Genomic DNA, 114,519 nt, shown 5'->3' with positions numbered 1-114,519 from the left:
GGGCAATACGGCGGGGATGCAGGGCTATGTGATGAACCTGCGCCGCAAGCCGTTTGACAATATTTTGGTGCGGCAGGCGCTGGTGGAAAGTTTCGATTTCGAAAGCACCAACAGCCGCCTGTTTTACGGCGCCTACCGTCGCAGCAACAGTTTTTTCTCCAACAGCACAATGGCGGCGACGGGCAAACCGCAGGGCGCAGAGCTGGTGCTTTTGAATACGGTAAAAGACAAACTGCCGTCTGAAATTTTTACGCAAAACGTTCCCGAACCGCCGCAAACCGACCTGAAGACGGGTGTGCGCCCCAATCTTTTGAAAGCGCGCGCGCTGCTTGTCAAGGCAGGCTACCGCTACCAAAACGGCCGCTTGGTCGATAAGGAGGGCAAACCGCTGGTGTTTGAGTTTCTCACACCGAGCAAAACCTACGAGCGCGTCAACGCCAAATGGCAGCGCGATTTGGCGAAAATCGGCGTGGCCATGACCGTGCGCGTGGCCGATCCGGCGCTGTATCAGCGGCGGCTGAACCGCTTCGACTACGACATGACCATTGTCGTCTACGGCAACAGCGAAAGTCCCGGCAACGAGCAGGCGGCGTATTTCGGCTGCGAAGCCGCGAAAACCGAGGGCAGCCGCAATTGGGCGGGCGTGTGCAACCCCGCTGTGGAAACGCTGCTCAAACGTTTTGAAAGTTTCCGCAACCGCGACGAGCTGGTCACGTCCGCCCGCGCCCTCGACCGCGTGATGCGCCATCAGTATATCGTCGTACCCAACTGGTTCAGCGACCGCTACCGCGTCGTGTACCGCGATACGCTGGGCATTCCGCAGACACTGCCGAAGTTTTACAGCCCGACCGAATGGGCATTAAGCTCGGCCTGGGAAAAATGACAGTTGTTTTTTTTAAACAGAAATTTACGATAAATGGTATAAAATTTAAATAAGCGGTATTTTGCATTGCTAAAAATAATGATGCCGTTATAATTACATAAAGATATCTGCATTAACGGATGTTTACAAAACCAAAAAGCCAAATACATTACAAAACGTGGAAAACCAAAATGATCAACTTCAACCCGCTTTCAGACGGCATCTTCATACACCTTTGGTGGATGATTCCGATTGCCGCCGTCTTCTTCCTGGCTAACAGTTTGCGCAATAAAAAACTGGTCGGCCGTTTTACCGCCAATTTCCGCGCCCAATGCAAATTAAATGCGGAAATTTATCACGAAATCAATAAATTGGATGTCCGTAGCGGAAGCGAACATCTGCAAGTCGACCATGTTTACATTTCGCGCCACGGCATTTTCGTGGTCAATACCCCCAACCAACAGGGCTTGATTTGGGGCGACAAAAAAGACGGACTTTGGACGCAGCGTTACCACAAAAGCGAATCGCAGTTTCCCAATCCGCTGCGCCAAAACCAGCGCTACATCGAAGCGCTTTCCAAACAGCTTTCGCTGCCGCAGCAGGTTTTCTTTTCTGTCGCCGTGTTCGGCAAAAACTGCCGCTTCCAAACCATGATGCCCGATAACGTGGTCGAATCGTTTGATTTTGTGGAATACGTTTCCCAATACGAAGAGATTCTGCTGAGTGACGAAGAAGTCGTCCAAATCAGAAAGACCTTGGAAACCAATGAGTTTGATGTGGTGTTTGCCAAGCAAAGTGTGGGTGTTTATACGCTGTAAACGGAGATATAGTGAATTAAAATAAAAAATCCACTTCGTTGGCTGCGGCTGAGCCCAAAGAGGACGATTCACTGAGGCGCTGAAGCGCCAAGTTCATCTGTCCCGTACTACCCCGTACTGTCTGCGCTTTGCCGCCTTGTATCTTTCTTATTTTATTTCACTATACAAAATAGGGGAAAGGCCGTCTGAAAATACATTGTTTTCAGACGGCCTTGTTTTTCATTCCCTCAATAAATCAGCGTTTTACCCCGCTCAAACGCGCCCAGCTCTCATCGGTTACGGCGGGGTCGAGGTCGAACCATTGGGCGTAAATTTCACTCAATTCTTCAACCTGTTCATCAAGCAGGCCGGACAACACAATCCGTCCGCCCTGTTTGGTGCGGGCGGCAAGCATATCGCCGAGCATGCGCAGCGGGTTGGCGAGGATGTTGGCGACAACGACGTCGAATTGCCCTTCCGGCAGGCCGTCGGGCAGGTAGAACTGCGCATCGGTATTGTTTTGCGCGGCATTGTCGCGGCTGGCGCGGATGGCCTGCGGGTCGATGTCTACGCCGACGGCGGAACCTGCGCCGAGTTTCATCGCGGCGATGGCGAGGATGCCCGAGCCGCAGCCGTAGTCGAGTACGCTTTCGCCTCCTTTGAGTTCGCCGTCCAGCCATTGCAGACACAGGCGCGTGGTCGGGTGGCTGCCCGTACCGAACGCCAAACCGGGGTCGAGCTGGAGGTTGACCGCGTTGTCGTCGGGCGCGTCGTGCCACGAGGGGGTAATCCAGAGGCGCTCGGAAATCTGAATCGGGTCAAACTGCGCCTGCGTCAGGCGCACCCAGTCTTGGTCTTCGAGGGTTTCGGCGGTGTAGGGCAGTTCGCCCAAGCCGCATTCGGCAGCGGCTTTTTGAATGATTCCGGCGACGGGATCATCTTCGCCGAACAGGGCGATGACCTTGCTCTGCTGCCAGATTTGTTCGGTCGGCATTCCCGGTTCGCCGAAAATGGCCTGCTCGTTTTCCGTGCCGGCGTAGGCGTCTTCGATGGCGGCGGACAGAGCGCCGTGTTCCATCAGGGCGTCGGCGAGGCGTTCGGCGGCGGTGTCGTTTACGGTAATGGTGGTTTGTCGGTAGGGCATGGGTGGCTTTCGGATAAGGCCGTCTGAACCGGTTGCTGAGCGCAGCCGAAGCATCAGACGGCATGAAAATAATTGATAAACGGCGGCCGAAACCGCCTGATGTGCGGCTATTTTAACGGATTGGCGGCGCTTGAAAAAGGCCGTCTGAATTTTTCAGACGGCCTTGATTTTGTTGCGGATTATTTTTCCAACTTCGCTTTGCGCTCTTCCAGCCAGTGTTCCAGATAGTGGATACTGACGCCGCCTTCGGCGAAACCGGGGTCGGTGAAGAGGTCGCGGTGGAGCGGGGTATTGGTTTTGATGCCGGTCACGGCCAGTTCGGCCAGCGCGACACGCATTTTCGCCATGGCCTGTTCGCGGGTTTTGCCGACGACGCAGATTTTGCCGATTAAGCTGTCGTAATACGGCGGAATGCGGTAACCCTGATAGATGTGGCTGTCCACGCGGATGCCGAAGCCGCCGGGGAGGTGGCAGCTTTCGATCAGGCCGGGGCTGGGGATGAAGTTGTACGGGTCTTCGGCGTTGATGCGGCATTCGAACGCGTGGCCGGAGATTTTGATGTCTTTCTGCTTGTATTGCAGCGGCAGACCGCTTGCGATGCGGATTTGTTCCTGCACAATATCGACGTTGGTAATCAGCTCGGTAACGGGATGTTCGACCTGTACGCGGGTGTTCATCTCGATGAAGAAAAACTCGCCGTCTTCGTAGAGAAATTCAAACGTACCCGCGCCGCGGTAGCCGATGCGTTTGCAGGCGGCGACGCAGGCTTCGCCGATTTTTTTGCGCTCGGCTTCGCTGATGCCGGGGGCGGGCGCTTCTTCGATGACTTTCTGGTGGCGGCGCTGGAGCGAGCAGTCGCGTTCGGCGAGGTAAACGGCGTTGCCGTGTTCGTCGGACAAGACTTGGATTTCGACGTGGCGCGGGCGTTGCAGGTAGCGTTCCATGTAAACCATCGGGTTGCCGAACGCGGCACCTGCTTCGGTTTTGGTCATTTCGACGGAGCGCAGCAGGTCTTCTTTTTTCTCGACCACGCGCATACCGCGGCCGCCGCCGCCGCCGGAGGCTTTGATGATGACGGGGAAACCGACTTTGTCGGCGGTTTTGAGGATTTCGTCGGGGTCGTCAGACAGGGCGCCGTCCGAACCGGGTACGCAGGGCACGCCCGCTTCGATCATGGCGTGTTTGGCGGAAACTTTGTCGCCCATCAGGCGGATGGTGTCGGCGCGAGGGCCGATGAAGACAAAACCGGATTGTTCGACCTGTTCGGCAAAATTGGCGTTTTCCGCCAAAAAGCCGTAGCCCGGGTGGATGCCGTCGGCACCGGTGACTTCGGCGGCGGCGATGATGGCGGGGATATTGAGGTAGCTTTGTGCGGAAGCGGCCGGGCCGATGCACACGGATTCGTCGGACAGCTTGACGTGCAGGCTGTCTTTGTCGGCTTCGGAATGCACGGCGACGGTGGCGATGCCCATTTCGCGGCAGGCGCGCAATACGCGCAGCGCGATTTCGCCGCGGTTGGCGATTAAGACTTTTTTCAACATGATGATTTTCCTTTGCTTTCAGACGTCCTCTGCTTCAGCATGATGCCGTCTGAAAATGTTTATCCGAATGTTTCGCGGGCGGTTTGAAGGGGAAGCACGCCTCGAAAAACGTTCAGACGGCCTGCCGCATTTTTGGATGCAGAGGCCGTCTGAAAAATATTATTCGATGATAAACAGCGGCTCGCCGTATTCCACAGGCGTGCCGTTTTCGACCAGAATTTCTTTGACCACGCCGGATTTTTCGGCTTCAATTTCGTTCATCAGTTTCATCGCTTCGATGATGCACAGCGTATCGCCCGCTTTCACGCTTTGGCCGACTTCGACAAACACAGGCGAAGTCGGGCTCGGTGCGCGGTAGAAAGTACCGACCATCGGCGATTTCTGCGCGTTGCTCAAATCGCGTGCGGCGGGCGCTGCTGCGGCAGTGGGAGCAGGGGAGGCGGCAGGCGCAGCGGCAACAGCCTGAACCGGTGCGGGCGCGGCGTAAACGGGCTGTGCGGCGGCGGCGGTGCGGGTAATGCGGACTTTTTCTTCGCCTTCGGTCACTTCGATTTCGGCGATACCGGATTCTTCAACCAAATCAATCAGTTTTTTCAGTTTGCGCAAATCCATGTTGTGTTCCTTTTTAAAACGGCCGGATGCCGTGGATAGAATACATTGGGAGAAAACGGAAGTTTTCGGGAAAGTTTTTCAGACGGCATTTGGATGCCGTCTGAAAAACCGGAAATTGAATGTAAAGAACGTTTTGTCTGTAAGATTTAATCGGGTTATTTTCCCGAAGTTGTTTGTAAATGTCCAGCAAAATATCCGAAGTTGTCGGCATTTTTCAATAAAACGCGCAAACGGCGTTCCGCTTTGCCGGACAAGAGCATCTATTCTAATCCTTTGCTTTTGCGGGGGAATGCGACCGTCTGAACGCAAATTTCGAGGCATCGGAAAGATGCGTATAATAACGGCGTTTTTCAAAAAAATTACTAAAGTTATGGATATTTCCGATTTCGATTTCGCCCTGCCCGAAGCGCTGATTGCGCAACACCCGCCCGAAACACGCGGCAGCAGCCGCCTGTTGGTCGCGCTGCCCGATTCGCCGCTGCAAGACGCGCAGTTTGCCGATTTGCCCGATTACGTCGAAGCGGGCGATGTTTTGGTATTTAACAATACCAAAGTGATGAAAGCGCGGCTGTTCGGCCAAAAAGAAAGCGGCGGCAGAATCGAAGCCCTGATCGAGCGGGTATTGGACGAACACACCGCGCTCGCCCACATCCGCGCCTCGAAATCGCCGAAAGCCGGCACCGTATTGCTGTTTGAAGGCGGCATCCGCGCCGTCATGACCGAGCGCGCGGGCGAACTCTTTACCCTGAGTTTCGACGACAGCCGCAGCGTTTACGAAATCCTCGAGCAAAACGGCAAACTGCCGCTGCCGCCCTATATCGAACGCGCCGCCGACGACAAAGACGACAGCCGCTACCAAACCGTTTACGCCAAACATCAGGGCGCCGTTGCCGCCCCGACCGCCGGCCTGCATTTTACCGGCACGCTGCTGGACAAACTGCGTGCCAAAGGCGCTCTCACCGCCGAAGTGACCCTGCACGTCGGTGCAGGCACGTTCCAACCCGTGCGCGTCGAAAACATCGCCGAACACAAAATGCACAGCGAATGGTTTGACGTCCCCGCCGAAACCGTTGCCCTGATTGAAGCCGCCAAAGCGCGCGGCAGCAAAATTTGGGCAGTCGGCACCACCTCCGTGCGCGCCCTCGAATCCGCCGCCCGCGAAGCAGGCCGTCTGAAAGCAGGGCGCGGCGACACCGATATCTTCATCACCCCCGGCTACCGCTTCAACGTCGCCGACCGCCTGATTACCAACTTCCACCTGCCCAAATCCACGCTCCTGATGCTCGTCAGCGCCTTTTCCGGCATGGAGCACATCCGCAGCGTTTACCGCCACGCAGTCGCGCAGGAATACCGCTTTTTCAGTTACGGCGATGCAATGCTGCTAGGGCGGAAGGAGTAGGTTTTCAGGCGGCATAAGCGGGCATCAAGCCCCTGAAAACCCTTTAAGCGCAACCCGCAAGGGCGGGGTTCGCAGCATAGGTATCCGCACAATTCAAAGCAGATTAGGGTGTAGGTCGGGCACTTTTGCCCGACAATCTGTCGAAATCTCCACACCACCTTAAATTTCCAGCGTCGGGTAAAAACGCCCGGCCTACCTTTTGCCACACCTGCCGTCAAAACATTCAGACGCCCTTTCAAAACTCATTTGTATGATGCTTTTTAAAAACCGCTAATCCATACAGGTGCTTAAATCCGTTTTCAGACAGCATTTTTACAATACTTTGGAATATATAGAATATCCCCTCTACTAAAGTTTCAATCCGCATCTTGATTTGTTTGTTCTTTATGTTAAATTACCTACTATTGCTTTTATTATTGAAACTTTAAAAAAATGAAAAATCAAAACGTCCAACCAACCAACCAACCAACCAACCAACCAACCAACCAACCAACCAACCAACCAACTGACGGCTGATGCAGCCGCGCAGCCCGAAATCCTTGCCGCAGCGCCTGCGGCCGAATCCCTCCCCGCAGAAACGCCCGTCGAACCCCTCTCCTCACGCGTACCCGCGCCGCAGACATCCCCGTCCGGATACGTTCCCGCCGTTCAAACCGAAGCTGCGCTGGAAGAAACCGTCCGCCAAGTTCAAGCCGAAGAAATTACCGAAACCGCTCCCAGCTACCGCCCGCTGAAAATCGCCGGCGGCCTCTTGGCGCTCGGCATCCCGCTGGCGTTTGCCGGTGGAGGCGGAAATTCAGACGGCAATCCGCCTGATTCAGACAGCAATGCCGGCAACAACGCCGCCGGCAATTCCCAAAGCGGCGCCGCACAAAACACCCCGTCAGCCGAAACGCCGCAAACCAGCGATGCAACGGCGGCGGACGGAGCCCAAATACCCGCACCCGAACAGCCCGAAATCCACACCACCCGTATTCTCTACAAAGACGGCATCATCGTCACCCGCAGCGCCGAAGCAGGCCGAGAATTGGATTTGTCGGTGCTGGAATACCGTGAGGCGGGTGTCAGGCCGTCTGAAAAGAATGAGATTATCCGCAATAAGCCGTCAGATGAATCAATTGCTTACTTAAACGGTTTTGTCAGCACGCATGTCGATTCATCAAAAGATAATCTTCAAGCCTCGTATAAGGCAGATACCGACGGCGACGGCCTGATTGACAGCAAAGACCGCTATCCGGATATGTGGAACGTTTCCGACCGCGATTTGCGGATGTTTTCCACGCTGGCTTATGCCACAGAAGGCAAAACTGCCATGCAGCAGGCTTTTGATGGCGTGGGCAGCATCGAAATTGATTCTGTCAAAGCAGATCTAAACGGTCAGGTGGACATCAGCGAATACCAAGGCCATTGGGATGTTTTATCAGTTGTCAGCAAAGGTGAGTTTTTCGGCAGCGGTTTGGATTACACCATATTCGGCAACGGCAAAAAAGCCGACGGCTCTTACCAAAATATCGTGGTGGCCTTCCGTGGCACAAAAGGCTTGCAGGATGCGACTGCCGGATTGAAGCTGGCTCAAGGCAATACGCCGACCCAAGCCAAGCAGATGGATGAAATTATTAGCACGCTGGAACAATACAATCCCGACCATGTTTATTCGACAGGGCATTCTTTGGGCGGCTATCTGGCTCAGTATTTTGCCACCTATACGGTGCAAAATTCCCAGTTTAAAGACGAATTTGTCCGCAGCGTGTTATTCAACACGGCCAAAATCATTACCGACGGCAGTCCGACTCCGGATTTAGTGGCGGCTGCGGCGCGTTCCGAACAGTTTGCACAAGAACGGATTTACGATGCACGTTTTACCAACCAATCGGGTGTTACCTATAAAACCAATTCTTATGTGATTGAAGGCGAATGGTTAAGCAGCGGCGATGTTCCGACTACATATCAGACGGGTGCTGCGGTGGCAGCTACTGCCGCAACCGCAGCTAAAGGAGCTGCAACAGGCGGATTCTTGGCTCTCGTAGGAGGTCTGGTTGCAACTATCGCAACAGGTGGTGCGGCTGCGCCTTTGATATTGGCGGGAGCAAAAGCAGGCGCGGCGGTAGGCGGAACAATCGGCGGAGCTCAGGGCGCCGGAACAGTTTTAGGCTTTGATGGCTTGGGAACCTATAAAAACACTATCTTCCTGAAAAATACCGCCGCAAATAAAGACGGTTGGGACAAACACGCATTGGCCAATTTCTACGAAACCAGTACCGAAGTCCAAAAATATTTCAGTCAAGGCTACCGTGTGGATAAAAATCAAAAAGCTGCATACGAAGCACAGGACTTTGACCGTGATGGGTTGAACGACTATGACGAATTACGCATAGATACTTCCGCCTACACCAACGACACCGACGGCGACGGTTTTTCAGACGGCCTTGAAGCCAAACTCGGCTCAGACGGCACAAAAGCGGATGTTACACCTTACGCCACCGCCTCCCCGGCCGAGACCGCCGACTTGCGCCCGATAACCGCCGTCGTGCAGACCGAAGATTCAGACGGCAATGTCGTTTCCACTAAAGCCGTCGAGCTGACCGCCACGCAGGAAGCGGACGGTACGGTTGTGTACAGGCCGTCTGAAAATGCGGCGGAAACCTCCATCGATTTGGGTAAAGACAAATTCGACTGGAGCGCGTTTGGCAACCAAACCCACAACGGCGAAGCGGTATTGCTCGGTACGTCGGGCGACGAAACGCTCACAGGTTCAAGCGGCAGCGACCGCCTGCTCGGAAGTTTGGGCAGCGACACCGTAACCACGGGCGCAGGCCGCGATACCGTTGTGTTTAGTGCGGAGGACATCCGTGAAGGCAAAACCGACCGTATTACCGATTTCGACATCACGGAAGACCGCCTAGACCTCTCGGGCTTGCGCAGTCTGTTTGGCGATGCGGCGGACGGCTTCGATTGGGGCAGCGTATTCGGAGACCGAATCGTGTTCGACAATCAGGCGCATACCTTGGCCTACCGTGATGAGGCCGGCGTATCGACGGTGTTTGCGCAGTTCGACAACGGCGCGGAAATGACCGCCGTGCAGATTATCGGTTAGGCCGTCTGAAAAGTCCGACTGCCTGTCGAAACCGGATAACGGCGTAGGTCAGATTCCCGAATCCGACGTTTTCAGGATTGGCATTAAACGTCGGATATGGGTATCCGATCTACGGGGTTGTAAAGCTGTAAACCGGATTTGCATCCGATTTACATTTTATTGTGGGATTTCCCATATAAAATTTTAAACTGAAGGAAACAAAATGAATAAAACCCTAACCGCCGCCGCACTTTCCGCCGTACTCGCCCTTTCCGGTTGCGCCTCCGTCGCTCTTGCGCCGCAGGAAGCCTCAGCCGCAGCGAAAACCTTCAACCTGCCCGCCGAAGGCATGGCCGGGCTGTATGTGTATCGAGATAGTTTTGTCGGACAGGCACTCAAAAAAGATATTTGGGTGGACGGAAAATGTTTGGGTGAGTCTTCCAATAAAGTATTTTTCCGCACTGAAGTAGCGGGAGGTCAGTCTCATGAGATTGCCACTGAATCTGAGTTTTCGCCCAATAAGCTGACTATCGCTGCCGAAGCAGGCAAAAACTATTTTGTCCGTCAGTATATTAAGATGGGCGCATTCGTCGGTGGTGCACATGTGGAACTTGTTGATGAAGCGCAGGGCAAAGCAGCAGTTTCCAAACTGAATCTTGCTACGCAGGGAAATTGCAGCAAACCTGCTCAGTAAATAAACAGCGTAAGGCCGTCTGAAAATCCGGTTACAAACGTAGCCGGAATATTCAGACGGCCTTTGCGCATTTTCAATATTATTTGCCGCGTACGCCGGCCAGTTTCCTCACGATTACCGTCACCACAAACACCGCCGCCATCACCGGAAAGGTCATCCCCAGCGGTGTTTCGCCCGTCATCAAGTTCCGATAGAGCACAAAGCCTGCGAGCCACAGTACCAGCCCGACAAAATCAAACAGCTGCCGCGATACATCGTGTTTCAGCACAAAATAATCCGCAATCAAAACCGCCGCCATCGGCGCAAAAATCGAGCCGCTAACCGGCAGGAAATTCTCATACTGCGTTACCGGCAGCGCCGCCTGTTTCGCCGCCCCGTACCGAACGAACGGCACACCGTCTCCATCGCGCCCAGTCCCGTTTTCGCGCCAATCAAAACCGCCTGAACGCCATGCGCCCAGCCCGGCGGCGCGAAGAAGGTGCCGGTCAGAATTTCGGTTACGGAAACCGCCGCCAAACCGGATGAGGCCGTTGGCGGAAGTGGATAGGGGTTTTTGTGCGGACATGGGGTTCTCCTTTAGGAAGTTGGTTTTTTTTTTGTAGGTTTTCAGACGGCATTTAGGTGTTGTGTTTTGAAAAACAGTTGAGGCCGTCTGAAACAGGCCGTCTGAAAAATTTTCTAACGCGCGGTGGTTTGATCTGTAAATGTTCGGCCTGCTGCAATCTGCTCCCTCTCCCGCCGTAGCGGGGGAGGGCCGGGGTGGGGCAGCTCTCTTCCTGGAATGGTAAATTTTTCTGAAAACCTCGCAGGACGTACTTCTACGAAGCACCACCCTCTCCCATTGGGAGAGGGAATGGGTTTGTGAAACTTCGGGTGTTTCAGACGGCCTTCGGGCATTTGGCGTTTCCAATATTCCAAAACTTATTTCAAAACTTCAAAACACCCGCCAACCCCACCCGTTCAATCCCCTTCACAAGGCTGTACCAAAACCCACGGGGCGACGACGACGGCCCACATTTCGCGGTTGTCCGCCAGAAATTCGCGTGCCTGTGTTTCGGTGACGAGGCCGAATTTTCCGGCTTCCATCAGCGCGGAAAGGGCGGCAGTGTTGTCGTCGGCCATGTGTTTGGCGGTTTCGACCAAGTCCAAGTCGGGGGAAACGTACACGGCGGCGCCGCGGGCGAAGTGGATTTGCAGCTCCTGCCAGCGGATGCGGGCGGTTTCGGCGTTGAGTTTTTCGCTTAGAAGTGGGGCGGTCATGGTTATGCTCCTGCGGGTTGTTAGGCCGTCTGAAAAAGGGCAACCGCCTGTTTTCAGACGGCAGAAAACAGGCGGTTTCGATGATGCTGAAACTCCCCACGACAGGATTAACTGTATCGGGTGCAAAGGGTTTTTCTCAGCCGCGCCGCGCGCAGCACCCCTGTTTCTGTTGTAGCGGATTGTAGCAAAAGGGCAGGCCGTCTGAAAATAGGGCGGAATGCGTTTGCACGGAAAATGTTATACAATATCATCTTTTCTGCCAACCTTAAAACGGTTTTCAGACGGCCTTATCCGCCTGCGCGATGCCGTCTGAAACCTGAAAAAACGTCATGAATTCAATACTTCTCACCGGCCTTTTGCAACGCCTGCTGATTGCCTCCGCCGCCATTGCCGCGATTTGCGGCGTTTATTTTTGGGCGGTCGGCGCATGAGTATCCTTGTTGAAAACCTGACCGTCAGTTATCAGCGCCGACCCGCCGTCCATCACGTTTCCGCCGAGTTTTCAGACGGCAGTATGTGGGCGGTGTTCGGGCCGAACGGTGCGGGCAAGTCCACGCTGCTCAAGGCGGTGATGGGTTTGCAGAACGCCGATACCGGCCGCGTGTCGTGGCAGGGGCTGGCGCGCCGCGACATCGCCTATCTGCCGCAGCAGTCGGAAATCGACCGCAGCCAGCCGATGACCGTTTTCGAGCTGGCGGCGATGGGGCTGTGGTACGAAATCGGCTTTTTCGGGCGCGTCAATGCCGCCCGGCGCGCGCGCGTGTATGCCGCGCTGGAACGCGTGGAAATGCGCGATTTTGCCGAACGGCGGATTGCGCATCTGTCCAACGGCCAGTTTCAGCGCGTTTTGTTTGCGCGGATGCTGGCGCAAAACGCGAAATTTCTGCTGCTGGACGAGCCGTTCAACGCCGTCGATGCGCGCACGACTTACGCGCTGCTCGATGTTTTGCGCTGCTGCAACCAAGACGGGCAGGCCGTGATTGCGGTGTTGCACGATTACGAACAAGTGCGCGCCTATTTTCCGCAAACGCTGCTGCTGGCGCGCGAGAAAATCGCGGCGGGGGCGACGGAAAAGGTGTTGACGGACGGGTTTCTGCTTCAGGCCAATGCGGCGGTGCAGAAGCAGGAGTCGGCGGATTGGTGCGGGGTTTGAGGTTGTCGGGATGCTGTGGATTTCAGACGGCGTAGGTACGGTTAGCCGCCCGAAGGCGGCGTAACCGTACAAATCCGCTTTTTTCAGACGACATCAGCAGACATTTTCAAATCGCGTAGTGCGTACGGTTACGCCTTCGGGCGGCTAACCGTACCTACGATGCACATCTTTTTGATGATCTGGCCCGTCGCCATCGTGCAAATTATAAAACGACGTGCATTAACGCATCCGCCGTTTTCAGACGGCTTTCTCCATTTTTGAAAAACACTATGAATATCAATGAATTAATCCTTTTTCCGTTTGCCGAATTCGACTTTATGCGCTATGCGCTGGCGTCGGTTTTCTGCCTCGCGCTGAGTGCGGCGCCGGTGGGGGTATTTTTGGTGATGCGCCGCATGAGTTTGGTCGGCGATGCCTTGAGCCACGCGGTTTTGCCGGGGGCGGCGGTCGGTTATATATTTGCCGGTTTGAGCCTGCCGGCGATGAGCGCGGGCGGGTTTGCGGCGGGGCTGCTGATGGCGCTGCTGGCGGGCTTGGTGAGCCGTTTTACCTCGTTGAAGGAAGATGCGAATTTCGCCGCGTTTTATCTGACGAGTTTGGCGGTGGGCGTGGTTTTGGTGAGTAAAAACGGTGACAGCGTCGATTTGCTGCATCTGCTGTTCGGCTCGGTTTTGGCGGTGGACGTGCCCGCGTTGCAGTTGATTGCGGCAGCGGCGGCGGTAACGCTGCTGGTGTTGGCGGTGATTTACCGTCCGCTGGTTTTGGAAAGCATCGACCCGCTGTTTTTGCAGGCCGTCGGCGGACGAGGCGGGTTTTGGCACGTTGTGTTTCTGATTTTGGTGGTGATGAATCTGGTGGCGGGTTTTCAGGCGCTGGGGACGCTGATGTCGGTAGGGTTGATGATGCTGCCGGCGATTACGGCGCGGCTGTGGGCGAAAAGTCTGGGCGGATTGATGCTGCTGTCGGTCGCGCTGGCGCTGGTGTGCGGCTTTGCGGGATTGCTGTTTTCCTATCACGTCGAGATTCCGTCGGGGCCGGCGATTATTTTGTGCTGCGGGGTGTTGTATGCGCTGTCAGTGGTGTTCGGCCGAGAGGGCGGGCTGCTGGCGAAGTGGCTGCGGGGTCGGAAGCACAGGGTTGCTTGAGCGGGATAGAAAGGATAAAGGCCGTCTGAATATTTCAGACGGCCTTTCATCATACCTGATACCTGGCGGCTATTCCTTCAGACGGCTTTCCAAACGCTCGATACACGCGCCCAAATGTTTGCGCAAAATTTTCACCGCGCGGTTGCGGCGGCCGCTGACCAGCAGGTCGAGGATTTCGCGGTGTTCGGAATGGGTGGTGGTGTTGATCGGGCGTTTTTCGCGGCGTTTGGTGTCGAAAACCGCCACAATCAGCGACGAGCGGGCGCACAAAGTATTGATGATTTCAAACAAAACATTGTTATCGACCAAACGCGCCAATTCGACGTGAAACGCATTGGCCAGGCGGTTCCAGCCCACGCGGTCGCCCTTGCCCGAAGCCGCTGCTTCCTGTTCGGTCATGGCGTAAAGCGGCTTGAGGCGCTCGGCCAAATCGGGCATTTCGACGAGCAGGTCGATAATCATGGTTTCCATTTCGATGCGGGCGTTAAACACGTCCTGCATCTCTTTCATGTCGGGAACGTGGACAAACGCGCCGCGGTTGGGCTGCAAATCGACGATTTTATCGTGCGCCAGCAGCGACAGCGCGCCACGTACGGTATTGCGCGAGCAGACCATCCGGCGGCAGAGTTCGGATTCGGTGAGCTTGTTGCCGGGCAGTAAAACATGGTCGGTGATGCCGTCCAAAATAGACGCATAAACGCGGAACAGTTCGGCATCGTGGCGCTCTTCCAGAATGAGCGACGAGGTGGTCGGGGCGGCGGACAATCGGGTTTCGTTATTCATATGATGCTCGAATCAGCGGTTTCAGACGGCATGATTGTTTACAACAGGCCGTTAAATTGTTGACAATCCAAAACAAAGTCTGCACAATGCTTTTCCATAAACGCCAAGATATAAAGGCAAGATTAGAGAGAAAACAGCAGCTTGAAGCGGCAGACATATTCGCAATCGCAGCGCGAATATGTCTGCCTTTTCCGTTTGCGCACATTATAACCCGAGCGGCGTGTTTCCACCTGTTTTTCAGACGGCACAAGCCTGGGGCCGTCTGAAAAAATCACACTTCGGCAATTTCAAAACTGTGGCTGACTTTCGCCGCCTTGCCCAACATAATCGACGCCGAGCAGTATTTTTCCGCCGACATCTGCACCGCGCGCGCGATTGCGTTTTCCTGCAAATTACGGCCTATCACTTTGAAATGGATATGGATTTCGGTAAACACGCGCGGCGCTTTGTCGGCGCGCTTGGCCGTTACCGTGGCTTGGCAGTCGGCAATATCCTGACGCTGTTTTTCCGCAATCATTACCACATCGATGCTCGAGCAGCCCGCTACACCCAGCAGCAGCATTTCCATCGGGCTGGGGCCGCGCTTGGCCGCACCTTCCGCCGCCGCGCCTTCCATTACCACGCTGTGCCCGCCCTCGGTGGTGCCGACGAAACACATTCCGTCCAGCCATTTTGAAGTTACCTGCATGATTTTTCCTTCTTGAACATGAATGAAATCTGCCGGACATTGTAAACAATTTCAGACGGCAGATACAGGAAAAAGGCTGTCTGAAAATTTTTCAGACAGCCTCATCCCGAAAACAAGGCCGTCTGAAAACGGGTTAGTGCCCGCTCATGGGCACAAACGGCCGGTCGTCGGGGCCGGTGTAGTTTGCGCTCGGGCGGATGATTTTGCCGTCGTTGCGCTGTTCGATGACGTGGGCGCTCCAGCCGGTGGTGCGGGAAATCACAAAGGGCGGTGTGAACATGGCGGTGGGGAGGCGTTCGGCAATGTTGAAGATCAGCATTTCGTCGCCGGATTCCTGCGGAAGTTCGTGCGCGACTTCTTTAATCACGACGTTGCACGGGTCGGAAATGGTGTACACGGGGAGGCCGAAACCAGTGATATCAATACAGCATGATGCTGCCTAGGATGGAGATGAGTTTGTCGGCGATTTCGCGCGCTTCGCTCTCGGGCATGGTGTAGAAGCTGAGTGCGGATACGCCGGTGCGTATCACGTCCATCGGGTGGGTGGCAGCGGGCAGATGCTCATCCTGAAAAAAGTGTGCAGTTATCCCTTCTGCAACCAGCGGAACGCTGCGCAATCACTTTATTGCAATCACTCACACAGCCCCCGCGGCGCTGGAAAACAGATAAAAAACAGAAAATACAGAAAACGGTTCAAGCCGTTGGGAAGACTCGGGAAATCCGGAGGCCGTCTGAAAAGACGGCGGCAGATTGATGGAGAAATGCAAAAAGATAATGCTTTCTGGTCATGATGATGTTCCTTTGTAGAATGTAGTTTGATGTGGTTTTTGTTGGTTTTGAAAAAATCTCAGCGATAAATTTTGCCGTGTCAAACACTTTTTTCTGCTTGCCCGAAAACAAAATTCAGATAATTTCTTAATGAAATCAAATTGTTTTATTCAATAAGAAAGAATGAAACAGCCAAACGCCCGTCTGCCGCTGCTTTATGCAGGGCAACCGGCAGGCAAAGCAGAAAACATTGAATTTCAAACTTCTTTGAAAACAGGCGTTTGGTAATATAAAAGGCCGTCTGAAAGCGGCAAACTTTCAGACGGCCTGACTCATTTCAAGCAGCGTTTAGCCGCCCAAATACCAAAATTTGCCTGCCCACAACACGGCGACCACCCATACGATCGGCGGCACGTCTTTGCTGCGGTTACACAGAAGTTTGATCACGGCGTAGCTGATGAAGCCGATGGCGATGCCGTCTGCAATCGAGTAGGTAAACGGCATGAACACGATGGTCAGAAACGCGGGCGCGGCTTCGGTCATGTCGTCCCAGTCGATTTCTTTCGCGCTGCGCAGCATTTGCGTGCCGACGTAGAGTAGCGCGGGCGCGGTGGCGAAGGCGGGTACGCTCTGCGCCAGCGGAGAGAAGACCAGGCAGGCCAGCATCAAGACGCCGACGGTGACGGCGGTCAGCCCCGTGCGCCCGCCTGCGGATACGCCTGCGGCGCTTTCGACGTAAGGCGTGGTGGAAGAAGTGCCGAGCGCGGCGCCGGCGACGATGGCGGTGGAATCTGCCAAGAGCGCGCGTTTCAGGCGCGGCAGTTTGCCGTCGACCAGCAGGCCGGCGCGGTGGGAAACGCCGACCAGCGTGCCGGTCGAGTCGAAGAGGTCAACGAGGAAAAAGACGAAAATCACGCTGACCATGCTCACGGTAAACAGGCCGTCGAAATCCATCTGCATAAACGTCGGCGTAATGCTCGGCACGCTGCCGACGACGCCTTTAAACTCGCTCAAGCCCATCAGGCTGGAAACCGCGGTAATTACCAAAATCGTGATGATAATCGCCGCGCGGATGCGGAGATGGCCGAGTACCACCACCAATACAAATCCGCCCATCGCCAGTAAAACCTGCGGATTTTTCACGTCGCCCAAGCCGACCAGCGTCGCCGGATTATCGACAATCACGCCCGAGCCTTTGAGCGCAATCAGCGCGAGAAACAGCCCGATGCCCGCGGCAATCGACATTTTCAAGCCCATCGGCAGCGCGTTTACCAACATTTCGCGCACTTTAAACAGGCTGAACACGATAAAAATCAGGCCGGACACAAACACCGCGCCCAGCGCAACCTGCCAGGGCACGCCCATGCCTTTGACGACGGCAAACGTGAAATAGGCGTTCAAGCCCATGCCCGGCGCCAGCGCAATCGGGTAGTTGCCGACGAAACCCATCACAAAACAGCCGATGGCGGCGGCGATACAGGTGGCGACGAACACTGCCCCCGTATCCATGCCCGTCTGCCCCAAAACCAGCGGGTTGACGATGATGATGTAACACATGGTCAGGAAGGTGGTCAGCCCCGCCGTTATTTCCGTGCGCACGGTGGTGCCGCTTTCGCGCAAACCGAAGAGGCGCTCCAACAGGCCGTTGTTTGAATCAGAAGTAGTCATAGTGTTTTGAAGTTTGTTGAGAAAAATCAGGCGGGTATTATACTGAAATCGGTTTGGGCGGTGTTAATATTTGTGAACAGGCCGTCTGAAAGACAATTACGCCCGGCAAGCGGTTTTCAGACGGCCTTTTATCTTACCCCCTGCGGCGCCAAAAGCGTAAAATCCAGCCTGTTCCCCTAGCCAATAAAACCAAATATGGAAACCGCCTTACTTCTTGCCGGAAAAATTACCGAGCTGACGCTGATTGTTTTGATGGGTTTTGCGTTGGTGAAATTCAAGCTGCTCAAGTCCGAGCAGAGCTATCCGCTTTCCGTTATCGCGCTCTACCTCATCAGCCCGTCGGTGATGATTCATGCCTTCCAAACTGATTATTCGCCCGAAATCGCCGACGGGCTGTGGCTTTCGGTCAAGTTGGCGGTCGTGTTTCATATTTTGTTGATTTTACTCGGCAAACTCTCGAAAAAACTGTTCAAACTCGACCCGCTCGAGCAGGCGGCGACGGTTTATACCAATTCGGGCAATCTGATTATTCCGCTGGTGATGTCGGTGTTCGGCAAAGAATGGGTGATTTACACCAGCGGTTTTATCATCGTGCAGATGTTTCTGTTTTGGACGCACTTGCGCATCCTCATCAGCGGCAGCGGTAATCTTTCGTGGAAAACCATCGTTACCAACGTCAACATTCTCGCCATGCTCGTGGGTGTTGCGTTGTTTGTGTTCCAAATCAAACTGCCCGTCGCGCTGGACGGCGCACTCTCGACGGTCGGCGGCATGATCGGCCCCGTAGCCATGCTGGTGGCGGGGATGCTGATTGCGGCGCTGCCGCTGGAAGCGGTGGTAATGTCCAAACGCCTGTATCTGGTCGCGCTGCTGCGGCTGATTGTTATCCCGCTGTTTTTGCTGGTGTTTGTCAAACTCTCGGGCATCGCTTCGCAAGGCGGGCACAGCAATACGGTAACGCTGATCAGCTTCCTCGCCACCGTCAGCCCCGCCGCGGCAACGGTTACGCAGATGGCGGTGGTGTACGGGCAAAACGCACAGAAAGCCAGCGCGATTTACGGAATTACCACGCTGTTGTGCGTATTGACCATGCCGCTGATGATTTTGCTTTATCAGTGGGTGGTTTGAAGAACCGGTCGTCTGAAAATTCTTCGATCGTACGTCGGATACAGGTATCCGACCCACGCTCCATAAAAACCGAAAGGCCGTCTGAAACATTCAGACGGCCTTTAACCTTACCCCAAGCCTACTTCAGCATATTTTTAATCACACCCATAATGCTGCGGGAAATGGCGTTGGTAACCTGGCGGTTGATTTGGCTGCCGATGGAATCGGCGACGTTGTAGCCCAAGCCTTGGCCCGATTTTTTGCGGCCGCCGGTAAGGCCGCCGATAAAACCGTCGAGCAAGCCCGGTTTGCCGGCTTCTTTTTCGGCCTGTTTGGCACCGGCTGCGTCGGCTTTGGCCTGTTCTTTGGCGGCGGCTTCGGTTTCTTTGGCCGCGGCCTGTCGGCTTTCTGCTTCGGCCAGCGCTTCAAAGGCCGAGTAGTTGTCGATGATGTCTTTGTAGGTCGGATACAGGTCGTCGCTTTGGAACTTGGCGTTGCGGGCTTCTTCGGCCAGCGGGGTCAGGTCGGATTGCGGCGGCAACACCAGCGCGCGTTCGACCGGTGTCGGCATCCCTTTTTCGTCGAGGAACGACACCAGCGCCTCGCCCACGCCCAATTCGGCGATGGCTTCGGCCACGTTGATATCCGGATTGCTGCGGAACGTTTCGGCGGCGGCACGCACGGCTTTCTGGTCGCGGGGCGTGAACGCGCGCAGGGCGTGCTGCACGCGGTTGCCCAATTGGCCGAGAATGGTATCGGGCAAGTCGAGCGGGTTTTGGGTTACGAAATACACGCCCACGCCTTTGGAACGGATCAGGCGCACGACTTGCTCGACCTGCTCGACCAGTGCGGTGGCGGCGTTGTCGAACATCAGATGCGCTTCGTCGAAGAACATCACGAATTTCGGTTTTTCCAAATCGCCGACTTCGGGCAGCATTTCAAAAAGTTCGGCCAGCATCCACAGCAAAAATGCGCTGTACATCCGCGGGCTGCGCATCAGTTTTTCCGAATTTAATACATTAATCACGCCTTTGCCGCCCTCGGTCTGCATCCAGTCTTGCAGATTGAGCGCCGGTTCGCCGAAGAAGCGGTTTGCGCCTTCGTTTTCCAGCGTTAAAAGCTGGCGTTGGATGGCGCCCACGCTGGCGGCGGAAACATTGCCGTATTGCGTGCGGTATTCCGCCGCATTGTCGGAAACGTGTTTGAGCATACCGCGCAGGTCTTTCAAATCCAGAATGTGCCAGCCGCGGTCGTCGGCGACTTTGAACACCAGATTCAGCAGACCTTCCTGCGTATCGTTCAGATTCATCAGGCGCGCTAACAGCATCGGCCCCATTTCCGAAACGGTCACGCGCACGGGGATACCCGTTTCGCCGAACACATCCCAAAAGCGCACGGGAAAACCCTGCAACCAGCCCCCGCCCAATTCAAACTCGGCGATGCGCTCGCCCACTTTGCCGCTGTCGGCACCCGCATTGCAGATACCCGACAAATCACCCTTTACGTCCACCAGAAACACGGGCACGCCCTCGTTGCTGAACGCCTCGGCCATGCGGCGCAGGGTGACGGTTTTGCCCGTACCCGTCGCACCTGCGATCAGGCCGTGGCGGTTGGCCATTTTGCCCTGAACTTCCAAAGTTGCACCGCCCGCGCGGGCGATGGGGAATGCGGTCATGGGGTTTCCTTTCTGAAGTCTGAGTTGTGTGAAAGCGTTTATTTTCTGATGAAACAGGCGTTTGCGCAATGGGCGCGCGGGCGGCGGGCGGATTTTTTATTGATTTGTGCCGACGGGATTTTCAGACGGCCCAGACGGCTTTGAGGCCGTCTGAAAAAAGAGGCGTATAATCTGCGGCTGTTTTGGTTTTTTGGGGCGGGTAACGGCGGAAGCAGGCCGTCTGAAATATTCGTTCAAACTTAACCAAGCCCTCTCCCTAACCCTCTCCCGCAGGAGGGAACGCATGGCCGGAACACCGAAATTTTCAGACGGCATCCAACCGAAGTTTGGAACAGCAAGCCGTTGTTTCAGACGGCCTCACAACCATCTAATGCCGTCTGAAAACCAAACCTCCCCCGGAAACCCGTCCTCCAAATCACTTCATCAATCCCCAAAATACAAACTATGAAACACCCCAACACCCTATCCGACAAACAAACCGCTGCGCTGATGGCGATGCTGGTGGCGCTGATGCCGTTTTCCATCGACGCCTATCTGCCCGCGATTCCCGAGATGGCGCAGAGCCTCGGTTCCAATATCCACCGCATCGAGCGGAGCCTGAGCCTGTTTATGTTCGGCGTCGCGTTCGGGCAGGTAACGGGCGGGGCGGTTTCGGATATTAAGGGGCGCAAACCCGTGGCGCTGGCGGGTTTAGGCGTGTACGCGCTCAGTTCGCTGGGGTTGGTGCTGACGGCAAACGCCGACCAGTTGCTGCTTTTGCGTGCGGTGCAGGCGTTTGGGGCGGGCATGTCGGTGGTGGTGGTCGGTGCACTGGTGCGCGATTATTACGACGGGCGGCAGGCGGCGCAGATGTTTGCGCTGATCGGGATTATCCTGATGGTTGCGCCGCTGCTGGCGCCGATGGCGGGCGCAGCGTTGCAGAGTTTGGGCGGCTGGCGGGCGGTGTTTGCGTTTCTGCTGGTTTACGCGCTGCTGCTGCTGTTTCTGGTCGGCCGCTTTCTGCCCAAACCCGCGCAGAGCGGCAAAATCGGCGTGGATGTGTTCGGCGTGGTCGCCGCCCGTTTCAAGCGGGTTTTGCAAACGCGCGGGGCGCTGGGTTATCTGTTTTTCCAAGCCTTCAGCTTCGGCTCGATGTTTGCTTTTCTGACCGAATCGTCATTTGTCTATATGAACCGCTACGGCGTCTCGCCGCACGGCTATGCGTGGATTTTTGCCTTAAACATCATCACGATGGCGACGTTCAACCGCGTTACCGCGTGGCGGCTGAAAACGGGCGCACACCCGCAGCACATTCTGCGCTGGGGGATTATCGTGCAGTTTGCCGCCAATCTTCTGCTGACCGCGCTGGTGTTGGCGTTCGTCCTGCCTCCTTTGTGGGCGCTGGTGCTTTGCGTGATGTTTTCCGTCGGCACGCAGGGCTTGGTCGGCGCCAACACGCAGGCGTGTTTTATGAATTATTTCAAACAGGACGGCGGCAGCGCCAACGCGGTGTTGGGCGTGTGCCAGTCGCTTATCGGCGCGGGCATGGGAATGCTGGTAACGTGGCTACACAACGGCTCGGTCCTGGTGATGGCGGGCATGATGCTGGCCTCGACCGTGTGCGGCATCGTTTTGCTGTGGACGTTTTCCCATCAGGCATGGCTGGAAAACGAGCGCGGTATGGAAGGCTTTTAGGCCGTCTGAAAAACCGCGCCGCCAAGCTTTCAGACGGCCCGTTTGATGTTAAAATCCCCCGCAACCAACCATCTCAAAAAGGGCTGTCCCATGGCGACGGACGAACAGTTGAAACCCCACCGCGACGCGATTGACGAAATCGACGCCGCCGTATTGCGCCTGCTCAACGAGCGCGCCAACCACGCACACGCCATCGGCGAACTCAAAGGCACGGGCACCGTGTACCGCCCCGAGCGCGAAGCCGCCGTGTTGCGTCGCATCCAAAGCCTCAACCAAGGCCCATTGCCCGACGAATCCGTCGCCCGCCTGTTCCGCGAAATCATGAGCGAATGTCTTGCCGTCGAACGCCCGCTTACCATCGCCTATCTCGGCCCGCAGGGCACATTCACCCAACAGGCCGCCGTCAAACACTTTGGCCACGCCGCCCACACCCGCCCCTGCACCACCGTTGACGACTGCTTCAAACTCGTCGAAACCCGTCAGGCCGACTACCTCGTCGCCCCCGTCGAAAATTCCACCGAAGGCTCCATCGGCCGCACCCTTGACCTGCTCGCCGTATCCGCACTCAAAGCCTGCGGCGAAGTCGTCGTCCGCGTTCATCACAACCTATTGCGCAAAAACAGCCACGAAATCAAAAGTATCACCAAAGTCTTCGCCCACGCCCAAGCGCTCGCCCAATGCAATGACTGGCTCGGCCGCAACCTGCCGCAGGCCGAGCGCATTCCCGTTTCCAGCAACGCCGAAGCCGCCCGCCTCGCCGCCGAATCCGAAGACCGCACCGTCGCCGCCATCGCCGGCATCACCGCCGCCGAAATCTACGGCCTCGACACCGCCGCCCAGTGCATCGAAGACGAGCCCAACAATACCACCCGTTTCCTCGTTTTGGGCCACCAAGACACCGACAGCACCGGCAACGACAAAACCTCGCTGGCCGTCTCCACCCCCAACCGCGCCGGCGCCGTGATGGGGCTGCTCCAGCCGTTTACCGACTTGGGCATCTCCATGACCAAATTCGAAAGCCGCCCGAGCAAATCCGCGCTGTGGGAATACCTGTTTTTCATCGACATCGAAGGCCACCAAAACGACGCCGTCGTCCAAGACGCCTTGAAACTGTTGGGCGAACGCGCCTCCTTCGTTAAAGTTATCGGCTCGTATCCGGCAGCGGTGTTGTGAGGATTGGGATAAAAGCAGAGGCCGTCTGAAAGTATTCAGACGGCCTCTGCTTGGTTATACTGAACGCCGTCGATTCAATCTTCCGAAGGAGCGAAACATGAAACCGAGCAATACCTTATGCCTCGTCGTCGATATTCAGGAACGCCTGCTGCCCGCGCTTGCCGACGCCGCTGAAATGGTCGGACGCAGCCGCACCGTAATTCAGGGCTTACAGGCGCTGGACGTGCCGCTGGCGGTTACGGAGCAATACCCGAAAGGCTTGGGCAAAACCGTTCCCGCCATTGCCCGTCTGTTGGAAGACGCGCCCGTGTTTGAAAAAACGCAGTTTTCCGCGCTGACGCCAGAAGTCGAAGCGCTTTTGGCCGAAAAAAACATCCGCTACGTCGTTTTAATCGGCGCCGAAGCCCACGTCTGCATGCTTCAGACGGCCTTGGACCTGCGCGAAAAAGGGTTCAACGTCTATATCCCGTCCGACTGCACCGCCTCGCGCGATCCTGCCAACAAGGAAAACGGCCTTCAGCAAATGCGCTACGCCGGCGCGGTGGTGGGCAACAGCGAGAGCGTGTTGTTCCAATTGTTGCGCGACGCCAAACATCCGGCGTTTAAAACGGTATCTAAGTTGATTCGGTAGGGCAGGGGTGTCGTAGGCAGGGCTTTTTTCGTAGGCAGGGCTTCAGCCCGGCAAAACCGGATTTTTTCAGAAAATGCCGGGCTGACGCCCGGCTTACAAAAAAGCCCACAATTATTTATTCCCTCATTCCCAAAAAACAAAAAAGGCCGTCTGAAAACCATGCAATACACCATTACCGAAGCCGTGCAGCAAGACCTGCCCGCTATCGTTGAAATCTACAACAGCACCGTCGAAACCCGCCAATCCACCGCCGACCTCGTGCCCGTCAGCGTCGAGAGCCGCCAAGCCTGGTTTGACGCACACGGTGGAACGCGCCCGCTTTATGTGTTGAAAAATACCGAAGGCGAAATCCTCGGCTGGGGCAGTTTCAGCGACTACTACCCGCGCCGCGCCTACCACATCAGCGCGGAAATCAGCATTTACGTCCGCCGCGACATGCGCGGCGTCGGCGTCGGCAAAATCCTGCTGCGCCATATGCTCGAACGCGCACCGTCGCTGGGCATCAAAAACGTGCTTGCCGTCATCTTCGGCCACAACCACGCCAGCCTGCGGCTGTTTTACGCCTTCGGTTTTCAGGAATGGGGGCGGCTGCCGGAAGTGTGCGATTTGGAAACGTTTGCCGCGGATATTTTGGTGCTGGGAAAGAAGATTTTGGATTGAGGCGTTTGGTGCAGGAAGGCCGTCTGAAAATTTTCAGACGGCCTTTTTTGTCTTTCCCGTCAATAAGTTTTAAAATAACGGGCTTCGTTTACAACAATAACAAAGGAACACAAAAATGGCACAATTCTTCGCCATCCACCCCGAAAACCCGCAGGAGCGGCTGATCAAGCAGGCGGCGGAAATCGTCCGCAGCGGCGGCGTGGTGGTTTACCCGACCGATTCCTGCTACGCGCTGGGCTGTCAGCTCGGCAACAAAGAGGCGATGGAGCGGATTCTGACCATCCGCAAAATCGATTTGAAACACCATCTGACGCTGATGTGCGCCGATTTGAGCGAGCTGGGCACTTACGCGAAGGTGGACAACAGCCAGTTCCGCCGGCTCAAAGCCGCGACGCCGGGCAGCTACACGTTTATCATGCAGGCGACCAAAGAAGTGCCCAACCGAACGCTGCATCCGAAGCGCAAAACCATCGGCGTGCGCGTTCCCGACAATGTGATCGCGCTGGCGCTGTTGGCCGAACTGGGCGAACCGATGCTGAGCTGCACGCTGATGCTGCCCGAAGACGACGAGCCGCTGACCGATCCTTACGAAATCCGCAACCGCTTGGAACACAGCGTGGATTTGGTCATAGACGGCGGCTGGTGCGGCACGGAGCCGACGACGGTAATCGACATGACCGACGGCACGGAGCTGGTGCGCGAAGGGAAGGGCGATAAGGGGCTGTTCGGCTTTTGAGGCCGTCTGAAAAAGCGGATGACGGTCTGTTGTTTGCGGGTTTGCCGTCTTGAAAACAAGCCGTCCGCCATAATTTAAAAAACTGTTTGATGCCGTCTGAAAACCCGACCGTTTTTTCAGACGGCCCTGTTTGATAAGGAAAACCATGTTTCAAAACTTCGACTTGGGCGTGTTTCTGCTGGCGGTGCTGCCCGTGTTGCTGGCGATTACGGTGCACGAAGCGGCGCACGGCTATGCGGCGCGCTATTGGGGCGACCGTACCGCCGAGCAGATGGGGCGGCTGACGCTCAATCCGTTGGCGCACATCGATTTGGTCGGCACGGTCATTGTGCCGCTGATTATGTTTATGATGACGCCGTTTCTGTTCGGCTGGGCCAAACCCGTGCCCATCGTGCCGCGCCATTTCCGCGACGCCCGCAAGGGAATGCGGATGGTGGCGGTGGCGGGGCCGCTGTCGAATCTGGCGATGGCGTTCGGCTGGGGGCTGATGTTTGCGCTGGCGGCGCATGTGCCCGAATCTTATCAGTATCCGCTTTCGGAAATGGCGAAATACGGCGTGTTGGTCAACGCGGTTTTGTTTGTGTTGAACATGGTGCCCATTCTGCCGCTCGACGGCGGACGTTTCATTGACAGCTTTCTGCCCGCGCGCCAATCCATGCAGTTTCGCAAAGTCGAGCCTTACGGCATCTGGATTGTGCTGCTGATGATGATGACGGGCGTTTTGGGCATGATCATCGGGCCGGTGGTCAACCTGATTTTGGGCTTGGTTTCGACTTTTGCCGGCATTTTGGCCTAAGCCCGATTCGGCATTTGCAGGCCGTCTGAAAGCATTTTCAGACGGCCTTTCCCATGTAAAACCGATTGGAAATCCTGCTCGAAAATTGTACAATTCCAGCCCCGAAAACCGCCGCGCAAACCCCATGGAAATAGGACAATACCGGCTCGAAACGCCCGTCGCCCTCGCGCCGATGGCGGGAATTACCGACAAGCCGTTCCGCCGCTTGGCGCGAGATTTCGGCGCGGGTTGGGCGGTGGGCGAAATGCTGACCAGCGATCCCTCGCTGCGCCACACCAAAAAAACGCTGCGCCGCAGCGATTTGGGCGGCGAAAACGGCGTCGCGGCGGTGCAGATACTCGGCAATGTCCCCGCGCAGATGGCCGAAGCCGCGCGCCACAACGTCTCGCTCGGCGCGGAAGTCATCGATATCAACATGGGTTGTCCCGCCAAAAAAGTCTGCAACGTCGCCGCCGGCAGCGCGCTGATGCAGAACGAAACGCTGGTGGCTCAAATCCTCGAAGCCGTCGTCGGCGCGGTTGACGTTCCCGTTACCCTGAAAACCCGTTTGGGCTGGGCGGACGACCACAAAAACCTGCCTGCCGTCGCCAAAATCGCCCAAGAATCAGGCATCGCCGCGCTGGCGGTACACGGCCGCACGCGCACGCAGATGTACAAAGGCGAGGCCGAATACGGTTTGATTGCCGAAGTCAAAGGGAGTCTGAACATTCCTGTTTGGGTCAACGGCGACATCACTTCGCCGCAAAAAGCCGCCGCCGTTTTGGCGCAAACCGGCGCCGACGGCGTGATGATCGGGCGCGGCGCGCAAGGCCGGCCGTGGCTGTTCCGCGACGTCAGATATTTTTTAGAACACGGCCGCCTGCCCGCGCCGCTGCCTTTCGCCGAATGCGCCGCCGCCGTGCTCGCCCACCTGCGCGCCATGCACGGTTTCTACGGCGAACCCGACGGCGTGCGCATCGCCCGCAAACACATCGGCTGGTATCTCGCCCCGCTGCCCGAGGGCGAAACCGCCCGCCGCGAAATCAACCGCCTCGACAGCGCCGCCGCGCAATACGACGCCGTTGCCGGTTTTTTGGCGCAACAGGCGGACAGGGCGGATGTTTGGGCTTGCGATTATCGGTGAGGGTAGGGCGGTTTGGCCGTCTGAAAATGCAAACCTGCGGTTTGCCGCCCTCTCCCCGACCCTCTCCCATGGGAGGGGGCGTTTCAGACGGCATTCAGCGGCGGGGTTTTGTTTGGACGGCGGGTTTGGGAAACCGTATTTGGAAAATGGTTTGAGGCCGTCTGAAAAGTTTGGCGCCCCAACGCCTGTTCCCTCTCCCGTTGGAGAGGGTTAGGGAGAGGGCTTGGTCGGTATTCTGAAAATGTTCCCAAACCGCCGCCGTAGGGAGGCCTTGGTTCGACAAGCTCACCAACAAACAGCCGGCTGTCTGCCCAAAGGGTAGGAATGCCGTCTGAAAATACGTTTGAAACAATCCGTCTGTTTGGATTTGACCTGCGGTCAAACGGTGGGCCGGCAAGCCCGGCCTATGGCAGCTGCGGCGGCTGTTTATCCTCCTCTTAAAACTTTTCGGACGGCCTTCCCCCGCCAAATCCCCGTTCACAAAAAAGGAAGCAAAATCATGGATTTCTGGCACGGTTTTTGGATCATTACCGGCGTACACATCCTGGCCTGCATGTCGCCCGGCCCCGATTTTATTTTGGTATCGCAACAGGCGCTGGGCCGCGGGCGGGAGGCGGGTTTGCTGACGGCGCTGGGGATTGCGTTGGGTTTCGGCGTGCATATTGTTTATTCCGTGTTCGGGCTGGTGACGCTGGTGGCGAAGTCGGAGCCGCTGTTGATCGGGATTAAAATCGTCGGCGGGCTGTATCTGATTTACATCGGCTACAAGGGTTTGCGGGCGAAGGCGGCGGGCGGGGTGGTGGAAATCAGCGTGCAGGAAAAAACGGCCGAACCCGCGGGCAGGGCGGTTTGGCGCGGGTTTTTGTGCAATGTTTTAAACCCGAAAGCGGTGGTTTATATGCTGTCGCTGTTTACCGTGGTGCTCTCGCCCTCGACGCCGGTTTGGCAGATGGCGGCTTACGGCGCTTGGATGACGCTGATGCTGTCGATTCCCGAGGTCAACCGCCGTTTTCAGAAAGCGGGACATTGGATCGATCGCGTGTGCGGCGGGGCGCTGGCGCTGTTAGGCGTGAAAGTGATGAGCGGCGGTTAGGCCGTCTGAACATTGAAACTGCGAACTGATGAAGCACATTTTGCCGGGCTGAAGCCCGGCCTACATTTACTGTCGGGAGGTAAACATGAAACCGCAAGCGGACATCGCGCAATCTGTGGCGCGGAATTTAAAGCAGTATTTCAAAGACTTAAACGGCGAAACACCGTGCAACGTCTATGAAATGGTGTTGCAGCAGGTTGAAAAACCGCTGCTCGAATGTGTGATGGAAGAATGCGGCGGCAACCAGTCGAAAGCTGCGCTGGTGTTGGGTTTGAACCGCAACACCTTACGCAAAAAGCTGGCGCAGTACGGAATGCTGGGCGCGTGAGTTAAGGCCGTCTGAGAAAGGGTTTTCAGACGGCATTGTTTGGATTTAGGTTGGATATTTATATCCTCCATTGTTTTTAACATTACAATTTTAGTTCAAAAATAATAGTGAACTAAAATAAGAAAGATACAAGGCGGCAAGGCGCAGACAGTACGGGTAGTACGACAAGCCGCAGCCAACGAAGTAGATTTTTTATTTTAATTCACTATACTTTCAGACGGCCTTCCCATGCCCTACCAAATCCTCGCCCTCATCATCTGGAGCAGCTCGTTTATCGCTGCCAAATACGCCTACGAAATGCTGCCGCCCGCGCTCTTGGTGCAGGGGCGGCTTTTGATTGCGGCTTTGCTGGTGCTGCCGGCGGCGCGGCGGTATTTGGGTAAGATTCCGCGCGGTAAGTGGAAGCCGTTGTTGTGGGTGACGTTTTGGAACTATGTAGCCGTGCTGATGTTGCAGTTTGTCGGCCTGAACCACACGTCCGCCGCTTCGGCGGTCACGATTATCGGGCTGGAACCGCTGATTATGGTGTTTGTCGGCCATTTCTTTTTCGGCGACCGCGCGGCGTGGTATCACTGGTTGTGCGGTGCAGCGGCGTTTGTGGGCGTGGGGCTGCTGATTTCGGGTGGTGCGGAGGCGGGCGGCGAGGTCGGGCTGTGGGGCTGTTTTCTCGTGTTCCTTGCGGGCGTGGCGTTTTGCGGGGCGATGCGGCCGACGCAGCGGCTGATTGCCGACATCGGTGCGGCGGCCTATACCTCGGTTTCGCTGGTGCTGGCGGCGGTATTGTGCCTGCCGTTTTCGCTGCTGTTGGCCGACAGTTACGCTATTCATTGGATCTGGCAGGGCGGCGCGGCAATGCTGTATTTGGGCGCGGGGTGCAGCTGGTTTGCCTATTGGCTGTGGAACCGCGGCATGGGCAGCGTTCCGGCCAACCTCTCGGGGCTGCTGATTTCGCTGGAGCCGGTGTTCGGCGTTTTGCTGGCGGTGCTGGTGTTGGGCGAACACATTTCCGCGCTCTCGGGTGTGGGGATTTTAACGGTTATTGCGGCGACGTTTACCGCGGGCGTTTTGCCTAAATGGTTGAAGAACAACAAACAGGCTGTCTGAAAAACTTTCGCGGCGCTTGCGGATTGTCAACAAAATCTGCTGCGGAAAATGGTGAAATGGCGGATAATGGCGGCTGCGGGGAGATTTCTGAAATCCATTGAAATATGTGTAAGTGAAATATGTGTGAGTCTCGGAATATATCTATGGGGTTTTGGAAACAAATTTTTTTGTTGTTTAAAAATGAGGCTTGGAAATTTATTCAACAGCAAAAAAAGATTTTTCTTGATAACCTATTTATTGCTAGCGTTTTAGGGATTCTCGGGGTAGTTTTTATTTTTTCAGGGAATGGGACAAAATTTCTAAATGCTGTGGCAGACTCCATTCTTTTTTATTCGTTACTGTTTGTGGCTCAATTTATTCATGTTTCTTTTTTGTTATTTGATTGTTGGAGACAAAAATATCCTACAAATAACATTTGTAAAATTCATGAGTTTTTACATAAACAGCATGAGCAAGCTATTTTTACTATTGGGAGTTTTCTTTCAACTCTTATAGGAGTTGGCTTGGTAATGGCTGTTTTTGAGATTTTTCTTGAATTTAAATCTAATCTACTTTGCTTGGTTCTAATTACAGCGCTTATTTTGTATTTTTTAATGTTCTTTAGTACGCGACAAGAATTTTTTAATCAAACCTATTATTTATCGATAGATGAGGGGATTCGAAGAAATTCAGGTATGAAGGCAGGCAGAATGCTCGCATATTTCTTATTGAGGCCACGGCTATTTGTTTTTTTAATTAATTTAGCTCTTCTCGCGCTTTTGTTCTGTTATGTTTGGAATGAGGTGCATAAACTTTGATGAGATCCGTAGGCTGGGCTTTAGCCCAGCAGGTTTTCAGACAGGCATTTTTCAGATGGCATTGCTGGGCTAAAGCCCAGCCTACGCAACCGTACACACCAAAAACATTCCCCGCCTGATTTTTCAGACGGCCTTATCCATTCACTTCACTCAACTTTAATCCAAAAAAGGAACGCTCATGGCAGCCGTAAAACGTGCCCTTATCAGTCTCTCCGACAAAACCGGCGTGGTCGAATTCGCGCAGGCGCTCGACAAGCTCGGTTTTGAAATCCTCTCCACCGGCGGTACGGCGAAAATGCTGGCCGGGGCGGGCGTGCCCGTGATTGAGGTGGCCGACTACACTGGTTTTCCCGAAATGCTCGACGGGCGCGTGAAAACGCTGCACCCGAAAATCCACGGCGGGATTCTCGGCCGCCGCGATTTGGATGCACACGTCGCCAAAATGGCCGAACACGGCATCGGCAACATCGACCTGGTCGCCGTCAACCTCTACCCCTTCGCCGCAACCATCGCCAAACCGGGCTGCACGCTGGAAGATGCGGTTGAAAACATCGACATCGGCGGGCCGACGATGGTGCGTTCCGCCGCGAAAAACTGGAAACACGTCGCCATCGTCACCGATACTGCCGATTTCGGTGCGGTTGCCGGAGAGCTGGCGGCCAACGGCGGCGTTTTGAGCGACAAAACCCGTTTCAACCTCTCGCGCAAGGCGTTCAGCCACACCGCACAATACGACGGCATGATTTCCAACTACCTGACTTCGCTTTCCGACGAAAAACTCGCGGGCGAGCCGGAAGTGGGCGCGTTTCCGCAGCAGTTCAACCAAAGCTGGGTCAAGGTTCAGGACATGCGCTACGGCGAAAATCCGCACCAGCAGGCCGCGTTTTACCGCGACATCTACCCCGCCGCGGGAAGCCTGTCGGCGTATAAGCAGTTGCAAGGCAAAGAATTGTCGTACAACAACATCGCCGATTCCGACGCCGCTTGGGAAGCCGTGAAAGCCTTCGACACGCCCGCGTGCGTGATTGTGAAGCACGCCAACCCGTGCGGCGTGGCCGTGGCCGCCGATACGCTTTCCGCCTACAAACTGGCCTACGCCACCGACACCACCAGCGCGTTCGGCGGCATCATCGCGTTCAACCGCGAAGTGGACGGCGCAACCGTAAAACAGATTACCGACAACCAGTTTATGGAGGTTCTGATGGCGCCGTCGTTTACCGCCGAAGCGTTGGAAATCGCCGCCGCCAAGAAAAACGTGCGCGTGTTGGAAGTGCCGCTGGCGGCGGGCGCGAACCGCTTCGAGCTCAAACGCGTCGGCGGCGGCCTGTTGGTGCAGACGCCCGACATCCACCGCATCAGCCGCGAGGATCTGAAAGTGGTCTCCAAACGCCGGCCGACCGAGCAGGAATGGAACGATCTGCTGTTTGTCTGGAACGTGGCCAAATTCGTGAAATCCAACGCCATCGTGTTCGGCAAAGGCGGCCAAACCTACGGCATCGGCGCCGGCCAGATGAGCCGCGTGGATTCCACCCGCATCGCCGCACGCAAAGCGCAGGACGGCGGCTTCGACCTCAACGGTGCCTGCGCCGCATCGGACGCGTTCTTCCCGTTCCGCGACGGCATCGACGTGATTGCCGAACAGGGCATCAAAGCCATCATCCACCCCGCCGGTTCGATGCGCGACGAGGAAGTGTTTGCCGCTGCGGACGAACACGGTATCGCGATGGTGATTACCGGCGTACGCCATTTCCGCCATTGATTCGGGTCTGATATGAAAAAGGCCGTCTGAAATTTTCAGACGGCCTTTTGTTTGATTTCTATAGTGAAATAAAATAAGAAAGATACAAGGCGGCAAGGCGAAGACGGTACGGATAGTACGGGACAGATGAACTTGGCGCTTCGGCGCCTTAGTGAACCGTCCTCTTTGAGCCCGGCCGCAGCCAACGAAGTAGATTTTTTTATTTTAATTCACTATAAATCTGTTTTACACCGCCACCGCGGCTTTAATGTGCGGGTGCGGATCGTAGTCGGTCAGATCGAAGTCTTCGAATTTGAAGTCAAACAAATCGGTTACGGCGGGGTTGAGCTTCATTGTCGGCAGGGTGCGCGGTTCGCGGGTCAGTTGCAGTTCGGCCTGTTCGAAATGGTTGCTGTAGAGATGGGCGTCGCCGAAGGTGTGGATAAATTCGCCGGCTTGCAGGCCGCAGACTTGGGCGAGCATCATGGTTAAGAGGGCGTAGCTGGCGATGTTGAACGGCACGCCTAGGAAGATGTCGGCGCTGCGTTGGTAGAGCTGGCAGGAGAGTTTGCCGTCGGCAACGTAAAACTGAAACAGCGCGTGGCAGGGCGGCAGCGCCATCTGGTCCACGAGGGCGGGGTTCCAGGCGGAAACAATGAGGCGGCGGCTGTCGGGGGTTTGCTTGATTTGGTGGATAAGGTTGGCGATTTGGTCGATATGGCGGCCGTCGGGCGCGGGCCAACTGCGCCATTGGTAGCCGTAAACGGGGCCTAAGTTGCCGTTTTCGTCGGCCCATTCGTCCCAAATGGAGACGTTATTGTCTTTCAGGTATTTGATGTTGGTATCGCCTTTGAGAAACCACAGCAGCTCGTGGATGATGGAGCGCAGGTGCAGCTTTTTGGTGGTCAGAAGCGGGAAGCCTTCGCTTAAATCGAAGCGCATCTGGTAGCCGAAAACGGAGCGGGTGCCGGTGCCGGTGCGGTCGGATTTGTCGGTGCCGGTTTCGAGAACGTGGCGCATCAGGTCGAGATAGGCTTTCATGGCTTTCCTTTGTAATAAAGAGGGGTGTGTGGTCGGGCGGTATTTTAGCATTTCAGACGGCATGGGAAAACGGCGGAAATTTTGGGGCGGCGGATTTGGTTTAAATCAAAATTTTGGGAAATGATTGGGAAAAATATCGAAAGTTTATTTTTGATTAATGGTATTTAATTTCTTATTTGGCATTTATAAAGAAATTAATTTAAATAATGTTTATATTTTTTGATATTTAAATCTTAAATATAAAAATCCTAAAATTCAGATTGTCAACAAATTTACACAAAAGACGCTTGTAGCCGAAAAAAAATGAGGTTATATTCTTTCTCACAATTTCCTTATCCCTTTTTATCTTTGGAGACTCAAAATGACAGATTTAAATGTCTTGTTTGCCGGTTTGAAACAGCGCAACCCCAATCAGGAGCCGTTTCATCAGGCGGTTGAAGAAGTATTTATGAGCTTGGGTCCGTTTTTGGCGAAAAATCCGAAATACACCCAGCAATCCCTGCTCGAGCGCATCGTTGAGCCAGAGCGCGTGGTGATGTTCCGCGTGACTTGGGTGGACGATAAAGGCCAAGTCCAAGTCAACCGCGGCTACCGCATTCAGATGAACTCCGCCATCGGCCCTTACAAAGGCGGCCTGCGTTTCCACCCGACCGTTGACCTGGGCGTGTTGAAATTCCTGGCGTTCGAACAAGTCTTCAAAAACGCGCTGACCACGCTGCCGATGGGCGGCGGTAAAGGCGGTTCCGACTTCGATCCGAAAGGCAAATCCGACGGTGAAGTGATGCGTTTCTGCCAAGCCTTCATGACCGAACTCTACCGCCACATCGGCCCGGATACCGACGTACCTGCCGGCGACATCGGCGTGGGCGGCCGAGAAATCGGCTTCCTGTACGGCCAATACAAAAAAATCCGCAACGAATTTACCTCCGTGCTGACCGGTAAGGGCTTGGCATGGGGCGGCAGCCTGATCCGTCCGGAAGCGACCGGCTATGGTACCGTTTACTTTGCCCAATCTATGCTGCAAACCCGCGGCGACAGCTTCGAGGGCAAACGCGTTACTATTTCCGGTTCGGGCAACGTGGCGCAATATGCGTGTGAAAAAGCCATCCAGTTGGGCGCGAAAGTGCTGACCGTTTCCGATTCCAACGGCTTCGTATTGTTCCCCGACAGCGGTATGACCGAAGAGCAGCTGGCTGCGCTGATCGAGCTGAAAGAAGTCCGCCGCGAACGCGTTTCCACTTACGCCAAAGAGTTGGGTCTGCAATACTTTGAAGGCCAACGTCCGTGGGGCGTGAAATGCGATATCGCCCTGCCTTGCGCGACTCAAAACGAGTTGGACGAAAACGATGCGAAAACCCTGTTGGGCAACGGCTGTTTCGTTGTGGCAGAAGGTGCGAACATGCCTTCTACGCTGGGCGCGGTTGAGCAGTTCCTGCGCGCAGGCATCCTGTATGCGCCGGGCAAAGCCTCGAATGCGGGCGGCGTAGCGACTTCCGGTCTGGAAATGAGCCAAAACGCCATCCGCCTCTCTTGGACGCGCGAAGAAGTCGACCAACGCCTGTTCGGCATCATGCAGAGCATCCACGAATCCTGCCTGCAATATGGCAAAGAAGGCGACAAAGTTAACTACGTCAACGGCGCGAACATCGCCGGTTTCGTCAAAGTTGCCGATGCCATGCTGGCGCAAGGTATTTAAGGTTGAATGCCTGAATTGACGCTGTAAAGCATCAAGGCCGTCTGAAAATTTTCAGACGGCCTTTTGTTTATTCAATTTTTCCGCTTAAGATTCGGAAAGCTGTGGTTGCAGCCGGTGGAAGCGCTGCAAAAGCAGGAAGCAATAGTCTTTCCCATCTCCGGGAAGCAGAATGTCGAATCTTCGGGTATCCGTGAAAAGGCCGTCTGAATTCCGGTTGTGCTCAGCAATCGGGTTTTCAGACGGCCTTTGATTTTCAAGCATTAAGCCTGTTTGTCGGTACTGCTTTTCTTGGTGTAATCTTTATTTGAACGCGATTCGTAGGCGTAGTAGTCGTAACCGCTGCCGGCTTCGCGTTCCATACCGTTGAGAATCACGCCTTTGACGTTGATATTGCTCTGTTTCAGGCGGTCGGCGCTGATGGTCAGCTCGCGCGAGGTGGTCAGGCCGTAGCGGGCGACCATCAGGGTGGTAGCGGCGTGTTGGCCGATGATGGCGGCGTCGGTAACGGCGAGTACGGGCGGGGTGTCGATGATGACGTAGTCGAAGCGTTCGCGCGCATAGGCCAAGAGGTCGCTGAAACGGTTGTCCATCAAGAGTTCGGACGGATTTTCAGGGTAGCCGCCGTTGGTAATCAGGCTGAGGTTTTCGATTTGGGTGGCCTGAACGGCGTAGCCGGGCGCGGCATTGCCGGTGAGGACATCAGCGAGGCCGTATTCGGCTTTAACGCCGAAGACCTTGTCCAGATAGCCTTTGCGCATATCAGTATCGATTAACAGCACTTTCTTGCCGGCCTGAGCCATGACGGCGGCGAGGTTGGCGGAAACAAAGGATTTGCCGGCTTCAGGGGCGGCACCTGTTACCATCAGGATGTTGTTGCGTGCGTCCATCATGGAGAAGTAGATGTTGGTACGCAGGGCGCGCAGAGCTTCGACGGCGAGGTCGGTGGATTCGTCGCTGGCCAACAGGTAGGAATTGCGGCCGGTGATGGATTTGAAGCGGTTTTTCAAAACGTCGCGTTTCTGCTGGGTTTTGGAATAGGGTACGAGGGCGGCTACTTCGAAGCCGATGTTTTCAATGTCTTCAGATGAGGTGATGCCGCTGCGGATACGGGTGCGCAACAGATACCACAGCGAGGTCAGCGCGCCTGCGCCCAATGCGGCCAAGAGGGTGATGACGGCTTTGCGCGGGGCGACGGGGATTTCCGGCTCAATGGCGTGATCGACGACGCGGACGTTGCCTTGTGCGCTGGCTTTCATGATGTTGAGCTCTTGCTGCTTGTTTAAGAGCTGGACATAGGTGGCTTGGTTGGTTTCAACGTCGCGGGTCAGGCGGATGACTTCCTGCTGGGTGTTGGGCAGCTCGGCGATTTGGCGGTTGATTTTGTTTTTGGCGTTTTCCAAAACGGCCAGTTTGTCCAAAACGGCTTTATACGAGGGATGCTCGGGGGTGTAGCGTTCGGCCAGTCCGGCTTCTTCGGTGCGCAGGGTGGTGATTTGGGTTTCGATGCCGGTCAGGCTTTCGATTGCGCCTTTGGACTCGAGCGGAATGTCGAGCGAGCCGGAGCGTTCGCGGTAAGCGTTGAGCTTGTTTTCCGCCTCTTGCAGAGTTTCTTTCAGACGCGGCAGCTCTTCGCTGATGAAGGCGAGACCGCTGGAGGCGACTTGGATGTCTCGGGCGCGGTTTTGCTCGACGTAGTTGTCGGCAATGCTGTTGAGGATGAGGCTGGCTTTTTTGGGGTCGGTATCGGTGTAGTTCAGCTCAATAATCGGGTTGGTTTTACCGTTGCTGATGACGGAAAGTTTGTTGTGGACGTTGTCGATTGCGCTCAGTTGCGAGAATTTGACCAACGAAAATTCCTGCTGCGAATCGGCAAGGATTTTGTCAATTAGCAGAACGGTTTCGTTGTTGACTTTCAAGGGCTTGCCGACGCGGCCTTCGAGCGAGCGGCCGTCGGGCAGCTCGAGGATGTAGGATTTACTGTCGCGCACGGTCAGCGTAAAGGCTTGGTTGATCCAGTCGCGCTGAACGGTAAAAGCAGTGATGTCGAGTTTGGGCTCGATGTTGCTGGTCAGGTTGTGCATCAGGGTGCCGAATACGGGAAAGTATTTCGGTTTGACTTCTTGGTCAAGCTGCAAATCGGCCACGGTTTTGCCCAACACCATGCGCGACTGAACCAGTTCCAACTCGGCTTCTGAGGGCAGCGGCTCGGTTGAGAAGATGTTGCTGATTTCCGTAAGAATCTGGTTTTGCTTGGTTTCGATTTCCAGCATGGCGTCGGCACGGTAAACCGGCGTGGCGGCAAGGCTGTAAACCGCGCCCAATGCGCCGCCGATTAAGACAGCCAGAGCGATTTTGTATTTGTGCGCCCAAAGGCCGGAGAGCTGGCGGCCCAAGTCGATTTCGTCTTTTGCGTATGCTGCTGATGCGGAGTATTTGTTGTTCATCAGTAAACTTTCTTTTCAAACTTCGGATATTCGGTTGCGGCGGCGTTTATGCGCTGTGGTTGGAGAGTTTGCGCACCCAAGTATCGGCAGCCTCTTCAAGCTGGCGGTACACCGCTTCAAACACTTCGTTGCTTTGTTTGTAGGGGTCGGGTACGGTTTTTCTCGGCAGCCATTGCGCAAACAGAATGGTTTTGCTGCGCGCAGACGGCTTGATGTCGGCCACCATGTCGATCTGTTCGGGCTCCATTACCAGAATCAAATCCGCTGCGTCGCACATATCGGGCGTGAGCTGGCGGGCGGTATGTCCGGCAACGACCACACCGTGTTTGAGGGCGGTTTTGATGGCTTGGAAATCGGCATCTTTGCCCACGAGGGCTTTCAACCCCGCCGAGCTGATGCGGTGGCGGGGCAGTTTTTTTTGCAGAATCCGCTCGGCGGTGGGCGAGCGGCAGATGTTGCCGAGGCAGACGACTAAAATATTTTGAAACATAAAACTTCTTGGTAAAACGGTTTTTCAGACGGCCTTATTTAAAGGTGCTGTCCAAAGAGTTGGTGTTGGTAATCGAGTTGGTCAGCTGCGACATTACGCGGTTCCAACGGGCAACCGGTGCGGCGGTTACATAAACCACGTCTTGCGGCTGGAGTTTGAACTCGTTGCCCAGCGTGTAGGCGGTGGCGTCGCGCAGGTTGAGCTGGTAGATGTGTATCGGTTTGGCAGTATCCTGCGGCGCACGGCGGATAACGAACACGCCGGTTGCGTCGGCGATGGTTTGGTTCATGCCGCCGACGTTGCCCAATGCCTGCGTCAGGTTGAGGCCGTGGTTGCCGATGGTAAGCGTACCCTGGCGGCCGGTTTCGCCCATGACGTAAACTTTGCTGTTGCTGTTGTCGGGAACATAAACAATGTCGCCGTTGGAGAGCAGATGGTTTTGGGTCAGGTCGCCGTATTGCATGATGTTTTGCAGCGAAATGATGCGGTCGACGCCGTTGTGCGTCCATTTGACGTTGTTGGTGTCGGCATTTTCCTTCACGCCGCCGGCCTGGTTGACGGCGTCGAGAATGGTCAGCGGAATGTTGGTAATCGGCAGCTGGCCGGCTTTATCCACCGCGCCGGCGACGGAAACGCGCTGCGAGCGGAATTCGGTAACGTTGATTTCGACCTGAGGGTTTTTCAGGAAGCGTTTCAGACGGCCTGTGAGCAAGCGTTGCAATTCATCGATGGTTTTGCCTTTGGCTTGGATTTTGCCCAAAAGCGGATAGGAAATGTAACCGCTCTCGTCCACCCATGCGCCGCGGCTGACTTGGTGGTCTTGCGGATTGTTGGACTGGGTGGGTGAGTTCAAATCGGTATGCGCCCACACCATGATGTTCAGCACGTCGCCGTTGCCGATGCGGTATTTGTAGGCCGATTTGCTCTGCTCGAGCGCGGGGTTTGGGCGGGCGGACAATGCCGGCGCGCGCATACGTTCGATGAGGTTGAAGGTAATCGGATAAACGGCCACGCGGCTGTCGAGGTTTTGGTCGGCTTTGGATTCGCTTTCGCCGTACACGACGGTTTTTTTGCCGAGTTTCAGCGATGAGCCGGGGATGACGGTTGTGCTGCTGCAACCGCTCGCAAATGCAATCAAAGACAAGCTGATTAGGGTAAGTTTTTTCATAAGATATAATATCCTAGCTGAATTTTAGTCCGGTTGGTTGTTTGGGCTTTCGAGGCCGTCTGAAAGTTCACTCCGTTTTTCAGACGGCCTTACTGCTTGTTTTTCATTTTCAGACGGCCCGATGCGTCTGCTGCCAGACCAAATCACAGACTCCGTCTTTCGGATTGAACCCCGTCGGGGCTTCCAGCAAGAGGGCGCGCAGGTCGTTTTGGTTCATGTCGCGGCAGGCCGATTCCATACGCGTAAGTATCGCAGATAATTGTTGCCACGGCAGCATTACTTCACTGGCGGTCATAATACGGGGATGAGTGGTCTTTTGCACGTCGTCGCCGATGAGCAGCTCTTCGTAAAGTTTTTCGCCCGGGCGCAATCCCGTGGTTTTGATTTCGATGTCGCCGTCGGGGTGGGCGGCGTCTTTCAGCTTCAGGCCGCTGAGGGTGATCATCTGCTTGGCTAGGTCGATGATTTTTACCGATTCGCCCATATCGAGAACGAACACATCGCCGCCTTTGCCCATCGCGCCCGCCTGAATCACCAGTTGCGCCGCTTCGGGAATGGTCATGAAGTAGCGGGTGATGTCGGGGTGGGTCAGGGTAATCGGGCCGCCTGCGGCAATCTGTTTTTCAAACACGGGCACAACCGAGCCGGACGAGCCCAATACGTTGCCGAAGCGCACCATGCAGAAACGCGTTTTCTGGCCGGGTTCGGCCGCCAGCGCCTGAAGGCAGAGTTCGGCCATGCGCTTGCTTGCGCCCATCGTGTTGGTGGGGCGCACGGCTTTGTCGGTCGAAATCAATACGAATGTCTCTACGCTGGATTCCACTGCCGCCTGTGCGCAGGAGAGCGTGCCGAAAATATTGTTGCGGATGCCCTCGATGGTGTTGAATTCCACCATCGGAACGTGTTTGTAGGCGGCGGCATGATACACGGTTTCCACCGCAAACGCCTTCATAATGCCGATCAGGCGCTCTTTGTCCTGAACCGAGCCCAAAAGCGGCACGACTTCGATATCGGTGCCTTTTTCCGTCTGCTTTTCACGCAATTCCTTGTCGATGCTGTACAGCGAAAATTCCGACAGTTCGAACAACAGCAATTTTGCCGGACGGCAGCGCAGAATCTGGCGGCAGAGTTCCGAACCTATCGAACCGCCCGCACCCGTGACCATCACGGTTTTGCCGGTAATGTCCGCGCTCATCAGCTCGGGGCGCGGTGCGACCGGGTCGCGGCCGAGCAGGTCGACCACCGAAATCTTTTTCAGCGAACTGACGCTGATTTTACCGTCCACCAAGTCTTTCATACCCGGAATGGTCAGCACTTCGCATTTGTATTTTTCCAGTTTCTCGACAATCGCCTTGCGTTCTTCCTGCGTCGCGCTCGGAATCGCCAAGAGGATTTTCTCCACGCCGTAGCGGTCGATTAAATCTTGGATTTCAGACGGCCTGAACACGGTCAGATCGTAAATCATGCTGCGTTGCAGCTTGGGATTGTCGTCGACAAACGCCACCGCGTAATACTCGCTGACCTGTTTGACCGCTTCCAAAAGCTGGCGGCCGGACTGACCCGCACCATAGATAATCACGGGTTCCATCTGCTTTTTGCGCCGGTTGGACAACACCGAGCGCAAAATCATGCGCGAGCTGGTGACCAATACGACCAACAGCAGGAAATACACAATCGGCAGCGCCAGACGCAGCCGCTGTTCAAACAGCAGCGTCGCCAGAAAAAACACCGCCATCGACACGACGCTGCCGAATACGGCGGAAGTCAAAACACGTGTGCTGACGTAGCGGGTAACGGCGCGGTAGAGGCCGAGGCGCACAAACGTCAAAATCGTCAGCGCGGCGGTAACGGCAAAAACCAGCCAGTTTGCCACGTTCGACCATTCGTCGGAATAGTCGGCTTTGAGGCTTTGGGTAAACCAGAATGCAACGAAAATCATCAAAACGTCGTGAATGACGAAAAACGTCTTTTTGATGTTACGCGGTAAAGCTAATAAGGTTTCCAAGTTCATGTTTTGGTCCGGCAATGTTGAAAAGCGTGTTTTGTTGTTCGGGAGGGGATGTTTTGCTTTTTAAGGCCGTCTGACACTTCGACTACGCTCAGTGCCAGAATTTTCACGGACGTCATTCCCGCGCAGGCGGGAATCCGCACTTAGTTTTCTGAAATTTATTTTAAAACAAGATATGGCCTGTATTTAACCGTGGATGAATGACGTCGGTTGTGGGATTAACGGTTTCAGCTGCCGTAGGCCGGGCTTCAGCCCGGCAGCTGCTCAAGCCGTCTGAAAATTTTTCAGACGGCCTCAAGCATTCATTTTCCAGCCCTAAAAACTTTTTCAGACGGCATTATTCGACCACTATGCCGTCTGAAAAGTTCATCTGACTGCCTGCTTTAACACGGCTTCGATGTTTTCTTTACAAAATGCGATTTCTTGTTCGGTCAGGGTGGGGTGGACAAGGAACATCAGGCTGGTGTCGCCCAGTTCGACCGCGTTTTTCAGACGCTCTTTCGGGCGCCACGGGGTGTTGTCGAAGGCTTTTTCGCGGTACACCTCGGAGCAGCTTCCCTGATAACACGGCACTTTACGCGCATTCAGTTCGTCCACGATGCGGTCGCGCGTCCAGCCGTCGTTTAATTTTTCGGGTTTGACGAAGGCGTAAAATTTGTATTGCGCGTGTTCGATGTAGTCGGGCACTTCAACCAGACGGACGGCATCAAATTTACCCAGCGATTCGGCCAGCGCGGCGGCATTGGCTTGGCGTTTGGCGGTCCACTCGGGCATACGGCGCAGTTGGATGCGGCCGATGACGGCCTGCATTTCCATCATGCGCCAGTTGGTGCCGAAACTTTCGTGCAGCCAGCGGAAGCCGGGCGGGTGTTGGCGGCTGTACACGGCGTCGAAACTTTTGCCGTGGTCTTTGTACGACCACATTTTGTTCCACAATTCTTTATCGTTGGTGGTGACCATGCCGCCTTCGCCGCCGGTGGTCATGATTTTGTCTTGGCAGAACGACCAGGCGCCGACGTGGCCGATGGCGCCGACGGATTTGCCTTTGTATTTTGCGCCGTGCGCCTGCGCGCAGTCTTCGATGACCCACAGGTTGTGTTTTTCGGCCAACTCCATGATGGCATCCATTTCGGCGGGCATGCCGGCGAGGTGGACGACGATGATGGCTTTGGTGTTGGGGGTTAAGGCCGTCTGAATGGTTTCGGCGCTGATGTTTTGGCTGTTTAAATCAACGTCGGCAAACACAGGATTGGCGCCGGCGGTGACGATGGCGGAGGCGGAGGCGAGGAAGGTGCGCGAGGTGACGATGACGTCGTCGCCCTTGCCGATACCCATCGCTTTGAGGGCGACGTCCAGAGCCAGCGTGCCGTTGCCTAAGGCGACGGCGTATTCGGTGCCGACATATCGGGCGAATTCTTTTTCAAATTCGCGGCACTCGGTGCCGGTCCAGTAGTTGACTTTGTTGGAAAGCAAAACGCGCGATACGGCGTCGGCTTCTTCTTGGGTAAAACTCGGCCACGGGGAGAGGGATGTATTAAGCATTGGCTTTTCCTGCAAAAAGGCTGGTGGCGTTGCTCGGGGCGACTTCTTCCAGCAGTTGGCGGTTGACTAGGGTGTATTTCTGGCCGTTGATGACGACGTAGGCGCCGTCGTAAGGCGGAAACCAGAACGCGCGGATTTTGCGGTCTACATCGTCGCCGGCTTGGATTTCTTTCATGGCTTCCATTTCGTCGCGGCTGACGTAGCGGCCGCCGACGTTGGCGGTGGTCGGCAGTTTGGCTTCGCTTTGCGCGGCCTGCATGATCAGGCGGCGGGCAAACGGGGCGAGTTCGTCCATGGATTTCTGCTCGAGCGACTGCGCGGTTTCGGTGTCGGGATCCATCGGGAAACGGACGATTTCGATGAGTTCGCCCGTGTCGATGGAGGCATCGACGTAGTGGGCGGAAATGCCCCATTCGGAGAGGCCGTCCATAATCGCGAGGTTGTAGCCGCCGGTGCCTTTGTATTCGGGCAGGATGGCGGGGTGGAAATTGATGGTGCCGCGCGGGGGAACGGTCAGGAACTCGTCGCGCAGTTTGCGCCAGTAGAGCACGGAAATGCCTAAGTCGTATTTCAGACGGCCTGCTTTCATGGCTTCAAGCGCGGTGTCGAAGGTAAACAGCGGCAGTCCGAGCTTCTGCGCCGCTGTGGTGGTCGGCGAGCCTTGCAGGTGGCTGTCGGTCAGAACGCCGGCGATTTCGATGCCGGGTTGGCCGTGCAGGTAGGTGAGCAGTTCGGCGGAAACTTGTTTCCTACCCATGAAAAGGATTTTCGTCATTTGGGATTCCTTCTTTCTGTTGTCTTTTCGGTGTTTGTTAATATTTAAAGACGTTGTTCCGAAAATGTTGGGTTTGCGTTTTGCCCGTTTTGGTTGATTCTGCGGTTTCTTTTTTCAGACGGCCTATTGATGCCGTCTGAAAAATATGGATTTGAACCGGATGAAGTCTGTGCCGTTGCCAATCTGTTTTCTTAAACCAAACCTACGCAGTTTGGTGTTTCAGAGGTTTGAGGAGCTTCGGGCGTTTCAGACGGCATTGGGCATTGTCGGTTGCGGCAGGTTTAGGCCGTCTGAAAAATGTCCGGCCGGCATCAGAAGTTTTTCCAAATCCGCCACCGAGTCCAGCCACCGATCGGGTTGGTATTCAGACGGCAGGTCGGGGGCGGCCTGATGGATGTTGTCCGCCCGTGCAGTAATGCCGACGGTCAGCCAGCCCATGCGTTTTGGGGTGACGAAATCTTTTTTCACGTTGTCGCCGACGTAAATATAACGCTTGGCGGGGAAGCGGCTTTCGACTTCGGCAAACCGCTTGGGCGCGGGTTTGTCTTCGCCCCATTCTTCGGAAATCAGAATCAAATCAAACGCTTCCAGAAGACCGAGCGCTTTGAGCTTTTGGCGCTGGGAAATGCTGCGGCCGTCTGAAATCAGGGCGGCAGCGGCGAAACGCTGTATCAGGGCGTTGAGTTTTTCAGACGGCATGAAGGTCTGAATCTCGGGTGCATGCAGGCGGTAGTGCCACAGCAGGCTTTGTTTTTCGGCGTCGTTCAAACCGCAGCGGCGGCAAAGTGCTTCGAGCCAGCCGCTGCTTTTGGTGTCGAGCGCGGCGTAGAGATCTTGCGCGTCAAACTGCGGGTAGAGCGTCGAAACCAGCGCGCAGACGGCGCGGATGCCGGAGCATTTGTAGGCATATTCGGCATAAAGCGTGTCGTCGAGGTCGAACACCAATACCCATTCGTCAGGCTTGATGTTCATGCACCAAAACCTTTGCGTCGTAGCGCAGCATAATCAGATTGTTTTCCCAGGCATCGAAAAACGGCACGTCTTCGCCGAGCAGGTATTCGCGGATCAGCCAGCCGACGTAGTTGCCGCCGGCGGCGTAGGTCAGCGGGTAGCCGCCGCCGAAGCGGGGGTTGATTTCGACGCCGTAGAGGGTGTTGTCGGCTTTGCGGTAGAAAAATTGGGCGGTAATGCAGCCGCGCGCGCCTTCGAGTTTGGGCATGGCCTGCATCATGGTTCCGTAAAGCGCATGGCGGCGGGTCGCGCCTTTGCTCACTTCACCGGAGCGTACTTCCAAGCGCTGGCGCGGTACGGCGCATTTCAGACGGCCTTGGCGGTCGTAGTAGAGATCGACGGTGTATTCGTCGAATTCGTTGTCGATGTATTGGCAGAACATCATTTTCGGGTCGGCCAGCAATTCTTCGGTCAGGTCGTCGGGCGACATGATGCGCTTGGCGCCGATGCTGCGGCTGCCGTCGTAAGGTTTGGCGAAGCAGGGGAAGGTCAGCGCGCCGGCGGCGTAGATTTCCGGCGTGGCGATGCCGAGTTTTTCAAACAGGCCGACGGTACGGCGTTTGTCACGGCATTGGGCAACGAGATTGCTGTCGGAGACAATCAGGTGGATACCGGCTCGGGCGAAGCGTTCGCGCTCGTCGGCGAGGATTTTCAATTCGGTGTCGAAAGTCGGGATAATCAGGCCGGTGTTCTGCGCCTGAGCCAGCTCGAAGATGCGGTCGGTGTAGGCCGGATCGTCGATGCGGGGCAAAACGAAGCTGCCGTCCGAAACATGGCAGGCGGACGACATGGCGGGATTGAGTTCGGCGGTAAAGACTTTTAGGCCGTCTGAAATTTTGGCGGCTTCGGTTTTGAAGTCCTGAACCAATTCGACGCGGCGGCCGGCGGATAAAATCAGGATATTTTTGTTTTTAGGTTTGATCATCGTTGTTGTTCCCTTGAAAAAACGGCATGGTGGCTTCGCCTTCAGCAGAGATCCCTTCTTTTATGAAGACTTTTTTTATGGTAAGAAACAGTATTTTAACATCCAGCCACAGGCTGTAATTGTCGATATACCAGACATCGTAGGCAAATTTTTCATCCCATGAAATCGCGTTGCGGCCGTTTACCTGTGCCCAGCCGGTGACGCCCGGTTTCATTTCGTGGCGGCGGTTTTGGAAATCGTTGTAGAGCGGCAGGTAGTGCATCAACAGCGGGCGCGGGCCGACCAGACTCATTTCGCCGCGCAACACGTTCCATAATTCGGGCAGTTCGTCGAGGCTGGTGGCGCGCAGCTTTTTGCCGAACGGAGTCAGCCTCTCGGAATCGGGCAGGGGGTTGCCGTCTGAATCGGCCGCGTCGCGCATGGAGCGGAATTTGATCATTTTAAACGGCTTGCCGTCTTTGCCCGGCCGCTCTTGGGTAAAGAAAACGGGCGACCCCAAGTTTTTCCGGATCAGGTAGACCAGAATCAGGAAAACGGGTGACAGCAAGACTAAGCCGAACGAGGCGGCCAAAATGTCAAACAGACGCTTGATAAACATATTCATGGTGTGCTTTCGTTGTTATCGGTTTGTTATCTTTGTTTAGATATCATGCCGTCTGAAAAGTTTTAACCGTTCAGGATTTGATTTTTTCAGATGGCACAGCCATCGCGTAGGCTTCCATCGTGGTGCGGTAAATTTCGTCGTCGGAACACAGCATGGTAACGTGTTCGTAGAGCGCGTCGCCCATTTGGCGGCGCAATGCTTTGTCGGCCACCAAAATTTCCACCGCTTCGATGAAGGCTTTTTTGTCGTGCATATTAATGCAGTAGCCGGTTTTGCCGCTGATGACCATTTCGTCCGTGCCGCTCATGTTGTAGGAAACGGCGGGGGTGTGGTAGAGGCCGGCTTCCAAAACATTGTTGCCCACGCCTGCGCAGCGGTCGCCGATGCAGTCGGGCGTGTTCACCAAAATATCGACTTCTTTGAAATATGCCGCCAAGTCGCGGATGGCGCCGAGAAAGGTCACTTTGTCGGCAATGCCCAAATCCTGCGCCTGTTGCCTGAGGTTGGCCATTTCTTCGCCGTCGCCCGCGACGGTCAGGCGCACGTTTAAGCCGCGGTCGATTAAGTTGCGGAAAATATTCAGCATGATGTGCACCGCGCGGATGCGGTCGAGGCGCGAGAGCGTGCCCAGCATCACATAATCTTTGTCGGTTTTTTCGGGCACGAAATCCGCTTTGGGCAGGGCGTTGTAGGTGTAGGTAATGCGCTCGGCAGGGAATCCGTGGCGGATGAGCTTGTCGCGCTCATGTTTGCAGTTGGCGATGGTGTAAACGCCGAGCCGGCCGAACAGTTTGGCGATTTTCGGATAGGTCTCCGCCTCCAGCCCGCGCGCGTGGTAAAACACTTTGGTTTGCGGTGAGGCGAGCCTGACCGCCGCCACGCAACCCGGCACAATCCGCGCCATCTGGCAGTGAATCAGGTCGGGCTTTTCCTGCCGCAGCATTTTTGCGCAGGCAAAAATGGTTTTTAAATAACCCGCCTTGCCGCCGCCGTAAAAGTCTATCGGATACCAGCGGATGCCCGCTGCTTTGGCTTCGGCCATCAACGGGCCGTCTGAAGAAGCCAGAATGACATCGTGGCCTCTGCTTTTCAATAAGTTTCCCAGCCGCAAAGAGGCGTTTTCCGTGCCGCCGAAGCCGGCCATCGAAGTTGATAAAACAATTTTCATTTTTGTGATTATTTTTGATGTGATTGAAAGGGCGCTTATTTTGCTCCCAGTTTCTCAATTAAGGCAACGATTTTCTGATACGCCACGTCGCGCTTGAAGCGGCGGATAATCTCTTCCGATTGGACGGGGTCGTCTTTGCGGCGCAGGATTTCTTTGGCGGCGCGCAGGAAGCTGCCGACATTGCCGGAGGTGTAGTCGGCGTGCGGCAGCAGGGTCAGCACTTCGGCCACTTCGTCGTTGACCTGGCTGTTGAGTATCGGTTTTTGCAGCGCCATGTAGTCGGAGAGTTTGTTGGTAATTGACTGCATGGCGTAGGAATGAATCGGGTTGACGGCAATATCGCAGCCTTTGGCCACCGACATCATTTCCGAATAGGGGATATAGCCGTAAAACTTAATGGCGTCATTGGCGTATTGTTTGAGTTTTTCCAGCTCAGGGCCGCCGCCCATGATGTGCAGCTCGACGTTTTCGCCGGCGTCGAGAAGCTGCCGGACGCCTTTGCAGACGGTTTCGACGTCGTAGCTGTAACTGAGCGTGCCCAGATAAAAGAAACGGGTTTTGTCGTTGCCGAAATCTTTGGCGGGCGCGGCGTCGAGTTTAGGGAAATCAGCGCCGATATACACGACTTCGCTAGGTACGTTGGGATTGGCTTCTTTGGCGCGGTCAAGATAGGTTTGCGACACGGCGACCAAACCGTCGGCGTAGCGGTAGGCTTGGTTGGCCCTTGAGGCAAACGGCAGCAGATTGTGCGGAATTTTTTTCAAAAACGGCATGACCGACGAAAACGATTCCGGCCAAACGTCCTGCACGTCGATAATCAGTTTGTAGCCCAAACGGGCTTTGTGTTTGCCCAAAAGAATGTTGGTGGCAATCAGCGGGTAGGCGGAAAACACCACGTCTTGGCTGCCCGGCTGCCGGCGTTCCAGCCATTGCCCGAACTCTTTCACGAAAACATGATGGCTTTTCACGCGGTCTAGCGAGACGTTTTTCCGATAACCGCTTTCGTTCAACAGCATGACTTTCAGACGGCCTTGCGAGGCGGCTTCGGCGTCTTCAGGCCGTCTGAAAGATTTGTCGTAGTGTTTGAAATTGCTGGTAATCAGCAGAACGTCGTGCGATTGCGACAACAGCTCGGCCAGATGCCAAAAGCGGTTGAAATGCGGCTCGGAGGGCAGCGAGCAATAGGGGGCGACAATGGTAATCTTCATTTTCAGACGGCCTCAGAGTTCGTATGCGGCAAGCGTGGTGCGGTAGATTTCTTCGTCGGAACAGAGGCGGGTAACGCGCCCGTGCAGCGCATCGCCGAAACGGCGGCGCAAAGCGGCGTCTCGTACCAGCGTTTCGACCGCGCCGGTAAAGGTGTCCAAATCGTTGACGGGCGTGCAGAACCCCGTTTCGCCGTGTTCCACCATTTCGGAAATGCCGGCGGCGTCGTAGCTGACGACGGCGGTGCGGTAGAGGCCGGCTTCGAGGATGTTGTTACCTACGCCTGCGCCGTGGTCGCCGACCAGATTCAGGTTGTTGAGCAGAATGTCGGTGTCGGCGAAAAAGGCGTTCAAATCGCGCACCGCGCCGAGGAATTTCACTTTGCCCGCCAGCTCCGAATCCAAAACCAATGCTTTGAGTGCGTCGGTTTCTTCGCCGATGCCGCCGATCTGCATTTTGACGTCCAAACCCTTATCCAGCAGGCGTTTGCACACGCGGATGCTGTCGGCGACGTTGCGGGTGGCGTTCAGGCGCGAGAGCGTGCCGAGCATGACGGTGTCGCGCGCGGGTTTTTCAGCCGTTTCGGGCGCGTCGGGCAGGGCGTTGTAGGTGTAGGCGATGCGCGCGGCAGGAAAGCCGTGGCGGATGATTTTTTCGCGTTCGTGTTTGCAGTTGGCGATGATATAGACGCCGAGCTTGTCGAAAATTTTAGCGATGCGCGGATAGGTTTCGGGGTCGAGGCCGCGGGCGTGGTAAAACACTTTGGTTTTCGGCGAGGCGATTTTCGCCATTGTCGCGCAGGCGGGCACAATCCGCGCCATCTGGCAGTGGACGATGTCGGGCCGCTCCGCTTTGAGCAGTTTGAAAAACGCCGCCGTGCCTTTGAGATAGCCTGCCGCGCCCTGATAAAAATCGATGTTGTGCCATTTGATGCCCGCCGCTTCGGCTTCGGGAATCAAAGGGCCGTCTGAAGAGGCGAGGTGGACTTCGTGGCCGTGCGCGGCCAAAAGTTTGCCCAAGCGCAGGGAGGCGTTTTCGGTGCCGCCCAAGCCGCTCATGGAAGTTGCCAACATGATTTTCATAGGGAAACTGCCTTTCTTCGGTTGCCGCCGCTAATCAGATAGAGGCAGATAAGGAAACAGGGCAGCCACACAAACGGCAGCCGCAGGATGGACGACGGAATGAACCCGCCGATTAAAAACACCAGCATGGCGCACAAAGCCGCCATTTTCGCGCGTGAGGAAACGGTGCGCCCGCTGCCCAGTGCGATGGTGCCGTAAAACAAAACGTAAGCCGCAAAAGCCAGCATCGACACGATGCCGAAGCCCAGATAAAGTTCGATAGGGAAGCTGTGCGGGTTTTCAAAACCCAAGCTGCTGCCGATATGGCCGCCGAAATACTGGCGGAAATTTTTCGGGCCGAAACCCTCGAGCAGCAGGGGCGGGTTGTGCCAGAAATAGTTGTAGATTTCCTGACGGGTCGAAACGGAATTGTCGCTGCCCAAATCAAACAGAAACAGGTAAACGCGCGAGGAGAAGCGTTCCAAAAATTCGTTGCTGTTGAGCGAGAGCAGAAAGTCGCGCACCATGTATTCGGGAACGGCGGTTACGGCAAAAAACGCGCCCAGCATCAGTGCCAGCGTAATCGGATTGTTGCCGCGGTAAATCAGGTAAAGTGCGGTCAGCAGGAAATAGCAGCCGATGGCCGTGCGCGAGACGCTGATGAGGATGACGACGCCCAACGCCAGATAAATCAGCCAGCCCAACAGCGTGTCGCGGGGGCGTTCCGATTCCTGATTGAAGAAAAACAATACCGCGGGTGCGAGGCAGACGGCGGTGGTGGCAAGATTGTTCGGGTTGAAAAACAAGCCTTTGATCGTGCCCGATTCAATCGAAAGCACTTCATCGGCGGTTACAAACTGAATTCCCGTCAGCAGCTCGGCCAGCGCGGGAAAGACGATAAACGCGGCAAACAGCGCGATCAGGCGGCGGATAAAGCCCAAGCTGTCTTCATGCCGCGAAACGGCCAGATACAGAATGTAGAAAAAACACGGAATGATGACGAACGACACCAAGTCCATAAACGTCGTGCCCGTCAGCTTCGAAATCGCAAAATGCAGCGATGCCCAGCCGCCCATCAGCGTCAGCGCGGTAAACGGCATGGCGAATTTTCTTGGAAACCGTTTGTTTTCCAAGAAAAAAATGCCGACGCTCATGATGATGAACAGCAAAGCCAGCGGGTTGTCGATACGCGGCAGCCCCGTTTTGTAGGAAACCGCCGGCCCCAACATATAGGCAACCAGCATGCCGTAGAGCATGAGTGTGTAAACAGATAAGGTTTTGATTTTCACGGTAATTCGTTTCCGATAAGGTTTTGTTGTTTTTGTGAAACAAGGGATTCGAAGGCTTCGGTCAGCCGCGCCACCACGCTGCTTTCGCCGTATTCCGCCAACGCACCCGCGCGCAAATCTTCTGCGCGGTAGCGGCTGCGGTTTTCATAAATTTCAATCAGCGCATCGGCCAGCGCTTCGACGTTTTCAGACGGCACCAGCAAGCCGTTTTCGGGCGTTACTGTGGTTTCCGGTCCGCCGCAGCGGGTGGCGACCACCGGCAAGCCTTGCGACACGGCCTCGATATAGACCACGCCGAAGGTCTCATAACGGCTCGCCAACACAAACGCATGGCTCTTGCGCATCAAATCCAAAACTTCGGTATTGGTCAGCGCGCCCAAGAATGTGACCGAAGCGTTCAAACCCAGTTCGGCCGCCAGTTTGCGCAATTCGCCGTCCGCCTCGCCGCCGCCGCCGATTTTCAGCTTGAGCTGCGGGTATTTTTTCAGCGCCAGCGCAAAAGCGGGCAACAGAATGTCGTAGCCCTTGTTGCGGCGCAAATGCGCGACCGAGCAGAACGTAAAATCTTCGTCTTTTTCAAACGACGCCAAATCCACGGGCGCGGCAAACGGCGCGGAGAGGATGTTGGGCAGGTATTCCCAGTCCGACCCCGCGAAAATTTCTTCCAAGAGCGTGCAAAACGTGCGGCTGACGGCAAAACGCCTGCCGCTTTTTTCCACAGCCGTGCGCATTTTGCCCCATTGCCAGTCGTGCACCAATTTGCGCGCGTAAGTCGAGCTGTGTTCGGTAATCACATACGGAATACCCGTCTCCTCAAAAATCTGCTGCGCCAAAATGCCCGCGTGGCTCACGCAATGGACATGAATCACATCCGGCCGCCCCTGTTCGGCGACATAGCGGTCAAACAGCTTTTTCCCCGCTTTGACCCAGCGCCCGCGGTCGCGCGGCATACGCGGAAAAAAATACATACTTTTATACACATAAGTCGGAATGTCCGCTTCCACATAGCTGCGCACGCCGTAGCCGCCGGTGAGAATCGACGCGGGTTTGCCGCGCATCGAACGGAAAATCGGCGCGACCACGCCAACCTTCAGCCCCGAGCGCTGCAAAGCCTGCGCCTGCTGGCGGAAGAAAATGCCGTCCACATCGTCGGGCGTAGCGGGATACCAAGAGGGGATAACTAAAACGTGCATGGTTGGGAAATTCCAAATTTGTTTTCAGACGGCCTTATTTTTTCAGACGGCCTTTTACCGCCGCAACGGCTTTTTGCAAACTGTTTCGGTGCTGCCTAAACAGCCAAACCAATACTGCCAGCCACAGCGCGCAGAAGAGCGGATGGTTTTGCGTCGAGCCCCAATGTGTGTACGCCAGGCTTACGGCGAGGCAGGCGGCGGTTGCGCCGTAGAGTTTGCCGCGCGGCAGCGGCTGCCAGATGCGGATGGAAACTTCGGTTTTCAAAAGGAAAAAAATCCAGAACGAAGCCGCCGTCGCCATCGCCGCCCCGCGCGCGCCGAAAAGCGGCACGAGCCAATTGAGCAGAAACCAGTTGCAGCCGAACGCCGCCAGCGAAATCAGCGTAATCAGCCAGGTTTTTCGGCGCACGTTGATGCCGATGCCGCTTACTTCCGTCAGCGTATAAAGCAGCGGAAACAGAATGCTGGAGAGCAGGATAAACTGCACGGGATCGTATTTTTCCGGCAACAGCAGCGGCACCAGCGGAGAGAAAATCCCCGCCGCGCACAAAATCGCCGCCACCATATCCGTCATTACAGCGGCAATGCCGCCGATTTTGTCGAGGTTGGTGTTGTCCTCAATCCATTTGAACACCATCGGCGCCCAAATGGTTGAAAAAATACTTTGAAAAATCAAAGCAATCGCGCCAAAGCTGACCGCCATCGAATATACGCCCAGCTCGCCGAGGCTGCTTTGCTGTTTCAAAACAAAACGGTCGATCGAGGCAAAACCCCAATAGGCCAAACCGCCCAGCGCCAGCGGAAAGCCGTAATCCAGCGCGGTTTTCAGCGTTCGGCCGCTGAAACGCGCTGCTGCCGCTTCCTTCAGCGCGCCTTTGGTTTGGAACGCCAAAACCGCCAAAGTCACAAGCTGCGCCGCCGTGTAGGCCAACACCAAACGGAACGTATCGTTGGGCGAACCGGTCAGAAAATATACCGCCACTACCAACAAAATCAAAACCTTAGGCGTAAACTGGCTGAACGAAAACGCAAACGGGCGTTCTTCCATCCTCAAAATCACCGACAGATAACGGCAAATCAGCGACGAGGCAAAAAACAGCAGGCACAACACGCCCAAGCCCGCATCGGGCAGCTCGAACAGTTTTTCAGACGGCCAAGACAGGTTTAACGCCAGCAAGATACACAAACCCGCCACCAAAACCAGCGGCACGGCAAAAATACTTTTAAACAGCCCCGCGCGGTCGGCCGAGCCGTGATACTCGCGGATATACGCCTGATCCAGTCCCAACCCCGCAAAAATCAAAACCAGCCCCGCCACCGTTTGCAGCAGAACAATACGCCCGATGTCGTCGGCCGGGAAATACCAAGAGATTAACGGTAGCGAAACCGCGCTGACCGCAGCGCTGCCCAAAGGGCCTAAGGCGTAACCGAGAAGTTTTTTCGTGTTCATTGCGTGTTTCGGGCGGGGTAGGCGGGGAGGTTTTTCAGACGGCCTCAAACGGTTTTCATCCTGCCGTAGGGTGGGTGTAAACCCACCGTTTGACCGCAGGTCAAAATCCAAACGCCAGAGATTTCGTCAACGGTTTTTCCGCCGTGCAGGCAGGTGGTGGGTTTACACCCACCCTACGGCAGGGCTACGGCAGGGCTTTCAAAATTTTCAGACGGCCTCGGGTGTTTTTTCGGCTTTCAGGCCGTCTGAAAAATTCGGAAACGGCCGGGCTTTTGCAAGCCGGCTCCCTCTCCCGCGGGAGAGGGTCGGGGAGAGGGCTGTTGGTATTTCGGAGGCGTTTCCGTCTCCCAGCCGCTTTGCCCCTCCCTAGTCCTCCCCACGGGACGGATTGGTGGAATATCGAAATATTTCAGAGGCCTCAAACCGCCGCTTTCAACGCGTCCACAACCTGCTTGACCTGTTCCTGCGTCATATACGGGAAAAACGGCAGGCTCATCACTTCTTCGGCTACTTTGTCGCCGACAGGCAAAACGGCGTCGCTGGCGACGGCGGGCTGTTTGTTGAGCGGAATCGGGTAGTGGACGGCGGTCGGGATGCCGGCGGCTTTCAAGGCCGTCTGAACGGCGTCGCGGTTTTTGATGCGCACGGTGTATTGGGCGAACGCGCTGCGGTTGTGCGCCTCGATATGCGGCGCGGCGATGCCGGCGGCGGCGAGGGCTTCGGCGTACCATGCGGCGACTTGTTGGCGCAGTTGCATTTCTTCTTCGAGAATGGCCAGTTTGGGCAGCAGAATCGCGGCTTGCAGCGTGTCGAGACGGCTGTTTACGCCGACGCGGATGTGGTGGTAGCGACGGTCTTGTCCATGGCGGGCGATTTGGCGGATGACCGTGGCCAGCGTTTCGTCGTTGGTGAAAATCGCGCCGCCGTCGCCGTAGCAACCCAGCGGTTTGCTGGGGAAGAAACTGGTGCAGGAAATAGTGGAAAGGTTGCCGGATTTGCGGCCTTTGTAGGTGGCGCCGAAACTTTGTGCAGCGTCTTCGATGACGGGCAGGCCGTGTCTGGCGGAAATTTCGTTGATGGCGTCGAAGTCGGCACATTGGCCGTAGAGCGAAACGGGAATGATGGCTTTGGTGTTCGGGGTAATTGCGGCTTCGAGTTTGGCGGGGTCGAGGTTGTAGGTTTGTTCGTCAACGTCGATGTAAACGGGTTTGGCGCCGAGCAGGGCGGCGGTTTCGGCGGTGGCGATGTAGGTGAAACCGGGGATGATGACTTCGTCGCCCGCGCCGATGCCCAGCGCCATCAGGGCGATTTGCAGGGCGTCGGTACCGTTGGCGACGCTGATGCAGTATTTGGCGCCGCAGTATTCGGCAAGTTTGCCTTCGAGTTCGGCAACTTCGGGGCCCAAGATGTATTGGCCGTGGGCGAGAACTTTTTGGATGTTGGCGTCGATTTCCGATTTGATGCGCGCCTGTTGGGCGGCGAGGTCGATAAACTGCATGGTTTTTCTCCGGTCTGCTTTTTAGGAACGGGCGCGTGTTTTCAGACGGCCTTTGATATTCGGGTTTTGCGGTAGGTACGGTCAGCTGCCCTGAGGCAGTGTAACCGTACGATGCACTGTTTGGAAATGTCTGCCGACTGTGCCGTCTGAAAAAAGGATTTTTGATTTGCAGGGTCGGTTGGTGCGGGTGTACGGTTACGCCGCTTTAAGGCGGCTAACCGTACCTACGGCAGGGTTTCTAAGTTTTTCAGACGGCCTCTTTGTCCAAGATGCCGTCTGAAAGGGTATAAACCGTGCCGGTGTGGGCGCAGACGGCTTTGCCGCTGCCGTTGACGGGCAGGTCGAGCTGTTCGCCGTATTCGCTCATCCAGCCGATTTGGCGGGCGGGAACGCCGACCATCAGGGCGTAGTCGGGGACGTCTTTGTTGACCACGGCGCCGGCGCCGATAAAGGCGTAGCGGCCGATGGTAGTGCCGCAGACAATGGTGCAGTTGGCACCGAGCGTGGCGCCTTTTTTGACGAGGGTGTCGCGGTATTCGCTTTTGCGTTCGATCAGCGAACGGGGGGTGTACACGTTGGTGAATACCATGCTGGGTCCGCAGAACACGCCTTCTTCGAGGTAAACATTGTCGTAAACGGAGACGTTGTTTTGGATTTTGCAGTTGTCGCCGATTTTGACTTTGTTGCCGACGAAGACGTTTTGGCCGAACGAGCAGTTTTGCCCGATTTCGGCGCCGCCGCAGATGTGGGCGAAATGCCAGATGCGGCTGCCTGCGCCGATTTTGGCGCCTTCGTCAATGATGGCGGAGGGGTGGGCTGTGTAGTCGGTCATAGCGTGGCTCCGGGTTTGGGTTGGGGATGCCGTCTGAAAACCGTTTTCAGACGGCCTTGTGTGGTGTTTGCGGTTTGGTTTGCCGTTTGTCCGATGGTGCGGCAACGGCGATGCGCCTACTTCAGCAGCTCGGCCAACGCCGCTTCGCCCTGAATTTGCGCGGTCGTCCATTTGCCGCCGTAGATGTGCAGTACGTTGCCGACGCGTTCGAACGCCCATTCGCGGGTGGCGTCGCTGGGATTGGCCGCGCTTTTGAGCAGCGGGCGCACGCCGGAGAAGGCACCGCTGATGTCGGCGGCGGTGAGTTTGTCGCCGTGGTAGGCGTTGTACGATTCAATTAAGTAGCCGATTTCGCTTTCAGACGGCCTGTCGGCGTCGGGGTGGTCTTGGCGGATTTCGGTGGTGCCGATCATGGTTTTGCCTTGATAGGGCAGCACGAAAAAAACCCGTTTTTCACCCGGTATGGGCAGCATCAGCGCCTGATTCAGCGGCCGGTCGGTAAAGATGTGGCTGCCGCGCACCCAGTCGATGGTAAAGGCGGGGCGTCCGCCCTGCGTGTGGCGCAGTTCCATTGCCCAAGGGCCAGCGGCGTTGGCGATGCGGTCGAAACCGGCGAGGCTGTCGAAGGTTTCGATTTTGTGGTTTTCCACAACTTCCACGCCCAGATTGCGGCATTGGGCGACGACCCACCGCCCGAGGGCGGAGTCGTCCATTTGGGCGTCGTAAAATGAAAATGCGCCTTTGAGGCCGTCTGAAAGCAGTGTAGGGCTGCGTTTCAATACTTCGGCTTTGTCGAGCCAGCGGCTTTTGGGAAAACCGCTGCCCGAGGCGAGCAGGTCGTAGAGCTTGGTGCCGGCGCTGATCTGCCATTTCGGCCGGCCGCGCCCCTGATAGATGGGGAACAGCAATTCGAGCGGCCGGCAGAGGTGCGGCGCCTGCCCGAGCCAGAAGCGGCGGGCGTGCAAGGCTTTCTTGACGAGGGCAAACTGCCCTGTTTCAAGATAGCGCAGGCCGCCGTGCAGCAGCTTGGACGACGATTGGCTGGTGTGTGCCATCGCGGTGTCTTTGTCGAACAGGGTGACTTCGTGCCTCTGTTTGGCCGCCGACCAAGCGGTACACGCGCCGATGATGCCTGCGCCTGCGACTGCGATTTTCATTTTTCAGACGGCCTTTGTTTAGTAAACCAGCGGCAGCGACACAGTTTTGTGGTCGCGCGCGGAGAGGTAGGCGGCGATGAGGAGTTCCAGCGATTTGAGACCCTCGCGGCCGTCGGTAACGGGTTGGGCTTTGCCGCGCATTACGTCGATGACGTTTTTGTAGTAGAGCGGGTGGCCGAAACCGTAAACCGAAGTGGTTTCGTAGTTGGCGGTTTTGACCTGCTCGTCGTAGTCGCGCGAGTCGGCGAAGTTCCATTCCTGGATTTCGTTGACGGCGACGCCGCCGATGCGCACGGTGCCGGTTTCGCCCAAGATGGTAATCGAGCCTTCGAGGTTTTTCGGGTAGGTGCACATGGTCACGGCCATCGAACCCAGCGCGCCATTGCGCCAGCGGATGTTCATTACGCCGGTGTCTTCGGTTTCGATTTTGCGGTGGGTGGAAATCATGGCCTGAACGTCTTCGACCGGTCCGATCAGCCATTCCATCAGATCGACGTAGTGGCTGGCCTGGTTCATAAACGCGCCGCCGTCGAATTCCCAAGTGCCGCGCCAGCCGCCGCCCTGGTCGTAATATTCCTGCGGGCGTGTCCAGAAGACGTTGAGGTGCACCATGCAGATTTTGCCGAAACGCTGCTCTTCGACGGCGCGTTTGAGCATCTGCAAAGTGGCGTTGAGGCGGTTTTGTTTGACGACAAACAGGCGTTTGCCCGCTTTGTCGGCGGCGGCAACCATACGTTCGCCGTCGTGCAGGCGGGTCGCCATCGGTTTTTCGGTGACAACGTGGAAACCCGCTTCAAATGCCTGAACCGCCTGCTCGGGGTGTTGGCCGGAAGGGGTGGTGATGACGATGATGTCGGCGTCGGTATCCGCCAGCATTTCTTTGTAGGATGCGTAGCCTTTGGCGCCGGTGCGCTCGACGGCTTTTTGCAGGTTGGCTGGGTCGGTGTCGCATACGCCGACGATTTCGCACTCGTCTTTCAGGGCTTCAAACGAACCGAAATGGTTGTTGGAAATGCGGCCGCAGCCGACCAGCGCGAATTTGATTTTGCGGTTTTCGATGGTTTCAAACATTTTCAGACGGCCTCCGAGCCGTTTGGGGAATTGGGGGAAAAGGCCGCAGACAGGGCAGCCTGCCCGCGGTTTTACAGAGATACGGATTACGCTTTAACGATGTTCTCGTCTTTGCCTTGGAACTTGCCGCGGGTATCGACGATCAGTTTGGCGTGTTGCTTGAGCAGGTCGTAATCGAATTTGTCGTGGTCGGTGGTCAGCACCACGCAGTCGAACGACGCGATGTTTTCGGCGGTAAACGGCTCGCTCTTCAGGTCAAACGAGTGTTCGCGCATTTTCGGGAACACGGGAACGTGCGGGTCGCTGTAGGCTACTTCCGCGCCGAATTCGCGTAAAAGTTCCATCACTTCGACGGACGGGCTTTCGCGCATATCGTCCACGTTTTTCTTATAGGCAATGCCCAATACCAATACGCGGCTGCCGTTGATGGCTTTGCGGCGCAGGTTGAGCGCGTGGGCGGTTTTGCCGACCACATAATCGGGCATATGGGAGTTCACTTCTCCGGCCAGCTCGATGAAGCGGGTGTTCACGCCGTATTCGCGCGCTTTCCAAGTCAGGTAGAACGGGTCGATCGGGATGCAGTGGCCGCCCAAGCCGGGGCCGGGATAGTAGGCGACGAAGCCGAACGGTTTGGTGGCGGCGGCGGCAATGACTTCGTGGATGTCGATGTCCATTTTGTCGGCCACGATTTTCATTTCGTTGACCAAACCGATGTTGACCGCGCGGTGGATGTTTTCCAGAAGTTTGGTCAACTCGGCCGCTTTTGTGGAGCTGACGGGTACGACTTTATCGATGGCCGGCTGATACAGCGCTTTGCCCACTTCCAAACACGCGGGTGTGTGGCCGCCGATGACTTTCGGGATGGTACGGGTTTCGAAATCGGGATTGCCCGGGTCTTCGCGTTCGGGCGAGTAAACGAGAAACACGTTCTCGCCGACTTTCAGGCCGCCTTCTTCCACGCGCGGCAGCAGCTCTTCTTCGGTGGTGCCGGGGTAAGTGGTGGATTCCAGAGACAAAACCTGGCCCGCGCGCAGGTAGGGTTTGACCGCGTCGGTGGTGTCGATAACAAAGCTCATGTCCGGCTCGCGGTATTTGTTGAGCGGCGTCGGCACGCACAAAATCACCGCTTCCACTTCGCCGATACGGGAAAAGTCGGTGGTCGCTTCAAACAGCTTGGTCGATGCGGCGGCAATTTTGTCGGCGGGAATATGCTCGATGTAGCTCTCGCCCTTGTTGAGCTTGTCGACTTTGCTTTGGTCGATGTCGAAGCCCAAAACCTGATAGCCGACTTCGACGTAGCGCAACATCAGCGGCAGGCCGACGTAGCCCAAACCGACGATGCCGATTTTTGCGGATTTATCGGCGAATTTCCGGATAGTAATATCTTTCATGGTATTTCTCGGGTGAACGTTGAAGAAACGGGTGCTTGGCGTGGGTGTTTTGGAAAATGAAATATCGGGTGGTTAGCGTTTTGTCATTTTGTGCAAATCATAGAGGTTACTTTAGAGTCGCTTCACATGAAAAAGTTTAACGGTAAAAAAATGTAACCAAGCGGTAGGTGCGTTTCTTTACATTCGAAAAACCTGTGCCAACGCCCCGCCTTTTCTGTAACTGTATGAAATATTTATTGATAAATTCGAAAGGAGATATGGTTTTACAGGAAATATAAAATCATCGCTACGGATATGATTTTGGCTTTATTTTCTATAATTAACGAATATTAATCACAGGTACGGCAAGCAAAAGGACATACCCTTATCGGATATGCCCTTTTGTTTTACGCTGCCGTCTGAAAAACTTACCCGCACCGTAGTGTCCATTTAACATCCTGCCCCAGCATTTCCACCGCGTGCGTCCGCCAGCGGCTTTCTCCCGCGAGCGCGGCGGGTTTTTCGGGCAGGGTAAACAGCCCGCGTCCCGGGTTGCCCAAAATTTTCGGCGCTTGATAGAGCACGATTTCGTCTACCAAATCCGCTTCGATAAACGCCGAAGCCAGCGTCGCTCCCGCTTCGGCCATCAGTTCGCCTATGCCTTCGGCGGCGAGCCGGTTGAGCAGATCCGCCAAATCAATCCGCCCGCGTCCGTTTTCAGACGGCCTGATGATGCGGACGTGGTCGCGGTCGCGATAATTTTTCAGACGGCCTTCATCGCTTTCCAGCGTGGCAATCACGGTGGGTGCAATGCCGTCTGAAACCAAACGGCTGCTTAACGGCGTTTGCAGGCGGCTGTCCAAAATAATGCGGGCCGGCTGGCGCAGGGTGGGAAAACTGCGCACATCCAAGCGCGGATTGTCGGCCAAAACGGTACCGACGCCGGTCAGCACCGCGCAGCTTTCGGCGCGCAGAACCTGCACGTCTTCGCGCGCCGCTTCGCCCGTAATCCATTGGCTGCGGCCGTCTGAAAGCGCCGTTTTGCCGTCGAGACTTGCGGCGCATTTGAGTTTGACAAACGGCCGCCCGCGTTCGATGCGCGAAAGAAAACCGCGGTTGAGTTCGCGCGCCTCGGCTTCGAGCAAACCCGAGGCCGTCTGAATCCCCGCCGCTTCCAGCATCGCCAAACCCTTGCCCGCAACCTGCGGATTCGGATCGACCATCGCCGCGATCACCCGCGCCACGCCCGCCTGGATCAGCGCTTGTGCGCAAGGCGGCGTGCGCCCGTAGTGGCTGCACGGCTCAAGCGTCACATACGCCGTTGCCCCTTTTGCTGCATTACCCGCCTGCCGCAGCGCATGAACTTCCGCGTGCGGCTCGCCTGCCCGAACGTGAAAACCCTGCCCGACAACCTGACCGCCGCGCGCAATCACGCAACCGACGCGCGGATTCGGCGAAGTGGAAAAACGCCCGAGCCGCGCAAGGGCAAGGGCGTTCTGCATCATTTGAGTGTCGAGGGGGGTAAACATTTTTTCAGACGGCCTTTTTTGTTGGGGGATTTTTCAGACGGCATTGAAAGGTTTTAAATACAACAGGTTAAAGGCCGTCTGAAAAGTTTCGTGTTCCGCAAATCTGTCCCCTCTCCCGTGGGAGAGGGCTTGTGTGGATTTAGGCAAACGTTTCAGACGGCCTCATTATCCTGCGGCAAAGTTGCGATCGCCTGCGTAAATTCGGAAACGTCGTTGAAACTCTTATAAACCGAAGCAAAACGCACATACGCCACTTGGTCGATTTTCGCCAGCTCTTCCATCGCCATTTCGCCGACGAGCTGCGAGGGCACTTCTTTTTTGCCGAGTTTGTAGAGCCGCTGTTCGATTAATGCCACCGTTTCGTCTATGGTTTCGGGCGAAACGGGGCGTTTGTGCAGCGCGCGCGAAAGGCTGGTGTGGAGTTTGTGCGGGTTGAACGCCACGCGGCAGCCGTTGGATTTGACCACTTGCGGCATGCGCATTTCTACCGTTTCAAACGTGCTGAACCGCTGCCCGCATTCCGAGCAACGGCGGCGGCGGCGGATGCTGTTGGTTTCTTCCAGCAGGCGCGAGTCGGTTACTTGGGTGTTGGAGTGTTGGCAGAAGGGGCATCTCATGGGCAGCGTCGGAAATTGTCTGTTGAAATATAGGGTCATTGTAGCGCAAGCGGGAAACGGCGTATAGCTTATAGCTGATGCCGTCTGAAAGCGCGTTTTCAGACGGCCTTTTTATACAGAAATACCAACCGCGCGGGCAATCGCCAAGCCTTCTTCCGCGCTCATGTAAACGGGGTTTTCGGGCTTGTCGCTGCGGACGATGTCGCCGTTTTGGAACATCGCCAGCTCATTGACGGCAAGCTGCTGCCACGTTTCGTCGCGGGTCAGCGGCAGGGTGGTGATAACGGCGACTTTGTCGCTGGGCGTGGTCACTTCGGCAAAATCGACCATTACGTCGTCGTCGAGCAGCCGCGCCTTGCCGAACGGGGCTTTTCGCACGATGTAGTGCAGCAGCGTGCTGGCGTGGGCAAACAGGAATCCCCCGTTGGACATTACGAAATTAAACAGGCCGAACGCGCGGATTTCGCGGGTCAGTCCGGACACGGTGTCAAACAGCGCGGCATCGTCGGGCTTTTCGGGAAAACGGCTGCGCAGGCGGTTGAGAATGTAGCAGAACGCACGTTCCGAATCTGTGCAGCCGACGGCGCGGTAATACGCGCCTTGCTCGGGGGAGAAGTCAATGAGGTGTCCGTTGTGGGCAAACAGCCAGTATTCGCCCCACATTTCGCGCATGAAAGGGTGGGTGTTCGCCAGCGAAGTCTGGCCTTGCGAGGCTTTGCGGATGTGGGCGATGACGTTTTCGGATTTGATGGGATAGGCGCGGATGAGGTCGGCTACGGGCGAATTGGCGCTGGGCTTGTCGTCGTGAAACAGCCGCACGCCGCGCCCTTCGAAAAAGCCGATGCCGAAACCGTCGGCGTGGTGGTCGGTAATCCCGCCGCGGCGGCGGAAACCTTCAAAGGAAAACATAATGTCGGTGGGCGTATTGCAGTTCATGCCTAAAAGCTGGCACATGGCGGAACCTTGAAATCGGAGTGGGTAAAGACGTTGGGAAGTTTAACAGTTTGGCGGGGGAAGGGGGAGGTTGTCTGAAAGGTTTTGGGGGATTTTCGGGATTTTCAGACGGCCTTGCGGGCAGTTTTTATCTTTAACAACAGCCGTAGGCCGTCTGAAAAGCAGTTTGAGATCTTTGCAAAAATCAAAAAAAACGTCTGACACTTCGACTGCGCTCAGCGCAAAAACTTTCACAGACGTCCTGCCTGCGCAGGCGGGAATCCATGTTTGATTTCCTGAAACTGTGTTAAAACAAGATATTGCCTGTTTTAAACCGTGGATTCCCGCTTGTGCGGGAAGGACGTCCGTTTAGTGATTAACCGTTTCAGACGGCATTTAGGCGGACACTTCTGAATTTTGCAAAGGTCTCAGTCTGCCGTTTTGCATCATGCAGGCTTAAGGCAGATACGGTTGCAGCGTGCGCCGCAGGATTTCGGGATCGGTGATTTCGGTGATGTTCGCTTCACCGATGCGGTTCAGACCGATAAAGCGCATGACGCTGCTTTCGACTTTTTTGTCATGGCTCATGTGTTCCAGCCATTTTTCAAAGGTAAACTGCGGCGGTGCGGCGGGGAGGCGGGCGGCTTGGAGCAGGGCGGCGATGCGTTGGGTGTCGGCGGCCGTGGTTTTTCCAAACTGTTCGGAGAGGCGGGCGGCCAAGACGGTGCCGGCGGCGACGGCTTCGCCGTGCAGCCAGTTGCCGTAGCCCATTTCGGCTTCAATGGCGTGGCCGAAGGTGTGGCCGAGATTGAGCCATGCGCGGATGCCTTGTTCGGTTTCGTCTTGGGAAACGATGTCGGCTTTCATTTTGCAGCAGTGGTAAACCGCTTGGGCGAGTTTTTCGGGTTGCTGCGCCATGAGGCCGGTCATGTTTTGTTCGAGCCACGCGAAAAACGCGGCGTCGCCGAGTGCGCCGTATTTGACGACTTCGGCCATGCCGGCTGAAAGTTCGCGCGCGGGCAGGGTCTGCAAAACGGTCAGGTCGGCCAAGACGGCCTGCGGCTGGTAAAACGCGCCGATCATGTTTTTGCCGAGCGGGTGGTTGATTGCGGTTTTCCCGCCGACAGAGGAATCGACCTGACTGAGCAGAGTGGTGGGCACTTGGATAAACGGCGTGCCGCGCTGGTAGGTGGCGGCGGCAAATCCGACCATGTCGCCGATAACGCCGCCGCCGAGCGCAATCAGCGTAGTTTTGCGCTCGGCGCGGTTTTGCATCAGGCTGTCGAAAATCAGGTTGAGCGTTTGCCAATTTTTGTATTCTTCGCCGTCGGGCAGGACAATGCTGAAATGCGGGATGCCGGCTTGGTCTAAGGCCGTCTGAAATTTTTCGAGATAGAGCGGTGCGACGGTTTCGTTGGTGATGACGGCGGCTTTTTTGCTCAGATGGGGTTTGAGCAATTCATGTGCCGAATCGAGCAGGTTTTGGCCGATAAAAATCGGATAGGCATGGGACGGGGGTTGGACGGTCAGGGTATGGAGGGGACGGGCAGGCATGGGTAATCCGTGGGTAATGGGGATGATCGGGCTTTCAGACGGCCTTGTTCGGGTGTGTGAAAGCGTGGGAGGGTAACAATAGGTATCTGCGCAACTATTTCCGTTTATTCCCGTTTCGGTTAGCTGATAGGTCGTGTTACGTCCGCGCTTTTGCGGACGTAACACGACAAAATAAACATGGAAATGTCAGAGAAATCTAAAAAACATTCCGTGCCGTTTTAAGAAAACGGATGCTGGCAGGGACTGAAACAATGCTGTGTCGTGTTACACCCGCTTGAGGCGGGCTGACACGACCTACGCCTGTTTTGCAGGAAACCTGCTTTGAGTTGTGTAGATAGCTATGATGCAAAACCCGCATACAGGCGGGGCGGTTCTTAATTTGTAGAAATTCCGCTGATTTTGCTGATTTTAAGTCCGTCTGAAAAGTAAACGGCGTTTTCAGACGGCCTAAGGTTATGCGCTTTGTGCGGCGGTTTCTTCCGATTTTAAAATGTCCAGCAGGCGGTTGACGGTGTTTTGGTAGCTGCCGGATTCGATGACGTGGTGGGCGGTTTTACGGTAGAGTGCGTCGCGCGCGGTGTAGAGCTCTTGCAGTTTGGCCAGCGGGTCGGCCACTTTCAAAAGCGGACGGTTGGTGTCGTAGCGGGTGCGTTCGAGCAGGATTTCGGGCAGGGTGTGCAGGTAAACGACGGTGCCGTTGTTGCGCAGGCAGTCGCGGTTTTCTTCGCGCAAGACGGCGCCCCCGCCTGTGGAGAGGACGATATTGTGTTCGGCGGCCAGTTTTTTCAACATGGCGGTTTCGCGGTTACGGAAGCCTTGTTCGCCTTCTACTTCGAAAATGGTCGGAATCGAAACGCCTGACGCGGTGCAGATTTCGTGGTCGCTGTCGTAAAACGGGCGGCCGAGCATTTGGGCAAGATGCTTGCCCAGTGTGGTTTTGCCCGCGCCCATCAGGCCGATAAGGATGAGATTGCCGTTTGGTTTTTCCATAGGCCGCATTTTATACGATATTGGCAGGAAAATGTTTTGCCGCAGCATGTTGCCGATAAGTGCGCAAGGATATATTAAAACAGGCATACATCTGAAAAGATGTATGCCTGTTTGGCTGCGGTTAGTAGCGCAAGTTGCTGCCGGCGCTGTCCATGATGCGCGGGGTAATGAATACCAGCAGTTCACGCTTTTTATCGCTGCGGCCGCGGGATTTAAACAGGTTGCCGACGACGGGGATGTCACCCAAGAGCGGTACTTTGTTGGTGATGGTACCGTTTTCCTCTTCGTAAATGCCGCCGATAATCAACGTGCCACCGTCTTCCACCATAGCTTGGGTATTCAGGTTTTTGGTGCTGATACATTTGGTAACCAGTCCGTCAACCGTACAATCCTGCGGCGAGTCTTTGGTGATTTTTACCGACATGATAATCTGACCGTCGGGGGTGATATTCGGGGTGACGGTCAGACCCAACACGGCTTTTTTGAAGCTGACCGAGGTTGCGCCGCTGGAAGATGCTTCTTGGTAAGGAATTTCCGAGCCGGATTCGATGACGGCTTCTTTGCGGTCTTGGGTCAGAACGCGCGGGTTGGAAAGGGTTTTGCTCTTTTCTTGCGATTCGGAAGCGGACAGTTCCAAGCCCAACGCACCGGAGGCAACCGAACGGACCAAGGCGATGGATGAGGTTGCACTGGCAACGGGCAGGCTGATGTTGGGGCTCAAGTTAAATGATCCGCCTGCCGCACTGTGGGCATTTGACAGGCTCGAGCCCCAACCATTGCCAGTGTTTTCACCGCCGGCTTTATTGCTTCGACCAGTATAACCAAATTTTACACCCAAATTGCGTGAGAACCCGTCTTCTGCTTCAACGATACGCGCTTCTACCATCACTTGACGGGTGGCGACGTCCAATTCGTCGATCAGTTTGCGGAATTTTTCAATCACTTTGCGGTTGTCGGTGATGATCAAAGTGTTGGTAGCCGGATCGATCAGGGCGCTGCCGCGTTCGCTCAATAAAGTGTTACGACCGTTGGAGCTAGAACTGCCGCTGTCGTCCAAACGCAGGATTTTGCGGAATTCTTCGACGTTTTTGTATTTCAGTTGGAAGGTTTGCGAGTAGAGCGGGCCCAGCTCGGAAATTTCTTTTTCGGCTTGGAGGAATGCTTTGTCTTTGGCTAAAAGTTCATCGCGCGGGGCGATGTTGATGATGTTGCCTTGGCGGCGCATATCGAGATTGCGTGCCTGCATCACTAAATCCAAAGCCTGATCCCAGGGTACATCTTTCAGCGACAGAGTCATTTTGCCGTTGACGGTATCGCTGGCGACGATGTTGACGCCTGATTCTTTGGCCAGAATCTGCAAAATGGTGCGGACTTCGACATCTTGGAAGTCTAAGGAGATTTTGCGTCCTTTGAAGGATTTGTTGGCGTTGCTGTTCAGACCGCTGGTTTCGGTTGCGGCGGCTTTTGGCGAAATTTCAAAGGTGTAGCGGCCGGATACGGCTTTGGTGTTGATGTCCCAGTTGCCGTTGTTGCGGATAATCAGCTGGGTGGCGTTGCCGATGCGTTTGAGGGTTACGTTTTGCACGGGCGTGTTGAAATCACCGACGTCCAAGCTGCGCTGCGCTTGGGTGGGCAGGGGGTGGTTTTTCAGCGTAATCACGACGCGGTCGCGCTGTTGTTTGATGTCGGGCTGGCCGGAGAAGCCTGCGGCGGAAAGCTCGATGATGCCCGAATTGCGCGAACCTTTGCGGAAGTCGATATTCGCAGAGGAAACGGCTTGGCTGGTTTTGCTGGCGCGTACTTGCGAATTGTCGGCAACGTAGCTGCCTGCGGCGGCAGTTTGGTCGGCGGATTCGTTGACGAATACCCATACTTCGTTACCGCGGATTTCGGTATTGTATTGGCCGGCTTTGTTCAGACCCAGCAGGATGCGTGCGCGCTTGTTGTTTTGTGCGGCGGTAATCCGGCTCAAAAGCGGGTCGGCGTATTCTAAAACGGGTTGCGCCAATTTGATGTTGGTGTTGGCAAAATCCAGTGCGATGCGCGAGGGCGTGGTGGTGACGAAGCCGCTCGGGCTGGTCACATCGCGATCAAAGCGGATTTTGACGATTTTTTGGTTGTCGGGCAGGGTGGAGACGTTGATGTCGGTAATGTTGCCTGCAAAGGCCGTCTGAACGGCTGCTGCAATGCCCAAGCCTGCCAAGAGTTTAGTTGCGTATTTGGTTTTCATGAGTGAGACCCCTTAAATTAATTCGGTTTGGCAGATTCGCTGGCGGAAGCTGCTGATGTTGCATTTTGTGTGTTGCTGTCGTCGGCTTTTTTGTTCAGCGGCAGCTCTGCTTTGCGGTAAACCCAGTTGCCGTAGCTGTCTTCAATCAGCTCGGTCAGGATGATTTTGTCGTCTGTGATGCTTTGGATTCTGCCGTGGTTTTGACCGAGGTAGTTGCCCGGTTTGACGGTATAGACATGATCTCCGGCTTTGACGTATCCGGAAATTTTTCCGCCACTGCGCAGGGTGCCGACATAGGTCAGGTTTTCCAGACTGAAGGCTTCCAATGCTTCTTTTCTGCGGTTGGGGTTTGGTGCGTTGCCGCCTTTGGGGGCGGTTTCCAAACGGCGTGAGTCAAACGAATTCAATCCTGAAAAGGCGGGCGGAATATAGGCTTTGGGCGGTGTAATCGTCGGCGCTTCAAACGGAATGATGTTGGTTTTGGCTTTTTCGCGTGTATCTGCCGTCCATTTGCTTAAGTCGTCGTAAGTGGGCGTGCAGGCGGTTACGGACAAAATGCCTAATAGTAAGATGGTATGCTTCATGATTTCCCTAAATTACTTTTTTATTTGTCGGACGAACCGCTTGCGGCATCGCCTTTGGCTTGTTCGGCTTCTTTGGCTTTAGCTTCTGCGGCAACTTCTTCAGCCGGACGGGCTTTGTAGGTGGTGGCGGTTGCACTCAGGGTCAGCTGGTCGTTTTTGCCGTTTTTGTCGGCGTTGGCATGGCTGATTTTGAGCGATTCCATCGTGATGATGCGGGAGAGCTCGCCTACGTCTCGCGTAAATTTGCTGATTTGGTCATATTTCCCGGTAATCGCAATCGCGTACGGCAGTTTTTGAATCGGACCGTCGTTTTCAGGCGCTTGCGGGGTGACGCTGTCGAGGCGGAGGCCGTTGGTCGCGCCGGCTTGGTGCAATTCCTGAATCAGGGTCGGGATTTCGGCATCGGTCGGAAGCTGTTTCAGCAATACGTCAAAGGCGGAACGAATGGATGCCAACTCGGCTTTGAGGTTGTCCAGACTGGCCGCTTCGATGCTTTTTTTGGTGTAGGTTTCTTTTAATTCAACCTCTTTTGCTTCGGCTTGCGACAGCGTTTCGAGCTGCCCGCGGAAAACGCCGAAATATCCGACGGCCAATACCCCTGCTACAGCCAAACCTGCCAGTACGCACTTGGTCGGCATATTGAGAAGATGGAGGCTTTGCACATCCATATCTTTTAATTTTTTATTTGCCATGATTTATTTTTCCTGTTCCTGCGTGGCGGCGGCTGATGCGGCGGCGGGGGCTGCCGGTGTTGCAGTTGCTGCTGCCGGTGCGGGCGTAATGTTTTGTGTCAGTAAGACTTTTAAAGTAAATTCTTGGTAGTTATCGACTTTTTTGATGCTCAAAAGCTCGGGCTGGGCAAAAACGCCTGTGCTTGGAAGTGAGCGCATCAGCATGGCGATTTTGTTGTCGCTGGCGGCGTGGCCGGTTACTTTGTAGCTGGTCGGGCTTTCGGCCTCAATCGCGGTCAGGTAGGTGTTGTCCGGCGTCAATACATTTAAGGTGTCGATAATGTAGGCGGCTTGCGAACGTTTTTCCTGAAGCTCTTCAACTTTCAGTTTTTTCGCCAGGAAGTTTTCTTTTTCCTGTTGCAGCTTTTGGATTTCGCCCAAGTCTTTGTCGAGTTTGGCGATTTCCGATTCTAAAAAGCTGTTGCGGCCTTGCTGGCTGCTGACGGCGTTTTCAATGCCCAGGTAGGCAAGCACCGAAAGCCCCAAACCTGCAAGCAGAGCGGCAAGCATCATTACTTTGAACTGCTGCTTCTTACGCTGCTTGATTTCTTCCCGATAGGGCAGAAGGTTGATTTTGGTTAATTCAATCATGTTAAAGTCCCCTTAATGCTAATCCGAATGCCAGCGTGAGCGATGGCGCATCAATTTGTAATTGTGGTAAATCTACTTTGCTGCCTCTTTCCGCATAAGCCGCCGGATGCACGCATTGGGTCGGCGTATTGGTTTGCGAGAAGATGCTTTCTGCCAAACCCGGCTGCTGGGAAGCTTCGCCTGTAAACAGGATATGTTTGATGTTGGCGAAACTGTCGGTAGATTGTGTAGTGTAGTAAAACTGCAAAACGCGTTGGACTTCCTGCGCTACCTGTACGTTGAAGCGGCCGGCGACTTGTGTTTGGTAATCTGCCGGCTTGGTCGAAGAAACCATCATTTGCGCGGCTTTTTCTTCGGGCACTTGGTAGGTGCGTTGAATCAGCTGGTTGAGCTGCTCGGTGCTGACGGGCATTTCCTGTTTGTAGAGGATGTGGCCGTTTTGCATCACCAATGCATACATTTGTGTTGCATAAATACCGAATACGGCTACTTTTTCATTAGCAAGCTCGGGAGCGTGTTGGTTGATCCAGAAAATGTAGGCGTTTCGCTGGGCCAGCAAGTCCAAATCCATTGCAGAGAGGGGGAGTCCGGCGCTTTCAAACAGCTCGATACGCGGTTCGACATCGTCTTTTTTCGCGGCTACGGCGAGAATCTGCTGTCCGGCAGAGGCAACGGATGCGCCGATCGTCTGATAGTCGTAATTCATTTCTTCGACCGGGCCGATTTGGGCAATTTCGGATTCGGCAAAATCGTCGAGATCCAATTCGGTTTCGCGCTGGTTGTAAACGAAGTGTTCCAAAGTCGCCAGATTTTGCGGCATGGCTGCGACGAAGTTTTTGCAGGAGCTGCGCAGTTGGGTGTAGGTGTGTTGCAGATAAGATACGAGCTGGTCGTAGTCTTGAATTTTGCTGCCCTGAACGATATTTTTAGGCAGTTTGGTCACAACGTATTTTTCCAACTGGATTTGGGTTAAACTACGACCTGTCAGCTGCACCATCGTAACGGCGTTTTGGCTGATATCGATGCCGACAGCAGTACGGTTGTTTAAACCGCCCGGGGCTTTACTTGTTGTATTTTTTGAGCTTTTTCGTAAGCGTATCATATGACTTCCCTGTACTGTATAGGAGTGAGTAACTTTGCAATTTTTGTGAGAAACTTGCTTTCTTTGAACAGTGGTAACTGTGTCTTAGTAGAAACCGTCGTCTATTTTACTTTATTTAATGCCCATGATGGCAAAATATTAATTAGTCATGATTAAAAAAATTATTACAACCTGTATTGGTTTGATGTTGGGGTTGGCACTTTTCGGTATCGGCCTGATTGCAATCGCAATTTTAGTCACTTACCCTAAGCTGCCGGCATTGGACAGTTTGCAACACTACCAACCGAAAATGCCACTGACGGTATATTCTTCAGACGGCAAGATCATCGGTTTGTACGGTGAGGAACGTCGTGATTTCACGAAAATTAACGATTTTCCGAAAATATTGAAAAATGCAGTGATTGCTGCGGAAGACAAACGCTTCTACGACCACTGGGGTGTGGATGTGTTCGGTGTGGCGCGCGCCATTGTCGGTAACCTGATTGCCGGTGGAGTGGAATCCGGCGCCAGTACGATTACGCAGCAGGTGGCGAAAAACTTCTATCTCAGCAACGAACGTACGTTTACACGCAAATTCAACGAGGCGCTTCTGGCCTATAAAATCGAGCAGTCGTTGAGTAAAGACCAGATTTTGGAGCTTTATTTCAACCAGATTTATCTGGGGCAGCGCGCTTACGGTTTCTCTTCTGCATCGCGGATTTACTTCAATAAAGACGTCAAAGACCTGACGCTGGCAGAAGCAACGATGCTGGCCGGTTTGCCGAAAGCGCCGTCGGCTTACAATCCGATTGTGAATCCGGAGCGCGCCAAGCAGCGGCAGGCTTATATTCTGAACAACATGGTCGAAGAGAAAATGATTACCGCGCAGCAGCGCGATCAGGCTTTGGCCGAAGAGCTGCATTACGAACGTTTCGTTCAGAAAATCGACCAGAATGCTTTGTATGTGGCCGAAATGGTGCGTCAGGAGATGTACGAAAAGTACGGTGAAGATGCCTATACGCAGGGCTTTAAGGTTTACACAACTGTTGATACAGAAAACCAGCGTGTTGCAACGGCTGCTTTAAGAAGGGTATTGCGCAATTTCGACCGCGGCAGCGGTTATCGCGGCGCAGAGAATTATATTGATTTAAGTAAATCCGACAACGTAGAGGAAACGGTCAGCCAGCATTTGTCCACTCTATATACGGTGGACGGTATGGTGCCGGCTGTTGTGCTGGATACTTCCAAAAAAAGCGTGGAAATCCAGTTGCCGAGCGGACGCAAGGTCACATTGGGCAGCCGTTCTCTGGGTTTTGCCGCGCGTGCGGTGGAAAACAAAAAAATGGGTGACGAACGTATCCGCCGCGGTTCGATTATCCGGGTGAGAGGCAGCGGAAACAGCTGGTCTGTAGTTCAGGAGCCTCTGCTCCAAGGGGCGCTAGTCTCGTTGGATGCGAGAACGGGTGCTGTGCGCGCGCTGGTCGGCGGTTATGACTACCACAGTAAGACGTTTAACCGCGCAACCCAAGCCATGCGCCAACCCGGTTCGACATTCAAGCCGTTTGTGTATTCGGCTGCGATTGCCAAAGGCATGACGGCATCGACTCAAATCAACGATGCGCCGTTGTCTCTGCCGGGTAAAGGGCCGAACCGTACAACTTGGGAACCGAAAAATTCAGACGGCCGTTATTCGGGTTATATCACGCTGCGCCAAGCGCTGACTGCTTCCAAAAACATGGTGTCGATCCGTATCCTGATGTCGATCGGCGTCGGCTATGCCCAGCAGTATATCCAGCGTTTCGGATTTAAGCCGTCTGAAATTCCTGCCAGCCTGTCGATGGCGCTGGGTACAGGCGAGACTACGCCTTTGCGCATTGCCGAGGGTTACAGCGTGTTTGCCAACGGCGGCTATAAAGTGTCGGCTTATGTCATCGATAAGATTTACGACAGGGAAAACCGTCTGAAAGCCCAAATGCAGCCGTTGGTTGCAGGTGAGAATGCGCCTCAGGCGATTGATCCGCGCAACGCCTACATCATGTATAAAATCATGCAGGACGTTGTACGGGTGGGTACGGCGAAAGGCGCAAACTCAATCGGCCGTTCGGATATTGCCGGTAAGACCGGTACGACCAACGACAGCAAGGATGCTTGGTTTGTCGGCTTTAATCCGAGTGTGGTAACTGCCGTTTATGTCGGTTATGACCAGCCGAAAAGCATGGGTCGCGCCGCTTTCGGCGGTACGATTGCCGTGCCTGTATGGGTGGAGTACATGCGTTTCGCTCTGAAAGGTACGCCGGTTAAAGGAATGAAAGCGCCCGAGGGGGTTGTGAACAAAGGTGGGGAGTATTATCTGAAAGAGCGGCAGGCCACCAGCTCGGATCTTTCCATCGACAACAGCGGAAATGCGCCGGCCTCTTCGGCACCTGCGCGCCGTCCGAGCACGGCCGGTGGAAACGGAAACGCTCCACGCCGCAATCTGGACGGCGAACAGCCGCTCGAACCGCTGCCTGCCAATGACGGTGGAGAAGAATCGAAAGGCGGTAACAGTCGGCAGCTTGATTCTCTGTTTTAAAGCCGTTTGAAAAGGCCGTCTGAAAACCCGTATCACTGCGTGGTTTTCAGACGGCCTTTTTGCAGAGTAAGATTTGTGGTCGGTCAATACAGGTTTTGGGGAGAGGCGTTAAGATAACGCTGCCGGTTCCGCCCCGGTTTCTGTATCCGGCTGCCGATAGGTCTGGAACCAGGAACCGACCACTTCGTTTACCTCGTCAATCCCTTGTTTTTTCAGGCTGGAAAAAAGCTGGACGCTGATGGTTTGGCGTTCCATATAAGGTTTCAAGGCTTTTTTAACCGCGCCCAAAGTTTTGATTTGGTCGTTTTTGGAAAGTTTGTCGGCTTTTGAGAGCAGGATATGCACCGGTCGCCCGGTCAGGTGGAAAAAGTCCAGCATCTGAATATCCTGCGCTTTGAGCGGATGGCGGGCATCCATAATCAACACCAAACCGATCAGCTGGCGGCGTTGCTGCAGGTAGTCGCCCAAGAGTTTGACCCAATGCGTGCGGATGGCTTCGGGTACTTGCGCGTAGCCGTAACCGGGAAGATCGACCATAAAACCGCTGCCGGCGAGTTCGAAAAAATTGATGTGCTGCGTGCGCCCCGGGGTTTTGGAAACATAGGCCAGCCGCACATGATTGGTCAGCGTATTGATGGCGCTCGATTTGCCCGCGTTACTGCGCCCGACAAATGCGATTTCGGCGGGCGTGTCCGGCAAATCTTTCAAATGGTTGACCGTAGTAAAGAATTTTGCGTTTTGAAAGAGGTTCATAGCAGTAATTTGTAGTAGTAATTCGATGTAAACTTAGTATAGAATATCACGTTTACAGAACCATCGGTTTTAACCGGGTCAAATTCCGCCCGGTTTTTGAGTATAAAAAGGGCATTGGCGCAGTAAGCAATGCTGTAATCAGGAGCACTCCATGAAACGACTGACTTTATTGGCTTTAGTCTTGGCAGCGGGCGCAGTATCGGCGGCAACGGCACCGAAAGCCGACCCCGAAAAAGGCAGACAGGTTGCGACGACTGTTTGCGCATCCTGCCACGCGGCCGACGGCAACAGCGGCATTGCCATGTATCCGAAACTGTCTGCGCAGCATCCTGCCTACATCTACAAACAGACTTTAGACATTAAAGACGGCAAACGCACCAGCGGTTCGTCCGGCGTGATGAAACCGATGGTTGCTGCGCTGAGTGAGCAAGACATCCGCAACGTGGCCGCTTATTACGCCAAGCAGCAGCCAAAATCCGGCGAAGCCAATCCTAAAGACAATGTCGAATTGGGCGCGAAAATCTACCGCGGCGGTTTGGCCGAGCAGAAAATCCCCGCCTGTATGTCGTGCCACGGCCCGGCGGGTGCCGGTATGCCTGCGGGCGGTACCGAGATCGTCAGCTATCCGCGTTTGGGTGGCCAACACAAAGACTACATCGTTGCCCAGATGAAAGCCTATAAGGCCGGCCAGCGTAAAAACAATATCATGATCGATATTGCCAAACGTATGTCTGACGACGAAGTCAACGCCGTTGCCAACTTCATTCAGGGTCTGCGTTAACTTTGTGTTTCAGCAGACGCCGACAGGCCGTCTGAAAACTCCGTTTGCCAAAGCGGCCGAAGTTTTCAGGCGGCCTTTTGCACTGTTTGCCATAAGTTATGGTGAAATAAAATAAGAAAGATGCAAGGCGGCGAGGCGCAGGCAGTACGGGTAGTACGGGACAGATGAACTTGGCGCTTCAGCGCCTTAGTGAATCGTCCTCTTTGAGTTCAGCCGCAGACAACGAAGTAGATTTTTTATTTTCATTCACTATACAAATACAAATTGCCCGGCACAACGTTTTGTTTCATCATAGACGCCGCTTTTTTTTGAATGCCGTCTGAAAACCGTTTGAATCCGTTATGAACCAGTCCGAAAAATCCGTTCCGTTTATCCGCCGCCCGTGGTTTGCTTTTCTCAGCTCCATGCGCTTTGCCGTTTCCTTGTTGAGCCTGCTGGGCGTGGCCTCGATTATCGGCACCGTGTTGCAGCAAAACCGGCCGCAGGCGGATTATTTGGTGAAGTTCGGCCCGTTTTGGACGCAGATTTACGGCTTTTTGGGCTTGTTTGACGTTTACGCTTCGGGCTGGTTTGTCGCCATTATGGTTTTTCTGGTGCTTTCCACCGGGCTTTGCCTGATCCGCAACGTGCCGCCGTTTTTGCATGAGGCGCGTTCGTATCGGGAACACGCCAAAGAGAAATCGCTGGCGGCGATGCGCTACTCCGTTGTTTTAGACGGCGCGGTTTCTCCCGAAGTGGCGCAGCGTTATTTGGAGGTGCAAGGTTTTTCAGCCAAAACCGTCAAACGCGAAGACGGCTCGGTTTTGGTTGCGGCGAAAAAAGGCGCGATGAACAAATGGGGCTACATCTGCGCCCATGCCGCGCTGATTGTAATTTGTCTGGGCGGCTTGATCGACAGCAATCTGCTGTTGAAACTCGGTATTTTGAGCGGCCGCATCGTACCTGACAACAACGCCGTTTTTGCCAAAGATTTCAAACCCGAAAGCGTTTTGGGTACGGGCAATCTGTCGTTTCGCGGCAACGTCAACATTACCGAAGGGCAGAGCGCAGACGTGGTGTTTTTAAATGCCGACAAAGGGATGCTGGTGCAGGATCTGCCGTTTGAAGTGAAGCTGAAAAAGTTTCACATCGATTTTTACAACACCGGTATGCCGCGCGATTTTGCCAGCGATTTGGAAGTAACCGACAAGGAAACCGGCAAAAAAACCGTGCAGACCATCCGCGTCAACCATCCGCTGACGCTTCACGGCATCACGATTTACCAAGCCAGCTTTGCCGACGGCGGTTCGGATTTGAAATTCAAAGCGTGGAATCTGGCCGATCCGAGCCGCGCGCCCGTGACGCTGCGGGCAACTTCCATGCGCGAGTTTCCGCTCGACATCGGCAAAACCAAATACAGACTCGAGTTCGACAAATTTACCGCGCTCAACGTCGAAGACATGGGTAGGCCGTCTGAAAAATCGGGCGGCGTCACAGCGGCGATCAACGACGTCCGCGCCGTGACCCAAGAGGGCAAACGCTTTACCAACATCGGCCCATCGGTCATCTACCGCGTCCGTGACAGCGCAGGGCAGGCGGTCGAATACAAAAACTACATGCTGCCCGTAAAGCAGGAGGAGGATTATTTCTTCATTACCGGTACGCGCACGGGCTTGGAACAGCAATACCGTTGGCTGCGCATTCCCGTCGATAAAGCCGGCAAAATCGACACTTTTATGGCCTTGCGCGAATTTCTGCGCGACGATGCCGCCCGCAACAAAGCCGTGGAAGAGGCCACGCAGGGCGCGCCCGCCGAAATCCGCGACCAGTTCAAACTTGCCGCTGCCAACACCTTGTCCATCTTCGCGCGCGGCGGTTATTTGGCGTTGGATCAATTTGTGACCACCACCATTCCCAAAGACCAGCAGGAAAAAATGCAGGGATATTTCTACCAAATGCTGTTTGGCGTGATGAACGCCTCTTTAGACGAAACTCTGAAAAAATACAAACTGCCGCAATGGCCGCAAGACGAAGCGCGCAACCGCTTCCTGCTCAACAGCATGGATGCCTACACCGGCCTGACCGAATACCCCGCGCCCATGCTGCTTCAGCTCGACGGCTACACCGAAGTCCGTTCTTCCGGCCTGCAAATGACCCGTTCGCCCGGTGCCTCGCTGGTTTACCTCGGCTCGCTGCTGTTGGTATTGGGCACGGTCTTTATGTTTTACATCCGCGAAAAACGCGCATGGCTGCTGTTTTCAGACGGCAAAATCCGTTTCGCCATGTCGTCCAACCGCAACGAACGCGACCTGCAAAAAGAATTTCCGCAACACACCGAACGCCTGCAACAGCTGGCGAAGGATTTGAACCATGAACAAAAATAATCCCGCCGTGCCGCAACACGCGCTCCTCACACACAAATCATTCATCCGCGGCCTCACGCCGTTTGACTGGATTTTCGCGCTCGTTATTGCCGCCTCCGCCCTGTTTGCGCAAACCTACGTCAGTCATCAGACGGACATCTACGAGTTGGTGATTTTATGGGCAAGCGCCGGCACAGCCGTATTTTTAGGCTGGTTTTTCAAACCCATGCGCATCTTTACCCCGCTCTGCCTGCTGTTGGGTTACGGTGCCGTCAGCCTTTACAGCGGCAACATCAAAAATTCAGACGGCCTGTTTCTGCTCAAATATCTCCTCAGCAGCCAGTCGGCGATTATGTGGCAGTGCGCCTTCGTCTTTTTTGCCTTGGGCACTTATGTTTCAGGCGCCGTACTGGCTGTGAAGAAAAATACCGAAACCAACACCCTGCTCAGCATGGCCACCGCCTTCGGCTGGATTTCTGCCGGCGCAGGCTTCACTGGCCTGCTTGTGCGCTGGCACGAAAGCTACCTGCTGCGCCCCGACGCAGGGCACATCCCCGTTTCCAATCTGTATGAAGTCTTCATTCTGTTTCTCGTCATCACCGCGCTGATGTACGCCTATTACGAAGGCCGTTTCAAAATCCAAAAACTCGGCGGCTTCGTCTATACCTTCATGGCCGTCGTCGTCTGCTTCGTCTTGTGGTACAGCGTTTCCCGCGACGCCCACGCCATCCAGCCGCTGATTCCCGCCTTGCAGTCGTGGTGGATGAAAATCCACGTTCCCGCCAACTTCATCGGCTACGGCGCCTTCTGCATCGCCGCCATGCTCGCCGTGGCCGAACTGCTCGCCGTCAATGCCGAAACCAAAGGCCGCAAAACCTGGCTGCCGCCGTCGCAAACCATCGAAGAAGCCATGTACAAAGCCATCGCCGTCGGCTTCCTCTTCTTCACCATCGCCACCATCCTCGGCGCACTCTGGGCCGCCGACGCATGGGGACGCTACTGGAGCTGGGACCCGAAAGAAACCTGGGCATTCATCGTCTGGCTCAACTATGCCGTCTGGCTGCACCTGCGCCTCGTCGCCGGCTGGCGCGGCAAAGTCTTGGCCTGGTGGGCGGTTATCGGGCTGTTCGTCACCGCCTTCGCCTTCATCGGCGTGAATATGTTTTTGAGCGGGCTGCATTCTTACGGAACGCTGTAAGGCTCTGATAAAACAGGGGCCGTCTGAAATTTCAGACGGCCTTTTCAATTTTTACAAGCGGTTCGGCCTTCTACCTTCTACCTTACCCCGCCATACCCGCAAACACTTCCCCCGCCACGGCGACGGTTTCGTCCACCAATTCCGGCGTGTGCGCCGCCGACATAAACGCGGCCTCGAAAGCCGACGGGCCGAAGGCGACGCCGCGCTCCAGCATGCCGTGGAAGAAGCGTTTGAACGCATCGGTATCGCTGTTTGCCATATCCGCGTAGCTTTGCGGCAGGCCGTCTGAAAAATACAGGCCGAACATTCCGCCGACGAAATCGGCATTAAAGCGCACACCCGCGTTTTGTGCGGCCGTCTGAAAACCTTTGACCAAACGCTCGGTTTGCGCGCTCAGATTTTCATAGAAACCGTCGCGTTGGATGATTTCCAGCGTTTTCAGGCCGGCGGCAACGGAGAGCGGGTTGCCCGACAGTGTTCCGGCCTGATACACGCCGCCGAGCGGGGAGATGCAGTTCATAATGTCTTTGCGCCCGCCGAACGCCGCCAGCGGCATACCGCCGCCGATGACTTTACCCATCGTCGTCAAATCCGGCGTGATGCCGTGCAGCGACTGCGCTCCGCCCAAAGCCACGCGGAAGCCCGTCATCACCTCGTCGTAAATCAGCACCACGCCGTGTTGCGCCGTCAGCGTGCGCAGGGCTTTGACAAAGTTTTCAGACGGCTTGACCAAGTTCATATTGCCCGCAAACGGCTCGAGAATCACGCAGGCAATTTCGCCGCCGATTTGCGCAAAGGTCTCTTCAAGCTGCGCCACATTGTTGTATTCCAAAACCAGCGTGTGTTTGGTGAAATCAGCGGGAACGCCCGCAGAACTCGGGTTGCCGAAGGTCAGCAAACCGCTGCCCGCCTTAACCAGCAGACTGTCGGAATGGCCGTGGTAACAGCCCTCGAATTTGACGATTTTATCGCGCCCCGTAAACCCGCGCGCCAAGCGGATGGCCGACATCGTCGCTTCCGTTCCTGAGCTCACCAGCCGCAGACTTTCCACGCTGGGCACGATTTTGGCGATTTCCTCGGCAATCACAATTTCCGCCTCAGTCGGCGCGCCAAACGACAAACCGCCCAAAGCCGCCTCACGCACGGCTTCGACCACTTCCGGATGCGTATGGCCGACAATCGCCGGTCCCCACGAGCCGACGTAGTCGATATAGCGTTGGCCGTTCTCATCCCAAACATACGCGCCCTCGGCCTTTTTGATAAAACGCGGCACACCGCCGACGCTGCCGAATGCGCGCACGGGGGAATTCACGCCGCCGGGAATCACGGCTTTGGCGCGGTTGAAAAGTTGTTCGTTGCGGTTCATGGGGAATCCTTTATTTGTGAATAGGGCAGGGTATTGGGGAATTTTCAGACGGCCTGTTTACGTTTAGGCAGACAAAGGCTGTCTGAAAAACAAAGCATTATTCTAACATTGATTTTCAGACGGCCTGAGACCGTTGCAAAAATCAGAATGGCCGTCTGACACTTCGACTACGCTCAGTGCTAGCATTTTCACGGACGTCATTCAAGCCCGAGTAGGTACGGTTAGCCGCCACAAGCGGCGTAACCGTACGCCAAGCCGTTTTGAAATGCCTGCAAACTGTGCCGTCTGAAAAACGTACGGTCGGTTTGGGTTATCTGCACGGTGCTGTTTGCGCGGATTTGTACGGTTACGCTGCCTGCGGGCGGCTAACCGTACCTACGGCGGTGTGGCACAAATGTCCGTTCCTCATCAAAACCGCAGATGCACAAAGCATTTTCAGACGGCCGCGTGTTATAATTACGCCCGTTTCAAACTCAAAACAAAGCACAAAACCATGTTACGCGGATTCTTTACTTTTCTCGTTTTACTCGTGTCGCTGCCCGCTCTTGCCGCGCAGCGTGATTTGCCGGCCGACATCAACGTCGCGGTGCTGAAAAAAGTCGAGCTGCCGTATCTCGAATTGGGCAACGGCGGGGTTTCGTGGATTAAAATCCTGACGCTGGGTCTGGTGGACGGCAAGGCGCAGAAATTCCAGATTTCGCGTTTCGCGCGGATTAAAGACGAAAACGACCGCTACACCTCCGCCGCCAAACTACAAACCAAAACCGGCCGCCCGATTGCGGTCAAACGCGATGCCGCGGGCGTCATCCGCGAAGTGTGGGTGTTGCACGACGAAGAATCGGCAGTCTTCGCCGCACAGGCGGCGCAGCGGCAGGGGAAATGATGCCGTTTGAAAAGCCGTTTTGAACGCCGTCTGATTTTTCTTCAGACGGCCTGACCGACAGTTGGAACGCTGTCGGTTTTTTTATCGGGCAGCAGGCCGTCCAACAAATAGGAGTTTTTCCTAATTTCATGAATTCATTCCGTTTTCCGCCCGTTTCCACTATAATCCCCGTCTTTTCCAACCATCAGCCCCGCAATTACGGGCAACCTGAAAGCACAAACCATGAAAAAAGTATTTATCCGCACCTTCGGCTGTCAGATGAACGAGTACGACAGCGAAAAAATGCTGGCTGTTTTGTCGGAAGAGCACGGCGGCATCGAGCAGGTAACCGAACCTGACAATGCCGACATTATTTTGTTCAACACCTGCTCCGTGCGCGAAAAAGCGCAGGAAAAAGTGTTTTCCGACCTCGGCCGCGTGCGTCCGCTCAAAGAAAAAAATCCCGGTTTAATCATCGGCGTGGCCGGCTGCGTGGCCTCGCAAGAGGGCGAGGCGATTATCAAGCGCGCGCCTTATGTGGACGTGGTGTTCGGCCCGCAAACCCTGCACCGCCTGCCGCAGATGATTGTGGACAAAGAAACCACCGGCCATTCGCAGGTGGATATTTCCTTCCCCGAAATCGAAAAATTCGACCATCTGCCGCCCGCGCGCGTGGAAGGAGGCAGCGCGTTTATTTCCATTATGGAAGGCTGTTCCAAATATTGTTCGTTTTGCGTCGTGCCCTATACCCGCGGTGAGGAATTTTCCCGCCCGCTCAATGACGTGCTCACCGAAATCGCCAATCTGGCGCAGCAGGGCGTGAAAGAAATCAACCTGTTGGGCCAAAACGTCAACGCCTACCGCGGAGAAATGGACGACGGCGAAATCTGCGACTTTGCCACGCTGCTGCGCATCGTCCACGAAATTTCGGGCATCGAACGGATACGTTTCACCACCAGCCATCCGCGTGAATTTTCCGACGCGATTATCGAATGCTACCGCGATTTACCGAAACTGGTTTCGCATCTGCACCTGCCGATTCAAAGCGGCTCCGACCGCGTATTGAGCGCGATGAAACGCGGCTACACTGCCTTGGAATACAAATCCATCATCCGCAAATTACGCTCCATCCGCCCCGATTTGTGTTTGAGCAGCGACTTTATCGTCGGCTTCCCCGGCGAAACCGAACGCGAGTTCGAGCAGACTTTAAAGCTGGTAAAAGACATCGCCTTCGACCTCAGTTTCGTCTTCATCTACAGCCCGCGCCCCGGCACGCCCGCCGCCAACCTGCCCGACGACACGCCGCACGCGGAAAAAGTGCGCCGTCTCGAAGCACTCAACGAAGTCATCGAAGCCGAAACCGCCCGCATCAACCAAACCATGATTGGCACCGTGCAGCGCTGTCTGGTCGAAGGCATCTCCAAAAAAGACCCCGACCAGCTCCAAGCCCGCACCGCCAACAACCGCGTGGTGAATTTCTACGGCACGCCCGATTTGATCAACCAAATGGTCGAGCTGGAAATTACCGAAGCCTATACCTTCTCGCTGCGCGGGGAATTGGCAGAAGCGTAGTTTGGCGTTTTGGCGATAAGGAAACAGGCCGTCTGAAAAATTTCAGACGGCCTGTTGCGCTAATGGCGGCGTTGTTAGTGGCTGACCACATCCACGCCTTTGGGCGGAGTAAATTTAAACACGCTGCGAGAGAGGTTGGGTTTGGTGTTCAAACCGCTGAAGCTGATGGTGGTTTCGTTGCCGAAGCTGTCTTTGAGCTGCATGGCGGCGAGATTGTCGCCTTTGAAACCGATACGGATGTACTGGTAGCCCGCGTTGTTTTTCTTAGGTGTAGCCAAAACGTAGCTGATGCCGTTGGACGTGCCGTCTTCTTTCAGCGTGTAGCTGCTGTCGAGCGCGGATTTGTTGGACAGAATCGCCGCCGGGCTGTCGCCGATGGTTTGGTTTTGCGCGGATTTGGTTACTTGTGCCAAATCGACGTCGTAGAGCCAGATGGTTTTGCCGTCGCCGACGATGGTTTGTTTGTAGGGTTTGGTGTATTCCCATTTAAACAGACCCGGGCGCAGGATTTGGAATGTGCCTGATGTGGTTTGGGTTTTCTTTTTGCCTTTGACGGTTTGGCTGAAGCTGCCGCTGATGCCGTCTGAATCGTTGTTGAACTTTTTCAGCGAATCCACTGCGCCGGCGTGTGCCAAGCCGATGCTTGCGCTTAAAAGGGCTGAGGCGGTGAATTTGAAAAATGTGTTTTGTTTCATGTTGTAGGTTTCCTTTTTCGAGGGAGAGACAGGTCGAAGTATAGGCGCAAATCGCCTGCGAACAAGCCGAAGATGCGGCGTTTAATTTTTGTAAACGCCGGATTTAAAATATAAATTTTTGAAAATTAAAGATTTTATGAAAATTTATTCCATTCGGCTTTCACATTTATTTAAATGCAGATGGATCGCGTTTTGTCTCATTTATCACGGTGTTGATACATCTTTAACAAGGGCGGTTTGTTGTAAAGATAGTCTTTTTCACGGATTTGGGCAGGATTTCTCCGAAAACTGAGGCCGCGGGCAAACCTATACGCGTGAGTATGAAACAGTGCGACAACTGGTTCTCAGGCAATATTCCGCGTCCGGTAGCCGCCGCGCCTGCGCCGCAATCCGAGCCGGTAGCCGCTGTACCCGTCGAGCCGGCACCTGCGCCTGAAGCCGCGCCCAAATCAGGCGTGCGTCCTTATGTATTCGGCACTGTCGGCGCATCGCGCGACGGCCTGAAAACCAACAGCGGTTCGGTAAACAACCGCGACACCCAGGTTGCCAGCCAAGTCGGCGCGGGCGTTCAGTTTAACGAATGGCTGGGCGGCGAGGTGTTCTACCAAAGCGGCCGTATGCACAAATTCACTTCCGAAGCCGGCAGCACCGACAAAGTGCGCAACCAAACCTTCGGCGGCCGCGTGATTGCGGGCACCAAAGTCGCAGACAAAGCGCGCGTGTTTGCCAAAGCAGGCGTAGCGGGCGTGAAACACAACGACAGCAACTGGTTGAGCGGCAAAGCCAACACCCGTCCGACTGCCGGCGTGGGTGCGACTTACGATGTCAACGACAGCCTGTCTGTACGCGCGGATTACGACCACTACTTCAGACGCCCGACCAACAACGCGGGCAAATGGAAAACATGGGCATCGGCGCGCAATACAAATTCTAATTTCCGCAATGAAGGGAAAAACCGGTCTGGGAAGGGAAGGCCGGTTTTCTATTTTTCAGACGGCATGGGTTTTGCAGAAAAACTCAAAAAAGCCAGGATCTTTGCGTTAATAAAAAATACCTGCCTGAATGCCGTCTGAAACGCCCAAACCCGTCATTCCCGCGCAGACGGCCTGAGCGCGTTATAATCACAAAAAATTCCAAAATGCCCGAAACCATGTCTTACAACCCCTATCTCCTGCTCGAACACGCCCTGCTGGCTGCCGATCCCGACGAAAAAGCCGCGCTGACCGACGAACTTTCCGCTGCGGTGCAAAACGCGGAATTGGCTGCCGAAACCGCTCCACCGCTGGATTTCCGCTATGCCGGCCGTCCCGCGCGCCCGCGTTTGGTCGCGCCCTCGGAAGTGACACAGCGCAAGATGAATACGAACGAGGGCTACGCGGCGATGTTGCACGCGATTTGCCATATCGAGTTTAACGCCGTCAATTTGGCGCTGGACGCGGCCTACCGTTTCCGCCGCCTGCCGCCGCAGTTTGCGCGCGACTGGATTCGGGTGGCGGAGGAGGAGGTGTACCATTTCCGCCTGATGCGCGACCGGCTGCGCAGTTTCGGTTACGACTACGGCGACTTCGAGGCGCACGCGCATTTGTGGGACATGGCCTACAAAACCGCTTACGACCCGCTGCTGCGCATGGCTTTGGTGCCGCGCGTGTTGGAGGCGCGCGGTTTGGACGTTACCCCCGCCATCCGCGCCAAAGTGGCGCAGCGCGGCGATTTGGAAACCTGTGCGGTGTTGGACATCATCTACCGCGACGAGGTCGGTCATGTGAAAATCGGCAACCATTGGTATCAGCATTTGTGCCGCGAACGCGGGCTGGAGCCGGTTGTGCTGTTCCGCAGCCTGATGGCGCGTTACGATTTGTTTGTGTTCCGCGGTCATGTGAACATCGAAGCGCGGGAGCGGGCGGGTTTCAGCCGTTTCGAGCTGGAGATGTTGGAAGATTTCGAGAAGAGTTTGAAGGCGGGGAAGGTTGTCTGACACTTCGGCTTCGCTCAGTGCGAGCGCTTCGGCTTCGCTCGGCGCAAGAATTTTGATTCGGCACAGCCATCGTTTTCAGACGGCCTGACAAGGAGCCCCCTCATGTCCCACGACCATGACCACCACCATCATTCCCACACCGCCAACAAAAAAGTTTTAGGCGTTTCCTTTGCCGTGATTGCGGGCTTTATGCTGGTCGAGGCCGTCGGCGGCTGGCTGACCCATTCGCTGGCGCTGCTGTCCGACGCGGGGCACATGTTCAGCGACGCGTTTTCGCTGGGCATGGCGCTTTGGGCGTTCAAGCTCGGCGAAAAAGCCGTGACGCTGAAAAAAACCTTTGGTTACAAGCGCTTTGAGATTCTGACCGCCGCGCTCAACGGCCTGACGCTGGTCGTCATCGCCGTGCTGATTTTCTACGAAGCCGTCCACCGCTTCATCACCCAGCCCGAAATCGCCACCACAGGCATGCTGGTCATCAGTACCGTTGGCCTGATTGTCAACATCGTTATCGCCGTCTATATGCTGCGCAACGGCGACACTGAAGACAATGTGAACATGCGCGGCGCGTATCTTCATGTGATCAGCGATTTATTCGGCTCGCTCGGCGCGATTGTTGCCGCGCTTTTAATGATGGCGTTCGGCTGGAACTGGGCGGATCCGCTCGTCAGCGTTTTGGTCGCCGCGTTGGTCGGCCGCAGCGGCTGGGGACTGTTGCGCCAAACCCTGCACATCCTGATGGAAGGCGCGCCCGAAAACATTTCCGCCGACGATTTGCTGCGCGTCATCGCCCAAACCGAAGGCGTGGAATCCGTTCACGATTTGCACATCTGGACGATTACCAGCAACGTTCACGCCATGTCGTGCCACATCGTCGTGGACGGCGGCAAAACCGTCGCCGAAGCCGAACAGATCGTGTACCGCATCGAACACGCGCTCGCCCACCACAACATCAGCCACTGCACCGTCCAAGTCGAAAGCAGCCTCAACCCGCACGGCGACAGCGTGCTGTGCACCATGACACCCGCCGAAACGCACGGACACGGGCATCATCACCATCATTAAAGCTGGTAAAATGCAGGCCGTCTGAAAAACTCATTTCAGACGGCCTCTACCCCAAATCCCCAAGGAATTCCCATGACACAAGCCGTATTATTCGATTTGGACGGCACCCTCGCCGACACTGCGCTCGACCTCGGCGGCGCGCTCAATACCTTATTGCGCCGCCGCGGCCTGCCCGAAAAAAGCATGGACGACATCCGCCCCTATGCCAGCCACGGCGCCAACGGTCTGCTGAAAATCGGCGCCGGCATCACCCCCGACCACCCCGACCATGCCGCGTGGCGCAAAGAATATCTGGAAGAATACGGCCGCTGTTACGCCGACCGAACCGTCTTGTTTGACGGCGTGAACGGCTTGATTGCCGAACTCGTCCGCCGCGGCCTCAAATGGGGCATCATCACCAACAAACCCGCCGCGTTCACCGATCAACTCGTACCCAAACTCGGCTTTGCCGCCGCGCCCGACGTCGTCGTCAGCGGCGACACCTGCGGCGAAGCCAAGCCCGGCGTCAAACCCATGTTTTACGCCTGCGGACAAATCGGCGTCGCGCCCGAGCGCTGCATCTATCTGGGCGACGCCGAACGCGATATGCTCGCCGCCAAAAACGCCGGCATGAAAGCCGTGTTGGCCGACTGGGGCTACATCGCCGCAGAAGACGACACCGAAAGCTGGCTGCAAGACGCGCGCATCGCCGCGCCGACGGATTTGCTGGATTTGCTGTAGTAGGATTATTGAAAGATAGAAAGGCCGTCTGAAAATTTTACTGAAGAAAACACGGCGGATTTACACTTGCCCTACGGTTAAACCGGTTAGCGGGCGGAACTGAAGGGCTTGTGCTGATCAGAGTTGAATTTCAGACGGCCTGACGGCCTCACGCCGCTTTCCTCAATGCCGTCTGAAAACCGCCTTACCCCTTTTTGGCCGCCAGCATACTGCGCAAGTTCGCCAGATTGCTGCGGCCTTCTTCTTTGCTGACGATGGGCTCGCTGTCTTTTCGGCCGAGGATTTTGATGTCTTCCTGCGGCATTTCGTCGATGAAGCGGCTGGGGTCGGGAAACTGCCACACGCCCTGTTTTTTGCGTTTGATGCAGTGGGTCAGGGTGAGCTGGCGTTTGGCGCGGGTGATGCCGACGTACATCAGGCGGCGTTCTTCTTCGACGTTGGCTTCTTCGATGCTGTCGCTGTGCGGCAGGATGCCTTCTTCGCAGCCGACGAGGAAGACGTAGGGGTATTCCAAGCCTTTGGAGGCGTGCAAGGTGGAGAGTTTGACGGCGTCGTTTTCGTCTTCGTCTTTGCCTTCGAGCAGAGTCATGAGGGCGATGGTCTGGGCGATTTCGAGGATGTTTTTACCGTCTTGTCCGCCTTTGCGTGCAAGCCATGAGGTGAGGTCGCCGACGTTGCGCCATTTGATTTCGCCGGCCTTGCCTTCTTCGCTGTTGAGAAGGTGGTTTTCGTAGGCGGTTTCTTCGAGCAGGTTGTTGATCAAACCGCCGGCATCGTCGGTTTCGGCGCGGCTGCGGTAGCGTTCCATCATTTCCATAAACGCGGCGAGGTGTTCGCGGCCGGCGGCGGGGAGCGCGGCGAGGGCGGCTTCGGTTTGGGCGGTCTGATAGAGGCTGCATTCGTGTTCGTGGGCGTAGCTGTTGAGTTTGCCCAGCGTGGCTTCGCCGATGCCGCGTTTGGGTGTGGTGACGGCGCGCAGGAAGGCGGGGTCGTCGTCGGGGTTGGCGATCAGGCGGATGTAGGACAATACGTCTTTGATTTCGGCTTTGTCGAAAAAGCTCTGGCCGCCTGAAAGTTGGTAGGGAATGCGCGCGCTGCGCAGGGCTTCTTCAAACAGCCGCGCTTGGTGGTTGCCGCGGTAGAGTACGGCGAAATCGGCGTATTTGGTTTTGTCGCCGCCGACGGCTTTCTGCTTGGCAATCTGGCTGACGACCCATTCGGCTTCGTGCTGCTCGTTTTGGCAGGCGACGACTTTGACCACTTCGCCTATGCCGAACTGCGACCACAGGGTTTTTTTAAACAGTTTCGGGTTGTTTTCAATCACTTTGTTGGCGATTTTCAAAATCCGCGCGGTGGAGCGGTAGTTTTGCTCGAGCTTGATGACGCGCATCTGCGGGTAGTCTTCCTGCATTTGGCGCAAGTTTTCCATATTCGCGCCGCGCCAGGCGTAAATCGACTGATCGTCGTCGCCCACGGCGGTAAACATGCCTTCCGCGCCCGTGAGCAGCTTCATCAGGGTAAACTGGCAGGTGTTGGTGTCTTGGCACTCGTCCACCAAAAGATAGCGCAGCTTTTTCTGCCATTTGTGGCGTATCTCGCTGTTTTCGCGCAACAAAATTGCAGGCAGACGGATAAGGTCGTCGAAATCCACCGCCTGATAGCTTTCCAGCGTGGCCTGATAGCTCGCGTAAACTTTGGCGAGCTGCCGTTCCCACTCGTTTGCGGCCGAAGCGAGAATGTCTTCGGGCGTTTTCAAATCGTTTTTCCACAGCGAAATTTGGTGCTGCGCCTTAAACAGCGCCTCTTTGCCGCTGCTGCCGATCAATTCGCCGATGATTTTCGCGCTGTCGGTCGAATCCAGAATCGAAAAATTCTTTTTATACCGGACCGCATTCGCCTCTTCGCGCAAAATCCGCATGCCCAGCGAGTGAAACGTACAAATCGTCAGCCCGCGCGCCTGCTTTTTCGACAGCATTTTCGCCACGCGTTCCTGCATCTCTTTGGCCGCTTTATTGGTAAACGTAATCGCCGCCACCTGATGTGCGGGATAGCCGACGTTGACAATCAAATGCTTGATTTTTTGGGTAATCACACCGGTTTTGCCGCTGCCCGCGCCGGCCAGAACCAAAAGCGGCCCGCCCAGATAATTCACGGCCTGCTGCTGCTGGGGATTGAGTTTCATGAGGCTTGAAAACAGAAAAAGGGGCGGGCATTATAGCATTTTGGCCGCAGAGGCCGTCTGTACTTCGACTACGCTCAGTAACCAACCGTTTTAGGCCGCAGGGTGGGTGTAAACCCACCATATTTTTCTAATATGGTTTTTCAGACGGCCTTTCCGAACCCCACAAAAGTTTCAACCTTACCAACAATACCCAACATGAAACTGCCCCGTACACTACTTTTCCCATTGTTTTTCCTGCTGCCGCTGCAAGCCGCCGCCGTATCGCCTGCGCCGCGCCCGCATCCCGATACCCGTCTCGCTGTACACGGCACGGATTTCTGCATGTCCGCCGATAATCCAAACGCTACGCTTTCATCCGTTTCCTTTTCCGAACCTCCGACCGCCGCCGTTTTCCAAACCGCGCGCCTTGCCGACCGCCCCGCCGCCTGCGTTCCGCTCAATATTTTGCAGCCCGAACAGCCGTACCGCTTGAATTTTCACATTGCTTCCAAATCCACCGATAACGCGGAAATCTGGAGCGAAGAAACATTCTGCCTGCGCAAAGACAAAGGCCGTCTGAAAATCGTCCGGGCTGATTTTTCGCAAAAAGGAGGCGTGTGTACGGATACGGCGTGGCAGTCCGCCGTTCCTGCGGATTTTGCCGAAGAACCGACGGGTTTTAGCGTTTGGGCAGCATGGGGCATTGCTGCCGTGATGGCAGCCGCATTGGCGGCTTCGGCAGCATCGGTGTGGTCCTGGCTTTGCAAACGGAAGAAACGGCGGGGGATATAGTCGGAGAAATTAAATTCTGATAAGACGGCGGGTCGCAGACAGTACACATAGTATGGAAAGGCGCAGCAACGATGTATCAAACTAAATTGGAACGACTATAAAAATCAAAACAGACGGTTGCCGGGCGGGTTGGATACCCGCCCGATTTTTTGGCAGTATGCTGTTTGGCGGATGGAATGCCGGCCAAACCTGCCTGAATATCCCACCGGATGCCGATTGATGCCTAATATGCTGTTTTTCTATGACATTTTTTGACTTGAGTTATCATTTGTTTTCATATAAATTATATAAACGATAATAATTTTCAAAGGTGTTTAGAATGAAATTTACCCGTTTCCCTGCTCTTGCCGTGGCTGCGGCCTTATCTTTCGGTATGATTCCTGCCCACGCCAAGCCGGTTCAGATTACCGATACCGCAGGCCGCAAGGTTACCGTCAACCTGCCTGCCAAGCGCGTGGTATTGGGTTTTTATTATCAGGACTACATGGCCATCGGCGGCAAAAATGCGCTTGATAATGTGGTCGGTTTTTCCAAAGCGGTATGGTCGGATTGGGCGCCGCCGAGCTGGGCGGCTTTCAGCAAGGCTGTGCCGAAATTGAACCGGCTGGCCGACGTGGGCGAAGTGGAAGTGGGTACGTTTTCGATTGAGAAAGTTTTGTCGCTCAAACCTGATTTGCTGATTCTGGCCGACTGGCAGTATCAGGGCTTGGGTTCGGATTTGGACAGGATTACCAAAGCGGGCATTCCGATTGTGGTGCTGGATTACAACGCGCAAACGGTGGCCAAACACATTCAGTCCACCCGCATCATCGGCACGCTCACCGGTCAGCCGCAAAAAGCGGAGAAACTCGCCAACGATTACAAGCGCATTGTAGATAACATCCAAAGCCGCGTGAAAAAAGCCAAGCTGCCCAAGCCGAAAGTGTATGTGGAATTCGGCAACAAAGGGCCGGCGGAACACAGCTTCACCTTTGGCAAAGCGATGTGGGGGCCGATGATTACGCTGGTGGGCGGCGACAATATTTCCGCCAAAGCGGTGGATTATTACGCGCCGGTGAATCCCGAGCTGATTTTGGCGGTCAAGCCTGACGTGATTGTCATTACCGGCCGCGAAACCGAAGTGAAGAAAAATCCGAACGCGTTTGTATTGGGCTGGGGCATTAACAAGGCCGATGCGGAAAAACGCCTTGCCGCCTTTGCCAAACGCCCCGGCTGGAGCAGCCTGCCTGCGGTTAAAAACAACCGACTGTACGGCGCCTACCACGCCAATTCGCGCACGCTTTCAGACGGCGCTTCCATCCAATTCATGGCCAAAGCCGTGTATCCGCAGCTCTTCAAAGACCTGAACCCCGATAAAACCTACATGGACTTCTACCGCCAAAACCTGCCGGTTACGCCGAGCGGTACGTTCTATCTGTATCCGAAAGGGCAGTAAAGACGGGAGGTTTTATTTTTTCAGACGGCATCAGAGCATGAGGCTGTCTGAAACCTTTTCCAATATAGTCGTTTCACTTTAGATTGAGACAAGGCAGCAAGCCGCAGTAACGCGGTATCAATCTAAATTGGAACGACTATACCAACCCCAAACCAAAGGCTTGCTTTATGACTGCCTCGGTCATTACCGACATCGTCAGCAACCAGCGCGTGCTTGAGCGCAAGCGTTGGCTGGTCGTGTTGTTTTTTCTTGTCGTCGGCGCCATCGGCTTTGTGTTCGACATCGCCACCGGCCCTTCGATGCTGCCGGTGGACGAAGTGGTGAAATCGCTGCTGGGCATCGAAGGCGCGGACGAGATGAGCAAAGTCATCGTATACGACCTGCGCCTGCCGATGGCATTAATGGCGCTGGTGGTCGGCGCGGCGCTGGGTGTGGGCGGAGCGGAAATCCAAACCCTGCTCAACAACCCGATGGCCAGCCCTTATACGCTCGGCTTGGCGGCGGCGGCTGGCTTGGGTGCGTCGATGGTCATCGCCTTCGGCAGCTTCGGCCTGCCGCACGCGTTTGCCGTACCGGTCGGCGCGTTTCTGATGACCATGCTGGCGGCGGGCATCCTGTTTCTGTTTGCCTCCATGCGCCGTTTCAATTCCGCCATGCTGGTGTTGGTGGGGATTGCGCTACTGTTTCTGTTTCAATCGGTGTTGTCGCTGATCCAATACATCGCCGCGCCGGAAATTTCGCAGCAGATTCTGTTTTGGCTCTTCGGCAGCCTCACCAAAGCCACATGGGAAACCGTCGCGGTGACGGCGGCGGTGACGGTGGTCTGCGTCGCCCTTTTGGCGAAAGACGTATGGAAGCTGACCGCGTTGCGGCTGGGCGAAGAGCGCGTCGCGGGTTTGGGCATCAACCTGCAGCGGTTGCGGATTCAGACGCTGGTATTGGTGGCGGTAATGACGGCCACCGCCATCAGCTTCGTCGGCGTCATCGGCTTTATCGGCCTCGTCGCGCCGCATGTGGCGCGGATTCTGCTTGGCGAAGACCAGCGTTTTTTTCTGCCCGGCGCGATGCTGGCGGGCGCGGCGTTTTTATCGGTGGCCAGCGTGTTGTCGAAAGTGATTGTCCCCGGCGCTCTGTTTCCGGTGGGCATCGTGACCTCGTTTGTCGGCGTACCGTTTTTCTTTTGGATTGTATTGACTAAAAAATAAGGCCGTCTGAAAACATAAGGAACCAAAGATGAAGGCAACACTTAAATGGATAATCTGCGCGGCATGGCTGGCCGCGGCGCCCGCGTGGGCCAAGGTGCAGACGGTAACCGATGTGCTTGGCCGCCAAGTGAAAGTGGATGTGCCCGCCAAACGGGTGGTATTGGGCTTTTACTATCCCGATTATATCGCCGCTACGGGGGCGGAAAACTTCAAACACGTCGTCGGCATTTCGCGCGAGTTTTGGGAAAAATTCAATCCCGGCAGCTGGGCTTTATACAGCGCGAAAATGCCTGCGCTGAAACAGATCGGCGACATCGGCAACATCGATAAAGGCTCGTTTTCCTTTGAGAAAACCATTGCACTGAAGCCCGACGTCTTGATACTGGCCGACTGGCAGTTTAAAGCGCTGGCCGACTACATACCGCGCTTCGAGCAGGCGGGTATTCCGGTGGTAGTGGTGGATTTCAACGCGCAAACGGTCGAACGCCATACCGAGAGCGCGAAAATTTTCGGCCAAATCGCCGGTACGCCCGAGCGCGCCAAGCAGGCCGCCGACGAATACGCAGCGGGCATTGAAGACATCCGCCGCCGCGTCGCCGCCGCTAAGTTGCTGCCGCCGAAAATCTACATCGAATTCGGTGACAAAGGCCCCTCCGAGCACAGCTATACCTTCGGCAAAAACATGTGGGGCGCGATTGCCGACACCGTAGGCGGCGACAATGTCAGTAAGCTGTTTGTCGACGATTGGGGCGCCATCAATCCCGAACAGTTGCTGGCCAGTCCGCCCGATGTGGTATTGATTTCCGGCACGGAGGTGGGCGCAAACCATCCCGACGCGATGACGATGGGCATCGGCATCACGGCAGACGAAGCGCAAAAGCGGCTGGCAGGTTTCACCCGCCGCAGCGGCTGGCAGGATTTTCCCGCCGTGAAAAACCGGCGCGTTTACGGCATCTACCACACCGCCTCGCGCTCGCTCTCCGATTTGGCCTCCGCGCAGCTGATGGCCAAAGCCCTGTATCCCGCCGCTTTTGCCGATGTCGACCCCGAGCAGACCTACCGTGATTTCCACCGCAAATACCTGCCGGTGATGCCCGAAGGTACGTTTTTCATCCGCCTCGGCTGCGGCGCCCAAGCCGACTGCACACTGCCTTCCGACCATGCGCCCGCCGCAGCGGCAAGCGGCAACCCGCTTGCCGCATGGTTCAAACGGCTGTGGGCATGGCTGTCTTCCCGGTTTTGAAAGGCCGTCTGAAATGTTGACTTTAGAAGACGTCCACATCACGCGCGGCCGCTTTTTGGTGGCCGACCGTATCAGCCTCAGTTTCGAGCGCGGCAAGGTGTATACCGTTCTCGGTCCCAACGGCTGCGGCAAATCGTCGCTTCTGAAAACGCTTTTCGGCGAAGTAGCGCACCGCGGCACCATCCGCTACGGCGGCGAAACCTTGGGCAAACTGCATTTGCAAAGCTGGCGAAAACGCATCGGCTACATGCCGCAGGACACCGCCGCCGAAGCCTCGCTGACTGCGCTGGAAGTGGTGTTGCTCGGGCGTATGGACGCGCTGGGGATGCACGTCGGCGACGACACGCTGGCAGAAGCCGCGCAGGTGTTGGAACAGCTCGGCATCGCGCATCTTGCCCACCGCGACATCATGCGCTTAAGCGGCGGCCAGCGCCAGATTGTGATGTTTGCCCAAGTGATGATGCGCCGTCCCGAAATCCTGCTGCTCGACGAGCCGGTGAGCGCACTGGATATGCATCACCAGCTCAACCTCTTGGAACACGTGGTGCGCTATACCCGCGAAAACGGCCTGATTACGCTGACGGTGTTGCACGATTTGAGCCTCGCCGCCCAGTTTTCAGACGGCCTCGTCCTGCTTGGCGGCGGCAAAGTCCATGCCGAGGGTACGCCGAAAGACGTGTTGCAGCCCAATTTAATCGACGGACTTTATCAGGTCGAAGTCGAGCTGCTCTACGACCGCTTGGGTGCGCCCGTTATCCGTCCGTTGCGCAAAACAGGATAGTTCGAACGATAGTCGGAGAGTAGATTCTGATACAAGGCGGCAAGCCGCAGACAATACACATAGTACGGCTAGGCGAGCCAACGCCGTAGCAGACTCTAATTTCCCGACTATATACCCGATACCGTTTCCATTTTTTACCAAAGGAATCCGACATGCAAAAATCCCTTTTTACCCTCCTGCTCACTGCCTCTTTGAGCGCCTTTGCCGCCAACCACGAAGTCAAAATGCTCGACAACGGCAAAGACGGCAGCATGGTGTTCGAACCCGGTTTCATCAACGCCAAAGTCGGCGACACCGTCACCTTCAAGCCTACCCATAAAGGCCATTGGGTACAGAGCAAAGTCCTGCCCGAGGGCGTGGGCGAATTCCTCAGCAAAGCCGATCAAGAATTCATCCTCAAGCTCACCAAAGAAGGCGTCTACGTCTACACCTGCCCGCCGCACCGCATGATGAACATGAGCGGCGTGATTCAGGTCGGCAAAGCCGTCAACAAAGCCCAAGCGCAGGCCGCCGCCGATGAACTGGAAAAACGCTCGATGCAGAACAAAGGCCGTCTGAAAAAATACATGAGCCAAGTGAAATAATTGATACGCCGGGGCCGTCTGAAAAGTTTTTCAGACGGCCTCTGTTTATTCCAACAGATTGATTAAAATCAGTAAATTTCAAAATGCTATGTTGGCGATTACCACCTGCCGCGCCTACCCCGAGCCGCCGCCAAACCTGTTGCCGCTGGCAGACAGGCTCAATGCGCAAGGCATTTCCACCCGCTTCGATATTTGGCAGAACCATCCCGACACTCCCTACCTGCTGCCCTTGTGCGTATGGGATTACGCCGCCGCGCCGCAGCAGTTTGCCGGCTGGCTTGCCACTGCCGAAACGTGCAGGCAGCGTTTTATCAACCCGCCCGAACTCATGCGTTGGAATATGGACAAACGTTATTTGTGCGACTTGGCCGCTTGGGGTGCGGATGTGGTGCCCTGCGTATACGGGCCGTCTGAAAGCGAATCCGTTTGGGAAACCGTGCGGCAAAACGGCTGGCGCGAAGCCGTTGTCAAACCCGCCGTCGGCCAGAGCGGACGTTTCGTCTGCAAAATCAGCGCGGATGGAAAACTGCCTGATTTGAGCGTTTATCCGCAGGGTCTGATTATCCAGCCGTATATCCGGGAGATTGAACAATGCGGGGAAACATCAATCATCTTTTTCGGCGGCAGATTTTCCCACGCCGTGCACCGCTGCCCGCCGCAGGGCGAATGGCGCGCCAATTCAGCTTACGGCGTAACCGTTTCCCCTGTATCCGTTCCCGAATCCGCCCTTAGTACCGCGCAAGGCATTTTTGCCAAGCTGCCGCAGATACCCGCTTACGCAAGGATAGACGGTATATTGGCCGGCAACCGTTTTTTGTTGAACGAGTTGGAGCTGATCGAACCTGCGCTGTATCTGCACACCGCCGAAGGCGCGACGGAACGGCTGGCGGCGGTATTGGCGGGAATTTTGTCCGAAGGGTAGCGGCCGGCGGAAACGGCGGAGTTTGAGAATCAGAATAGGGCGGGCGTAAAGCCGGCCTCTTATAACGGCCGGTTCGTGCACTATTCGGCTGCTGACTTGGAAATCCCGTCGGAAATTGCGTATGTGCGGCCGGTTATACCGGTTTTGCCGACCGGCATTACGGCGGTGCTTTAATAGCCGTCCCAATTTAGTTTGATACGGCGTTGCTGCGCCTTGCTCCAATCCAAATGAAACGGCTATATTTTCGGCATACGGGTTTTATCGGCTTTGGGCGGCGTTCCGCTTTACGGAATTTGATTTTGTTTCCATCGGCTTAGCCGATGTCGGTCTTAAAAAAGGTTCTAGGAAAACAAACACAGACTCCCGCCTGCACGGAAATGATGGCGGCGGAAGTTTCAGACGGCCTTTTTATCCAAGTTGAATTCTTTACAGATAAATGATTTCCCCGCTGCGCCCCTTGCTTTCCTCACTCGCCCACCAGACAAAATGCGGCGTTACATCACCGTAACTTTTGCGTTCGGTTGACGATTCGCCCGGATGCGATTTGATGCGCTGCGGCGAATTGATGGCGCCGGGAACGAGTACATTGGCGCGCAGGTTGGGGAAGCGTTCCCATTCGTCGGCGGCGACTTTGCAGAGGTAGTTGAGCGCGGCTTTCGATGCACCGAAACCGCCCCAGTAGGCTTGCGGCGTTTCGCCGTGCGATTCGCCGACGAAAATCACCGAAGCGTCGCTTGAGGCTTTCAGAAGCGGGAAAAACGCGCGGGTCAAGGCCATCGGGGCGACGGTGTTGATGCGGTATTGGTTGACCCATTCGGCGACGGTTTGGAAATCCAGCGGCGAGAGGGCGTAGAAATAGCTGGCGCAATGGACGATGCCGTCGAGTTTCCCGACCGTTGCCTCGGCGATGGTGGCGGCAAACTGGCCGTATTCCTTTTCTTCCGCGCTCATCAGGTCGAAACAGATGGCAAACGGCTCGGGATGCCCCGCGGCGGCGATGTCGTCATAGACTTTTTCGAGCTTTTTCTGATGACGGGCAACGAGCACAACCGTCGCGCCCGCCGCGGCGTAGGCTTTGGCAACCTGTTCGCCCAAGCCTTGCGAGGCGCCGGTTACCATGATGATTTTGTTTTGCAGGGTGGTCATAGGGATTTCCTTGGGATATTTGGCCGTCTGAATTTCAGACGGCATGTGGCGGCGGTTTTGTCGGATGTTGCAGGTCGGGCATTTATGCCCGACTATTTCGGGTTGCCATTGTGTCGGGCATAAATACCCGACCTACGCCGTTACGCAATTCACGATACAAGAAGTATCCGGCCTACGGATTATGCTGTTTTTCAGACGGCCTTGCGGATATTTTTCTTCCATTCGGTCAAACACAAATCCGCCGCGGCTGCGCCGGATTGGACGGCGGCTTCGAGCGTGGCGGGGTAGCGCGGGTGCAGGTAGTCGCCGGCGGGGTAGATGTTGCGGCCGTGCAGCCAGGCCAAGTCAGGCAGGGCGCGGTTTGGCGCGGCGGCGGGGGTGGCGCGTTTTTCGGTAATGACGCGGCTTGCGGTCGGTTCGCCCAAATCGGGCAGCAGGCGTTTTACGTCGGCGTGGACTTTTGCCGCCCATTCTTCGGATCTGAACGCGCCGATATGGTCGGAAACACTGATGACGGCGGCGATTTCTTCGGGCGGCAGGCCGAGCGCTCCGCGGTCGATGAGCCATTGCGCGGTGCCGTCTGAAAATCCGGTCATAACGGCGGGCAGGTGCACAGGCCGGGCATAGCGCAGGTAAACGGTGGTAATCGCGCGGTAGGTAATCTGCGCGTAGGCCGTCTGAATATAGGCGGGCGTTTCAGACGGCATCAGCGCGGCGGCGTGGTAGGGGGCGACGGCCAAAACGGCGGCGTCAAAGGTTTCGCCGTTGACCGAAACCCGTCCGTCGGGCAGGTTTTCCAACGGGGGAACGCGCGTTTCCAAGCGGATTTCTGCGCCGTTTGCGGCGAGGAATTTCAGCGCGGGTCCGGCCAAAACGCTGCCCAAATCCTGCTTGGGAATCAGATAATCGGATGCGGATTTTTCCGCCCAAACGCCGTCGCGCAAGACGTTGCACAGCGTGTTCAGCCCCGCTTCCCCAAGCGGCGTGTTGAGCGCGCCCCAGACGAGCGGCTGCCAGAATTCGGCCACCAGACGGCGCGGTACGTTGCGGCTGCGCAGCCAGCGGGCGACGGTGGTGTCGGGCGCGGCGGCGCGGCGGCGTATGAGCGCGGCCATATCGCGCAGAAGTTTGGTTTTTAAGGAAAAAGAAAGGTTTTTCGCGCGCAAAACGCCGGCGGCAATGTGAAGCGGTGCGGGCAATGAGGCCGTCTGAAACTGCAAACCGCCGTGGATATGCCATTGCAGCGGCAGGCGTTGGAACACGTCTTGCTCGCGCACGCCGATGTGCTGCAACAGCGCAAGCACGCTGCGGTAGGCGCCGAGCATGATGTGCTGGCCGTTGTCGAGAAAACGGAAACCCTGCGTTTCGCCGCCGAGCGCGCGTGCCCGTCCGCCGGCCTGCCGACCCGCTTCAAACAGGGTCACATCGGCGCGGCGCACCAGGTTGCAGGCGGCGGAAATGCCCGCCCAGCCTGCACCGACAACGGCAATTTTCGGGCGTGTGGTCTGCGTGTTCATGGGTTGAATCCGAATAGCCAGGTTTTCAGGGCAATGCGCTTTTTGCGCGGCGGAGGCAGCGCGATTTTGTATTGCAAAACATTGCTGCCGCCGTCGCGCTCGATTTCGCCGAGCAGCGCGTAATAAACCGCCGCCATCACCAAACCCGCCTTTTGCGCTTTTTTGTCTTCAGACGGCAACAGCGCGAGGGCTTCGCGGTAGGTTTCGCGGGCGCGGCGGATTTGGAAGGCCATCATTCCGGCAAATCCGGGCGAAGTTTTGTAGCGCAAAACATCGGCTTCGTTCACCCCGAAACGCTGCAAATCTTCCAGCGGCAGGTAAATCCGTCCGTTGCGCGCGTCTTCGCCGACGTCGCGGATGATGTTGGTAAGCTGGAGCGCCAGCCCCGTTTTATCGGCGTATGCCAGCGTTTTCGGGTTGGAAAAGCCCAAAATCCGCGCAATCAGGCAGCCGACCACGCCCGCCGCGCGGCGGCAGTAAAGTTTCAATTCGTCAAACGTCTGATAACGCGCCTGATCCAAATCCATCTGCATTCCGTCGATCAGCTCTGAAAGTTCGCCGTGCGGCAGCGCAAACTGCGCCACGGTCTGCTTCAAGGCTTGGTTGACGGGGTGTTCCGGCATTCGGCTGCCGAACACTTTTTCCAAATCCGAGCGCCACCAGTCCAACGTCGCCTGCGCAACGTGCCGCTCGGCACAGTCGTCCACCACATCATCAAGCTCGCGGCAAAACGCATACAAAACCGTCATCGCATCGCGTTTGGCATCGGGCAGGAATTTGAAGCCCGACAGAAAGCTGGATTTGCTCTCGGCGGCTTTTCGGCGGCAGTAGTCTAAAGGTTGCACGGCGGTTTCCGGAGGTGTTTTTATGAGGCGGATTTTAGCGGGAATCGGGGGGAAGGACAATTCGGGCGGCAGTCTGAAAAGTTTGTTCAGGCGCCGAAAAGCCCGCTTTGATTCAAGAAAACGGATTGTCGGGCTTTGAATTTTTCAGACGGCATGCCCAATCCCAAAGGCCGTCTGAAAAACCATTCCCGACCAAACCACTCAACTATCCGCGAAATCTGCTAAAATACGGCACCATTCAAAACGACAAAACACAAGGCACAACCACATGGCTCTTTTGCAGATTTCCGAACCGGGTATGTCCGCCGCACCGCACGAGCGGCGCTTAGCGGTCGGCATTGATTTGGGTACGACCAACAGCCTCGTCGCCGCGGTACGCAGCGGCAGCGCGGCCTGTCTGCCTGATGAAACGGGGCGGGTCACGCTGCCGTCGGTCGTGCGTTACCGCGCAGAGGGCGTGGAAGTGGGCGAGGCGGCGTTGAAGGCGCAGAAAACCGATCCGCTCAACACGGTCAGTTCGGCCAAACGCCTGATCGGGCGCACGCTCGCGGATTTGCAGAAAGAGCCGCATTATCTGCCCTACCGTTTCGGCGACAACCCGCGCGTCATCGAATTGATGACGCGGCAGGGCGCGAAAACGCCGATCGAGGTGTCGTCTGAAATCTTAAAAAACCTCAAGGCGCGGGCGGAAGCGGCGCTGGGCGGCGATTTGGTCGGCGCGGTGATTACCGTGCCCGCGTATTTCGACGATGCGCAGCGGCAGGCGACGAAAGATGCGGCGCGGCTGGCGGGTTTGAACGTATTGCGCCTGCTCAACGAGCCGACGGCGGCGGCGGTTGCCTACGGGCTGGATAATGCCTCGGAAGGCACGTTTGTCGTGTACGACTTGGGCGGCGGCACGTTTGACGTTTCGGTATTGCAGCTCACCAAAGGGTTGTTTGAAGTGAAAGCCACCGGCGGCAACAGCGCGCTGGGCGGCGACGATTTCGACCACCGCCTGTTCTGCCACCTGCTCGAGCAGACCGGCCTTTCCAAGCTCAACGAGCAAGACAGCCGGCTGCTGCTCGGCTTGACCCGCGCGGCGAAAGAGGCACTGACCCGCGATACGGAAACCCGCGTTCAGGCTACGCTTTCAGACGGCCTAAAGGTCGATGCCGCGATTACCCGACAGGAATTTCACGACCTGACCCGCCATTTGGTGCAGAAAACCATCGAGCCGGTGAAGCAGGCGCTGAAAGACGCGGGCGTGGGCAAGGCCGACATTAAAGGCGTGATTATGGTCGGCGGTTCGACCCGTATGCTGCACGTCCAACAGGCCGTGGCGACGTTTTTCGGGCAAACCCCGCTCAACAATCTCAACCCCGACGAAGTGGTCGCGCTCGGCGCGGCGATGCAGGCCGATGTTTTGGCGGGTAACAAAACCGACGGCAACTGGCTGCTGCTCGACGTCACCCCGCTCTCGCTCGGCCTCGAAACCTACGGCGGGCTGGCGGAAAAAGTCATTCCGCGCAATTCCACCCTGCCGACTGCGCGCGCGCAGGACTTTACCACGTTTAAAGACGGCCAGACCGCGATGACGATTCATGTGGTGCAGGGAGAACGCGAATTGGTGGCCGACTGCCGCAGCCTCGCCAAATTCACCTTGCGCGGCATTCCGCCGATGGCGGCGGGCGCAGCGCGTATCCGCGTGACCTTCCAAGTCGATGCAGACGGCCTGCTGTCCGTTTCCGCGCAAGAGCAAAGCACGGGCGTTGCCGCGCAAATCGAAGTCAAACCTTCATACGGCCTCGACGACGACACTATCACGCAGATGCTCAAAGACAGCATGAGCAACGCCGCCGAAGACATGGCCGCGCGCGCGCGCGCCGAAGCCGTAGTCGAGGGCGAAAGCCTGACTGAAGCCGTCAAAGCCGCGCTCGCGATCGACAGCGACCTGCTCGACGCTGCCGAGCTTTCCGCCATCGAAACCGCGCTTGCCGACCTTGAAGGCCGTCTGAAAAACGGCAGCGCCGAAGACATCCGCGCCGCCGTCGCCAAACTCGGCCACGGTACCGACAACTTCGCCGCCAAGCGCATGAACCGCAATATCCGGCGCGCGCTGACCGGACAGAAGATTGAGGATATTTGAGTTTTCAGACGGCATGAGCCGGAGAGGCCGTCTGAAAGCCTGAAAAAAGAAAAGAAAGGAGAGGAAAAATGAATCCGCATGAAACCTGTCATGAAATATACGAAAAATGGCACCGATACGCCAAAGAGCGCAATGTCCCGCAGTTGATAGACCTTTATTCCGACGATGCAGTATTGGAAAGCCCACTTGTTCCCGCCATACTCAATACCCGCAGCGGTGTATTAAACGGTAAAAACGAGATTCTGCATTTTTTGGAAGAAGGGACCAAACGCCGCCCTAACGAATTGGTGCGCTGGTACCGCAACGGCGAATATCTCTGCAACGGCCGCACACTGGTATGGGAGTATCCGCGCATTACGCCTGATGGCGAGCAAATCGATATCCTCGAATGGATGGAAATTGCCGATGGGAAAATCCAAAACCACCGCATTTACTGGGGCTGGAAAGGATTGCTGCAAATCGCCCCGTCACTGGTTAAATAATGATGATGCCGTCTGAAAGCTTTTCAGACGGCATCCGACACAAACCATTAACATTTAAAAAAAAACAGAGAAAACAATATGCCGAAAATTACTGTATTACCACACGCAACATTATGTCCGGAAGGAGCCGTGATTGAAAACGCGCCCGAGGGCGAAACTGTTTTAGACGTATTACTCGACCACGACATCGAAGTCGATCACGCCTGCGAAAAATCCTGTGCCTGCACCACCTGCCACGTCATCATCCGTAAAGGCTTCGACAGCCTTGAAGAGCCGACCGAACTCGAAGAAGACCTGCTTGACCAAGCCTGGGGCTTGGAAGCCGATTCCCGCCTGAGCTGCCAAGCGCGCTTGGCCGATGAGGATTTGGTAGTGGAAATTCCGAAATACACGATTAATCACGCCCGTGAGCATTAACGGGGCGAGAGTATTAATGAACCGGGGCCGTCTGAAAAATCCGCTTGGCGCACGCAATGGTTTTGTAAACCCGGCCATAAAATATTTCAGACGGCCTGAAACAAACCACCGCAAAGGAACACAAAATGAAATGGACAGACACCCAACGCATCGCCGAAGCGCTTTACGATTTGCACGGCGACAGCATCGACCCGAAAACCGTGCGTTTTACCCAACTGCGCGACCTGATTACGGCGCTGCCGGATTTCGACGACGATCCCGCCCGCTGCGGCGAACGCATCCTCGAAGCCGTTCAACAGGCTTGGATTGAAGAAGCGGAGTAATTGGATACGGAAAGGCCGTCTGAAAAGCGTTTCAAACTTTTCAGACGGCCTTTCCGTATCCGGTCAGCCGTATTTTACCGAATCGTTGCCGCTGCCTTTTTGGATGAACTCGATTTTGTAGCCGTCGGGGTCTTCGACAAAGGCAATCACGGAGGTGCCGTGTTTCATCGGGCCGGCTTCGCGGGTGACGTTGCCGCCTTTCTGCTTGACCGCTTCGCAGGCAGCGTAGGCGTCGTCGACTTCGATGGCGATGTGGCCGAAAGCGTTGCCCAAATCGTAGCTTTCGGTATCCCAGTTGTGGGTCAGCTCAATGACGGTATGGTCGGTTTCGTCGCCATAGCCGATGAAGGCCAGCGAAAATTTACCTTCGGGATAGTCGTGTTTACGTAAGAGTTTCATGCCCAAAACGTCTTGATAGAAGGCAAGCGATTTTTCCAGATTGCCGACGCGCAGCATGGTATGGAGCATTCTCATCGGTGTGTTCCTTTGCTTTTTAACGGAAAGCCGATTTTACCATGCCGCCGGAGCGGAAACCTTTGGAGCCGTCTGAAAAGTTTTGCCGAAACAGACTCTTGAAAATTAACATATTAAGAACGTGCTGTTTATGCTTGAATTTCTTTATAAAATTGGTTATAAAGCAAGCGTTAAGAATCATTTACACTCGTTCGACACAACATAAGGAATTCAGAGATGAAAATCGGTATCCCAAGAGAGTCTCTGGCCGGTGAAACCCGCGTAGCGTGTACGCCTGCTACCGTTACCCAGCTTTTGAAGCTGGGTTTTGAAGTAGTAGTGGAAAGCAAAGCGGGTGCGGCGGCCAGTTTGGATGATGCGGCTTACGAAGCGGCGGGCGCGGCGGTGGCCGATGCGGCTGCGGTGTGGGCTTGTCCGTTGATTTACAAGGTGAACGCGCCTTCTGCCGAAGAAACAGGCCGTCTGAAAGCCGGTCAGACTTTAGTGAGCTTTTTGTGGCCGGCGCAGAATCCCGAGCTGGTGAAAAAACTTTCCGAGCAGAAAGTCAACGTGTTGGCGATGGATATGGTGCCGCGTATTTCGCGCGCGCAGTCGCTTGACGCGCTCTCTTCGATGGCCAACATCAGCGGCTACCGCGCCGTGATTGAGGCGGCGAACGCGTTCGGCCGTTTCTTCACCGGCCAGATTACCGCCGCAGGCAAAGTGCCGCCGGCGCAGGTTTTGGTCATCGGCGCAGGCGTGGCCGGTTTGGCGGCGATCGGTACTGCAAACTCGTTGGGCGCGGTGGTTAAAGCGTTCGATACCCGTTTGGAAGTCGCCGAGCAAATCGAATCGATGGGCGGCCAATTTCTGAAACTGGATTTCCCGCAGGAAGCGGGCGGCAGCGGCGACGGCTACGCCAAAGTGATGAGCGAAGAATTTATCGCAGCCGAAATGAAGCTGTTCGCCGAACAGGCGCAGCAGGTCGATATCATCATCACCACCGCCGCGATTCCGGGAAAACCCGCACCCAAGCTGATTACCGCCGAGATGGTGCAATCCATGAAACCGGGTTCCGTGATTGTGGATTTGGCGGCGGCAACCGGCGGCAACTGTGAGTTGACCAAACCGGGCGAATTGTTCGTTACCGCCAACGGCGTAAAAATCATCGGCTACACCGATATGGCAAACCGCCTGGCCGGCCAGTCTTCCCAGCTTTACGCCACCAATCTGGTCAACCTTTCCAAGCTGTTGAGCCCGAACAAAGACGGCGAAATCGCGCTGGATTTTGAAGACGTCATCATCCGCAACATGACCGTCACCCGCGACGGCGAAGTGACTTTCCCTCCGCCTGCGATTCAGGTTTCCGCCGCACCGCAACAGGCCGCCGCGCAAGCCGCGCCAGTGGCCAAACCCGAGCCTGAACCCGTTCCGACTTGGAAAAAACTCGCCCCCGCCGTCATCGGCGCGCTGGCGGTTTTGTGGATTGGTGCCGTCGCGCCCGCCGCGTTCTTAAACCACTTCATCGTGTTCGTGCTCTCGTGCGTGATCGGCTATTACGTCGTGTGGAACGTGTCGCACTCGCTGCACACGCCGCTGATGTCGGTTACCAACGCGATTTCTGGCATCATCGTCGTCGGCGCGCTGCTGCAAATCGGTCAGGGCAACTTCTTTGTGTCGCTGCTGGCGTTTGTCGCGATTCTGATTGCGAGCGTGAACATTTTCGGCGGTTTTTACGTTACCCGCCGTATGTTGAATATGTTTAGGAAAGGATAATGCGATGTCATTAGGTTTGGTAACTGCGGCATACATTGTCGCCGCGATTTTATTTATCTTCGCCCTTGCCGGCCTTTCCAAACAGGAAACCGCCAAGCAGGGCTGCTACGCCGGTATGGCGGGCATGGCGGTGGCGCTGTTTGCCACCGTGTTCAGCGAACAGACTTCCGGCTTTTTCTTCGTCATCATTGCGATGGCGGCGGGCGGCCTGATCGGTATCGCCAAAGCGCAGAAAGTCGAAATGACCGAAATGCCCGAGCTGATTGCGCTGTTGCACAGCTTCGTCGGTTTGGCTGCGGTTTTGGTCGGTTTCAACAGCTTTATCGAACCGGGTGATATGCCGTCTGAAATGCACACCATTCATTTGGTAGAAGTGTTCCTCGGCATTTTCATCGGCGCGGTCACGCTCACCGGCTCGCTGGTGGCGTTCGGCAAACTCAACGGCAAAATCAGCAGCGCCCCGCTGCAACTGCCGGCGAAACACAAGCTCAACGCGGCTGCGCTGATTGTGTCGTTTATCCTGATGCTGCTGTTTGTATCGGCCGACGGCTCGTGGTTTGCGCTGATTCTGATGACCCTGATTGCGCTGGCGTTCGGCTGGCACTTGGTCGCTTCCATCGGCGGCGCGGATATGCCCGTGGTCGTTTCCATGCTCAATTCCTACTCGGGCTGGGCGGCGGCGGCGGCAGGTTTCATGCTGTCAAACGACCTGCTGATCGTGACCGGCGCATTGGTCGGCTCGAGTGGCGCGATTCTGTCGTACATCATGTGTAAAGCGATGAACCGCTCGTTTATTTCCGTGATCGCAGGCGGCTTCGGTACCGACGGTTCGGCCGCCGCTTCGGGCAGCGAAGAAGCGGGCGAACACCGCGAAGTGCAGGCGGCGGAAGTGGCCGAAATGCTCAAAGGCGCAAGTTCCGTCATCATCACGCCGGGCTACGGCATGGCGGTGGCGCAGGCGCAGTATCCTGTGGCCGAAATCACCGACCTGCTGCGTAAAAACGGCACCGAAGTGCGCTTCGGCATCCACCCCGTCGCAGGCCGTCTGCCGGGTCATATGAACGTCTTGCTTGCCGAGGCGAAAGTGCCTTACGATATCGTTTTGGAAATGGATGAAATCAACGACGATTTCCCCGAAACCGACGTGGTATTGGTTATCGGCGCCAACGATACCGTCAACCCTGCCGCGCAAACCGATCCGAACTCGCCCATCGCCGGTATGCCGGTATTGGAAGTTTGGAAAGCCAAAGAAGTCGTCGTATTTAAACGCTCGATGAACACCGGCTATGCAGGCGTACAAAACCCGCTGTTCTTCAATGAAAACACCGTTATGTGTTTCGGCGACGCGAAAGCGAAAGTCGATGAAATTCTGGCCGAACTGAAAAAATAAGGCCGTCTGAAAAGGCCGGCGCAACACGCGCCGGCCTCATATGGTGAAATAAAATAAGAAAGATACAAGGCAGCAAGGCGCAGATAGTACGGGTAGTACGGGACAGATGAACTTGGCGCTTCAGCGCCTTAGTGAATCGTCCTTTTTGAGCTCAGCCGCTGCCAACGAAGCAGATTTTTTATTTTATTTCACCATAATAACCGGAAAAAGACCATGAAACCCTATCTGTCCGTTCTACCGCTGATGCTGGTACTTGCGGCGTGCAGCAGCACCAAGCCCGTCCAAAAATTCGACGAACCCTTCTATTTCTCGGATACCGCCGGTAAAACCAACACTGCCAACTTCACCCAAGCCCCGAGCAACGGCCAAGTTGCCGGCAAATTCACGGTAAACGGAAAAACCGCGCTCGACATCGTCAAAATCAGCGACGACGTCAGCATCGCCGTCAGTGACAACAAAAACCGCAGCAGAGCCGACAAGCTTAAATTGCTCGCCGCCGCCAAATACTTCACCGTTTACAGTTTCAACAAACAAACGGGCGCGCTCGAAGTCGACAAAATCAGCGGCTCGAAAAACATCTGCACCGCCTACCGCAAAAACGGCGTGAAAGTCGAAATCGCCGAAAACATGTATCTGGGCAAAGGCAGTTCCACCGTATTGCGCAGCAAAGGCATCCTCGCCGCCACCGCCGCCAAAAACAAAATCATCGAATCCGAACTCGATTTCTCTTACGCCCAAGACGTTTCCAAACGCAAAAAAATGAAAGCCGAAAAGCAGAAAGACGACAAAGTCACCGCGCATTACGAGCGCTTAAACAGCTTCATTGCAAAAGACATCTGCGGAAAATAGCGCAGAAAACAGGGTTGGCGCCCGAATGTTGAAAAAGCCGTCTGAAAACGCCGCAGCAGCAGCGGCATGGGTTTCCAGACGGCCTTTTTGTGTTGATGCAGGGATTGCAATCCAACCCTTGATAATTACACCATGCAACAACACAAAGTGGTTGAGTTACATCAAAAGTGCCTGGCGGGAAGCTGCTTAAAATCACGCAACTTCACAAAAAGGCCTTTATTATGAGCGACTTCTATCCGCACGAAATCCTTAATGCAACCGTTGGTAAAGGTATTGCCAAAGGCAACGGCAGTACCGCCGAACTTTCCGTACTCGGTTTTTTGGGCGGTGCATTTATTTCCTTAGGTTATTTGGCCTATATCCGCGTGGTCGGCGGCATGCCCGAAGAATGGGGCAGTCTCGCCACTCTGCTTGGCGCGGCAGTCTTCCCCATCGGTCTGATCTGTATCTTATTGGGAGGCGGCGAACTGATTACCAGCAACATGATGGTTTTACCCGTTGCCGTCATGATGAAAAAAATTACCGCCGCACAATGGCTGCGCAACTGGCTGATCGTGACCTTGGCCAACGTTATCGGCGCCTTTTTTGTCGCCTGGTTTTTCGGCCACTACCTCGGCCTGACCGAAGGCAGATACCTGCATGAAACCATACACGTCGCCGAAGGCAAAGTCGCCGCCGACTTCGGCCATGCCGTCGTTTCCGGCATAGGCTGTAACTGGATGGTCGCCATGGGTGCATGGCTTTGTTACGGCGCACACACCTATTCCGGCAAAATTCTGGCCATTTGGTTTCCCATCATGATTTTCGTCTTAATCGGCTTCCAGCACGTCGTTGCCAATATGTTCGTTATTCCCGCTGCCATTTGGGCAGGCGCGGACATCACTTGGACGCAGTTTGCCCACAACATGATCTCCGTTTATATCGGTAACGCCATTGGCGGCGCAGTATTCGTCGGCGTGATGTACACGCTCGCCTATCGCAAACAGGCGGAGGCGGAAAACGGACACCATTAAAACCGAAACAGCCAATACGCATAAAAGGCCGTCTGAAAAGTATGCTGGCTTTTCAGACGGCCTTTGTGCAAGGGATATCAATATAACGCCGTCTCCGCCCTGTGGAAACAGATTCGGCGGGGAAAAACAGCTTTTTTTGACAGACATCATGGTTTGGTTGCTTCGGCATGTTTCGTTAACGGGAATTGTATTAATGTCGCAGTCGGTAAATTTACGGATTTTATTGTTTAGATTTGACGAGGTGTGTTATGTCTGAAGTGCAATCTGAGTTTCAAGACTGTTACTATCTGAAAAACCGCAATTTTTGGATTTTCGGAGCGTATTTCTTCCTGTACTTTTTCATCATGGCGGCGTGTTATCCGTTTTTGCCGATCTGGCTGCACGATATTAACGGCCTGAGCAAGGCGGATACGGGGATTGTTTTCTCGTTTATGTCGTTTTTCGCGCTGTGTGCGCAGCCGGTATTCGGTTACATTACCGACAAGATGGGGCTGAAAAAACACCTGCTGTGGATTTTGGCGGTGGGGCTGATTCTGTTTGCACCGTTTTTTATTTATGTGTTCAGCCCGCTGCTGAAAAGCAATGTCGTGGCCGGTGCGGTTGCGGGCGGTCTGTATATGGGCTTTGTGTTTTCGGGCGGTGCGCCGGCATCTGAGGCGTTTGTGGAGAAAGTCAGCCGTCACAGCAATTTCGAGTTCGGTCGCGCACGGATGTTCGGGATGCTGGGCTGGGCGTTGTGCACATCGATTGTCGGTATTTTGTTCGGCGTTGATCCGAATCTGGTGTTTTGGATGGGTTCGGCGGCTGCGGTGGTATTGTTTGTATTGCTGTTTTTCGCCAAAACCGATGATTTGGATCGGAAAAGCGCGGGTGAAAGCCATCATAGCAAGGTTTCCCTCGGGCAGGCGCTGGCGCTGCTCAAACAGCCGCGTTTTTGGGCGCTGCTGGCTTATGTAATCGGCGTGTCGTGTACCTACGATATTTTCGACCAGCAGTTTGCCAATTTCTTCACGTCGTTTTTCGCGTCGAAAGAGCAGGGCACGGAAGCCTTCGGTTATGTTACGACTTTCGGCGAGCTGCTGAATGCGGCGATTATGTTTTTCGCCCCGCTTCTGGTCAACAAAATCGGTGCGAAAAATGCGCTGTTGCTGGCCGGAGGCATCATGACGGTGCGGATTTTGGGTTCGTCTTTCGCGGGCAGCGCGGTGCAGGTGATTATCCTGAAAACGCTGCATATGTTTGAAGTGCCGTTTCTGCTGGTGGGGATGTTTAAATACATCACGACTGTGTTCGACGAAAAATATTCGGCAACGATTTATCTGGTGGCCTACGGCTTCGGCAAGCAGATTACCATGATGTTTATGTCCACCTATGTGGGCGCGATGTACGACAGCATGGGCTTTCATTCCAGCTACCTGCTTTTGGGCAGCATCGCGGCGGGCTTTACCCTGCTGTCGGCGGTCGTGCTGACCGGCCCGAAAAAAGCCCTGGTTCGGAACTGACGTTTTTTCAGACGGCATCTGCGGCGCGCGGATGCCGTTTTCTCAAAATTACCTTTACAAAGGAGTGGCAAAATGACTGCAAAAATCATCCGTTTGCAGAGTAAGGATACCGACCTGATCGTGCGCACCGAGCCTGCGGAAATCCTCTATTGGGGCGCGCACTTGGCGAATTTTGACGAATCCGACGTGTTTACGCTCGAGCGCGGCGTGTCCAACGGCAGTTTGGACGTCGATATTCCGATTACGCTGGCGGCGGAAAACGGCCGCGGCTTTTTCGGCGTCTCTGGCATCGAAGGCCACCGCGACGGGCTGGATTGGGCGCCGGTTTTCAATACGGTCAAAATCAGTCAGGAAAACAGCTGCCTGATTATCGATGCGGAAGATGCCGTTGCCAAACTGGGCTTGCGCAGCGAAATCGAAACCGATGAAAACGGCGTGTTCAAATTCCGCCATACCCTGACCAACCTCGGCGCGGGAAACTACACCCTCAACCGTCTCGCCGTTACCCTTCCGCTGCCCGATTACGCTGAAGAAGTATTGAGCTTTTACGGCCGCTGGTGCCGCGAATTTCAGGAAAACCGCACCAAACTGCGGCACGGCGCATTCGTACAGGAAAACCGCCACGGCCGCACCTCGCACGAATACTGGCCGGGCATGGTTGTCGGCAGCGAAGGCTTCAATCAGGAACACGGCCGCGTGTGGGGGCTGCATCTGGCCTGGTCGGGCAACCACCGCATCCGTGCCGACGTTTTAATCGACGGCCGCCGCCACGCCCAACTGGAAAACCTCTACCTTCCCGGCGAAATTGTGCTGGCGCAGGGCGAAAGCCACAGCACGCCGTGGGTGTACGGCACCTATTCCGACAGGGGCCTGAACAAAATGTCCAACCAATTCCACGACCATGTGCGCCGGCATATCGTCCGTTTCCGCAGCGCCAAACGCCCCGTACATCTGAACATCTGGGAAGGCGTAACATTTGACCACAAACCCGACCACATCATCGCCATGGCGGAAAAAGCCGCGCAGATGGGCGTAGAGCGCTACATCATCGACGACGGCTGGTTTATCGGCCGCAACGACGACTGGGGCGGCTTGGGCGACTGGTATCTCGACGGGAAAAAATACCCGCAGGGGCTGACGCCCGTCATCGACGCCGTAAAAAAACTCGGTATGGAGTTCGGCATTTGGGTCGAGCTGGAGATGATCAACAAAAACAGCAATCTCTACCGCGCCCATCCTGACTGGCTGTTGGCGCTCGACGGTTACGACCAGCCCGAAGAACGGCACCAGTTCGTCCTCGATTTAGTCAACCCCGAAGCCTTCGACTATCTGCTCGAACGCATGGATTGGCTCTTGGGCAACCACGACATCGACTACATCAAATGGGACCACAACCGCCGTCTGGTACAGCCCGGCCACCTAGGCCGTGCTGCCGTCGTCGCCCAAACCGAAGCCGCCTACCGCCTGTTTGCCATTTTGCAGGAACGCTATCCCGACGTAGAAATCGAAAGCTGCTCCTCGGGCGGCGGCCGCATCGACTACGAAATCCTGAAACACTGCCAGCGTTTCTGGGTTTCCGACAACAACGACGCCCTGATGCGCCAGAAAATCCAGCGCGGCATGAGCTACTTCTTTCCGCCTGAAGTCATGGGCTGCCACATCGGCGGACGCCACTGCCACACCACCCACCGCAACTTCTCCTTCCTCTTCCGCGGCCTGACCGCCCTGTTCGGCCACATGGGCGTCGAGCTCGACCCTGTCAAAGAAGGTGACGAAGAATGCGCAGGCTTTGCCAAATACATCGCGCTGCACAAAGAACTGCGCCCGCTCCTGCACAGCGGAGACGTTACCCGCCTCGACAGCATCGATGAAAACACACTCATCAACGGCGTGGTCGCCAAAGACAAATCCCAAGCCGTATTCCTCGTCAGCCAGCTCGATCAGCCCGAATACAAATATCTGGGACGGCTGCGCATTCCGAACCTGCAACCCGAAGCCCGCTACCGCGTCAAAGTATTGGCCGTAGCCGACTACATCCGCGAGGGTAGGGGCGGACACCTGATGAAAACCTATCCGCAATGGTTTACCGGCATTCTGGAGGGCAAAGAATATACCGTCAGCGGAGAATGGCTGGCCGACACGGGATTAAGCATCCCGAGCATCGACCCGCAAAGCGCCGTCTTGTTCGGATTCGAACGGGTGTAGCATTGCAGCAGAACGGGGCCGTCTGAAATTTCAGACGGCCTTTTTTTGGTTTCGGACAATGTGCGGATGTAGGCCGGGTTCTTGAATCCGACGGAAAGGCAATTCGGCGTAAGGGACATTTGGGGGCTAAAAACACCCGAAATGCCCCTTACGCCTATTTTTCAGACGGCATTTTTGTCATAATAGATTTTCTGTGAAACTGCGTAGGGTAGGCTTCAGCCCGCGCGGTTAATTAATACAGTGGTTTCGCAGGAAGTTTAATGAGTGATATAGGAGATAAAATGCTTTTCGCTATATTATTTTTCTTATTGACCTCCGCCATGCTTTACTATTTGCTGTTTGAAGACCGGGAAGAATTTATTGAGTGCATTAAATACTGTTTCAAACCCGATATCATGAGTGCATTTCAGGGCAAATTTTGGGAAGACAGGTGGGTGGAAACGAAAATACTGCTTTGGTTGGGTATCAGTTTGTTGGTGGGCATGTTGGTGTATATTAATTTTAAATAACGGATATTGGAGTTTGTTGATACACGATGCCGTCTGAAAAAATACAAACTTTTTCAGACGGCATTTTTTAACCCAATTCCCGCTGCTTACTACTCAAAATTTCATGCACGGTAAGGGAGGAGGCGGAGTAGTCTTTTTGGGCGGTTACGGGATCTAAGAAATGCAGCAAGCGTAGTACGAATGTGTTGAAACGGTAAAAATGTCGTCTGAAAGGTTGAAATGCTTTCAGACGGCATAAGAGTTTGTACGGTTACGCTTTGCTTGAGGCAAAACTAACCGCATCTACGTATGCTACGAATTTCAATAAGTATCTTTTTACAGTATAGGAAGAATAATTTTACCCGAAAATATATAAATTAACTTTATTAAAGTAAACCCAAATACTGTTTTTTTGTCCTACAGGTCCAATCTTTTGATTGAATTTGAGTAATCTTAACTTTTTAAGGAGAATGTAATGTTTGAATTAAATCTCCAACAGTTGGATATGGTCAATGGCGGGTTAAACCTTACATTGCGCCCTTTAAGTGAAAACGTAGAAGACTACAGGCGGCAGAGGCTTGGGGGATATTGGTGGAATGCTCTGCGCAATCAAGTTGAAGGCAATACGTGGTTTCATGATTTGCCTCCGATAAATAAAATAATGCCATATTTCTTTGAGTCTTTTAAAGGGATATGGCATATTTTGAAATAAATCCCAACAGTTAGATGATATGACCCTAAATAAAATGATGAGGAAAGCTTTTTTCTTTTTAATCCTTCCAATTTTACTGGCTTCCTGTACATAAAGAAGACGGGCAAGCCGACAAGCTAAAGCAGAATGAGACAACCAGGCAGACGGTGCGTCATGAAAATACAAAAACGGTAAGGGTGCGGGGAGGTATCCACTTTTCATTCGAACGTGCTGAATTTCGCTATAAAAATGAAAAATATTTCCTAATAGATGAACATCAATTACTCAATAAAATGATTTCAGCCGACCGAAACAGACAAAAAAGTTATGAAGTGACGTTGGAAAATGTCTGCTTGGAAGGGTATGAAAAAACAGCCTCACAAAACAATGGCAAAACGTTCGGCCCGCTTGGGCAGTATGAAAAAGCGTTTGTCGTAAAAGGCGTGTGTTATTTGTAAAACTGGTTCAATCCTGTCCTACAAAATTTGCACGTTTGATCTCAGCAAGCGTAGGATGTCTTGAAACGGTAAAAAAGCCGTCTGAAATTTCAGACGGCCTTTTTGTATTTCCTGCCTATTTCATCCTGATTTCAAAATGCCAGTCAAACGATGTTCCGTTGAAACGGTATTTGTCGTTCAGGTTGGGGCCGCAGGAGTTGGTGCCGATGCCGCTCATGCGGTAGTCGGCGCAGAGGACGGCGGAACCTGATTCGGTCAGTTCGTAGCCGTGTGCGGTATCGGTCAGTGCTTCCTGCGTGTAGGGCGAGAGGCTGAAGCTGAACGGTTTGGCTGCGCTCAGGGTGAAATCGGGCGTGTCGGCGAAACGGGTGCCGTAGTGGCTGCCGTTTTCCTGCGGTTTCAGATAATCCGTGTGGTTGGCTGCGGCGGTGGTGCGGTAGAAGCCGAGCTTGGCGGCATGGTGTTTGTCTTCGTAGCTTTCGCCGCTGCCGTAGCCGCAGTAGCCGACCTCCGCGCCGGCGTCGGGCAGGAAGAAGCGCAGGCCGAAGCGGGGCAGGTAGGGGAGTTCCGGCGCTTTTTCGCCGTGAACGGCCAGGCTGATGCTGCCGTCGGGTGCGATGCGGTATTCGGTGTCCAGCGTCAGGATGCGGGCGCGGGAGGTGGCGACGATGCCGGTTTTGGCGCGGATGACGACGGTACCGCCTTGCACTTCGTATGCGGTTTCGTAAGCGCGGCTGTATGCCTGACGGTAGCCTGCGTTCTGCCACAATACGCGGACGAGGCGGTCATTGTCGGTCGGGGCGCGCCAGATGTTGAAGTCGAGCGGTTCGGCAATCAGGTCGCGGCCGTCTTTTTTCAGACGGCTGAAGATACCTTTTTGGCGGTCGAAGGTGTAGGCAAACACCGGGCTTGCCAATTCCAGATAACGCCCGTTTTCGCGTACCTGCCAGGTTTCCGGTGCACGGCGCGGCGGCATGAACGGCCCGGTGTCGAAGCGGCGGGTCAGGTCGATTTGGTCGAACCCGAGGCTGTGTCCCTGCGGCAGCAGGGCGGTGGCGCGGTCGAGGGTGTATTCCAAATCGAGCAGGCAGAGTTTGCCGTCGGACGGCTGCGGCAGGCTAATCGGCAAAACGGCGCTTTGCGCGGGGGCGCAGGCGGTTTTCAGACGGCCTTCGGAGACGGTTTCGCCGTTTTCGGAATAACGCCAGCTAATGCTCAGGTAATCCTGCAAATCGGTGAAGTCGAGATAATTGGTGATGCGGATTTGGCCGTCTGAAAGACGGGCGCGGGCAGGGCGGTTGACGTTTTTCAGCTCTTTGAGGCCGCTGTGCGGCACGCGGTCGGGCGAAACGAGGCCATCCACGCAGAAATTGCCGTCGTTGGGCGTGTCGCCGAAATCGCCGCCGTAACCCGGTTTGCCGTCGGCGCGGGCGGGCGCGTGGTCGCACCATTCCCAAACGAAGCCGCCGCACGAGCCGGGATGGCGTTCGAAGGTTTGGAAGTAGTCTTCCAAATCGCCGTTGGAATTGCCCATGGCGTGGCTGTATTCGCACAGGACAAACGGTTTTTTCGCGCCGTTGCGTCCGGATACGCCGCCTTCGCTGTAGTAACGGTCGATGTCTTCGGGCGCGGCGTACATTTCGCTGTAAAAATCGATGTTGCCCAAATCGTTGGTGTGGCCGGAGTGTTGGTAGATCGAGCCTTCGTAATGTACGGGACGGCCGGGGTCGTGGCTTTTGATCCATGCGGCGGCG

Annotated in this window: 103 protein-coding genes, 1 pseudogene and 1 riboswitch (2 of these 105 only partly in view); of the genes and pseudogenes, 52 read left to right on the top strand and 52 right to left on the bottom strand. The window is 55.4% G+C overall.

Going from position 1 to position 114,519, the window contains the following annotated elements:
* Nucleotides 1-883, top strand: partial view of an extracellular solute-binding protein gene (locus BG910_RS03280; RefSeq protein WP_089035614.1) — the final stretch only. It extends 902 nt beyond the left edge of the window; only the last 883 of its 1,785 coding nucleotides appear in the window; its start codon lies beyond the left edge, outside the window; its stop codon occupies nt 881-883.
* Between the two features lie 170 nt (nt 884-1,053).
* Nucleotides 1,054-1,680 carry a nuclease-related domain-containing protein gene (locus BG910_RS03275; protein WP_089037115.1) on the top strand — a complete coding sequence of 209 codons (627 nt, stop codon included), beginning with the start codon at nt 1,054-1,056 and terminating at the stop codon, nt 1,678-1,680.
* Nucleotides 1,681-1,915: 235 nt separating this feature from the next.
* On the opposite strand, the gene prmA is transcribed toward BG910_RS03275, so the two are convergent.
* The 3 genes from prmA to accB all read right to left on the bottom strand — a co-directional run bounded on the left by prmA (nt 1,916) and on the right by accB (nt 4,956).
* On the bottom strand, nt 1,916-2,803 hold the full coding sequence (gene prmA, locus BG910_RS03270) for a 50S ribosomal protein L11 methyltransferase (protein ID WP_089035613.1): 888 nt from the start codon (nt 2,801-2,803) through the stop codon (nt 1,916-1,918).
* A gap of 179 nt (nt 2,804-2,982) precedes the next feature.
* Complete coding sequence (gene accC, locus BG910_RS03265; RefSeq protein WP_089035612.1) at nt 2,983-4,344, bottom strand: acetyl-CoA carboxylase biotin carboxylase subunit; 1,362 nt, start codon at nt 4,342-4,344, stop codon at nt 2,983-2,985.
* A gap of 159 nt (nt 4,345-4,503) precedes the next feature.
* Nucleotides 4,504-4,956, bottom strand: coding sequence for an acetyl-CoA carboxylase biotin carboxyl carrier protein (accB, locus tag BG910_RS03260; RefSeq protein ID WP_089035611.1), 453 nt, complete (start codon nt 4,954-4,956; stop codon nt 4,504-4,506).
* 370 nt (nt 4,957-5,326) lie between these two features.
* Here accB and queA point away from each other — a divergent pair, with 370 nt between their 5' ends.
* From queA to BG910_RS03235, 3 genes are all read left to right on the top strand, one after another.
* Entirely contained in the window at nt 5,327-6,355 is a 1,029-nt protein-coding gene (gene queA, locus BG910_RS03250) for a tRNA preQ1(34) S-adenosylmethionine ribosyltransferase-isomerase QueA (RefSeq protein WP_089037114.1), read from the top strand.
* A 751-nt stretch (nt 6,356-7,106) separates the two neighbouring features.
* Nucleotides 7,107-9,449, top strand: coding sequence for a M10 family metallopeptidase C-terminal domain-containing protein (locus tag BG910_RS03240; protein ID WP_089035608.1), 2,343 nt, complete (start codon nt 7,107-7,109; stop codon nt 9,447-9,449).
* A gap of 202 nt (nt 9,450-9,651) precedes the next feature.
* Nucleotides 9,652-10,122, top strand: a complete 471-nt coding sequence (locus BG910_RS03235; protein WP_089035607.1) for a DUF2846 domain-containing protein — start codon at nt 9,652-9,654, stop codon at nt 10,120-10,122.
* A 79-nt stretch (nt 10,123-10,201) separates the two neighbouring features.
* Here BG910_RS03235 and BG910_RS13140 read toward each other — a convergent pair whose 3' ends face one another.
* Together BG910_RS13140 and BG910_RS03225 are read right to left on the bottom strand one after the other, a co-directional pair.
* Complete coding sequence (locus tag BG910_RS13140) at nt 10,202-10,687, bottom strand: hypothetical protein (RefSeq protein WP_089035606.1); 486 nt, start codon at nt 10,685-10,687, stop codon at nt 10,202-10,204.
* A 395-nt stretch (nt 10,688-11,082) separates the two neighbouring features.
* Nucleotides 11,083-11,382 (bottom strand): DUF2288 domain-containing protein, encoded by a 300-nt coding sequence (locus tag BG910_RS03225; protein WP_089035605.1) that lies wholly within the window; start codon nt 11,380-11,382, stop codon nt 11,083-11,085.
* A 76-nt stretch (nt 11,383-11,458) separates the two neighbouring features.
* A riboswitch (TPP riboswitch) is annotated at nt 11,459-11,554 on the bottom strand.
* 255 nt (nt 11,555-11,809) lie between these two features.
* Here BG910_RS03225 and BG910_RS03215 point away from each other — a divergent pair.
* Nucleotides 11,810-12,535 (top strand): metal ABC transporter ATP-binding protein, encoded by a 726-nt coding sequence (locus tag BG910_RS03215; protein ID WP_198344822.1) that lies wholly within the window; start codon nt 11,810-11,812, stop codon nt 12,533-12,535.
* A 269-nt stretch (nt 12,536-12,804) separates the two neighbouring features.
* Nucleotides 12,805-13,680 carry a metal ABC transporter permease gene (locus tag BG910_RS03210; protein ID WP_089035603.1) on the top strand — a complete coding sequence of 292 codons (876 nt, stop codon included), beginning with the start codon at nt 12,805-12,807 and terminating at the stop codon, nt 13,678-13,680.
* 69 nt (nt 13,681-13,749) lie between these two features.
* Here the strand turns inward: BG910_RS03210 and BG910_RS03205 are convergent, their stop codons facing one another.
* The 5 genes and pseudogenes from BG910_RS03205 to BG910_RS03185 all read right to left on the bottom strand — a co-directional run bounded on the left by BG910_RS03205 (nt 13,750) and on the right by BG910_RS03185 (nt 17,587).
* Nucleotides 13,750-14,463 (bottom strand): GntR family transcriptional regulator, encoded by a 714-nt coding sequence (locus tag BG910_RS03205; protein ID WP_089035602.1) that lies wholly within the window; start codon nt 14,461-14,463, stop codon nt 13,750-13,752.
* Between the two features lie 271 nt (nt 14,464-14,734).
* Nucleotides 14,735-15,151, bottom strand: a complete 417-nt coding sequence (locus BG910_RS03200) for an OsmC family protein (protein ID WP_089035601.1) — start codon at nt 15,149-15,151, stop codon at nt 14,735-14,737.
* Nucleotides 15,152-15,284: 133 nt separating this feature from the next.
* A pseudogene (locus BG910_RS03195) lies at nt 15,285-15,569 on the bottom strand (citrate/2-methylcitrate synthase); the annotation flags it as partial.
* 1 nt (nt 15,570) lies between these two features.
* Nucleotides 15,571-15,768 carry a hypothetical protein gene (locus BG910_RS13135; protein WP_408633779.1) on the bottom strand — a complete coding sequence of 66 codons (198 nt, stop codon included), beginning with the start codon at nt 15,766-15,768 and terminating at the stop codon, nt 15,571-15,573.
* A gap of 499 nt (nt 15,769-16,267) precedes the next feature.
* Nucleotides 16,268-17,587 (bottom strand): NCS2 family permease, encoded by a 1,320-nt coding sequence (locus BG910_RS03185; RefSeq protein ID WP_089035599.1) that lies wholly within the window; start codon nt 17,585-17,587, stop codon nt 16,268-16,270.
* A 195-nt stretch (nt 17,588-17,782) separates the two neighbouring features.
* Here BG910_RS03185 and BG910_RS03180 point away from each other — a divergent pair, with 195 nt between their 5' ends.
* Entirely contained in the window at nt 17,783-18,715 is a 933-nt protein-coding gene (locus BG910_RS03180) for an AEC family transporter (RefSeq protein ID WP_089035598.1), read from the top strand.
* Nucleotides 18,716-18,833: 118 nt separating this feature from the next.
* Here BG910_RS03180 and BG910_RS03175 read toward each other — a convergent pair whose 3' ends face one another.
* Entirely contained in the window at nt 18,834-20,369 is a 1,536-nt protein-coding gene (locus tag BG910_RS03175; RefSeq protein WP_089035597.1) for a helicase HerA-like domain-containing protein, read from the bottom strand.
* A 444-nt stretch (nt 20,370-20,813) separates the two neighbouring features.
* Here BG910_RS03175 and BG910_RS03170 point away from each other — a divergent pair, with 444 nt between their 5' ends.
* The 13 genes from BG910_RS03170 to purH all read left to right on the top strand — a co-directional run bounded on the left by BG910_RS03170 (nt 20,814) and on the right by purH (nt 32,243).
* Nucleotides 20,814-22,043 (top strand): multidrug effflux MFS transporter, encoded by a 1,230-nt coding sequence (locus BG910_RS03170; RefSeq protein ID WP_089035596.1) that lies wholly within the window; start codon nt 20,814-20,816, stop codon nt 22,041-22,043.
* Between the two features lie 45 nt (nt 22,044-22,088).
* Nucleotides 22,089-23,216, top strand: a complete 1,128-nt coding sequence (gene pheA / locus BG910_RS03165) for a prephenate dehydratase (RefSeq protein WP_232462226.1) — start codon at nt 22,089-22,091, stop codon at nt 23,214-23,216.
* Nucleotides 23,217-23,313: 97 nt separating this feature from the next.
* The gene (locus tag BG910_RS03160) at nt 23,314-23,847 is read left to right on the top strand and encodes an isochorismatase family protein (protein WP_089035595.1); all 534 of its coding nucleotides are present in this window, start codon (nt 23,314-23,316) and stop codon (nt 23,845-23,847) included.
* A gap of 159 nt (nt 23,848-24,006) precedes the next feature.
* Complete coding sequence (locus tag BG910_RS03155) at nt 24,007-24,507, top strand: GNAT family N-acetyltransferase (RefSeq protein ID WP_089035594.1); 501 nt, start codon at nt 24,007-24,009, stop codon at nt 24,505-24,507.
* 115 nt (nt 24,508-24,622) lie between these two features.
* Nucleotides 24,623-25,243, top strand: coding sequence for an L-threonylcarbamoyladenylate synthase (locus BG910_RS03150; protein WP_089035593.1), 621 nt, complete (start codon nt 24,623-24,625; stop codon nt 25,241-25,243).
* Nucleotides 25,244-25,388: 145 nt separating this feature from the next.
* Nucleotides 25,389-26,039, top strand: a complete 651-nt coding sequence (locus BG910_RS03145; RefSeq protein WP_089035592.1) for a site-2 protease family protein — start codon at nt 25,389-25,391, stop codon at nt 26,037-26,039.
* 124 nt (nt 26,040-26,163) lie between these two features.
* A complete protein-coding gene (gene dusB, locus BG910_RS03140) occupies nt 26,164-27,162 on the top strand; it encodes a tRNA dihydrouridine synthase DusB (protein WP_089037112.1) in 999 nt (332 codons plus the stop codon).
* Entirely contained in the window at nt 27,137-27,376 is a 240-nt protein-coding gene (locus BG910_RS12135; RefSeq protein ID WP_123805327.1) for a hypothetical protein, read from the top strand. Before dusB ends, BG910_RS12135 begins: the two co-directional genes overlap by 26 nt.
* A gap of 285 nt (nt 27,377-27,661) precedes the next feature.
* Complete coding sequence (locus BG910_RS03130) at nt 27,662-28,255, top strand: LysE family translocator (RefSeq protein WP_089037111.1); 594 nt, start codon at nt 27,662-27,664, stop codon at nt 28,253-28,255.
* An 85-nt stretch (nt 28,256-28,340) separates the two neighbouring features.
* Complete coding sequence (locus BG910_RS03125) at nt 28,341-28,583, top strand: Fis family transcriptional regulator (protein WP_089035590.1); 243 nt, start codon at nt 28,341-28,343, stop codon at nt 28,581-28,583.
* Between the two features lie 228 nt (nt 28,584-28,811).
* Nucleotides 28,812-29,687, top strand: a complete 876-nt coding sequence (locus tag BG910_RS03120; RefSeq protein WP_089035589.1) for a DMT family transporter — start codon at nt 28,812-28,814, stop codon at nt 29,685-29,687.
* A gap of 143 nt (nt 29,688-29,830) precedes the next feature.
* Nucleotides 29,831-30,484, top strand: a complete 654-nt coding sequence (locus tag BG910_RS03115; protein WP_123805323.1) for a hypothetical protein — start codon at nt 29,831-29,833, stop codon at nt 30,482-30,484.
* A gap of 178 nt (nt 30,485-30,662) precedes the next feature.
* Nucleotides 30,663-32,243, top strand: coding sequence for a bifunctional phosphoribosylaminoimidazolecarboxamide formyltransferase/IMP cyclohydrolase (gene purH, locus BG910_RS03110; protein ID WP_089035587.1), 1,581 nt, complete (start codon nt 30,663-30,665; stop codon nt 32,241-32,243).
* Nucleotides 32,244-32,468: 225 nt separating this feature from the next.
* Here purH and BG910_RS03105 read toward each other — a convergent pair whose 3' ends face one another.
* Nucleotides 32,469-33,263 carry a thymidylate synthase gene (locus BG910_RS03105; protein WP_089035586.1) on the bottom strand — a complete coding sequence of 265 codons (795 nt, stop codon included), beginning with the start codon at nt 33,261-33,263 and terminating at the stop codon, nt 32,469-32,471.
* A 361-nt stretch (nt 33,264-33,624) separates the two neighbouring features.
* Between BG910_RS03105 and gdhA the strand changes: the two genes are divergently transcribed.
* Nucleotides 33,625-34,959, top strand: a complete 1,335-nt coding sequence (gdhA, locus tag BG910_RS03100) for an NADP-specific glutamate dehydrogenase (protein WP_089035585.1) — start codon at nt 33,625-33,627, stop codon at nt 34,957-34,959.
* 84 nt (nt 34,960-35,043) lie between these two features.
* On the opposite strand, the gene BG910_RS12130 is transcribed toward gdhA, so the two are convergent.
* The 31 genes from BG910_RS12130 to pilM form a co-directional block, all read right to left on the bottom strand.
* Entirely contained in the window at nt 35,044-35,220 is a 177-nt protein-coding gene (locus BG910_RS12130; protein WP_157694015.1) for a hypothetical protein, read from the bottom strand.
* On the bottom strand, nt 35,220-37,403 hold the full coding sequence (locus BG910_RS03095; protein ID WP_089035584.1) for a polysaccharide biosynthesis tyrosine autokinase: 2,184 nt from the start codon (nt 37,401-37,403) through the stop codon (nt 35,220-35,222). Before BG910_RS03095 ends, BG910_RS12130 begins: the two co-directional genes overlap by 1 nt.
* Before the next feature lie 46 nt (nt 37,404-37,449).
* Nucleotides 37,450-37,893: a low molecular weight protein-tyrosine-phosphatase gene (locus tag BG910_RS03090; protein WP_089035583.1), complete on the bottom strand. Its 444-nt coding sequence runs from the start codon at nt 37,891-37,893 to the stop codon at nt 37,450-37,452.
* Nucleotides 37,894-37,927: 34 nt separating this feature from the next.
* On the bottom strand, nt 37,928-39,061 hold the full coding sequence (locus BG910_RS03085; protein WP_089035582.1) for a polysaccharide export protein: 1,134 nt from the start codon (nt 39,059-39,061) through the stop codon (nt 37,928-37,930).
* Nucleotides 39,062-39,170: 109 nt separating this feature from the next.
* A complete protein-coding gene (locus tag BG910_RS03080; protein WP_089035581.1) occupies nt 39,171-41,072 on the bottom strand; it encodes a polysaccharide biosynthesis protein in 1,902 nt (633 codons plus the stop codon).
* Between the two features lie 363 nt (nt 41,073-41,435).
* Entirely contained in the window at nt 41,436-42,611 is a 1,176-nt protein-coding gene (locus BG910_RS03075; protein ID WP_089035580.1) for a DegT/DnrJ/EryC1/StrS family aminotransferase, read from the bottom strand.
* On the bottom strand, nt 42,604-43,386 hold the full coding sequence (locus tag BG910_RS03070) for a formyltransferase family protein (RefSeq protein ID WP_089035579.1): 783 nt from the start codon (nt 43,384-43,386) through the stop codon (nt 42,604-42,606). Before BG910_RS03070 ends, BG910_RS03075 begins: the two co-directional genes overlap by 8 nt.
* A 246-nt stretch (nt 43,387-43,632) precedes the next feature.
* Entirely contained in the window at nt 43,633-44,358 is a 726-nt protein-coding gene (locus BG910_RS03065) for an HAD family hydrolase (RefSeq protein ID WP_089035578.1), read from the bottom strand.
* Nucleotides 44,342-45,322, bottom strand: a complete 981-nt coding sequence (locus tag BG910_RS03060; protein WP_089035577.1) for an ATP-grasp domain-containing protein — start codon at nt 45,320-45,322, stop codon at nt 44,342-44,344. The genes BG910_RS03065 and BG910_RS03060 overlap by 17 nt, the downstream gene beginning before the upstream one ends.
* Nucleotides 45,309-45,926, bottom strand: a complete 618-nt coding sequence (locus BG910_RS03055) for a sugar transferase (RefSeq protein ID WP_089035576.1) — start codon at nt 45,924-45,926, stop codon at nt 45,309-45,311. Before BG910_RS03055 ends, BG910_RS03060 begins: the two co-directional genes overlap by 14 nt.
* A 70-nt stretch (nt 45,927-45,996) precedes the next feature.
* On the bottom strand, nt 45,997-47,094 hold the full coding sequence (locus BG910_RS03050; protein ID WP_089035575.1) for a glycosyltransferase: 1,098 nt from the start codon (nt 47,092-47,094) through the stop codon (nt 45,997-45,999).
* Between the two features lie 35 nt (nt 47,095-47,129).
* Entirely contained in the window at nt 47,130-48,302 is a 1,173-nt protein-coding gene (locus BG910_RS03045) for a glycosyltransferase (RefSeq protein WP_089035574.1), read from the bottom strand.
* Between the two features lie 12 nt (nt 48,303-48,314).
* Nucleotides 48,315-49,382 carry a glycosyltransferase gene (locus BG910_RS03040; protein ID WP_089035573.1) on the bottom strand — a complete coding sequence of 356 codons (1,068 nt, stop codon included), beginning with the start codon at nt 49,380-49,382 and terminating at the stop codon, nt 48,315-48,317.
* On the bottom strand, nt 49,379-50,650 hold the full coding sequence (locus BG910_RS03035) for an O-antigen ligase family protein (protein ID WP_089035572.1): 1,272 nt from the start codon (nt 50,648-50,650) through the stop codon (nt 49,379-49,381). The genes BG910_RS03040 and BG910_RS03035 overlap by 4 nt, the downstream gene beginning before the upstream one ends.
* On the bottom strand, nt 50,647-51,843 hold the full coding sequence (locus tag BG910_RS03030; protein ID WP_089035571.1) for a glycosyltransferase: 1,197 nt from the start codon (nt 51,841-51,843) through the stop codon (nt 50,647-50,649). Before BG910_RS03030 ends, BG910_RS03035 begins: the two co-directional genes overlap by 4 nt.
* 34 nt (nt 51,844-51,877) lie before the next feature.
* Nucleotides 51,878-53,293, bottom strand: a complete 1,416-nt coding sequence (locus BG910_RS03025) for a lipopolysaccharide biosynthesis protein (protein ID WP_089035570.1) — start codon at nt 53,291-53,293, stop codon at nt 51,878-51,880.
* 418 nt (nt 53,294-53,711) lie between these two features.
* Entirely contained in the window at nt 53,712-54,791 is a 1,080-nt protein-coding gene (locus BG910_RS03020) for a DegT/DnrJ/EryC1/StrS family aminotransferase (RefSeq protein WP_089035569.1), read from the bottom strand.
* A 247-nt stretch (nt 54,792-55,038) separates the two neighbouring features.
* On the bottom strand, nt 55,039-55,623 hold the full coding sequence (locus tag BG910_RS03015; RefSeq protein ID WP_089035568.1) for an acyltransferase: 585 nt from the start codon (nt 55,621-55,623) through the stop codon (nt 55,039-55,041).
* 116 nt (nt 55,624-55,739) lie between these two features.
* The gene (locus BG910_RS03010) at nt 55,740-56,780 is read right to left on the bottom strand and encodes a glycerol-3-phosphate dehydrogenase/oxidase (protein ID WP_089035567.1); all 1,041 of its coding nucleotides are present in this window, start codon (nt 56,778-56,780) and stop codon (nt 55,740-55,742) included.
* An 18-nt stretch (nt 56,781-56,798) separates the two neighbouring features.
* Nucleotides 56,799-57,851 (bottom strand): Gfo/Idh/MocA family protein, encoded by a 1,053-nt coding sequence (locus BG910_RS03005; RefSeq protein WP_089035566.1) that lies wholly within the window; start codon nt 57,849-57,851, stop codon nt 56,799-56,801.
* 86 nt (nt 57,852-57,937) lie between these two features.
* On the bottom strand, nt 57,938-59,242 hold the full coding sequence (locus BG910_RS03000; RefSeq protein WP_089035565.1) for a nucleotide sugar dehydrogenase: 1,305 nt from the start codon (nt 59,240-59,242) through the stop codon (nt 57,938-57,940).
* A 407-nt stretch (nt 59,243-59,649) separates the two neighbouring features.
* On the bottom strand, nt 59,650-60,750 hold the full coding sequence (gene ribD / locus BG910_RS02995) for a bifunctional diaminohydroxyphosphoribosylaminopyrimidine deaminase/5-amino-6-(5-phosphoribosylamino)uracil reductase RibD (RefSeq protein ID WP_089035564.1): 1,101 nt from the start codon (nt 60,748-60,750) through the stop codon (nt 59,650-59,652).
* 152 nt (nt 60,751-60,902) lie between these two features.
* Nucleotides 60,903-61,367 carry a transcriptional regulator NrdR gene (gene nrdR / locus BG910_RS02990; protein ID WP_089037110.1) on the bottom strand — a complete coding sequence of 155 codons (465 nt, stop codon included), beginning with the start codon at nt 61,365-61,367 and terminating at the stop codon, nt 60,903-60,905.
* 111 nt (nt 61,368-61,478) lie between these two features.
* Nucleotides 61,479-62,321 carry a class II glutamine amidotransferase gene (locus tag BG910_RS02985; RefSeq protein WP_089035563.1) on the bottom strand — a complete coding sequence of 281 codons (843 nt, stop codon included), beginning with the start codon at nt 62,319-62,321 and terminating at the stop codon, nt 61,479-61,481.
* A 435-nt stretch (nt 62,322-62,756) separates the two neighbouring features.
* Nucleotides 62,757-63,854 carry a 3-dehydroquinate synthase gene (gene aroB, locus BG910_RS02975; protein ID WP_089035561.1) on the bottom strand — a complete coding sequence of 366 codons (1,098 nt, stop codon included), beginning with the start codon at nt 63,852-63,854 and terminating at the stop codon, nt 62,757-62,759.
* A 453-nt stretch (nt 63,855-64,307) separates the two neighbouring features.
* Nucleotides 64,308-64,844, bottom strand: a complete 537-nt coding sequence (locus tag BG910_RS02970) for a shikimate kinase (protein WP_408633778.1) — start codon at nt 64,842-64,844, stop codon at nt 64,308-64,310.
* A gap of 121 nt (nt 64,845-64,965) precedes the next feature.
* Nucleotides 64,966-67,074 carry a type IV pilus secretin PilQ gene (gene pilQ, locus BG910_RS02965; RefSeq protein ID WP_089035560.1) on the bottom strand — a complete coding sequence of 703 codons (2,109 nt, stop codon included), beginning with the start codon at nt 67,072-67,074 and terminating at the stop codon, nt 64,966-64,968.
* A gap of 17 nt (nt 67,075-67,091) precedes the next feature.
* Nucleotides 67,092-67,658, bottom strand: coding sequence for a pilus assembly protein PilP (locus BG910_RS02960; protein ID WP_089035559.1), 567 nt, complete (start codon nt 67,656-67,658; stop codon nt 67,092-67,094).
* A gap of 20 nt (nt 67,659-67,678) precedes the next feature.
* Entirely contained in the window at nt 67,679-68,350 is a 672-nt protein-coding gene (locus tag BG910_RS02955; protein ID WP_089035558.1) for a type IV pilus inner membrane component PilO, read from the bottom strand.
* A 3-nt stretch (nt 68,351-68,353) separates the two neighbouring features.
* Nucleotides 68,354-68,980: a PilN domain-containing protein gene (locus tag BG910_RS02950; RefSeq protein ID WP_089035557.1), complete on the bottom strand. Its 627-nt coding sequence runs from the start codon at nt 68,978-68,980 to the stop codon at nt 68,354-68,356.
* A gap of 1 nt (nt 68,981) precedes the next feature.
* A complete protein-coding gene (gene pilM / locus BG910_RS02945; protein WP_199720928.1) occupies nt 68,982-70,079 on the bottom strand; it encodes a type IV pilus assembly protein PilM in 1,098 nt (365 codons plus the stop codon).
* Nucleotides 70,080-70,230: 151 nt separating this feature from the next.
* On the opposite strand from pilM, the gene BG910_RS02940 reads away from it, so the two are divergent.
* Nucleotides 70,231-72,633 (top strand): penicillin-binding protein 1A, encoded by a 2,403-nt coding sequence (locus BG910_RS02940; protein ID WP_089035555.1) that lies wholly within the window; start codon nt 70,231-70,233, stop codon nt 72,631-72,633.
* A gap of 108 nt (nt 72,634-72,741) precedes the next feature.
* On the opposite strand, the gene yihA is transcribed toward BG910_RS02940, so the two are convergent.
* Nucleotides 72,742-73,386: a ribosome biogenesis GTP-binding protein YihA/YsxC gene (gene yihA, locus BG910_RS02935; protein WP_089035554.1), complete on the bottom strand. Its 645-nt coding sequence runs from the start codon at nt 73,384-73,386 to the stop codon at nt 72,742-72,744.
* Between the two features lie 151 nt (nt 73,387-73,537).
* Between yihA and BG910_RS02930 the strand changes: the two genes are divergently transcribed.
* The 3 genes from BG910_RS02930 to ccsB all read left to right on the top strand — a co-directional run bounded on the left by BG910_RS02930 (nt 73,538) and on the right by ccsB (nt 77,707).
* Complete coding sequence (locus BG910_RS02930; protein ID WP_089035553.1) at nt 73,538-74,167, top strand: c-type cytochrome; 630 nt, start codon at nt 73,538-73,540, stop codon at nt 74,165-74,167.
* Between the two features lie 404 nt (nt 74,168-74,571).
* Entirely contained in the window at nt 74,572-76,530 is a 1,959-nt protein-coding gene (locus tag BG910_RS02925) for a cytochrome c biogenesis protein ResB (protein WP_232462257.1), read from the top strand.
* Entirely contained in the window at nt 76,517-77,707 is a 1,191-nt protein-coding gene (gene ccsB, locus BG910_RS02920) for a c-type cytochrome biogenesis protein CcsB (RefSeq protein WP_089035551.1), read from the top strand. The genes BG910_RS02925 and ccsB overlap by 14 nt, the downstream gene beginning before the upstream one ends.
* 82 nt (nt 77,708-77,789) lie before the next feature.
* Here ccsB and hemL read toward each other — a convergent pair whose 3' ends face one another.
* Nucleotides 77,790-79,073, bottom strand: a complete 1,284-nt coding sequence (hemL, locus tag BG910_RS02915; protein ID WP_089035550.1) for a glutamate-1-semialdehyde 2,1-aminomutase — start codon at nt 79,071-79,073, stop codon at nt 77,790-77,792.
* A gap of 493 nt (nt 79,074-79,566) precedes the next feature.
* Here hemL and BG910_RS02910 point away from each other — a divergent pair, with 493 nt between their 5' ends.
* Together BG910_RS02910 and miaB are read left to right on the top strand one after the other, a co-directional pair.
* The gene (locus tag BG910_RS02910; protein ID WP_089035549.1) at nt 79,567-79,956 is read left to right on the top strand and encodes a hypothetical protein; all 390 of its coding nucleotides are present in this window, start codon (nt 79,567-79,569) and stop codon (nt 79,954-79,956) included.
* A 222-nt stretch (nt 79,957-80,178) separates the two neighbouring features.
* The gene (miaB, locus tag BG910_RS02905; protein ID WP_089035548.1) at nt 80,179-81,507 is read left to right on the top strand and encodes a tRNA (N6-isopentenyl adenosine(37)-C2)-methylthiotransferase MiaB; all 1,329 of its coding nucleotides are present in this window, start codon (nt 80,179-80,181) and stop codon (nt 81,505-81,507) included.
* A 74-nt stretch (nt 81,508-81,581) separates the two neighbouring features.
* On the opposite strand, the gene lolA is transcribed toward miaB, so the two are convergent.
* Nucleotides 81,582-82,202, bottom strand: coding sequence for an outer membrane lipoprotein chaperone LolA (gene lolA, locus BG910_RS02900; RefSeq protein ID WP_089035547.1), 621 nt, complete (start codon nt 82,200-82,202; stop codon nt 81,582-81,584).
* A gap of 320 nt (nt 82,203-82,522) precedes the next feature.
* On the opposite strand from lolA, the gene BG910_RS02895 reads away from it, so the two are divergent.
* The 4 genes from BG910_RS02895 to BG910_RS02880 all read left to right on the top strand — a co-directional run bounded on the left by BG910_RS02895 (nt 82,523) and on the right by BG910_RS02880 (nt 85,959).
* Nucleotides 82,523-83,275, top strand: a complete 753-nt coding sequence (locus tag BG910_RS02895) for an outer membrane beta-barrel protein (protein WP_089035546.1) — start codon at nt 82,523-82,525, stop codon at nt 83,273-83,275.
* Between the two features lie 65 nt (nt 83,276-83,340).
* A complete protein-coding gene (locus BG910_RS02890; RefSeq protein WP_408633777.1) occupies nt 83,341-84,177 on the top strand; it encodes a ferritin-like domain-containing protein in 837 nt (278 codons plus the stop codon).
* A gap of 102 nt (nt 84,178-84,279) precedes the next feature.
* The gene (locus BG910_RS02885; RefSeq protein ID WP_089035545.1) at nt 84,280-85,239 is read left to right on the top strand and encodes a cation diffusion facilitator family transporter; all 960 of its coding nucleotides are present in this window, start codon (nt 84,280-84,282) and stop codon (nt 85,237-85,239) included.
* A 72-nt stretch (nt 85,240-85,311) separates the two neighbouring features.
* On the top strand, nt 85,312-85,959 hold the full coding sequence (locus tag BG910_RS02880; RefSeq protein WP_089035544.1) for an HAD family hydrolase: 648 nt from the start codon (nt 85,312-85,314) through the stop codon (nt 85,957-85,959).
* Nucleotides 85,960-86,143: 184 nt separating this feature from the next.
* On the opposite strand, the gene rep is transcribed toward BG910_RS02880, so the two are convergent.
* Entirely contained in the window at nt 86,144-88,141 is a 1,998-nt protein-coding gene (gene rep, locus BG910_RS02875) for a DNA helicase Rep (RefSeq protein WP_089035543.1), read from the bottom strand.
* 195 nt (nt 88,142-88,336) lie between these two features.
* Here rep and BG910_RS02870 point away from each other — a divergent pair, with 195 nt between their 5' ends.
* The 7 genes from BG910_RS02870 to BG910_RS02840 all read left to right on the top strand — a co-directional run bounded on the left by BG910_RS02870 (nt 88,337) and on the right by BG910_RS02840 (nt 95,082).
* Nucleotides 88,337-88,912, top strand: a complete 576-nt coding sequence (locus BG910_RS02870; RefSeq protein ID WP_089035542.1) for a hypothetical protein — start codon at nt 88,337-88,339, stop codon at nt 88,910-88,912.
* A 319-nt stretch (nt 88,913-89,231) separates the two neighbouring features.
* Complete coding sequence (locus BG910_RS02865) at nt 89,232-90,347, top strand: ABC transporter substrate-binding protein (protein ID WP_089035541.1); 1,116 nt, start codon at nt 89,232-89,234, stop codon at nt 90,345-90,347.
* Nucleotides 90,348-90,514: 167 nt separating this feature from the next.
* Nucleotides 90,515-91,552 (top strand): FecCD family ABC transporter permease, encoded by a 1,038-nt coding sequence (locus tag BG910_RS02860; RefSeq protein WP_089035540.1) that lies wholly within the window; start codon nt 90,515-90,517, stop codon nt 91,550-91,552.
* A gap of 28 nt (nt 91,553-91,580) precedes the next feature.
* Nucleotides 91,581-92,795, top strand: a complete 1,215-nt coding sequence (locus BG910_RS02855) for an ABC transporter substrate-binding protein (protein WP_089035539.1) — start codon at nt 91,581-91,583, stop codon at nt 92,793-92,795.
* Between the two features lie 13 nt (nt 92,796-92,808).
* On the top strand, nt 92,809-93,576 hold the full coding sequence (locus BG910_RS02850) for an ABC transporter ATP-binding protein (RefSeq protein WP_089035538.1): 768 nt from the start codon (nt 92,809-92,811) through the stop codon (nt 93,574-93,576).
* 152 nt (nt 93,577-93,728) lie between these two features.
* Complete coding sequence (locus BG910_RS02845) at nt 93,729-94,160, top strand: pseudoazurin (RefSeq protein WP_089035537.1); 432 nt, start codon at nt 93,729-93,731, stop codon at nt 94,158-94,160.
* An 88-nt stretch (nt 94,161-94,248) separates the two neighbouring features.
* Nucleotides 94,249-95,082: an ATP-grasp domain-containing protein gene (locus BG910_RS02840; protein WP_089037107.1), complete on the top strand. Its 834-nt coding sequence runs from the start codon at nt 94,249-94,251 to the stop codon at nt 95,080-95,082.
* A 426-nt stretch (nt 95,083-95,508) separates the two neighbouring features.
* On the opposite strand, the gene BG910_RS02835 is transcribed toward BG910_RS02840, so the two are convergent.
* From BG910_RS02835 to hpnD, 3 genes are all read right to left on the bottom strand, one after another.
* Entirely contained in the window at nt 95,509-96,228 is a 720-nt protein-coding gene (locus BG910_RS02835; protein WP_089035536.1) for an SDR family oxidoreductase, read from the bottom strand.
* Between the two features lie 191 nt (nt 96,229-96,419).
* Nucleotides 96,420-97,745, bottom strand: coding sequence for a hydroxysqualene dehydroxylase HpnE (gene hpnE, locus BG910_RS02830; protein ID WP_089035535.1), 1,326 nt, complete (start codon nt 97,743-97,745; stop codon nt 96,420-96,422).
* On the bottom strand, nt 97,742-98,590 hold the full coding sequence (gene hpnD, locus BG910_RS02825) for a presqualene diphosphate synthase HpnD (protein ID WP_089037106.1): 849 nt from the start codon (nt 98,588-98,590) through the stop codon (nt 97,742-97,744). The genes hpnE and hpnD overlap by 4 nt, the downstream gene beginning before the upstream one ends.
* A gap of 268 nt (nt 98,591-98,858) precedes the next feature.
* Between hpnD and hscA the strand changes: the two genes are divergently transcribed.
* The 4 genes from hscA (at nt 98,859) to iscX (ending at nt 101,940) form a co-directional block, all read left to right on the top strand.
* Nucleotides 98,859-100,718, top strand: coding sequence for a Fe-S protein assembly chaperone HscA (hscA, locus tag BG910_RS02820; protein WP_089035534.1), 1,860 nt, complete (start codon nt 98,859-98,861; stop codon nt 100,716-100,718).
* 68 nt (nt 100,719-100,786) lie between these two features.
* A complete protein-coding gene (locus BG910_RS02815) occupies nt 100,787-101,200 on the top strand; it encodes a nuclear transport factor 2 family protein (RefSeq protein WP_089035533.1) in 414 nt (137 codons plus the stop codon).
* Between the two features lie 78 nt (nt 101,201-101,278).
* On the top strand, nt 101,279-101,617 hold the full coding sequence (gene fdx, locus BG910_RS02810) for an ISC system 2Fe-2S type ferredoxin (RefSeq protein WP_089035532.1): 339 nt from the start codon (nt 101,279-101,281) through the stop codon (nt 101,615-101,617).
* A 125-nt stretch (nt 101,618-101,742) separates the two neighbouring features.
* Nucleotides 101,743-101,940, top strand: a complete 198-nt coding sequence (gene iscX / locus BG910_RS02805) for a Fe-S cluster assembly protein IscX (RefSeq protein ID WP_089035531.1) — start codon at nt 101,743-101,745, stop codon at nt 101,938-101,940.
* Nucleotides 101,941-102,003: 63 nt separating this feature from the next.
* Here iscX and gloA read toward each other — a convergent pair whose 3' ends face one another.
* A complete protein-coding gene (gene gloA / locus BG910_RS02800; protein ID WP_089035530.1) occupies nt 102,004-102,414 on the bottom strand; it encodes a lactoylglutathione lyase in 411 nt (136 codons plus the stop codon).
* Nucleotides 102,415-102,630: 216 nt separating this feature from the next.
* On the opposite strand from gloA, the gene BG910_RS02795 reads away from it, so the two are divergent.
* The 9 genes from BG910_RS02795 to BG910_RS12125 all read left to right on the top strand — a co-directional run bounded on the left by BG910_RS02795 (nt 102,631) and on the right by BG910_RS12125 (nt 112,765).
* Nucleotides 102,631-104,169, top strand: a complete 1,539-nt coding sequence (locus tag BG910_RS02795; protein ID WP_089035529.1) for a Re/Si-specific NAD(P)(+) transhydrogenase subunit alpha — start codon at nt 102,631-102,633, stop codon at nt 104,167-104,169.
* Between the two features lie 4 nt (nt 104,170-104,173).
* On the top strand, nt 104,174-105,559 hold the full coding sequence (pntB, locus tag BG910_RS02790) for a Re/Si-specific NAD(P)(+) transhydrogenase subunit beta (protein WP_089035528.1): 1,386 nt from the start codon (nt 104,174-104,176) through the stop codon (nt 105,557-105,559).
* A 213-nt stretch (nt 105,560-105,772) separates the two neighbouring features.
* Nucleotides 105,773-106,408 carry a hypothetical protein gene (locus BG910_RS02785; protein WP_089035527.1) on the top strand — a complete coding sequence of 212 codons (636 nt, stop codon included), beginning with the start codon at nt 105,773-105,775 and terminating at the stop codon, nt 106,406-106,408.
* A gap of 221 nt (nt 106,409-106,629) precedes the next feature.
* Nucleotides 106,630-107,421, top strand: a complete 792-nt coding sequence (locus BG910_RS02780) for a formate/nitrite transporter family protein (RefSeq protein WP_089035526.1) — start codon at nt 106,630-106,632, stop codon at nt 107,419-107,421.
* A gap of 248 nt (nt 107,422-107,669) precedes the next feature.
* Nucleotides 107,670-108,923 (top strand): MFS transporter, encoded by a 1,254-nt coding sequence (locus BG910_RS02775; RefSeq protein WP_089035525.1) that lies wholly within the window; start codon nt 107,670-107,672, stop codon nt 108,921-108,923.
* Nucleotides 108,924-108,995: 72 nt separating this feature from the next.
* A complete protein-coding gene (locus tag BG910_RS02770; protein ID WP_089035524.1) occupies nt 108,996-111,128 on the top strand; it encodes an alpha-galactosidase in 2,133 nt (710 codons plus the stop codon).
* Between the two features lie 260 nt (nt 111,129-111,388).
* Nucleotides 111,389-111,637 carry a hypothetical protein gene (locus BG910_RS02765; RefSeq protein WP_325048908.1) on the top strand — a complete coding sequence of 83 codons (249 nt, stop codon included), beginning with the start codon at nt 111,389-111,391 and terminating at the stop codon, nt 111,635-111,637.
* A gap of 454 nt (nt 111,638-112,091) precedes the next feature.
* A complete protein-coding gene (locus BG910_RS02760) occupies nt 112,092-112,328 on the top strand; it encodes a hypothetical protein (protein ID WP_089035522.1) in 237 nt (78 codons plus the stop codon).
* Between the two features lie 146 nt (nt 112,329-112,474).
* Nucleotides 112,475-112,765 carry a hypothetical protein gene (locus BG910_RS12125; RefSeq protein ID WP_123805303.1) on the top strand — a complete coding sequence of 97 codons (291 nt, stop codon included), beginning with the start codon at nt 112,475-112,477 and terminating at the stop codon, nt 112,763-112,765.
* A 115-nt stretch (nt 112,766-112,880) separates the two neighbouring features.
* On the opposite strand, the gene BG910_RS02755 is transcribed toward BG910_RS12125, so the two are convergent.
* Nucleotides 112,881-114,519: the 3' portion of a glycoside hydrolase family 2 TIM barrel-domain containing protein gene (locus BG910_RS02755; protein ID WP_089037105.1), read on the bottom strand. It continues 1,394 nt past the right edge of the window; 1,639 of the gene's 3,033 nt are visible here — the last part of the coding sequence; its start codon lies beyond the right edge, outside the window; the stop codon is at nt 112,881-112,883.

The organism is Neisseria chenwenguii, assembly GCF_002216145.1.
Classification (GTDB): Bacteria; Pseudomonadota; Gammaproteobacteria; order Burkholderiales; family Neisseriaceae; genus Neisseria; species Neisseria chenwenguii.
The sequence above is the reverse complement of the archived record's forward strand: the minus strand, read 5'-3'. Positions and strand labels throughout refer to the sequence as shown.

What these genes read in the sequence shown, in the direction of transcription:
- hpnE (WP_089035535.1), bottom strand. Translation starts at nt 97,745, where the DNA reads ATGAACACGCAGACCACACGCCCGAAAATTGCCGTTGTCGGTGCAGGC.
- BG910_RS02835 (WP_089035536.1), bottom strand. Translation starts at nt 96,228, where the DNA reads ATGACCACCCTGCAAAACAAAATCATCATGGTAACCGGCGCCTCGCAA.
- BG910_RS03050 (WP_089035575.1), bottom strand. Translation starts at nt 47,094, where the DNA reads ATGAAAATTGTTTTATCAACTTCGATGGCCGGCTTCGGCGGCACGGAA.
- yihA (WP_089035554.1), bottom strand. Translation starts at nt 73,386, where the DNA reads ATGAACCTCTTTCAAAACGCAAAATTCTTTACTACGGTCAACCATTTG.
- BG910_RS02890 (WP_408633777.1), top strand. Translation starts at nt 83,341, where the DNA reads ATGCCCGAAACCATGTCTTACAACCCCTATCTCCTGCTCGAACACGCC.
- BG910_RS03045 (WP_089035574.1), bottom strand. Translation starts at nt 48,302, where the DNA reads ATGAAGATTACCATTGTCGCCCCCTATTGCTCGCTGCCCTCCGAGCCG.
- BG910_RS03025 (WP_089035570.1), bottom strand. Translation starts at nt 53,293, where the DNA reads ATGAACACGAAAAAACTTCTCGGTTACGCCTTAGGCCCTTTGGGCAGC.
- BG910_RS02850 (WP_089035538.1), top strand. Translation starts at nt 92,809, where the DNA reads ATGTTGACTTTAGAAGACGTCCACATCACGCGCGGCCGCTTTTTGGTG.
- BG910_RS02960 (WP_089035559.1), bottom strand. Translation starts at nt 67,658, where the DNA reads ATGAAGCATACCATCTTACTATTAGGCATTTTGTCCGTAACCGCCTGC.
- accB (WP_089035611.1), bottom strand. Translation starts at nt 4,956, where the DNA reads ATGGATTTGCGCAAACTGAAAAAACTGATTGATTTGGTTGAAGAATCC.
- BG910_RS03120 (WP_089035589.1), top strand. Translation starts at nt 28,812, where the DNA reads ATGCCCTACCAAATCCTCGCCCTCATCATCTGGAGCAGCTCGTTTATC.
- BG910_RS03160 (WP_089035595.1), top strand. Translation starts at nt 23,314, where the DNA reads ATGAAACCGAGCAATACCTTATGCCTCGTCGTCGATATTCAGGAACGC.
- BG910_RS03180 (WP_089035598.1), top strand. Translation starts at nt 17,783, where the DNA reads ATGGAAACCGCCTTACTTCTTGCCGGAAAAATTACCGAGCTGACGCTG.
- BG910_RS02780 (WP_089035526.1), top strand. Translation starts at nt 106,630, where the DNA reads ATGAGCGACTTCTATCCGCACGAAATCCTTAATGCAACCGTTGGTAAA.
- BG910_RS03115 (WP_123805323.1), top strand. Translation starts at nt 29,831, where the DNA reads ATGGGGTTTTGGAAACAAATTTTTTTGTTGTTTAAAAATGAGGCTTGG.
- gloA (WP_089035530.1), bottom strand. Translation starts at nt 102,414, where the DNA reads ATGAGAATGCTCCATACCATGCTGCGCGTCGGCAATCTGGAAAAATCG.
- pilQ (WP_089035560.1), bottom strand. Translation starts at nt 67,074, where the DNA reads ATGAAAACCAAATACGCAACTAAACTCTTGGCAGGCTTGGGCATTGCA.
- BG910_RS03010 (WP_089035567.1), bottom strand. Translation starts at nt 56,780, where the DNA reads ATGAAAATCGCAGTCGCAGGCGCAGGCATCATCGGCGCGTGTACCGCT.
- BG910_RS02760 (WP_089035522.1), top strand. Translation starts at nt 112,092, where the DNA reads ATGTTTGAATTAAATCTCCAACAGTTGGATATGGTCAATGGCGGGTTA.
- BG910_RS03125 (WP_089035590.1), top strand. Translation starts at nt 28,341, where the DNA reads ATGAAACCGCAAGCGGACATCGCGCAATCTGTGGCGCGGAATTTAAAG.
- pntB (WP_089035528.1), top strand. Translation starts at nt 104,174, where the DNA reads ATGTCATTAGGTTTGGTAACTGCGGCATACATTGTCGCCGCGATTTTA.
- BG910_RS02895 (WP_089035546.1), top strand. Translation starts at nt 82,523, where the DNA reads ATGAAACAGTGCGACAACTGGTTCTCAGGCAATATTCCGCGTCCGGTA.
- BG910_RS02910 (WP_089035549.1), top strand. Translation starts at nt 79,567, where the DNA reads ATGTTACGCGGATTCTTTACTTTTCTCGTTTTACTCGTGTCGCTGCCC.
- BG910_RS03175 (WP_089035597.1), bottom strand. Translation starts at nt 20,369, where the DNA reads ATGACCGCATTCCCCATCGCCCGCGCGGGCGGTGCAACTTTGGAAGTT.
- BG910_RS03000 (WP_089035565.1), bottom strand. Translation starts at nt 59,242, where the DNA reads ATGAAAGATATTACTATCCGGAAATTCGCCGATAAATCCGCAAAAATC.
- BG910_RS02950 (WP_089035557.1), bottom strand. Translation starts at nt 68,980, where the DNA reads ATGATTGAATTAACCAAAATCAACCTTCTGCCCTATCGGGAAGAAATC.
- BG910_RS03235 (WP_089035607.1), top strand. Translation starts at nt 9,652, where the DNA reads ATGAATAAAACCCTAACCGCCGCCGCACTTTCCGCCGTACTCGCCCTT.
- BG910_RS03080 (WP_089035581.1), bottom strand. Translation starts at nt 41,072, where the DNA reads ATGAACTTGGAAACCTTATTAGCTTTACCGCGTAACATCAAAAAGACG.
- BG910_RS03185 (WP_089035599.1), bottom strand. Translation starts at nt 17,587, where the DNA reads ATGACTACTTCTGATTCAAACAACGGCCTGTTGGAGCGCCTCTTCGGT.
- hscA (WP_089035534.1), top strand. Translation starts at nt 98,859, where the DNA reads ATGGCTCTTTTGCAGATTTCCGAACCGGGTATGTCCGCCGCACCGCAC.
- BG910_RS03275 (WP_089037115.1), top strand. Translation starts at nt 1,054, where the DNA reads ATGATCAACTTCAACCCGCTTTCAGACGGCATCTTCATACACCTTTGG.
- BG910_RS02795 (WP_089035529.1), top strand. Translation starts at nt 102,631, where the DNA reads ATGAAAATCGGTATCCCAAGAGAGTCTCTGGCCGGTGAAACCCGCGTA.
- BG910_RS03090 (WP_089035583.1), bottom strand. Translation starts at nt 37,893, where the DNA reads ATGTTTCAAAATATTTTAGTCGTCTGCCTCGGCAACATCTGCCGCTCG.
- BG910_RS03015 (WP_089035568.1), bottom strand. Translation starts at nt 55,623, where the DNA reads ATGACCGACTACACAGCCCACCCCTCCGCCATCATTGACGAAGGCGCC.
- BG910_RS03145 (WP_089035592.1), top strand. Translation starts at nt 25,389, where the DNA reads ATGTTTCAAAACTTCGACTTGGGCGTGTTTCTGCTGGCGGTGCTGCCC.
- queA (WP_089037114.1), top strand. Translation starts at nt 5,327, where the DNA reads ATGGATATTTCCGATTTCGATTTCGCCCTGCCCGAAGCGCTGATTGCG.
- BG910_RS12130 (WP_157694015.1), bottom strand. Translation starts at nt 35,220, where the DNA reads ATGCTTGAAAATCAAAGGCCGTCTGAAAACCCGATTGCTGAGCACAAC.
- BG910_RS02870 (WP_089035542.1), top strand. Translation starts at nt 88,337, where the DNA reads ATGAAACTGCCCCGTACACTACTTTTCCCATTGTTTTTCCTGCTGCCG.
- BG910_RS03070 (WP_089035579.1), bottom strand. Translation starts at nt 43,386, where the DNA reads ATGACGAAAATCCTTTTCATGGGTAGGAAACAAGTTTCCGCCGAACTG.
- prmA (WP_089035613.1), bottom strand. Translation starts at nt 2,803, where the DNA reads ATGCCCTACCGACAAACCACCATTACCGTAAACGACACCGCCGCCGAA.
- miaB (WP_089035548.1), top strand. Translation starts at nt 80,179, where the DNA reads ATGAAAAAAGTATTTATCCGCACCTTCGGCTGTCAGATGAACGAGTAC.
- purH (WP_089035587.1), top strand. Translation starts at nt 30,663, where the DNA reads ATGGCAGCCGTAAAACGTGCCCTTATCAGTCTCTCCGACAAAACCGGC.
- BG910_RS02860 (WP_089035540.1), top strand. Translation starts at nt 90,515, where the DNA reads ATGACTGCCTCGGTCATTACCGACATCGTCAGCAACCAGCGCGTGCTT.
- BG910_RS02775 (WP_089035525.1), top strand. Translation starts at nt 107,670, where the DNA reads ATGTCTGAAGTGCAATCTGAGTTTCAAGACTGTTACTATCTGAAAAAC.
- pheA (WP_232462226.1), top strand. Translation starts at nt 22,089, where the DNA reads ATGTTAAAATCCCCCGCAACCAACCATCTCAAAAAGGGCTGTCCCATG.
- BG910_RS03210 (WP_089035603.1), top strand. Translation starts at nt 12,805, where the DNA reads ATGAATATCAATGAATTAATCCTTTTTCCGTTTGCCGAATTCGACTTT.
- fdx (WP_089035532.1), top strand. Translation starts at nt 101,279, where the DNA reads ATGCCGAAAATTACTGTATTACCACACGCAACATTATGTCCGGAAGGA.
- BG910_RS02770 (WP_089035524.1), top strand. Translation starts at nt 108,996, where the DNA reads ATGACTGCAAAAATCATCCGTTTGCAGAGTAAGGATACCGACCTGATC.
- BG910_RS03095 (WP_089035584.1), bottom strand. Translation starts at nt 37,403, where the DNA reads ATGAACAACAAATACTCCGCATCAGCAGCATACGCAAAAGACGAAATC.
- BG910_RS02880 (WP_089035544.1), top strand. Translation starts at nt 85,312, where the DNA reads ATGACACAAGCCGTATTATTCGATTTGGACGGCACCCTCGCCGACACT.
- BG910_RS02840 (WP_089037107.1), top strand. Translation starts at nt 94,249, where the DNA reads ATGTTGGCGATTACCACCTGCCGCGCCTACCCCGAGCCGCCGCCAAAC.
- ribD (WP_089035564.1), bottom strand. Translation starts at nt 60,750, where the DNA reads ATGTTTACCCCCCTCGACACTCAAATGATGCAGAACGCCCTTGCCCTT.
- hemL (WP_089035550.1), bottom strand. Translation starts at nt 79,073, where the DNA reads ATGAACCGCAACGAACAACTTTTCAACCGCGCCAAAGCCGTGATTCCC.
- BG910_RS02925 (WP_232462257.1), top strand. Translation starts at nt 74,572, where the DNA reads ATGCGCTTTGCCGTTTCCTTGTTGAGCCTGCTGGGCGTGGCCTCGATT.
- BG910_RS02765 (WP_325048908.1), top strand. Translation starts at nt 111,389, where the DNA reads ATGAGTGATATAGGAGATAAAATGCTTTTCGCTATATTATTTTTCTTA.
- BG910_RS03065 (WP_089035578.1), bottom strand. Translation starts at nt 44,358, where the DNA reads ATGAACATCAAGCCTGACGAATGGGTATTGGTGTTCGACCTCGACGAC.
- BG910_RS13140 (WP_089035606.1), bottom strand. Translation starts at nt 10,687, where the DNA reads ATGTCCGCACAAAAACCCCTATCCACTTCCGCCAACGGCCTCATCCGG.
- gdhA (WP_089035585.1), top strand. Translation starts at nt 33,625, where the DNA reads ATGACAGATTTAAATGTCTTGTTTGCCGGTTTGAAACAGCGCAACCCC.
- BG910_RS03155 (WP_089035594.1), top strand. Translation starts at nt 24,007, where the DNA reads ATGCAATACACCATTACCGAAGCCGTGCAGCAAGACCTGCCCGCTATC.
- iscX (WP_089035531.1), top strand. Translation starts at nt 101,743, where the DNA reads ATGAAATGGACAGACACCCAACGCATCGCCGAAGCGCTTTACGATTTG.
- BG910_RS03225 (WP_089035605.1), bottom strand. Translation starts at nt 11,382, where the DNA reads ATGACCGCCCCACTTCTAAGCGAAAAACTCAACGCCGAAACCGCCCGC.
- BG910_RS02845 (WP_089035537.1), top strand. Translation starts at nt 93,729, where the DNA reads ATGCAAAAATCCCTTTTTACCCTCCTGCTCACTGCCTCTTTGAGCGCC.
- BG910_RS03075 (WP_089035580.1), bottom strand. Translation starts at nt 42,611, where the DNA reads ATGCTTAATACATCCCTCTCCCCGTGGCCGAGTTTTACCCAAGAAGAA.
- BG910_RS02865 (WP_089035541.1), top strand. Translation starts at nt 89,232, where the DNA reads ATGAAATTTACCCGTTTCCCTGCTCTTGCCGTGGCTGCGGCCTTATCT.
- accC (WP_089035612.1), bottom strand. Translation starts at nt 4,344, where the DNA reads ATGTTGAAAAAAGTCTTAATCGCCAACCGCGGCGAAATCGCGCTGCGC.
- aroB (WP_089035561.1), bottom strand. Translation starts at nt 63,854, where the DNA reads ATGCCTGCCCGTCCCCTCCATACCCTGACCGTCCAACCCCCGTCCCAT.
- ccsB (WP_089035551.1), top strand. Translation starts at nt 76,517, where the DNA reads ATGAACAAAAATAATCCCGCCGTGCCGCAACACGCGCTCCTCACACAC.
- BG910_RS03130 (WP_089037111.1), top strand. Translation starts at nt 27,662, where the DNA reads ATGGATTTCTGGCACGGTTTTTGGATCATTACCGGCGTACACATCCTG.
- BG910_RS02930 (WP_089035553.1), top strand. Translation starts at nt 73,538, where the DNA reads ATGAAACGACTGACTTTATTGGCTTTAGTCTTGGCAGCGGGCGCAGTA.
- BG910_RS02785 (WP_089035527.1), top strand. Translation starts at nt 105,773, where the DNA reads ATGAAACCCTATCTGTCCGTTCTACCGCTGATGCTGGTACTTGCGGCG.
- BG910_RS02855 (WP_089035539.1), top strand. Translation starts at nt 91,581, where the DNA reads ATGAAGGCAACACTTAAATGGATAATCTGCGCGGCATGGCTGGCCGCG.
- BG910_RS02815 (WP_089035533.1), top strand. Translation starts at nt 100,787, where the DNA reads ATGAATCCGCATGAAACCTGTCATGAAATATACGAAAAATGGCACCGA.
- BG910_RS02955 (WP_089035558.1), bottom strand. Translation starts at nt 68,350, where the DNA reads ATGGCAAATAAAAAATTAAAAGATATGGATGTGCAAAGCCTCCATCTT.
- nrdR (WP_089037110.1), bottom strand. Translation starts at nt 61,367, where the DNA reads ATGAGATGCCCCTTCTGCCAACACTCCAACACCCAAGTAACCGACTCG.
- BG910_RS02985 (WP_089035563.1), bottom strand. Translation starts at nt 62,321, where the DNA reads ATGTGCCAGCTTTTAGGCATGAACTGCAATACGCCCACCGACATTATG.
- BG910_RS03020 (WP_089035569.1), bottom strand. Translation starts at nt 54,791, where the DNA reads ATGCAGTTTATCGACCTCGCCGCCCAACAGGCGCGCATCAAATCGGAA.
- BG910_RS03200 (WP_089035601.1), bottom strand. Translation starts at nt 15,151, where the DNA reads ATGCAGGTAACTTCAAAATGGCTGGACGGAATGTGTTTCGTCGGCACC.
- BG910_RS03170 (WP_089035596.1), top strand. Translation starts at nt 20,814, where the DNA reads ATGAAACACCCCAACACCCTATCCGACAAACAAACCGCTGCGCTGATG.
- BG910_RS03215 (WP_198344822.1), top strand. Translation starts at nt 11,810, where the DNA reads ATGAGTATCCTTGTTGAAAACCTGACCGTCAGTTATCAGCGCCGACCC.
- BG910_RS03150 (WP_089035593.1), top strand. Translation starts at nt 24,623, where the DNA reads ATGGCACAATTCTTCGCCATCCACCCCGAAAACCCGCAGGAGCGGCTG.
- BG910_RS03005 (WP_089035566.1), bottom strand. Translation starts at nt 57,851, where the DNA reads ATGTTTGAAACCATCGAAAACCGCAAAATCAAATTCGCGCTGGTCGGC.
- BG910_RS03040 (WP_089035573.1), bottom strand. Translation starts at nt 49,382, where the DNA reads ATGAAAATCATGTTGGCAACTTCCATGAGCGGCTTGGGCGGCACCGAA.
- dusB (WP_089037112.1), top strand. Translation starts at nt 26,164, where the DNA reads ATGGAAATAGGACAATACCGGCTCGAAACGCCCGTCGCCCTCGCGCCG.
- lolA (WP_089035547.1), bottom strand. Translation starts at nt 82,202, where the DNA reads ATGAAACAAAACACATTTTTCAAATTCACCGCCTCAGCCCTTTTAAGC.
- rep (WP_089035543.1), bottom strand. Translation starts at nt 88,141, where the DNA reads ATGAAACTCAATCCCCAGCAGCAGCAGGCCGTGAATTATCTGGGCGGG.
- BG910_RS02940 (WP_089035555.1), top strand. Translation starts at nt 70,231, where the DNA reads ATGATTAAAAAAATTATTACAACCTGTATTGGTTTGATGTTGGGGTTG.
- BG910_RS12135 (WP_123805327.1), top strand. Translation starts at nt 27,137, where the DNA reads ATGTTTGGGCTTGCGATTATCGGTGAGGGTAGGGCGGTTTGGCCGTCT.
- BG910_RS03205 (WP_089035602.1), bottom strand. Translation starts at nt 14,463, where the DNA reads ATGAATAACGAAACCCGATTGTCCGCCGCCCCGACCACCTCGTCGCTC.
- BG910_RS02885 (WP_089035545.1), top strand. Translation starts at nt 84,280, where the DNA reads ATGTCCCACGACCATGACCACCACCATCATTCCCACACCGCCAACAAA.
- BG910_RS02970 (WP_408633778.1), bottom strand. Translation starts at nt 64,844, where the DNA reads ATGGAAAAACCAAACGGCAATCTCATCCTTATCGGCCTGATGGGCGCG.
- BG910_RS03105 (WP_089035586.1), bottom strand. Translation starts at nt 33,263, where the DNA reads ATGAAAGCCTATCTCGACCTGATGCGCCACGTTCTCGAAACCGGCACC.
- BG910_RS03085 (WP_089035582.1), bottom strand. Translation starts at nt 39,061, where the DNA reads ATGAAAAAACTTACCCTAATCAGCTTGTCTTTGATTGCATTTGCGAGC.
- BG910_RS03030 (WP_089035571.1), bottom strand. Translation starts at nt 51,843, where the DNA reads ATGCACGTTTTAGTTATCCCCTCTTGGTATCCCGCTACGCCCGACGAT.
- BG910_RS03055 (WP_089035576.1), bottom strand. Translation starts at nt 45,926, where the DNA reads ATGAATATGTTTATCAAGCGTCTGTTTGACATTTTGGCCGCCTCGTTC.
- BG910_RS03060 (WP_089035577.1), bottom strand. Translation starts at nt 45,322, where the DNA reads ATGATCAAACCTAAAAACAAAAATATCCTGATTTTATCCGCCGGCCGC.